Origin of the sequence: Streptomyces sp. NPDC002476 (assembly GCF_042889785.1) — a bacterium.
In the GTDB taxonomy this organism is placed as follows: domain Bacteria; phylum Actinomycetota; class Actinomycetes; order Streptomycetales; family Streptomycetaceae; genus Streptomyces.
The window spans coordinates 199558-314900 of record NZ_JBIARH010000003.1; the positions used below are offsets into that span (position 1 = coordinate 199558).

Genomic DNA, 115343 nt, shown 5'->3' on the forward strand with positions numbered 1-115343 from the left:
GCTTGGGCGCCGCGTCATGGCTGCCGCCCGGCGCCCCCCCCGCCCCCCCCCCCCCGCCCCCACGACCGCCCCGTCGGGCGCGTGGCCTACCGCGCGCCGAAGCCCACGCGACGCGTGCTGGGCTCGCCGATCTCCACATAGGCGATCCGGTCGGCCGGCACCAGGACCTTCCGGCCCTTCTCGTCCGTGAGGCTGAGCAGCCGCGCCTTGCCGGCGAGAGCCTCGCCGACCGCGCTCTCGACCTCTTCGGCGGAAAGCCCGCTCTCCAGAACGATCTCCCGGGGCGAGTGCTGCACCCCGATCTTGACCTCCACGGCTATGTCCCTCCGACGGTCGGTTCCTGCGCGGTGAGCCGCGCCGTACCAGCACAGATTAGCCCGGTGAGGGGAGCCTTCAGGGGCCGGTGGGCCACGCCCGCAGCGAACACGCGCGCCGGGCACGGTGCACGGGCCGGACGCCCGGCGGACCTCCGGGCGTGCGGCCGGGAGCGGTCAGTGCTGATCGATGCCGTGCAGCGGGAAGCCCGCGATGCCGCGCCAGGCCAGCGACGTCAGCAGCTGCACCGCCGTGTCGCGCGGAATGGACGACTGGCTGGAGAGCCAGTAGCGGGCCACCACCTGGGAGACCCCGCCCAGACCGACCGCGAGCAGCATGGACTCGTCCTTGGACAGACCCGTGTCCCCCGCGATGACGTCGGAGATCGCCTCGGCGCACTGCAGGGAGACCCGCTCCACGCGCTCGCGCACCGCGGGCTCGTTGGTCAGGTCCGACTCGAAGACCAGCCGGAAGGCCCCGCCCTCGTCCTCGACGTACGCGAAGTACGCGTCCATCGTCGCTGCCACGCGCTGCTTGTTGTCGGTCGTCGACGCCAGCGCCGTACGGACCGCCTGGAGCAGCGACTCGCAGTGCTGGTCGAGCAGCGCCAGATAGAGCTCCAGCTTGCCCGGGAAGTGCTGGTAGAGCACCGGCTTGCTGACCCCGGCGCGCTCCGCGATGTCGTCCATCGCGGCGGAGTGGTACCCCTGCGCCACGAACACTTCCTGCGCGGCGCCCAGCAGCTGGTTGCGTCGGGCGCGGCGAGGCAGCCGTGTGCCTCGTGGACGCGCCGCCTCGGTCTGCTCGATGGCTGTCACGCCGCCTCCCAAAATCGTGATCGGACACGGCATTTCCGTGCACGTTGCGCCGTACAGCCATCGTACTTTCGGGTAACCCGGGCACGCGCGGCGCGGACGCAGAATTTCATGTACCGGACGACTGCGGTAGCCGGGGATTTCCCGATCAGCCGGGCGAAGCGGGACGTACTAGCGGTAATCGTCCTCATCCTGTGCCACCACACGGGCCTGTTCCACCGCGTCCGCCACGTTCGCGCGCTCCCGGTCGATCTCCGTGAGCGGTTCGTCGCGCCGCTGCTGGAGGTCGGCCCGCTGTTCGGCCGCGTCCGCGCGGGGCGTCTCCTGGTCGGGTTCGTCGGGCTGGACGTCCTCGAAGGTCTCGGGGTCGCTGGGGTCGACCGTCATGGCCAGTCCCTTCCTCGCTCGGAGTCGCAGGTGCGTCCCGTACTCGCCGGTGGGTGCGCGACGCGGCCGGGCCGCCTCGCCATGCTGTCGGAACGCCCGGATACATCCAGTATGCGAGCGTTTCCCCGGCCCGGTGCGCCTCGAACCGGACACGGGGACGCCGCGTCCGATGCCCCGTCCAGGACTGCCGGGACCGGGTGGCGGGGCGTGGGCCGTCCGCGGAAGACGCCGTGTGGTCTGTGACGGCGAACACATGAACCAGGGTGTGATCGTCTCGTAACATTGCCGCATGTCTTCGACCGAGCTCCCGGGCGCGAGCGCCGCCGCGGTGGCCCCCACCGTGAGCGCCGTCGGGGCCGCGGAAGGGGAGGAGCTGCGCTCCGTCACGCTGCCCGGACTGACCCTCACCGTCCGTTCCCGGCCACCGGAGCGGACCGGACTGCCGCCCGCGCTCTTCGTGCACGGGCTCGGGGGTTCCTCGCGGAACTGGTCGGCGCTGATGCCGCTGCTCCAGGACGTGGTGGCGGGCGAGGCGCTCGACCTGCCCGGTTTCGGCGACTCGCCGCCGCCGGACGACGGCAACTACTCGGTCACCGGGCACGCCCGCGCCGTGATCCGTCTTCTCGACGCGATGGAGCGCGGGCCGGTGCACCTGTTCGGCAATTCGCTCGGCGGCTCCGTGGCCACCCGGGTCGCCGCCGTCCGCCCCGACCTGGTGCGCACGCTCACCCTCATCTCGCCCGCGCTCCCCGAGATACGGGTGCAGCGCACGGCCCTCCCCACGGGGCTGCTCGCCGTGCCGGGCATCGCGACGCTGTTCGCCCGGATGACCAGGGACTGGAGCGCGGAGGACCGCACCCGGGGCGTCATGGCGCTCTGCTACGGCGACCCGGCGCGCGTGTCCGAGGCCGGCTTCCGCGACGCGGTGGCCGAAATGGAGCACCGCCTGGGGCAGCCGTACTTCTGGGACGCGATGGCTCGCTCGGCACGTGGCATTGTCGATGCGTACACGCTGGGCGGGCAGCACGGGCTGTGGCGTCAGGCCGAGCGGGTACTCGCTCCGACCCAGCTCGTGTACGGCGGACGGGACCAGCTCGTCTCGTACCGGATGGCACGCCGGGCGTCCGCGGCCTTCCGTGACGCGCGGCTGCTGACGCTGCCCGAGGCCGGGCACGTGGCGATGATGGAGTACCCGGAGGCGGTGGCCCAGGCGTTCCGGGTACTGCTCGACGAACTCGGCGGGAGCTGATCCGCGGCGTGGGACGACACAGCCGAAAGGGCCCCGAACGCGCGGGCCCCGACACCGACGTCGCTCTCGCGAAGGCGACGGAGGAGGGCCCGGAAGGGGTGCGGCCCGGGCCCGGCAGCGGGCGGCGTCGCAGGCCCACCGGCGCGACCGCCGGCACCGAGGGCCACGTCTCGTTCCAGCAGGCCGCGCACGTCCGCGGCGGTCACCCCGAACACCGGGAACCGGGCGGCGGTTGGGGGGCCGGGCCGGGGGCCGGACGCCCCGTCGACGGCGAGCGCCCCGCACCACGTAGGCCGATGGGGCAGGCGCGGACGACGGACCGGGCGGAGAAGGCCGGTCGGGCGCAGGGGGCGCCCCCGAGTGCCCGGCCCGCGGGGACCAAGTCGCTGATACCGGGACCGCGCCGCGAGTTCGTCGAGGCGTTCGACACCCCGCCGCGCGGCGACGGCGGACCGGCGGCCGGTCGAGGGGCCGAGGGCTCCGGCGGCGGCACCGGGCAGGCCGAGGAGGGCAAGGAGGGCCGGGGGAGCAAGAGCCGTACTCTCACCGGTATCGCGGCCGCCGCCGTCACCACCGTCCTCGCGGTGGTCGTGGCCGGGCAGGTCGCCCAGGGCGACGCGGGCGCGAGCAACACCGCGCGGTCGGCGGGCGCAGACCGGGACGACACCCGTGACGCTTCCCGCTCGGACGACCGGCCGACCCCGACGGCGCCCCGGGTCGAGCCCCTGACGTACGAGCAGAAGATGGCCAGGGCGTACCCGCTGGCCGCGAAGCTCCGGGGCTCGGGGAAGTTCGACACCGTCCCCGGGGCGGCGAAGGCCCCGGGGACGGGGCACACATACCGCTACCGGATCGATGTCGAGCAGGGGCTCGGCCTCGACCCGGACCTCTTCGCCCGGGCCGTCCAGGAGACGCTCAACGACGACCGCAGCTGGGCGCACGACGGCGCGATGACGTTCGAGCGGATCTCCTCCGGCGACCCCGACTTCGTGATCACCCTGGCCAGCCCCGGCACCACCGCGGACTGGTGCCTCAAGTCGGGCCTGGACACGACCGAGGACAACGTCTCCTGCGACTCCGCGGCGACCGAACGCGTGATGATCAACGCCTACCGCTGGGCGCAGGGCTCGGTGACGTTCGGACCGGACGAACTCTTCGCGTACCGCCAGATGCTGATCAACCATGAGGTCGGCCACCGGCTGGGACACAACCATGTGAGTTGCCGCACGCCGGGAGCGCTCGCTCCGGTGATGCAGCAGCAGACCAAGTCCCTGGACATCGACGGCATCGAGTGCCGCCCCAATGCCTGGGCGCATCCCGGCAGTTGAGGCACGTGGGTGGAGGGCGGCGGGCGCGTCGGATCCTCCGCCCGATCGGACCGGATCCCGCGGACGAGCGGTGGCGAGGGCGCCGTCACGCCCTCCGGTCATCCACATGGTGAGATCGCTGTCTCAGTTTTCTTCACCTGGGCGGTGATCCGTGTTTCTCGGCATGCCACGCAGCTCCGTCGCCTCCGAGCGCGCTGCCATCGAGCCGGCGCTCATCGGTGTGACCGGGCACAGCGTCGCCGGCATCCTCTGCGGCTGACGGCAGCCCGCGTGCGCGTCGGCCTTCCGGCCGAGCCCCGAACCGGCCCGGACGACGTTTCCTGACCACCGCGGCCGGGCGTACCCGTCCGTGGGCGCGGCGACGACCATATGATTCCGGTCATTTTCCCTGTACCGACCAGCTGTGTGCATGCGCGCCGCGCATCCCCCTGTGCGCTCCGCTCCCGCGCACCGGTCGTGCGCGCCCGCTTCTCGTCGCCGCCGCACGGACGTCCACCGTCCTTCTTTCCCGGCAGCCCTTCCGAGAGGTCACCTTCCGGTGCGTCAACCGTCCGTCATGTCGCGCCGCGTGGCAGCGGCCGGCGTACTCGCCGTGGTCGCGGGCGCCGCGGCCTGCGGCCCCGAGGACAGCAAGGCCGACGGCGGCCGCTCGGGCGCGCCGGGCAAGCCGCGGAAGGGCGGCACGCTCACCGTCCTCGACAGCAGGCCCCCGTCCGACTTCGACCCCGCCCGGCTCTGCACCTCCGACGGCGGCAATGTCCCGTCCCTGGTCTTCCGCACCCTTGCCACCCGCAACCGGGAGGACGGCGCAGCCGGTGCGAAGGTCGTGCCCGGCCTGGCGACCGGCCTCGGCACGCCCTCGGCCCCGCGGGACCCATGCACCAAGCAGCTCCTGGCGGCCGTGCCCGCGCTCGATCCGGCGCTCGCGGCGGTGCGGCGCGCAGCACGCAAGGAGCTGGCCGCAGCCTGACGGTATGTGACCGTTCGGTACCTTAGCGCAACGGAACGTCGCTGGGCCAGGAAAGTTACGACGGTTCACCCCTTTCGGTGGTGCGACGGACAACCGTCCGTCGCGCCACCGGCGTATCCCCTTACGGTCGTGCCGCTGTGAGTCGACGTGCCGACGGAGGCCGTCCGCAAGAGAGATCGGGGGTGCGCTCGTGCGAATCGGATTCCTCACCGACGGTGGTTGTCCATGCGCGGCTGGTGAGTCCGGGCTCTGGTGCGACCGCCTGGTGCGCGGGCTCGCTCCGCACGAATTCGCTCTCTTCGTGCTCAACCGCGCGGCCGACCAGGAGGAATGGGCCAGGGAGCCGTTCCCGGCGAACGTCCGACAGGTACGGACGGCCCAGCTCTGGACGCCCGACGAGTACGCCCTGGGCAGGCGTACCCCGGGCTCGCTGGTCAGCCGGATGACGACGGGTCGGCGCGGACGCGCGTACGGACGGCGCGAACGGCGGCGCTTCGCGGCGCACTTCACGGCGCTCGCCACCTCGATCTGCGCGGTGCGCGCGCTGGACGGCGAGGAGCGCGCGCTCGGCGGTGCGACGGGAGCGCCGGGCGGGACGAGCAGCCCTGGGGCTGCGAGCGCGGGAGCGGGCGCTGACGGATGCGCGCACGCGTACGCCGGCGCCATGGACGAGGGCTTCGCCGAAGGGCTGTACGGGCTCGCCGAACTGGCCCGCGAACACGGCGGTCTGCCCGCGGCCCTCCGCTCCGAAACGGCGCTGCGCGTACTCGAAGCCGCCTGCCGTGCCCCGGGCAGCGGGGGCACCGTCCGGGCCGCCGTCGTCGCCGACCTCCTCGACCTCGCCCACGAGATCGAGGAACTGCTGCGCCCCCTCTCGCTCGACTGGTACGACGATCTGGGCCTCGGCGCGGTCGACCTCTGCCACGCCGCGTCCGGTGGTGTCACGGCGCTCCCGGGACTGCTGGCCAAGCGCTTCTTCGGCGTGCCCCTGCTGGTCACCGAACACGACGCGCGGCTGCGGGCGCACTACCTCGCCACAGCCCGAACACCCCTGAGCGCGCCGGTGCGCGCCGTGCTCGCGGGCTTCCATCGACGGTTCGCCGCCGAGGTGTACCGGCAGGCCGCACTCATCACCCCCGGTGACACCCACGCCCGACGCTGGCAGGAGCGATGCGGTGCCGGGCGCGAGAAGCTGCGCACCGTCCACCCCGGTCTGGACCCCGCCCGGTTCGCGACGCTGGGGGAGAGCGGTGACGGCGGTCCCGGCGACACGCTCGTCTGGGTCGGCCACGTCGAACCCGCCAAGGACCTGGTGACGTTGCTGCACGCCTTCGCGGAGGTACGGAAGGCCGAGCCGGGCGCCCGGTTGCGGATCACCGGCGCAGCGGCGCCGGGACCGGAGGGCGCCGACCATCTCGCGCGGTGCCGGGCGCTGGCCGCCCGGCTCTTCCCGGACGAGGCGGCGGACGCGCGCGCCGTCGACGACGGCCCGGTCTCCTTCCACGACGGCCCGGTCTCCTTCCACGAACTCGGCGGGGCCGAGGTGCCGGATGTCGTGGACGCCTACGCCGCCGGCGGGGTCGTCGTCCTGTCCAGCATCGTCGAGCACTTCCCCGACACCCTCGTCGAGGCGATGTTCTGCGGACGGGCCACGGTGTCGACGGACGTCGGCGCGGTGGTCGAAGTCGTCGGCGGCACAGGACTGGTCGTGCCCCCGCGCAACCCCAAGGCGCTCGCCGACGCCTGTCTCGCGCTGATGCGCGACCCCGAGCGCCGTGCACGGCTCGGTGCGGCGGCGCGCGCGAGGGCGCTCGAACTCTTCACCGTCGAACAGAATCTCGCCGCGTTTCGAGGCATCTACCTGGAGCTGATCTCGCGCGTCCCGGGGCGCAGGGAGGACGAGACGGTGGCCGCCGACGGCCGGCCGCGCCCGTTCGCCACCCCGCCCGAGGCGCATGTCCTGGGCCCGTGGACGGCCTCGGGTGCCCTCCACGCGGAGCCCGTCGACCGTACGCCCGGCTGGGCCCTCGGGCCCCGGACCGTCCGCGCGGGAGCACGGGGAGCGGGTGAGGGCGATGCGTGAACGAGGAACGGACCGGCAGAACCTCGGCGGCGGGCAGATCCGCGGCGGCGGGTCGGCGCGGGACGCCGCAGTGGGCGACGAGCACGGAGGAGAGACGATGAGCCGCCCGATCGACCCGATCGAGGTGTCCGGCGCAGCCGCCGCATCCGCCATCGGGTCCGCCGCTGGATCCTCCACCGGCTCCGGCGCGGGGTCCGCCACGGGCGGAAGCCGGGACCTCCGCTCGGGGGAGGCGACTGCCGGGCTTGTGCCAGAAGCCGAGCGAGGCGGCGCTGCCCCGTTACGAGTCGCCGCCTCCGCGTCACGGACGACCGGTCGGCACACCGTGGGAGTCGGGGCCGACGCGTCGCGCGCCCCGGAGATCGCCCACTCCGTCCCGGCGCCCCAGCACGCCGTTGTGCGCCGGGGCTCCGCCGATCCGGTCGGAGGTTCCGCCGACCCGGTGAAGGCGTTGATGCACCGCCACCGGGCGCTGTGCCAAAGGGCCGTGGACCCGTTGGAGATCGCTGCGGGGCTCGAAACCCATGGCGTGACCGACCGGGTCGCCGCCCGCTACCGGCACCGGGACGTCTTCTCGCTCGCCGAGGAACTCTTCGCCCGGGTGCCCGCCGTTGCGGCGGAGCCCGCGACCGTGCGCCGCGCGCCGGCGCGCGACATCGCGACGCGTGCTGCCTGGACGCTCCGTGCGCTCGTGCCCGGCGTCGTCTGCGTGGCCATGCTCGGCGCGCTGAGGCTGACCGAGGGGGCGCTCGACGGCCGGGGGCGGCTCGCGATCGGCCTCGCCGGAACGCTCCTCGTGGTCATCGGTCTCGCTCTCGCCCTGCGCGTCGGCCCCCTGCGCGTGGCGGGCGGGTCCACGGCCGCCGCCCGTGTGTACGGCTGCTGGCTGGTCGGCTTCGCCCTGTACGGCGACGCCCTGCTCCACCAGGTGCTCAGCGGCGGCCCGGAAGGCCCGTGGACGCTCACCCCGGCACCCCTGGCGGGGCTGGCCCTCTCCGTCGCCCCGGCCGCCTGGTGTGCGCACCTCTTCTCCGCACGCGCGCACCGGGCCCTCGCCGTCAGCCGGACGCGGACGCAGTTCTCCGCGGGCGTGCGCCCCCTGCTGTTCGGCGCCGTTGCGCTCCACCTCTGCGTTCTCGCCGCACTGCTCCACCTCGCGTCCCTGGGGTTCGGCGGCGGCGCGTTCGCCGGGGCGGCCGCGCTCGGGGCGCTGCTCCTGGCGGCCCGGCTGCTGACCGTGCACGGCCACCCCGAACCCGCGACGGCCGCACTGGCCGCCGCCTGCGCCGTCGAGCTCCTGGCGCCCGCCCTGGTCATGACCGGGCGGCTGCCCGGTCTGCACGCCCTCGCGCGCCCCGTCGACGTCCTGGTCGCCACCGCCGGCACCGGGGCCGTACCCGCCCTCGCCTGTGGCACGGCCGCGCTCGCGCTGCTGATCACCGCCGCCGTCGTCCTTCCCCGGGCCTCCGCCCATGCCATCGACCGGCAGGACGCCACGGAAGCCATGGGCACCACGCATGCCATGGCGCGACCGGACGACTCGGCTCATGTCGCGGACCGGCCGGACGACCCGGCCCGAACCACCGATGGGGCCCGCGCGACCGATGGGCCCGGCGGTGGCGCGGCCCGGTCCATCGCGTAACCGAAGCTCCCGGCCCGCTCCCGCGGCGCCGGCCCACGAACCACCCCCCCACATACGAACCACTGGACCACGCGCATGCCCCGCGGAGCCGACGCCGCGGGTCCCGCGCCCCAACCCGTTCCACTTCCTGAAGGAGACACCGGACATGACCCCCCAAACCCCCGCACCGGCAGCCGGCCGTCGGCACCGAGGGGGCGCACGATGAGGGTGCTGCTGCTCGGAGCCAACGGATTCCTCGGCCGGTTCGTCGCCGACCGGCTGCTCGCCGATCCCGCCGTACACCTCACGGCGCTGGGCCGCGGCGACGACGCCGATGTACGGTTCGACCTCGCCACCGGCAGTCCCGGCGCGCTGACCCGCTTCCTGGACGCCGTCCACCCCGGGGTCGTCGTCAACTGCGCCGGTGCCACCCGCGGCGGAGCGCGCGACCTGACCCGGCACAACACCGTCGCCGTCGCCACCGTCTGCGAGGCGATGCGACGCAGTGGCTGTACGGCCCGGCTCGTCCAGCTCGGCTGCGCCTCGGAGTACGGGCCCTCGCAGCCCGGTTCGTCGACCGCGGAGGACGCGCTCCCGCGCCCCGGCGGCCCGTACGGTGTCAGCAAGCTCGCCGCCACCGAACTCGTCCTCGGCTCCGGCCTCGACGCGGTCGTGCTGCGAGTCTTCTCCCCGGTCGGTCCCGGTACCCCGGCCGGTTCCCCGCTCGGCAGGCTCGCCGAGGCGATGCGCCGGGCCATGCAGTCCGGCGATGGTGAACTGAAGCTCAGCGGCCTCGGCGTGCAGCGCGACTTCGTCGACGTGCGCGATGTCGCGCGCGCCGTGCACGCCGCCTCGCTCTCCGCCGCGCAGGGGGTCGTCAACATCGGTACCGGCCGTGCCGTGCGCCTCCGGGACGCCGCCGCCGTCCTGGCCAGGGTCGCCGGATACGGCGGCGCGCTCCACGAACTGGACGCGCCCCCGCCCCGGCTGCCCATCGGCGCCCCGCGCACCTCCAGCGAGTCGCTCATCGAGCACCTCTCGGCGACCCCGTCCCCCTATCCGGACGGCTGCGGCGCCTGGCAGCAGGCCGACGTCCGCACCGCCAGGGACCGGCTCGGCTGGCGCCCCCGGATCAATCTGGAGGAGTCGCTCGCCGACATCTGGATGGAGGCGGCGTGCCGTATCTGACCTCGGTCGGGACCGCCCGCAGGACCGGTGGTGCCACACCGCTCGGCTTCGGCGTACCCGGGTACGCGCACCCGCTGCTCGCCCCCACGGAGTGGGCCGAACTCACCCGCCCCGGCACCCCGCTGCACTGGGCCGTCCTCAACATCGACGACGGCCCCGGCGCCCGGCCCGATCCGCACTGCCTGGAGGCGGCGGGCCGGCTGCGCAACGCGCGGGAGCGCGCGCTGCACGGCGACGCCCCGCACGACTCCGTACGGGCGGCGGGCGGGCGGCTGCTCGGCCACCTCGACCTGGCCTTCGGCAGCCGCCCCTTCGGGGACCTGATGGCCGACGCACAGTCCTTCCTGAGCTGGTACCGCGTCGACGGCTTCTACCTCGGCCGGTGCCCGTCCGAGCGGGCCGAACTCCCGGCCGTCCGCCGCCTCACCAGCACCCTCGCCACCCTCCTCGAACACGGCACGCACAGCGGGTCCGGCGACGGGACGGGAAGCGGCGGGCCCGGCGACGGGACGCACGGCGAAGGCGCCGGGGGCGGTGGAGGCACCGGGCACGGCGCGTACGGCCGAGGCGGCGGGCCGCTGGTGCTGGGCGTCGGCACGCATCCGCACCCCGGCTACGCCGAGGCCGCCGACCAGTTGGTGACCTTCTCCGGGCCGTGGACGGACTACCGCTGGTCCCAGGTGGCGGAGTGGACCGCCGACTACCCGCCCGAGCGGTTCGCGCATTTCGTGCATGGTGTTCCGCGCACCCACCTCGACGAGGCCATGCGCATCGCGCGCTGGCAGGGCGCGGGCACCATCTTTTTCACGGACCGAGACGGTCAACACGGACAGAACGACCCATTTGCGGTGCTGCCCAGTTACTGGGACGAAATCGTCTCGCGGATCGGACCGGGTGACTCGGAATGAGAAAGGGCGTGGCAGTGTTACGGGAAGAGCAACCGTACGCAGATGAAGTACGTAGAAACCGACCACCTGCATTGTTGAGGTCCCTGTGTCGCTGCCACCCCTGGTCGAGCCAGCTGCTGAGCTCACCGTCGACGAGGTCCGCAGGTACTCCCGCCACCTGATCATCCCGGATGTCGGGATGGCCGGGCAGAAGCGGCTGAAGAACGCGAAGGTGCTGTGCGTCGGGGCCGGCGGTCTCGGTTCCCCGGCCCTGATGTACCTGGCCGCCGCCGGTGTCGGCACGCTCGGCATCGTGGAGTTCGACGAGGTCGACGAGTCGAACCTGCAGCGCCAGATCATCCACAGCCAGTCCGACATCGGCCGTCCCAAGGCCGAGTCCGCCAGGGACTCGGTCCTCGGCATCAACCCGTACGTGAACGTGGTGCTGCACGAGGGGCGGCTCGAGGCCGACAACGTGCTGGAGATCTTCGCGCAGTACGACCTGATCGTGGACGGCACGGACAACTTCGCCACCCGCTATCTGGTCAACGACGCGGCGGTGCTGCTGAACAAGCCGTACATCTGGGGCTCGATCTACCGGTTCGACGGCCAGGCGTCCGTGTTCTGGTCAGAGCACGGCCCCTGCTACCGCTGCCTCTACCCGGAGCCGCCCCCGCCGGGCATGGTCCCCTCCTGCGCAGAGGGCGGTGTGCTCGGGGTGCTCTGTGCCTCGGTCGGTTCCATCCAGGTCACGGAGGCCATCAAGCTGCTCGCCGGCATCGGTGACCCGCTGGTCGGCCGGTTGATGATCTACGACGCCCTGGAGATGCAGTACCGCCAGGTCAAGGTCCGCAAGGACCCCGACTGCGCGGTCTGCGGCAAGAACCCCACCGTCACCGAGCTCATCGACTACGAGGCGTTCTGCGGCGTCGTGTCGGAGGAGGCCCAGGAGGCGGCGGCCGGTTCCACGATCACTCCCAAGCAGCTCAAGGAGTGGATCGACGCGGACGAGAAGATCGAGATCATCGATGTCCGCGAGCCCAACGAGTTCGAGATCGTCTCGATCCCGGGCGCCCGGCTGATCCCGAAGAACGAGTTCCTGATGGGCAATGCCCTCCAGGACCTCCCGCAGGACAAGCGCATCGTCCTGCACTGCAAGACGGGTGTCCGCAGCGCCGAGGTCCTCGCGGTCCTCAAGTCGGCGGGCTTCGCCGACGCGGTGCACGTGGGCGGCGGCGTGATCGGCTGGGTCAACCAGATCGAGCCCGAGAAGCCGGTGTACTGAGCACCAAGCACCAAGCACCAAGCACCAAGCACCAAGCGCGAGGCACGAAGCCGAACGCTTCGGAGGGGCCGTCCGCATGTCGTGGATCGGCCCCTTCCGCGTACCCGGCGGTCCTGTGGTGCCCCGTACCCCCGCACCCGGGGCTCATTCCGTACCCCGCTGCCGCGTCAGGAGCAGGTCGTGCCGTCCGCCGGGACCTTCCCGTCGAGGAAGTACGCGTCCACGGTCGATGTCACGCACGCGCTCCTGCCGTACGAGCCGTGCCCCTCGCCCTTGTTGGTGACCAGGACACCGACGTCCTTGCCCAGCGCGTCCGCCATCTTCCGCGCGCCCTCGTAGGGCGTGGCCGGGTCACCGGTCGTACCGACGACCAGCACCGGGGCGGCGCCCGGAGCGCTCACCTCCGGGTGGTCGTGCTCGCCCGCCACCGGCCACCGCGCGCACCAGCCGGCGGTGTCCCACGCCAGGACGTTCGACGGCAGCGCTCGGACGACGGGAGGACGTATGACGGCGGACGGGGGCCGGGCGACGGAGGACCGGGCCGGGCGACGGTGGACGGGAGGACGCACGGCGGCGGGCGGAGGTCGGGCGACGGAGGACCGGGCCGGGAGACGGTGGACTGCTACTTGCAGACGGTCCCGGCGGCGGGCACCCTGCCGTTCAGCAGATAGTCGCCGACGGCCTTCTGCACACAGGCGTTGTTGCTGTTGTACGCGCCGTGCCCCTGTCCCTCGTACGTCATCTGCACGCCGACGCCCTTGCCCAGAGCGTCGGCCATCGCCTTCGCGCCCTGGTACGGGGTGGCGGGGTCGCCGGTGTTGCCGATGACGAGGATGGGGGGCGCGCCCGGGGCGCTGACGTCCGGGGTCTTCCAGGCGCCCGCCACCGGCCAGCCGGTGCAGCCCATCAGGCCCCAGCCCAGGTAGTCGCCGAAGATCGGCGAGGCGGCCCGGAACGACGGGAGTCTCGATTTCACCTGGTCGACCGTGAACCGCTCCTTGGAGTCGGCGCAGCTGATGGCGGTGTTGGCGGACGTCGAGTTGTCGTAACGGCCGTCCTGGGAGCGGCCGTTCAGCGAGTCGGCGAGGGCGAGGAGCAGCCCGCCGTCCCCGCCGTCGGCCTCGTCCACGCCCTGCTCCAGCAGGGGCCAGGTGGCCTTGGAGTAGAGGGACGCCGCGATGCCGGTGGTGGCCAGGGTCTGGGTGAGCTGCCGGGAGCCGAGCCCCGGGACGGGCTTCCTCTCCAGCCGGTCGAGCAGGTCGCCGATCCCCTGCTCGATCTCCTTCGCGTTGGAACCGGGCAGCTTGCAGGCGTCCCCGCGGGCCGCGCAGTCCTTGGTGAAGCTGTCCAGCGCGAGCTGGAACCCCTTGGCCTGGCCGAGCGAGGACTGCTCGGCGTCCAGGGTCGGGTCGACCACCGCGTCCAGCACCGCCCGGCCGACGTTCTTGGGGAACAGGTGGGCGTAGACGCCGCCCAGTTCGGTGCCGTAGGACATGCCGAAGTAGTGGAGCTTCCTGTCGCCGAGCACCTGGCGCATCAGGTCCATGTCGCGGGCGGCTTCGGTGGTGCCGACGTAGGGGAGTTCTCTGCCGGATTTCTTGTGGCAGGCCGCGGCGAACGTCTTGGTGTCCTTGATGAAGGTGTTGACCTCGGCGCTGGTGTCCGGGGTGCCGTCGGTCGCGTAGCGTGCGTCGAGCTGCCGGTCGCTCTCGCACAACACCCCGGCGCTGCGGCCGACCCCGCGCGGGTCGAAGCTGACCAGGTCGTAGCGGGCGCGGAGCTTCTCGTACGTGGTGCCGAAGGCGGGCAGGGCGGCGACACCGGAGGCGCCGGGGCCACCGAAGTTGAAGACGAGCGAGCCGATGCGCCGGGCCGGGTCCTCGGTCTTGGACCTGGCCCGGATGAGTGCCAGGCCGATCGCCCCGCCGTCGGGCCTGGCGTAGTCGAGCGGCGCCTTCATGGAGGCGCATTCCCAGCGGGTGCCGTCGGGCAGCGGGGCCGGGGCCTGCCCGCCGCCCTGCGCCGCGGACGGGGCGGGGCACGGCTTCCACGTCAGCTTCTGGGACCCGAGCCCGCCGGGGCCGCTGCTCGCCTCGGCGGCGTTCGCCGCGAACGGGGAGCTGTTCCCGGGCCCGTCCCGGCCGCTGTCGTCACCGTTCTCCGAGCAGGCGACGAGTGCGAGGGGCAGGACGACGGTGGCCGCGGCGGCGAGAGCGGCGGTGCGCAGGGCGGGGGAGGTCCTCATGCTGCCCATCGTGCGGCGGGGGCGGGACCCGTGCACGGGACACCGGTCCAAGCGGGTGGCAGGCCCTCAGAGCGCGCCCTTGCGGGTCAGATGGTTGAAGCAGAGCCAGCCCGGGAGCACCGGCAGCCACAGCGTCAGCAGCCGGTAGAGCAGCACCGCCGGTGCCGCGACCTCCTTCGGCAGGCCGACCGCGATCAGCCCCAGCGTCAGCGCGCCCTCGACCGCGCCCATGCCGCCCGGGGTGGGCGCCGCCGACCCCAGCGCGTTGCCGGCCAGGAAGACCACCGCGATGCTCGCGTAGCTGAGCGTCGGTACGTCCGGACCGCTGAACGCCCGGATCGACGCGTCCAGGCACATCACGAACGTTCCGGTCAGCAGCAGCATCCCGCCGATGCCGGTCAGCAGCTTCTGCGGCCGCTGCACCACGTCGAGCATGCGCGGCACGACCCCGGCGAACAGCGACCGCACCCGCGTCACCACGAACTTCCGCAGGAACGGAACCGCCGTCACCACCAGCACCAGCACGGCGACCGTCAGCAGCCCGGCGATCACGGTCCTGGACGGTGTGAGCGAGGACGGCGTCCTCTCCGTACCCGTGAGATACCCGAACGCGGCGAGCAGCAGGATGTGGCAGCCGAGACCGAACAGCTGCGAGGCACCGACGCTCGCCACCGCGAGCCCCGGGCGCACCCCGGCCCGTTGCAGGAACCTCGTGTTCAACGCCACGCCGCCGACCGCGGCCGGGGCGACGAGCTTCACGAAGGAACCGGCGATCTGCGCCAGCACGGTCCGCCCGAAGGGCACCCGCTCCGGCACGAAGCCCAGCAGGCTCATCGCCGCCGCGACGTAGCTCAGCGCCGAGAAGCCGACCGCGGCCGCCACCCAGCCCCACTCCGCCTGCTCGACGACCGCGCCGAAGTCGGCCTGGGTCACCTGCGAGATGAGGAAGTAGGCGGCGATCGCACCGGCGATGCAACTGACCAGGGTCCGGGCCTTGATGCGCTCCAGCCGGACCGGCTCGACCGGCGCCTGCGGCCGGATGCGCAGCACCTGCCGACGCATCTGGGAGAGCAGGTCCTCCTCGCGCGCCCCCTCCAGCGCCTCGTCCACGGCCCGCTTCTCGGCCTGCTTCTGCACGCGCAGCGACTTGCGCTCGGCCTTGCGCCCGCCCCTGGCGTCCGCCCTGCGCTCGGCGGCCCGCTCGTCCTCGTGGCCGGGCACCGCGGTGTGCTCGTCGTGCGCGGTCTGCTCCAGGGCCCTGGCGCGCTTGGCCGCGTCCGACGCCGCCAGCACCGCCTCGCGCTCGCGCTGCGAACGCTCCCGGGCGAGCCGCCGCAGCGTGGCCCGGGTGGAGCGGCTCAGCGCGATCGGCTGGAGCAGCGGCAGACAGTCCGCCACCGCGTCGGGCCCCAGCACCTCCAGCGCCCCGGCTACCGCCCGCTCGGCGCCCACCCGCAGCCCCGTGGTGGTCAGCAGCTGGGCGACGTCCATCCGCAGGACCAGATCTCCGGCCGCGATCTCGCCGCCGCGCAGATCGGTCACGAACACCGTGCCGGAACGATCCACCAGGATGGCATCGCCCGTGAGCCTGCGGTGCGCGATGCGTCGCGACTGGAGCGCCCTCACCTGCCGCCAGGCGCCGCGCAGCAGCTCGTCGGTGATCTCCGAGTCCTCCAGCGCGTCCAGGGAACGGCCGCCGATGTGCTCGTACACCAGCATCACGGCGTCGGGCCCGAGCTCGGAGGTGGCGATCAGCTTGGGCGCGTTGGCCCCGGCGGCGATCGCCGCGTACGCGAGCAGCGCCTCCTGCTCCAGCGCCTGACGCAGCGACTGGAGCGAGCGGCTCTGGGTGATGCCGCGCAGGGTGAGTCTGCGCCACACCCGGTAGTAGAAGCCCTGGGCCTGCTGCTCGCGGTCGACGACCGTCACGTCGAGCGGCGGCCCATCCTCCAGAGTGACCAGATAGCGGCGTCCCCGGTCGTTCTGGTCGCCGGAGTCGGGGGTGTCCTCGGCGCGCAGCGCGGTGACCGGGTGGAAGCCGACCCGGCGCAGACCGGCCATCAGGTGCTGACCGGTCGGCCGCACGTTGGGCGAGCCGACCGCGTACAGCGTGCCGTACGCCACCGTCCAGCCGATCAGCACGGTGAGGACGATCGAGAACGGGGTGGTGTAACCGCCCACCAGCATGGCGAACGCGTCGAGCAGCAGCACCACCCACAGCACGACGCGCCAGCGCGGCCGTCTCGCCATCCCGACGGCCGTCATGTACGCGATGACGGGGGCGAGATAGCCGTGCACGGGGTCGGTGAGCGCGTTCCCGGGCTGCGGCTGGGTCAGGGCGTCCTTGATGGTGGCGGGGGCGGACTCGGCCACCCAGAGGTCGGCGGCGAGCGTGACGCCGTGCGCCAGTACGGCGGCGAGCACCCCGTCCGCGATCCGCAGTCCGTCGCGTTTGATCAGCCGTTCGATGGCGAAGACGACCGGAACGAGCAGGACGGCGATGCTGGAGACGAGCCCGGCGAACTTGATCAGGGCGTCGGGCGCCTGGCCGGTGCCCTTGGTGATGTCCTGTTCGAGCCCGGCGGTGGTGCCGTGGGCGAACGCGGCGATCGCGAACAGGACGCTGATCGCCAGCACGCCGATGAGCAGCCGCATGAGGTCGGAGGGGCGGTGCACCCGGGCGGGGAGCAGCGGTTCGTCTCCCGAAACCCGCTCGGCCTGCTCCGCCGCGACGCTCGAGAGCGTCGAACCGGCCAGGCGTCCGGACGGCTCGGCGTCCCTGCCCGGCGTCTTCGGCGCGTCCGGTGCCTGCGACATTTCCGGTACTTCCGGTGATTCAGGGGTTTCCGGTGTTTCTGGGGTTTCCGGTGCTCGTGACGCTTCCCGTGCTTCTGGTGATTCCGGGTGCGGTTCGGCGTCAGGGGCGTCCGCCGCCTTCGGTGGCTGCACGCCCTGCTCCTTCATTGCCTCTGAGTGTTCTTCGTGTTCTCGTATCACCGGTCACCGCCCGCACGATGGTGGCACGGCCCGGCGACAGAGAAGGGCATCAGGGTGCACCGCGCGGACACGCGAAGCGCAACATACGCTCCTTTGCCCTCGCGCGCACGCCTTGTGAGCGGGCGCACGCCGGTCGCGGCGGGCTGTCGGTGGCGTACGGCAGGATGGCTCGGATGAGCCAACACCGGACAGGTGCCGAGGGAACGGGCACGGGCGAAACGGGCACCGGGAGATCCCGTGGCGAAGGGCCGGCCGCCGGGGGATCGCGTGGCGAGGGACCGGGCGGCGCCGCGACGGGCGACGCTCAGGCGACCGACGGGGCCTCGGAGCGCGCCCACCGGATCCCGGAGTACGCGGAGCGGGTGCTCGATGTCGCCGACCTGATCCCGCCCGGCCGTGTCATGACGTACGGGGACATCGCCGAATGGCTGGGGGACGGCGGTCCCCGCCAGGTCGGCCGGGTCATGGCGCTGTACGGGGGCGCCGTGCCGTGGTGGCGTGTGGTGCGGGCCGACGGGGCGCTGCTGCCCGGCCACGAACTGCGCGCACTGGACCACTACCGCGGGGAGAACACCCCGCTGCGCGAGGCGCCGCGCGGCGCGGAGGGCCATCTGCCGCGCCTCGACATGAAACGGGCGCGGTGGGACGGCGTCATCGGCGATGCCGACGCGGACGGGGAAGAGGACAGAGGTGCTCACAACTGACAGCTTCGGCCATTCGGGGGCGCAACGGGCGTTGCCGGGCCCGTGCGATCCGTCCGGCATCCGGCGGGGGACCCGCGCGGATGCACGGAGGGACCGGTGGAACACGGAATGCGACGGGGCGTACGCCCGCGTACGTGACGTGCGACACGGTGGGGGTGTCGGCGGGGTGTACAGGGGTGTGCGTGATGTGCGACACGGGGCGGCGGCCGACGGGCAACACCACCGCGCCCGCCATGCGGACCGGCGTGAGTGATGCGACGTGCGAGGTGACGTGGGCCGGCGCGCGGGACGCAGTGGCGCGTGGTGCGACGCGTACACGCGGAGCGAGGCCGATTGTGGTGCGTAACGTGACGAGTCGCGCAGTCGGCCCGCGCCGCTCCGCACCCTCACTGGCGTAGCGTCGTCGGTCCGCGGCACGCGCCGCGCCCTCGTCACCCGCACACCCACCCGCCCCACTCGTACATCCACCAGGACCGGCGATCCACGTGAACTCCTCCACCACCCGACACAGTCCGCACCGTGAGGCACGACAGCGGACCACGGGCGCGTTCCGACTGGTGCGCACCCCGCCGGGTCCCGTGGACCCCCCTCTTCTGGACGCGGCGCAGCGTGCGGTGGTTGACCACCCCGGAGGGCCGCTCCTCGTGCTCGCCGGCCCCGGTACCGGCAAGACGACCACGCTCGTCGAAGCGGTCGCGGCCCGGGTGGCGAGCGGCCGCGACCCCGCCCGCATCCTGGTCCTCACCTTCAGCCGCAAGGCCGCCGTGGAACTGCGCGACCGGATGGCCGTCCGGATGGGGGCCGCCCGCAGTCCGCAGGCCACCACGTTCCACTCCTTCTGCTACGCCCTGGTCCGCGCGCACCAGGACGCCGACCTCTTCGCCGAACCGACGCGGCTGCTCTCCGGCCCGGAGCAGGACGTCACCGTCCGCGAGCTGCTGGCCGGCCAGCTCGAGCTGGAGAAGGACGGTTTCCCGCACATCCGCTGGCCCGACGAGCTGCGGGCCTGCCTGACCACGCGCGGTTTCGCGGACGAGGTGCGGGCGGTGCTCGCCCGCAGCCGTGAACTGGGCCTCGGCCCGGACGCCCTGGCCGCCTTCGCCCGCCGCACCGGCCGGCCGGACTGGGGCGCGGCGGCCCGGTTCCTGGCCGAGTACCTGGACGTGCTGGACGCCCAGGGGGTGCTTGACTACGCGGAACTCGTCCACCGGGCCGTGCTGCTCGCGGAACGCCCCGAGGTGGCGGCGTGGCTGACGGAGCGGTACGACGCGGTGTTCGTCGACGAGTACCAGGACACGGACCCGTCACAGGTACGGCTGCTGCACGCGCTGGCCGGGAACCAGGGGGCCGGGAGCGGCCGGGGACCGGGGGCCGGGCACGGGGCCGCGGGAGGCGCGGGAGGCGGAGGCGGCCGGGGGGACGGGAGTGGCCGGGACCTGATCGCCTTCGGTGACCCCGACCAGTCGATCTACGCGTTCCGGGGGGCCGACGTGAACGGCATCCTCGACTTCCCGGAGATGTTCCGCCGGGCGGACGGCACCCCGGCCCCGGTCGCCGTCCTCACCACCTCGCGCCGTTCCGGCGGCCGGTTGCTGGAGGCCACCCGGTTGCTCACCCGCCGGATGCCGCTGCCCCGGCTGCCCGTGGAGCAGGTCCGCGCCCACCGGGATCTCTCCGCCGTCCACGAGGGCGGCGAGGTGGAGGCGTACACCTACCCGACCGCCTCCACCGAGCTGGACAACATCGCCGATCTGCTGCGCCGGGCGCATCTGGAGGACGGCGTTCCGTGGAGCGAGATGGCGGTGCTCGTACGGGCCGGGGGGCGCACGATCCCCTCGCTCCGCCGGGCCCTGACCTCGGCCGGGGTCCCCCTGGAGGTCGACGGGGACGATCTCCCCCTGCGCCATGAACCGGCGGTCGCGCCCCTCCTGACTGCCCTGCGCGCGGTCGCCACGGCGGCACTGCTCCGGGGTGCGCCGGGCACGGATGCCCGGGGTACGGATGACTGGGGCACGGATGCCTCGGGCGCGGCGCCGACGGCCTCGGTGACAGCGGCGGCATCCGGGACGCCAGAGGCGCCAGAAGCAGCAGAAGCAGCACAAACACCGGAGGAACCGCAGACACCGGAGCAACCGGCGACACCGGCGTCACCAGAGGCACCGGCGGTGTCCTGGCTGGACACCGAGACCGCACTGTCCCTCCTGACCTCCCCCCTCGGTTCCATGGACGCGGCCGACCTGCGCCGCCTCGGCCGGGCCCTGCGCGACGAGGAGCGGGCCGCCGGGAACCGCGTACCGTCTCCCTCCGGCGACCTGCTGGCCCGCGCCCTCGCCGAACCCGAACGGCTCGTCACGCACGACCCGGCGTACGCCCGCGGAGCCCAGCGCCTCGGCGCGCTCCTGCGCAAGGCGCGCGAGCTGCTCGAAGGCGGCGGTACGGCGGAGGAGGCGCTGTGGGAGCTGTGGGCGGGCACCCCGTGGCCGACGCGCCTGGAACGCGCCGCGCTGCGCGGGGGAGCGGGCGGGCGCAATGCCGACCGTGACCTCGACGCCGTCTGTGCGCTCTTCGAGACCGCCGCCCGCGCCGAGGAACGCACCGGCGGACGCGGCGCGCTCAACTTCCTGGAAGAGGTGGACGCCCAGGACATCGCCGCCGACACCCTTTCCCGGCGCGCTCTGCGCCCCGACGCCGTACGGCTGATGACCGCACACCGCTCCAAGGGCCTGCAGTGGCGCCTGGTCGTCGTCGCGAGCGTGCAGGAGGGGCTCTGGCCGGACCTGCGCCGCCGGGGCTCGCTGCTCGAAGCGGACCGGATCGGCCGCGACGGCCTGGCCGAGCCGCTCACCCCAGGCGCCCTGCTCGCCGAGGAACGCCGCCTCTTCTACGTCGCTGCGACCCGTGCCCGCGAACGCCTCGTCGTCACCGCGGTCAAGGCGCCCTCCGACGACGGCGACCAGCCGTCCCGCCTCCTCACGGAACTCGGTGTCGAACCGCGCGATGTCACCGGCCGCCCGCGCCGCCCCCTCTCCGTCGCCGCGCTCGTCGCCGAGCTCCGCGCCACCACCGTCGACCCGGACGCGTCCGAAGTCCTGCGCGAGGAAGCCGCCCGCCGCCTCGCCCGGCTCGCCGCGCTCCTCGACGACGAGGGCCGGCCCCTGGTGCCCGCGGCCCATCCGCACCGTTGGTGGGGCCTGAACGAGCCGACCCGTTCCGCCGTCCCGCTCCGCGACCGGGACCAGCCCGTGGCCCTCTCCGGAAGCGCCCTGGACCAGCTCGCCAACACCTGCGCGCTCCAGTGGTTCCTCGGCCGTGAGGTCAAGGCGGACGCCCCGGCGACTGCGGCCCAGGGCTTCGGCAACGTCCTGCACGTGCTCGCCGACGAGGTCGCCTCCGGGCGCACCCCCGCCGACCTGGCCGTCCTGATGGAACGGCTGGACTCGGTCTGGGACGGTCTCGCCTTCGACGCCCCCTGGAAGTCCCGGCAGGAGAAGGAACAGGCCCGGATCGCCCTCGAACGCTTCCTGCGCTGGCACGTCATGGACCGCGCCGGACGCATCCATGCCGCGAGCGAGCACGACTTCGACGTGACGCTGGAGGCGGGGGAGTACCGGGTACGCATCCGCGGTTCCATGGACCGGGTCGAGCGGGACGCCGAGGGCCGGGCGTACGTCGTCGACTTCAAGACCGGCAAGCAGTCGCCCACCAAGGACGAGGTCGCCCGTCACCCCCAGCTCGCCGTGTACCAGGTGGCCGTACGGGAAGGAGCGGTCGACGACGCCTTCGACGGCCGGCGCCCCGAACCGGGCGGCGCCGAACTCGTACAACTGCGTCAGCCCGCCCCGAAGAAGGAGGGTGGCGACACCCTGCCCAAGGTGCAGGCCCAGGAGCCGCTCTCCGGCGAATGGGTGTCCGAACTGCTGGCCACGGCGGCCGGCCGGGTCCTGGACGAACGGTTCACCCCCACGACGGGCGGGCACTGCGCGCACTGCGCCTTCCGCGCCGCGTGCAGCGCGCAGCCGGAGGGCCGCCACATCGTGGAATGACCGTCGCTGCTCGACGATGACCGGTCGGTGCTCGGAGGCAACCGACAGTGACCGACAGCGATCGGGCAGCGCTCTGTGACGACCGGACGGGGCTCGACCGTGGTCGGCACGGCTCGACCAGGGGCGCCGGGGTCCGCCGGGGTCCGACTGATTCCGACTGGTTTTGACTGGTTCCGACTGGTTCCGAAGGGGATCGAAGGGCTCGGCGCCGTACGTTGTCGGTGGGGCCGGTTAGCCTCGATCGGGTGTCCCCACGTATCACCGATCCCGAGCAGCTGAAGGAACTCCTCGGGATCCCGTTCACCCCGGAGCAGACGGCCTGCATCACCGCGCCGCCCGCCCCGCAGGTGATCGTCGCAGGAGCCGGGTCGGGGAAGACCACGGTGATGGCCGCGCGCGTGGTGTGGCTGGTGGGGACGGGACAGGTCGCTCCCGAGCAGGTCCTCGGGCTCACCTTCACCAACAAGGCGGCGGGCGAGCTCGCCGAACGCGTCCGCAAGGCCCTCGTGGCCGCCGGGGTCACCGACCCGGACGTCATCGATCCGGACGACCCGCCCGGCGAGCCGAGCATCTCCACGTACCACGCGTTCGCCGGCCGGCTCCTCACCGAGCACGGACTGCGCATCGGGCTGGAACCCACCACACGCCTCCTCGCCGACGCCACCCGCTATCAGCTCGCCGCCCGCGTACTGCGTGAGGCCCCCGGTCCGTATCCGGCCCTGACCAGGTCGTTCGCCACACTCGTCAGCGATCTGCTGGCCCTCGACGCCGAACTGGCCGAGCACCTCGTGCGGCCCGAGGAACTGGCGGAGCACGACACCGATCTGCTCCACACGCTCGAAACGGCCCGGCTCACCAACGCCGAGCTGCGCAAGATCCCCGAGACCGCGCGGGCCCGCCGCGAGCTGCTGGACCTGACCCGGCGCTACCGCGAGGCCAAGAGGAGCCGTGACCTCCTCGACTTCGGCGACCAGATCGCGCTCTCCGCCGAACTGGCACTGACCCGCCCCGAGGTCGGCACGATCCTGCGCGACGAGTTCCGGGTCGTGCTGCTCGACGAGTACCAGGACACCTCGGTCGCCCAACGGCTCCTGCTCTCCGCCCTCTTCGGCCGCGGACCGGACGCGGCGTCGGCGACCGCGGGGACGGGGACGGCGCGGACCGCGCGGACGGAAGCGGCGGGGGCCATGTGGGCGGACGCGGCAGGGAACGGCCACGGGCAGACGGTGAACGATCACGCGCGGACGGGGAACGGTCACGGACAGACAGGGAACGGCCGCGGGCAGACGGCGGATGCGACGCCGACCGGCCACGCAGTCACCGCCGTGGGCGACCCCTGCCAGGCGATCTACGGCTGGCGAGGCGCCTCCGTCGCCAACCTCGACGACTTCCCGCTCCACTTCCCGCACGCCGACGGCACCCCCGCCACCCGCTACTCCCTCAGCGAGAACCGCCGCAGCGGCGGCCGGCTCCTCCACCTCGCCAACGGCCTCGCCGCGCCCCTGCGCGCCATGCACGAGGGCGTCGAGGCCCTGCGCCCCGCCCCGGGCGCCGAGCGCGACGGCACCGTCCGCTGCGCCCTGCTCCGCACCCACGACGAGGAGATCGACTGGATCGCCGACTCCATCGCCCACCTCGTCAGGACCGACAAGCACCCCCGCGAGATCGCCGTCCTGTGCCGCACCGCGGGCGACTTCCCGGAGATCCACGCCGCGCTGGTGGCCCGTGACGTCCCGGTCGAGGTCGTCGGCCTCTCCGGGCTGCTCCACCTGCCCGAGGTCGCCGACCTCGTCGCGGTCTGCGAGGTCCTCCAGGACCCGGGGGCCAATGCCTCCCTGGTCCGGCTGCTCACCGGCCCCCGCTGGCGGATCGGCCCCCGGGACCTGGCCCTCCTCGGCCGCCGTGCCCGCCTCCTCGTGCACCGCGCGGGCCACGGCGACGAGGACGGTCCCGATCCCGACCGGCGCCTCGCCGAGGCCGTCGAAGGCACCGACCCGGCCGAAGTGATCTCGCTCGCCGACGCGCTGGACACCTTCCTCGAATCGGGCGGCGAGGCGGACGACGGGCTGCCGTTCTCCGCCGACGCCCGCGTCCGCTTCGCCCACCTGGCCGCCGAACTGCGCGACCTGCGCCGCTCCCTGGCCGACCCCCTCATGGACGTGCTGCACCGGGTCCTCGCCACCACCGGCCTGGAGGTCGAGCTCTCCGCGTCGCCGCACGCGCTGGCCGCCCGCCGCCGCGAGACGCTGGCCAACTTCCTCGACGTGGCCGCCCGCTTCGCCGCCGTCGAGGGCGAGGCCACACTCCTCGCCTTCCTGGGTTTCCTGCGCACCGCCGTCCAGTACGAGAAGGGCCTGGACAACGCCCTGCCCGGCGGCGAGAACACCGTCAAGGTCCTCACCGCGCACAAGTCCAAGGGCCTGGAGTGGGACGTCGTCGCGGTGCCCGGACTGGTCGCCGGGCAGTTCCCCAGCGGCCAGTCCCGCGACGCCTGGACGTCCCAGCCCCAGGTCCTGCCGCACGCCCTGCGGGGCGACACGGCCACGCTCCCCGCCCTCGGCTCCCCGGACGCCAAGGGGCTCAAGGGGTTCAAGGAGGCGATGAAGGAGCATCAGCACACCGAGGAGCTCCGCCTGGGCTACGTGACCTTCACCAGGCCCCGATCGCTGCTGCTGGGGTCCGGCCACTGGTGGGGGCCGACCCAGAAGAAGCCGCGCGGCCCGTCCGCCTTCCTGCACGCGCTGTACGAGCACTGCGCGGCCGGACACGGCGAGATCGAGGCATGGGCCGACGAACCGGCCGAGGGCGAGGAGAACCCCGCGCTGGAGGAGAAGCAGGCCGACCGGGCATGGCCGCTGCCCCTCGACGACACCGCGCTGATCCGCCGCAGGGCCGCCGCCGAAACGGTCCTGGCGCATCTGGACGCCCTGACCGCCACGGAGGCCGACCCGGACGCGTACGGGACGCGGACCGTCGCCCCGGATCCGTACGACGACCCGTACGAGAACGCCCCCTTCCCCTCCGACGAGCCGTATCCGGACGAGACGTCTCCGGAGGAGGCGTACCCCGACGAGGCGCATCCGGACGAGACCTGCCCCGAAGCGGCCGAGGACTGGTCCCAAGACTGGGACGCACTGTCGACGGAGCGCCCGCCCGCACCGGCCTGCGCACCCGCCTCCGCGCCGGGCACCGCCACCTCCGTCCCGGCGGCCCGTGCCCCCGAGCACGCCGAGGAGGCCCCCCGTCCTCCCGAACCACGCCGCACCCCCGGGACGCCCCCCCTCACCCCGGAGGAGGCCCGCGTGCTGGCCTCCTGGGACCGCGACCTCGATGCCCTCACCGGCGAACTGCGCCGCGCCCGCGCCACCGTGCGCGATGTCCTAGTACCCCCCGCGCTCTCCGCCACCCAGCTGCTGAAGCTCGCGGACGACCCCGACGGCTTCGCACGGGAGCTGGCCCGCCCCATGCCGAGGCCGCCACAGCCCGCGGCCCGCCGGGGCACCCGATTCCACGCCTGGGTGGAGTCCCGCTTCGAGGAGCTTCCGCTGCCCATGCTCGGCCCGGACGAGCTGCCCGGCGGCGACGAGAGCGAGGCCGAGATCGCCGACGAGCGGGATCTCGCCGCGCTCAAGGAGGCGTTCGAACGCACCCCGTACGCCCGCCGCACTCCCCACCGGGTGGAGACCCCGTTCCAGATCACCCTCGCGGGCCGGGTGATCAGGGGCCGGATCGACGCCGTCTACCGCACCGGGGAGGACACGTACGAGATCGTCGACTGGAAGACCACCCGCACCCGCACCGCCGACCCCCTCCAGCTCGCGATCTACCGCCTGGCCTGGGCCGAACTGCACGACCTGCCCCTCACCGCCGTCACGGCCACGTTCCTGTACGTGCGCAGCGGCGAGACCGTGCGGCCCGCCCGGCTCCCGGGCCGGGCGGAACTGGAGCGGATCCTGCTGGACGAGCCACCTCCCGACGGCCGATAGGCTCGACACCATGAGCGACACCCCGGACAGCGCCGTCCACACGTACACCGAGCAGCACCGCACAGCCTTCCTCGACGACCTCGCCTCCTGGCTGCGCATCCCGTCCGTGTCCGCCCAGCCGGAGCACGACGGGGACGTACGGCGCAGCGCCGAGTGGCTGTCCGCCAAGCTGAAGGAGACCGGCTTCCCGGTCGCCGAGATCTGGGACACCCCCGGCGCCCCCGCCGTCTTCGCCGAGTGGCCGTCCGGCGACCCGGACGCCCCGACCGTCCTCGTCTACGGGCATCACGACGTGCAGCCCGCGGCCCGCGAGGACGGCTGGGACACCGACCCGTTCGAGCCGGTGATCCGCGACGGCCGCATGTACGGGCGGGGCGCCGCCGACGACAAGGGGCAGGTGTTCTTCCACACCCTCGGTGTCCGGGCTCACCTCGCCGCCACCGGCCGTACCGCCCCCGCCGTCAATCTCAAGCTGCTGATCGAGGGCGAGGAGGAGTCCGGTTCGCCGCACTTCCGTGCCCTGGTCGAGGAACGGGCCGCCCGCCTCGCCGCCGACGCCGTGATCGTCTCCGACACCGGCATGTGGGACGAGAACACGCCCACGGTCTGTACGGGCATGCGCGGCCTCGCCGAGTGTGAGATCGAGCTGTACGGCCCCGAGCAGGACATCCACTCCGGTTCCTTCGGCGGCGCCGTCCCCAACCCCGCGACCGCCGTGGCCCGGCTCGTCGCCGCGCTGCACGACGCGGACGGCCGGATCGCGATACCCGGCTTCTACGACGGCGTGACGGAGCTCACCGAGGCCGAGCGCGCACTCTTCGCCGAACTCCCCTTCGACGAGGCGAGCTGGCTGCGCACCGCCAGGTCCCGGTCGGCGTCCGGAGAGGCCGGCTACTCCACGCTGGAACGCGTCTGGGCCCGCCCCACCGCCGAGGTCAACGGCATCGGCGGCGGCTACCAGGGCGCGGGCAGCAAGACGATCATCCCCTCCTCCGCCCTGGTGAAGATCAGCTTCCGGCTGGTCGCGGGCCAGGACCCCGACCACGTCCAGCAGGTGGTCCGCGCCTGGGCCGAGGCCCGGATCCCGGCCGGCATCCGGCACCGGATCACCTTCTCCCCGGCCACCCGCCCCTGTCTCACGCCGCTGGACCACCCCGCCCTGCGAGCGGTCTCCCGCGCGATGGGACGGGCCTTCGGCCGGAAGATCCTCTTCACCCGCGAAGGAGGCTCGGGGCCCGCCGCCGACCTGCAGGACGTCCTCGGCGCCCCCGTTCTCTTCCTCGGCATCTCAGTCCCCTCCGACGGCTGGCACGCACCCAACGAGAAGGTCGAACTGGACCTGCTGTTCAAGGGCGTGGAGACGACCGCCCACCTCTGGGGCGAGCTGGCCGAGGCACTCCGTTGAGCTTTTCGCCGAGCCCTCTGAACACCCGAACCGTCCCGGGGAGTAGGAAGCACCTGTGAGCACCTTCGACAACGCCGTCACGGCCCGGCCCATCGGTCTCACGGCGCCCAGCGGCATCGACCGCGCGGCGCACCACCGCCTCGACGAGGCATGGCTGGCCGCCGCGTGGAGCCACCCGACCACGCGCGTCTTCGTCGTGTCCGGCGGACAGGTGCTGATCGACGACACCGCCGACGGCGGTACGGAGATCGTCATGACACCGGCCTTCGAGGCCCCGCTCACCGAGACCCACCGCTACTTCCTGGGCACCGACGCGGACGGCGTCAGCTACTTCGCGCTCCAGAAGGACTCGTTGCCCGGCCGCATGGATCAGCCGGCCCGCCCGGCCGGACTGCGCGAGGCCGGGATGCTGCTCGGCGCCCGGGACGCCGGACTGATGGCGCACGCGGTGGCCCTGGAGAACTGGCAGCGTCTGCACCGCTTCTGCTCGCGCTGCGGGGAGCGCACGGTCATCGCGGCGGCCGGCCACATCCGGCGGTGCCCGGCCTGCGGCGCCGAGCACTACCCGCGCACCGACCCCGCGGTCATCATGCTGGTGACGGACGATCAGGACCGGGCGCTGCTCGGCCGTCAGGTGCACTGGCCCGAGGGCCGTTTCTCCACGCTCGCGGGGTTCGTCGAGCCGGGGGAGTCGATCGAGCAGTCCGTGGCCCGCGAGGTCTTCGAGGAGGCGGGCATCACGGTCGGCGAGGTCGAGTACGTCGCCAGCCAGCCCTGGCCGTTCCCGTCCAGCCTGATGCTCGGCTTCACGGCGCGGGCGACCTCCGCCGAGATCGACGTGGACGGCGAGGAGATCGAGGAAGCCCGCTGGTTCTCCCGCGAGGAACTGACCGCGGCCTTCGAATCGGGCGAGGTCCTGCCCCCGTACGGCATCTCGATCGCGTCCCGCCTGATCGAGATGTGGTACGGAAAGCCGCTTCCCAAGCCGGGCAGCGTCGGCTGAGCACGTCTGCCGGACGCGAGAACGCCCCTCACCGGTACCGGTGAGGGGCGTTGCCGCGTCGGCGGATCAGGCGGCGAGCGCCTGCTTCACCTGGGCCAGGGACGGGTTCGTCATGACAGCCTCGGCGCCCGTCGAGCCGACCACCAGGACGGTGGGCACGGTCTGGTTGCCCCCGTTGGCCTTCTCGACGAAGGCGGCGGACTCCGGGTCCTGCTCGATGTTGATCTCGTTGTACGCGATGCCCTCGCGGTCCATCTGGCTCTTGAGCCGACGGCAGTAGCCGCACCACGTGGTGCTGTACATCGTCACAGTGCCCGGCATCTCTTCCCGCTCCTCTGTCTCGTCCGACTGCGCGGTCCTGCTCGGTCCGCCCGGATGAGCAACGTACGCGAGCCGACCCCCATTCCCGCTGCCGCCCGGTCCGGAGACATCTCACACCGGGCCCGCGCAGGCGGCCTTGTACGGAGCCCGGCCCCGTACGGAGCCCCACGATCGAGCAGAGCTCCGCGAGCAACGCGGAGCGCGGCGATTAGTACGACGGACGGACCGCCCCTGTGGACAACCTCCGCACCGGTCACGTGCGACCTGGCAGCATGGCGGGGTGACAGCAGCAACGCATTCCTCCCTCTTCCCACAGGTCCCCGAGTCGGCCGACGCCGTGCTCGACGGGCTCGACCCCGAGCAGCGCGAGGTCGCCACGGCCCTGTACGGCCCGGTGTGTGTGCTGGCCGGGGCCGGTACGGGCAAGACGCGTGCGATCACTCATCGCATCGCCTACGGGGTGCGCGCGGGGATACTCCAGCCGGCGAGCGTGCTCGCTGTCACGTTCACCAACCGGGCCGCGGGCGAGATGCGCGGACGGCTGCGCCAGCTCGGCGCGGGCGGGGTGCAGGCGCGGACGTTCCACTCCGCCGCGCTGCGTCAGCTCCAGTACTTCTGGCCGAAGGCGGTCGGCGGCGACCTGCCGCGGCTGCTGGAGCGCAAGGTCCAGCTGGTCGCGGAGGCGGCGGCCCGTTGCCGCATCCGGCTCGACCGCAACGAGCTGCGTGACGTCACGAGCGAGATCGAGTGGTCCAAGGTCACCCAGACCGTGCCCGCCGACTATCCGGCCGTGGTCGCCCGGACCCATCGGGACGCCCCACGCGATCCGGCCGAGATCTCCCAGATCTACGCCATGTACGAGCAGCTGAAGCGCGATCACGCGGTGATCGACTTCGAGGACGTGCTGCTGCTGACCGTCGCCATCCTTCAGGACCGTCACGACATCGCCGAGCACGTCCGCCGCCAGTACCAGCACTTCGTGGTCGACGAGTACCAGGACGTCAGCCCCCTCCAGCAACGGCTGCTCGACCTCTGGCTCGGAGAGCGGGACAGTCTGTGCGTCGTCGGTGACGCGAGCCAGACGATCTACTCCTTCACCGGGGCCACCCCCGAACACCTGCTGAGCTTCCGCAGCCGCCACCCGCACGCGACCGTCGTCAAGCTGGTCCGGGACTACCGCTCCACCCCCCAGGTCGTCCATCTGGCCAACGGGCTGCTCGGCCAGGCCCGCGGCCGCGCCGCCGAGCACCGGCTGGAACTGATCTCGCAGCGCGACCCAGGCCCCGAGCCCGTCCGTACGGAGTACGCGGACGAGCCCGCGGAGGCGGAGGGCACCGCCCGCCGCGTCCGCGACCTGATCGCCGCGGGCGTCCCGGCCGGCGAGATCGCCGTGCTCTACCGGGTCAACTCCCAGTCCGAGGTCTACGAACAGGCCCTGGCCGACGCGGGCGTGCCCCACCAGCTGCGCGGCGCGGAGCGCTTCTTCGAACGGGCGGAGGTGCGGGAGGCGGGCACGGCCCTGCGAGGCGCCGCGCGCGCGGGAGGCAACGACCGTTTGCTGGACGACGCGGAGGACCTGCCGGCCCAGGTGCGCGCGGTGCTGTCCACCAAGGGGTGGACACCGAAGCCGCCCTCGGGTTCCGGGGCCGTGCGCGACCGATGGGAGTCCCTCGCCGCACTGGTCCGGCTTGCCGAGGACTTCGAACGGGCCAGGCCGGGGGCGACGCTCTCCGACCTGGTGGCGGAGCTCGACGAACGGGCCGCCGCCCAGCACGCCCCCACGGTCCAGGGAGTCACCCTCGCCTCGCTGCACTCGGCGAAGGGTCTGGAATGGGACGCCGTGTTCCTGGTCGGACTGACCGAGGGCATGCTGCCGATCGCCTACGCCAGGACCGACGAGCAGATCGAGGAGGAGCGGCGGCTCCTCTATGTCGGCATCACACGGGCCCGTGTCCACCTCTCGCTGTCGTGGTCGCTCGCCCGCTCGCCCGGCGGACGCGCGGGACGCCGCCCGAGCAGGTTCCTGACCGAGCTCCGCCCCGGGACGGCGGCCCGCGGTCCGCACATCGAGGCGGCAGGGGAGGGCGGCGCCGAACGGCGCCAGGGCCCGGTCGCCAGGCGCACCCGGCGCGGCCCGGCCCGGTGCCGGGTCTGCGGGAAGACCCTCACCGACGCGGGCGAGATGAAGCTGATGCGCTGTGACGACTGCCCGTCCGACATGGACGAGGCGTTGTACGAGCGACTGCGCGACTGGCGGTCCGTCAGGGCCGAGGAGATCGGCCAGCCCCCCTATTGCGTGTTCACCGACAAGACGTTGATGGCGATCGCCGAGGCGGTGCCGGGCAGCGCGGGCGAACTGGCGGTGATCTCCGGTGTCGGCACGCGGAAGCTGAACCGCTTCGGGACCGCGGTTCTTGCCATTTGCGCAGGTGGGACGGGGGAGGGGCGGACGCCGGGCGCCTCCGACGAGGCGTGAGGGAAACTCGTCGGAAAAATAGTTTGCGCCTGCCCCAGTCATCACCATAGGTTCTTAACCACAGGGACAGCGGCTTCTCTGAAGCCCTGGCTCTGTGCTGTACTTATTCGAATACGCAGGATCGGTCCGCCGGTCCGCCGGTCCCCCGAGACGCCGAGAGGAGGCGATTGAAGTGATCAGCATCATCAAGACCAACAAAATGACCGATCTCTCGGTCGTCTCCGCCTGCTCGCTCGGCCTCGTCTGCTCCCGCGATTTCTCGCTCCGTGGCACCGGTCTGTCCGCCGTCAGCCCGCTGTCCTCCGCGAGCTTCCCCGTGCGGGAGCGCAATGAGCGACCGGCTCAGGCACCGGCAGCAGCAGTAGTGAAGGGGCAGGCCCAGGCCTATGCCTTCGCCGCTGTCGGTGCGGGAGTGGAAGCCGGCGCCAAGAAGCAGACGACGCACCACCACACGATGTGGGCCTTCCGTGGGCCTGAACCCTGGAGTGATCCAGCCTGATTCAGCATCAGGCCGGCGCCTTCAGGGCCGCGGAACCCCACTCGGGATCCGCGGCCCTTTTGTTTGTCCGAACGGACGGACAGCTTGCCCGTCCATGCGGACGGACGGCGCGAAGGAGCCTCGGGACAAGCAGCACCCGGTACCAGCCGCCCTCCGGCCAACAGGCCGGAACGACCAGACGAGGACACCACCCACCGTGCAACTCGAAGCGCACGCCCCGTCCGTACCGCTTTCCGACCCGATCCCGCCGCCCGGCCTCACGGAGGACTCCACCTTGACCCCCCTCACCGCGCTCACCTCGCTCGATGACGCCATCGAGAACCTCGACGTACCCGTCCCCTGCCGCTCCTACGACCCGGAGGTCTTCTTCGCCGAGTCGCCGGCCGATGTCGAGTATGCCAAGTCCCTCTGCCGCACCTGCCCGCTCGTCGAGGCGTGCCTCGCAGGCGCCAAGGAGCGGCGCGAGCCGTGGGGTGTCTGGGGCGGTGAGCTCTTCGTCCAGGGCGTCGTCGTCGCCCGCAAGCGGCCTCGGGGCCGTCCGCGCAAGAACCCGGTCGCGGCGTGACCGCCGGACTGGGGGTCATGGCCCCCAAACCCACGAAGCGCACCGGAACCATCGACCGTCCCCACACCCACGATCCCCGAAATCAGGCACCAATGTCCGTCCCCACACATGAGCCCGTCGGCTCCGCAACACCGAACGTCACGATCAACGGTGCGAACGATTCGCGCCAGAACAGGACTCGCGCGATGCAACTCATCCCAGAAGCCCTGGCGCGTGCCCATATGCACGAGCGCATGAGGGAGGCCAACACGCAACGCCGGGCCGTGCGCCTGGTCAACGCGCGTCGGATGCAGCGCAGGGCCGAGCGCGTATCGATGCGCGCCCGCCGAGCGCTGGCCATGGCGGTCATGCATTAGCACCCGTCTCGGCACCAGCGCGGGAGGGCACTGATCCGGACCGCTCACCGGAACCGCTCCCCGCCGGGCGACCGCTCCGCCCGGCAGTGACGGACCCGTTCCCGTACCCGGTTCTTCAGCACCCCTTCTTCAGTACCCCTTCCGTGGGGCCGGTCCGTTCGGACCGGCCCCACGGTCGTTCGGCGCGCGGAGCTCGGCCCGCCGCCGTGGCGCGCCGCGCCACGGTGACCATCGGGTTATCGTCACGAGGTGGACGAGGAGACCCATCCCCGGAACGAGCGGTCCGACGGGCAGGACGCCGCGGTGGTCGTCTGCGCCCTGTGCGGCGCGTCCGCGAACAGCGAGACCCCACCCCCGACCTGGACCTGCTCCATGGAGAGCGGCAGCCGCCGGTACGTCTGCGACACGTGCGCCCGCACGCACATCAGGGCGATCGAGAGCCGTCTCGACTCCGCCTGGTGGTGACGTCCGGGACGCGCGCGTGCCAGGCCTCGGGTCCTGTCGTCTCAGCCCGGCCGCCCGGGCGGCCCTCCCGGTCCTCGGTTGCGCCGGCCGGGCCGACGGTTACCGGCTACGCCCCGGCGACCGCATCGTCGGCGGGTTCCTCCTCGACCATGGGCTCCTCCTGCTCGTACTCCCGCAGGAATCCCGGCAACCAGGATTCGAGCTCGTCACGCAGCCGTACCGTCGCGCTCAGCTGGCACAGCACCCCGATCGTGCTCAGTGTCACCCGATGTATCAGCAGATAGGCGGGCGGCAGATTCAACTGCTTGCCCAGCTGATAGGCGGGGGAGCGCGGATCGCCGATCCGTGCCGCCTGGTTGCGCATCCAGCTCCGGGTGAAGGTGAACTCCTCCACCTGCGCCGGCTCGATGATCGGGAGAAGGTAGTCCAGCACCACGTCCGGGTCGAGATCGACCGATTCCTTGACGAACCCCTCCTCGCACAGCAGCTCGTACACCGCCCGCGCGTCACCCGCCAGTGCCAGCCGGAGCGAGTCCCCGATCGGCTGCGGGAGACCGCCCGGCAGCCGGTCCACCGTGCCGAAGTCCAGTACTCCGAGCCGCCACTGCCCGGTCCCGGCGTTCTCGCCGGACTCGTCCGCCCCGTCCGTCCCCTCCTCCGGAGGAAGCAGCCGGAAGTTGCCCGGATGCGGGTCGGCATGCAGCAGCCCGGTACGGGCGGATCCCGAGAAGAGGAATCGAGCCAGCAACTGACCGGCCCGGTCACGTTGCTCGGGCGTACCCTTCGCGATCACGTCGGCCAGCGGAACGCCGTCCATCCACTCCGTCACCAGTACCTGGTCGGACTGGTGCACCACACCGGGGATCACCACGTCCGGATCGGCCGCGAACTCCTCGGCGTGGGCCTGCTGCGACCGTGCTTCCTGCTCGTAGTCCAGCTCCTCCGAGACCCGGTCGCGCAACTCCGTGATGAGCGGTTTGATGTCCATGCCGGGGACCAACGGACCGAGCAGCCGGGCGAGTCTGCTGAGTTGTGTCAGGTCCGAGAGCAATGCCGCTCCCGCGCCCGGGTACTGCACCTTCACCGCGACGTCCCGCCCGTCGTGCCACACCGCCCGGTGCACCTGGCCGATCGACGCGGCGGCCGACGGCTTGTCCTCGAACTCCAGGAACAGCTCCCGCCAGTCCCCGCCGAGCCGGGCGGCCAGCACCTCGTGCACCGTGCCGCTGGGCATGGGAGGAGCGGCGTCCTGGAGCTTGGTGAGCGCCGCGCGGTACGGGCCGGCCACCTCCTCGGGCAGCGCCGACTCGAAGACGGACAGCGCCTGGCCCAGCTTCATCGCGCCGCCCTTCAACTCGCCCAACACCTTGAAGAGCTGATCGGCCGTCCGCTGCTGCACCTCCCGGGCCACCAGCTCCGCGGACTTCCCGCCGATCCGCTTGCCCAGGCCCCAGGTGGCGCGGCCCGCGAAGCCCAGCGGCAAGGCCGCCAGCTTGGCGGTACGCGTGACTGCTTTTCGGGGAAGATCAGACATGAGCCCCTCCATATCCGAGACTGCCGTACCGCGTGTGGCGGTTACCCGGCCATTGTGTCGTGCGCCGTGTCGACCCCGGAGGTGCGCTCCCTGACAGTGTGCCCAGCCGCTCCGCAGCAACAGTCGAGATGCGCCATGATCCGCTCCGACCGCCAGTCCAACAGCGGCAGCGCGGCCTCCCAGCGGGTCCCCGTGCTCGCGGGCAGATCCCCGTCCAGAAAACACAGCGCGTGCGCGGCGGCGAGACCGGCCACCGCCGTCGCGAGTCCCAGGTCGCACGCCTGCACGGCGGTCCGCCGCCCGGAACGCCACTGGGACAGCATCCGGGGCCACTCCTCGTCCGCCTCCGCGCGGGCCAGCGCCAGACACCCGGCGCACGCCGTTCCCCCGGGCAGGACCAGGGGGCCGACCATTCCTGTCGCCTCCACCACTCCGGCGTAGAGGTGGGGAGTGCCGGAGGTGATCCACTGTTCCGCGGACCGCGGGTCCGGGACGTACACGCCGAAGCCGTCACGGGGAGCCACCACGATCAGCGAGAGCCCCGGCTCCCCGCTCTCCGAGGCACCCGCGGTCTCCGCCGTCCGAGGAGCCGAGCCGCCCGCGGATCTGCGCACCAACTGCCGGGCGGCGGTGTCCCTGCGCTCCCCGACCGCCGCCGGTGGCAGTCCGCCCGGCGAGACGTCCCAGGGCTCGGTGTGTCCGCCGTCCAGAACCTCCACCCGGCCCACCCCGGCCCCGGACAGCACCGCCGCGATCGCGGCGCCCACCCGGCCCGCACCCCGGACCTGCACCCGCATCGCCCGACGGGCCGCCAGTCGGCGCATCCCACCGCCCGGCTCCGGATGGACGACCGACAGCGACGCCAGATCGGGACGGTGCCGCTCCAGGGCGCCGGGCCGGTTCCTCAACACGTCGCTCGCGGGACCGACGGACCGCACGTCCTCGATCAGGCCCGCATCGGTCAGCCGCTGGATCAGGGTGTCGGCCTGATGGTCGGACAGGTCCAGTGCCCGTGCTTCCTCGCGCAGCAGTGGCAGGCCGCGCGTACCGTCGAGCAGTTCCAGAAAACTGCTCGTCGCGATATCCATCGGCCCGAGCGTCACCGCATGAGCGGGTGTCACCCCGAATTGGACCGTCCCTCGGCCGCGCCACGCGCGGCGCAGTGCGGGCTTCAACATCGGATACACGGCTTTCCCCCGGTCTGAGTTCGGCGAGTTCTATGTTCCTCGTTCTGATATCCGTGCGCCCGCCGACGTAGATCGCCACGCGTGATCCACTCATGACTCACGCGCCGGACCTGTGCGGGACGCGTTGTCAGAATGCGGGGCGGCGCCGAATCGTGCGGAAAGTTGTCCACAGGTGCGGTGTATTTGTCGTTCAAATGGTGCACGTTGCGGAGTGGATCTTGTGTGAACCGTCCACAGGCGGGACTTCCTCCGCCGTGACCGGGTAACGTCATGGCGTGCCCGCCGACCCGCCGCCCGGAATCGCCGGAGATCCCCCTGCGCGCAGCGCCCGACCGCGTCGGCACGGCGCGGTGGACCGTCCGCCCCGCGCCTCGGCCACGAGCGCGGTCGAGGTCCGCAGGAGCAATCGCCGCAGCAGGACGGTTTCCGCGTACCGCGAGGGGGACCGCACCATCGTGCTCATCCCGGCCCGGATGTCGAAGGCCGAGGAGCAGCGCTGGGTGAACGTGATGCTCGACAAGCTCGCCGCCCAGGAGAGCAGGAGCATGCTCGGCGACGGTGAACTCGCCGAGCGTGCCCAGCGGTTGTCCGCCCAGTACTTCGACGGCCGGGCCAGACCCGTGTCGGTGCGGTGGGTGACCAATCAGAACACCCGATGGGGATCCTGCACCCCGGCGGAGGGCAGCATCCGGCTCTCGCACCGCTTGCAGGGCATGCCCGAGTACGTCGTCGACTACGTACTGGTGCACGAGCTGGCCCATCTCCTGGTGCCCGGTCACGGCCCCCGGTTCTGGCGGCTGCTGGAGGCGTATCCCCGTACCGAACGGGCCCGCGGCTACCTGGAGGGCGTGGTGGCGGCGGACCGGCTGCCGCATCTGCCCGCCGCAAGGGGCGAGTGACGTCCGGCGATTCTGTACCGGATGTGTACCGGCTTGGCCCGATGTCCGGGATTGCGGTTAGCCTGGCGCGACGTATTCACCTTCGGGATGGGGGACGGTCGTTACGCATGGCCAGGGAATTCCAGCGCGGCCACAAGGCCAGGATCGGCGACCTCACCCCGGGGACGGACCTGTACGTAGGTGTGCAGATCGGTGGCCCGGGGCTGACCGTCGACATCAGCTGCTTCGGTCTCGACGCCGACGAGCGGCTCTCGGACGACCGGTATTTCATCTTCTTCAATCAGCCTAAATCGCCCGAAGAGTCCATTCAGCTCCTCGGTTCCCAGGCCGGTGACACCGAGTCGTTCCGCGTCACCCTGGAGCGTATTCCGGCACACATCCGGAAGCTTTCATTCACCGCGACGATCGACGGCGCCGGCCAGATGTCCCGGATCGGCCCCGGGTACATCCGGATCGTCGCCGGTGGCGAGGAAGTAGCCCGGTACGCCTTCGACGGTTCGGAGTTCACCACCGAACGTGCCGTGATGCTGGGCGATTTCTACCTGAAGGACGTCTGGCGGTTCGCCGCTGTCGGCCAGGGCTTCGACGGCGGTCTCGAAGCGCTCCTGAAGAACTTCGGCGGCGAGGTCGCAGAGGAGGAACCAGCCGCCCCCCAGCCGCAGGGGTCCCCGCCGCCGTTCGCCCCGCCCGCACCCGCGCCGGCCCCGTCGTTCGGAGTTCCCGCCGCGCCCCAGGTGCCGCAAGCGCCCCAGGTGCCGCAGGTACCTCAGGCCCCACAGGTACCTCAGGTGCCCCAGGTTCCGGCACCCGATCCCTCTTTCGGTGCCCCGGTCGCGCCCCAGGCTCCGCAGCCCGCCCCGTCGTTCGGTGCCCCGGCCGCTCCCACCCCGCAGCAGATCCACAGCGCGCCGACGATGGTGGCGCCGATGGTGCCCACGACGCCGCCCGGCGGAACCGTTCCCCCGCCCGCTCCCGCTCCGGCTCCTTATGGGCAGCCGCCGCAGCCGCCGCAGTTCGGCCAGGCTCCCGGTCAGCCCGCGCCCGTCGCGGCTCCCCCCGGCCGGCCGTACCCGGCGCCGTACGGCCAGCAGCCCCCGGGCACGGGCATGGCCACGGGAGTGCCGCACGGTGTACCGCAGTCCGGCGGCGGACTCCAGGCGGCCGTCAACCTCTACAAGGAGGTGGCGACCGGCCGACGATGGACGGCACAGAACCACCAGCTGGTCCGGGTGGACCTCGGTCAGGACAGCGCCCCCGTCCTGGCCCGCCAGGGCAGCATGGTCATGTACCAGGGCAAGGTCGACTTCAGCTACAAGGGCGCGGGCTTCGTGGGCCGGATCGTGGGGAACGCCACGGGCCAGGAGATGCAGCTGATGCGCTGCACCGGCCGAGGCCAGGTGTTCCTCGCGGAGAACAGCGCCCATCTGCACCCCATCGAGCTGCAGGGCGACAGCATCTGCGTCTCGGCCGAACGCGTGCTCGCCTTCGACGAGTCCCTCCAGTACGAGGTGCGGCGCATCGAGGGGCACGGGATCCCGGGCGGGGCGCTGTTCACGATGGTCTTCCAAGGGACCGGCACCGTCGTGGTCATGACGCACGGCACCCCGGTGGTCCTGCCCGTCACGCCGACGACGTTCGCCGACAGCGACGCGATCGTGGCCTGGTCCGCGGCGTCCCAGGTGATCGTCTCCAGTCAGGTGCGGCTGCGCTACAACGCCTACCCGGGACACAGCGGGGAGTCGGTGAACCTTCAGTTCCGGGGCGCACCGGGCAACTTCATCGTCGTCCAGCCGTACGAGGTCTGAGGAAGCCGAGGCATGAACCAGCAGCTCGCGGGGTACGCCCCCGCACCGGTCACCGCCCGTATGGAGAACCACGGCAGCGCCATGCTGAAGGTGGCGATGGCGACGGGCCAGGACCTCTTCGCACGCGCGGGCTCGATGGTCGCGTACGAGGGGGTCATCCAGTACGAGCCGAACCCGCCCGCCGTACGCCAGATCGCACGCGACTGGATCACCGGCGAAGGCGCCCCCCTCATGAAGTGCAGCGGGGACGGACTGCTCTACCTCGCCGACTACGGCGCGGACGTCGTCGTCGTCCACCTCGACAACGAGGCGCTGTCGGTCAACGGCACGAACGTCCTCGCTTTCGACGCGCAGCTCCAGTGGGGTGTCGAGCGGGTCAAGGGGCTCGCCAAGTTCGCCGGTCAGGGCCTGTGGAACGTGTCCATCTCCGGTACCGGCTGGGTCGCGCTGACCTCACGCGGGACCCCCGTCGTCGTCAATTGCGGCAGCGGCGAGGACGAGACGTACGTCGACCCCGACGCGCTCATCGCCTGGTCCCCGAACCTGAAGGTGAAGGGCAAGCGCAGTTTCAAGGCGGCGTCCCTGATCGGCCGCGGCAGCGGTGAGGCGTTTCAGATGGCCTTCTCCGGCCAGGGCATCGTCGTCGTACAGCCCAGCGAGGACAGCACCGACCGCCTGCGGGCCCGGGGCTGAGGGGAGCGAGAGGACACCATGCAGAGCCCGCTTTTCCAGCACACCGAACAGCAGTCCGCGGACCGCTACACCCTGCAGAACGCGCAGATGCTGCGGGTCTCGCTCAGCGGCCACGACGATGTCCTCGCCCGCAAGGGCAGCATGGTCGCGTACCAGGGCCTGATCGAGTTCGACGGGGAGTACCGGTCGAGGGGACAGCAGCGCTCCCGCTCGCACACCGGTGAGGGACTCGACCTCATGCGGTGCTCCGGCCAGGGCACCGTGTTCCTCGCCAATCTCGCGCAGTACGTGCACGTGGTGGACGTCGGCCACGACGGTCTGACCGTGGACAGTGCCTATGTGCTCGCGCTGGACTCCGGGCTGCACCACGAGGTCATCGCGGTGGACAGCCAGTACGGCATCTCCGGCTCGGGGAAGTACCAGCTCAACATCACCGGCAGCGGCAAGGTCGCGCTGATGACCTCCGGGCAGCCGCTCATGGTGCAGGTCACGCCCGACAAGTACGTCAACGCCGACGCCGACGCGATCGTCGCCTGGTCCAGCTCCCTGCGGGTGCAGATGCAGGCCCAGACGCACTCCTCGGGCGTCTGGCGGCGGCGCGGCAGCACCGGCGAGGGCTGGGAGCTCAGCTTCCTCGGCCAGGGCTACGCGCTGGTCCAGCCCAGCGAGGTGCTGCCGCCGCAGAACGCGCAGATCGGCCAGGGGATCCGCGCCCAGTACGGGATGGGCCAGCAGGGCGCCCACGGCCAGAACCGGAACAACGCCTGGAACTGAGCCGCGCGGGCCGGCATCGACGGCAGCACGGAGGGGACGGCCTTGAAAAGCCGTCCCCTCCGTGCGGGCCGAAGCGCGCGGGCTCGCGCGTACGGGCCGACGCCGGAGCCGGAGGGCCCGGAAGGGCACCGACGATGCCGTTCCCGGCCGCGCGTACCGATCGGTGGCCGGGGCGTGTTGCGAAAGTCCCGTCCGGCCCGCGACGCCTGGCACGGCGCCTCGCCAGGTTGTCGGGATCGTCCACGTACGCCCGGTACGAGGACGACCCTCCGCCTTGCTATGCACTGCACCGGACGCCGCGGGCCCCGCCCTTCGGACGGACGGCGCTACTTTCGAAACACGCCCTGGAGACGCTGCTCCAACACGGCGCGGACGCGCGTCATCAGCCGTACGACCGAGGCGTCCGCCACCGACGGGACCTCGTCGTACGTGAACCAACGCAGGTCCAGCGACTCGTCACTGATCTGTTCCTTGGCACCCAGCGGCGCCAGCGCCGCGTACTGCACGTCGAGATGCCAGTGGCAGGGCGCGGGAATGGGGTGGCGGTCCAGCGTCACCGGCCCGCCCGGGAGCAGTGCGAGGCCGCTGATCCCGGACTCCTCGGTGGCCTCGCGCAGCGCCGCCGCGGCCAGCGTGCCGTCCTGCGGCTCGCAGTGGCCGCCCATCTGCAGCCACATCCGCAGCTTGCGGTGCAGGGTGAGCAGGACGCGGCCGCGTTCGGGATCGACGACCAGCGCGCTGGCCGTCAGATGCCCGGCGTCGCACGCCTTCCACATGCCGTCCGGATGCCGGGCCAGGTGGTCCAGGTAGACCTGCCGCAGCCCGTCCTGGACCGGGTTCTGCGCGTCCTCGTAACCCTTGAGCACGAGAACGGCGTCGTCGTACAGGCTCACCGGTCGCTGTCGCCCTTGCCGTCGCTCCCGTGGTCGTCGGCCTCTTCGGAGGCCGCCTCGTCCGTGCCGGCCGCGGGCTTCTTCGGTTCCTGCGCGGCCTCGCCGAGCATCTTGTCCAGTTCGGAGAAGTCCAGCTGCTCGTGGTGGACGAACCCGTCCGGATCGTCCAGGTCCTGTGCCGTCGGCAGCATGTCGGGGTGCTCCCACAGCGCGTCGCGCCCGTCCAGCCCTCGGGCGTCGGTGAGCGAGGCCCACAGGCGCGAGGCGTCGCGCAGCCGCCGCGGACGCAGCTGGAGGCCGATGAGCGTGGCGAACGTCTGCTCGGCCGGACCACCGGAGGCGCGCCGCCGCCGCATGGTCTCGCGCAGTGCGTCGGCCGACGTCAGACGGGACTTGGCGGCCTCGTGCACCACCGCGTCCACCCAGCCCTCGACCAGCGCGAGCGCTGTCTCCAGCCTGGCCAGGGCCGCCTTCTGCTCCGGCGTGTCCTCCGGCTGGAACATGCCCTGCTGGAGGGCGTCCTGCAACTGCTCGGGCTGCGACGGGTCGAACTGGCCGACCACGTCCTCCAGCTTGCTGGTGTCGACCTTGATGCCGCGCGCGTATCCCTCGACGGCACCGAACAGATGCGAGCGCAGCCACGGGACGTGGGCGAAGAGGCGCTGGTGCGCGGCCTCGCGCAGCGCGAGGTACAGCCGGACCTCGTCCTGCGGGACGCCGAGGTCCTTGCCGAAGCGCTCGACGTTCAACGGAAGGAGCGCGGCCTTGCCCGCCGGGCCCAGCGGCAGCCCGATGTCGGTCGACCCGACCACCTCGCCCGCCAGCACGCCGACGGCCTGCCCGATCTGCTGGCCGAACATCGCGCCGCCCATCGACCGCATCATGCCGATCAGCGGGCCCGCCATCGCCTGCATCTCCTCGGGCAGCACGTCGCCCATGGCGACGCCCACGCGCTCGGCCACCGGGTCGACGAGCTTCTGCCAGGCGGGAAGGGACGCCTCCACCCACTCCGCACGGCTCCACGCCACCGTCGAGACCGAACCGGAAGGCAGCGACGTCACACCGTCCAGCCACAGATCGGCCAGGCGCAGGGCCTCGTCGACCGCGGACCGCTCGGACGGGCCGACGCTCGCGTCCTTGGAACCGTCGGGCGTGCCCTGCGCGACCGTCTGGCGGGCGATCTGCTTGGCCATGTCCCAGTTCACGGGACCGCCCTCGTAGCTCAGCATCTGGCCGAGCTGCTGGAAGGCCGCCCCCAGGTCGTTGGGGTTCAGCGTGCCGAACATCGCCGCGAACGGGTTGTCCCCGCCCGCGCCGGGCCCGAAGCCGAACGGGTTCGCGGGCCCGCCCGAACCCTGCCCACCTCCGGTGGGGTCCTTCTTCTTGCCCTCGTCGCCGTTCTCCGGCTCCTCCGGCGGAAGGCCGAATCCGAATGGGGTGTCACTCACGGGTTTCCTCGGCTCTTAGGGCCGCCGGCGCGAACCGGCGGCGACTGCCCGACATCACCATCCAGCGTAGACACCAAAAGTCCGCTCGGGGCCTCGGTGCTCCTCGGCCCCGGCCTGCGGCAGGATGGACGCCACCTGGTACGTACGCGTCATTCGGGTACGTACTGAAGACAACCGCTGGAGACGCCCGGTGAGTTCCCCAGATCCTCAGGTTCGCGCAGCGCGAAACCTTTCCGCCCCCTCGACCGAGAGCAAACCTGTGAAGAGCCGTTCAGGGAGCCGTGGCCCCGTCGTCGTGGTCACCGGAGCCGCGCGCGGCGTCGGCGAGCTGCTCGTCGCACGCCTCGTGGCTTCCGAGGAGATCAAGCAGGTCATCGCCATCGACGAGCGCCGCGGAGAGGTCCCCGACGCGACCTGGTACCTCCTCGACGTGCGGGACCCGGCCATCGCGGAGAAGCTGCGCGGCGCGGACGTCGTGGTGCACCTGGCACTCGATCTCGACCTGGAGACCGACCCCGCCGCCCGCACCGCCTACAACGTGCGCGGAACCCAGACCGTGCTCACGGCCGCCGCGGCCGCGGGGGTCCACCGAGTGGTGCTGTGCACCTCGGCGATGGTCTACGGGGCGCTGCCCGAGAACGACCTCCCGCTCGCCGAGGACGCCGAGCTGCGTGCCACGGCCGAGGCCACCGGCGTCGGGGACCTCCTGGAGATCGAACGCCTCGGCCGCCGCGCGCCCCGCGCCCACCCCGGACTCAACGTGACCGTGGTCCGGCCCGCGGTCCTGGTCGGCGGCACGGACACCGCGCTGACCCGCTACTTCGAGTCGCCACGCCTCCTCGTCGTCGCCGGGTCGCGTCCCACCTGGCAGTTCTGCCATGTCGAGGACCTGGTCACGGCCCTGGAGTACGCGGCGCTGGAGAAGATCGACGGCGAGTTCGCGGTCGGCTGCGACGGCTGGCTGGAGCAGGAGGAGGTGGAGGAGCTCAGCGGTGTCCGCCGGATGGAACTGCCCTCGGCCGTCGCCCTCGGCGCCGCCGCCCGGCTGCACCGGATCGGGCTCACGCCGTCGCCGGCGGGGGACCTGGCGTACACGATGCATCCCTGGGTGGTCAGCGTGAGCCGGCTGCACGACGCGGGCTGGCGCCCGCGCTGGACCAACGAGGACGTGCTCGCCGCGCTCCTCGAAGAAGTGGCGGGGCGGCACACCGTCGCCGGACGCCGTCTCGGCCGCAAGGACGCGACCGCGGCGGGTGCCGCCGGTGCGACCGTGGCGCTGCTCGGCACCGCCGCCCTGGTCCGCAGGGCCCGCAAGGCCCGGCGCCGCATCTGACCCTCGGCCCCCCGGGCCCGTACGGGGCTTTCCGGGCCGAGGCGGTCCGTGCGCGGACCCGGGACCGCGCGGACCGACATCGCATACGCGTGACCCCTTTGTCGGCGCGGTACGGCACCATGGGCCCCATGGTTCCCCTGCACGATCACCCCGGCGAGTGGGCGTCGACCGACCCCGTCCGGCTGCTGGCGATCCGCGGCACACCGTTGTCGGTCGACGAGGTCCTGCGTGCCGTCGGCGACGACGCCGCGGGAGGCACCGCGCTCTTCGTCGGCACGGTGCGCAACCACGACGGCGGTCAGGACGTCAGCGCGCTCGGATACTCCTGCCATCCGTCGGCGCAGGACGAACTGCGCCGGGTGGCCGAGAAGGTCGTGGCGGAATTCCCGGTCCGGGCGCTCGCCGCCATCCACCGTGTGGGTGACCTCCGAGTGGGCGATACCGCGGTCGTCGTCGCCGTCTCCTGCCCGCATCGCGCGGAGGCGTTCGAGGCATGCCGCAAGCTCATCGACGACCTCAAGCGCGAGGTCCCGATCTGGAAGCACCAGCGGTTCTCGGACGGCACCGAGGAATGGGTCGGCGCTTGCTGAGCGCAAGCCGATCGAGTGGTTGTCCGCCCCGATTTGCGTAATCGTCCCCCTGCCGTGAGCGTGGGTCCTGCAGATGGTTAATCTGCTGATTCGGTCAGTTGCGGTCGCTCATGGGGCAGGGAGGTCGTAATGGCAGCACTTGCCTGGTTGTTGATTCCGCTTTTCGCCGCGCTCGGTGCGGCGATATGGGGCAGCTGGGTCACTCGTGATCACACATCCGGTGATGTCTCGGAACTGGCCGGGTACGCGAAATTCCGTGAAGCGATGGAGAAATCGCATTCCGGTTCCGACATCGTCTGACGTCCTGGCGCGCCTCGGGCAGTCGTCGCGGCGCATACGCAGTCGCCAATCCATGCCTCTGAGCGGTCGGTGCCCCTGCCCCGGTGCCGACCGCCGACGCCTCCGTGCGCCGTACCGCACCGGGCTTCCGGCCTCCCGGGGCATCGGCCCCGACAGCGCACTGACAGACCCTTCCCGTACTGTCGTTCCATGCCACGCCGCACCGCGACGATGCTCGCCGCCACCCTGATCCTCATCGCGCTGCTCTGCGCGGGGCTGCTGATCAAGGTGCCGTACTCGGAGATGTCTCCCGGGCCGACCGTGAACACTCTCGGCAAGGTCAAGGGCGAGCCGGTCCTGCAGATCTCGGGGCACAAGACGTATCCGACGTCGGGCCACCTCAACATGACCACCGTCAGGGTCACCGGCGCCGACTACCGCATGAACCTCGTCGGGGCCGTGTACGGGTGGCTGTCCCACGACAGCGTGGTGGTGCCGCACGACACCCTCTATCCCGACGGCAAGACGGAGCAGCAGTCCACGCAGGAGAACGCCGAGGAGTTCACCCAGTCACAGGAGAGCGCCAAGGTCGCCGCCCTGAAGGAACTGGACATCCCGGTGGCGTCGCGCGTCGTGGTCTCCACGGTCGTCAAGGACAGCCCCGCCCAGGGCAGGCTGCACGCCGGAGACGTGATCAAGAAGGTCGACGGCACGGACGTCAAGCAGCCCGAGGACGTCGCGAAGCTCGTCACCCGGCACGAGCCCGGTGAGGACGTCACGTTCACGATCGTCCCGGCGAAGACGGCGCAGGCTGCCGAGAAGGCCGGCAAGGAGCCCGAGGGCAGCCGGAAGGTCGTCATCACCACCGCGAAGGCCCCGGGGGACAAGCGCGCGATCGTCGGCATCCAGGCCGGGACGGACCACACGTTCCCGTTCCGGATCGGCATTGAGCTCGCCGATGTCGGCGGCCCCAGCGCCGGCCTGATGTTCTCCCTCGGTCTCGTCGACAAGCTGACGCCGACCGATCTGACCGGCGGCAAGTTCGTCGCGGGCACCGGCACGATCGACGACAAGGGTGAGGTCGGCCCGATCGGCGGCATCACCATGAAACTGGTCGGCGCGCGGGACGCGGGCGCGCGCTACTTCCTGACCCCGGCCGACAACTGCGAGGCCGCCGCCTCCGACACCCCGGGCGGGCTCACGCTGGTCAAGGTGAAGACGCTCGACGACGCGAGGAAGTCGCTGGAGAAGATCCGGACGGGGGACACGGCCGGTCTGCCGAGCTGTTCGGCCGGCTGACCGTGCCCCGCGCGGGAGGCCGCGCTCCCCGAAGGGGCGCGGTGGTCCCGCGGTCCTCGAAGGCGGCGGCTCAGTCCTCGAAGGTCGCGGCCAGCGCGTCGGCCAGCCCGGGGACCAGGCCCGCGCCGGTCCGCACCTCGCTCGGTGAGTCCTTCTCGCGCAGACGCACGGCGCACTCGCGCGAACCGTCCCTGAGCACGGCCACGGTCATCCGCACCTCCTGGCGCTCCGGGTGCTTCGCGACCCACTTGGCCAGCTGGGCCTCGTCGAGCCCCTCGGGCACGGACGCCTCGGCGGACGGCGGCAGCATCAGCCGTTCCACGGTCAGCGCACAGCCCGCCACCGCGTCGGGCCAGGCGATCGTGGCGAGGAAGTCGTCCAGGGCGGTGCCCGCCGGAAGCTCCTCCTGCTCGATGGGGGTGAGGGAGGAGGCGGGGGCGTCGGGGTCCAGGCCGAGCTGGGCGGCGAGGCCGGGCTCCTGGACCCGCAGCCGGGCGGTGTCGACGAGGGCGAACAGCAGGGCGGGCCGGTCCCAGCCGAGGCCGGAGACGTACTCGTCGATCTCGAGCACGGCGACGGTGAGGGGGCTCGCGGCCATCGGGGGGCCTGAGGCGGAAACGTTGGACATGACCAATATCCTGCCTCCTTCCGCCCCGGGATCGGGAACTAGGTAAAGGGTCAGTAAGTTGCATAGGTGGGTCCTACGATTTCCGGACCCGCTTCATACGACCCGCGAACTACGAGGTGCGCACGTTGGCTTTCCAGATGCCGGACCGCGGCGGAGGCCCGACCGGGCCACGGATCAGAGTCGGCCGCCCGTCCCGGCGCGCCCGTACCCTGCTCATGACACTGGGCGTCCTGGCGGTCCTCGCCATGGCGTTCGTCATGTTCGCCGGGTTCTGGACCGACTGGCTCTGGTACCGGTCGGTCGACTTCTCGTCCGTCTTCACCACCACCCTGTGGACCAAGATCGGACTGTTCCTCGTCTTCGGACTGCTGATGGCGTTCGTCGTCGGCCTGAACATCTGGCTCGCGCACCGGCTCCGGCCGCCGCTGAGCGCGATGTCGCTGGAGCAGCAGAGCCTGGACCGCTACCGGATGAGCCTCGCCCCCTTCAAGAAGTGGGTGCTGCTCGCGATCGCCGTAGTCGTCGGACTGATCGCCGGAGCCTCCGCCTCCGGGCAGTGGCGCACCTGGCTGACGTACGCGAACGGCGTGGCCTTCGGCCAGAAGGACCCCCAGTTCCACCTGGACGTCTCCTTCTACGCCTTCGACCTGCCCTGGTACCGCTTCCTGCTGGGCTTCGGCTTCGCGGCCACCGTGCTCTCGCTGATCGCCGCTGCGCTGACCCACTACCTGTACGGCGGGCTCCGCATCACCAGCCCCGGCGCGCGGGCGACCGGCGCGGCCACCGGCCATCTGTCGGTGCTGCTCGGCGTCTTCGTCTCGCTGAAGGCGGTGGCGTACTGGCTCGACCGCTACGGCCTGGCCGTGAAGTCCAGCGACTTCAAGGCCACGGACAACTGGACGGGTCTGCGCTACGTCGACGCCAACGCCTACCTCCCGGCGAAGACCATCCTGTTCTGCATCGCCGCGATCTGTGCCCTGCTCTTCTTCGCGACGCTCTGGCGCCGCACCTGGCAGCTTCCGGTGATCGGCTTCGGCCTGATGGTGCTCTCGGCGATCCTGATCGGCGGGCTGTACCCGGCCATCGTGCAGAAGTTCCAGGTCCAGCCGAACGAGCAGGCCAAGGAAGCCCCGTTCATCCGGAAGAACATCGAAGCGACGCGTGACGCGTATGACATCGACCGGGCGCAGGTGCAGGACTACTCGGGCAAGAGCACGACGGAGGACAACGCCGAACTGCGCGCGAGCGCGGACACCGCCGCCAGCTACCGGGTGATGGACCCCAACGTCGTCTCCCCGGCCTTCCAGCAGCTCCAGCAGAAGAGGAACTACTACCAGTTCCCCAAGACGCTGGACGTGGACCGCTACAAGGACGCCGCCGGCAAGGACCAGGACACGGTCATCGGTCTGCGCGAGCTGAACCTCGACGGCATCCCCAAGCGCAACTGGATCAACGACCACTTCACCTACACCCACGGCTACGGCGCCATCGCGGCCCGGGGCACGACGACGGGCAAGAACCCGAAGGGCTCTCCGGACTTCACCGAGTCGGGCCTGCCGACCACGGGTGACCTGGGCACGTACGAGCAGCGGATCTACTACGGCGAGAAGACCGAGCAGTACTCCATCGTCGGCGGGCCGCAGAAGGAGCTCGACTACGAGGAGGACGGCGAGAAGACCACCAGCTACAAGGGCGACAGCGGGGTCAGTCTCTCCAACACCTTCAACCGCGCCGCGTACGCGGTGGCGTTCAGCGAGCCGCAGATCCTCTACTCGGGGGCCATCGGCGACGGTTCGCGGATCCTCTACAACCGCACGCCCAAGGAGCGCGTCGAGGCGGTCGCCCCGTGGCTGACCATCGACGGCGACGCCTACCCGGCCGTGGTGAAGGGCCGCATCCAGTGGGTCGTCGACGCGTACACCACCACCAACGGCTACCCGTACGCCTCGCGGACCACGCTCGGCGACACCACGGCCGACTCGCTGACCACCAACCAGCGCGCGGTCGTCGCCCAGCAGAACCAGGTCAACTACATCCGTAACTCCGTGAAGGCCACCGTCGACGCCTACGACGGCACGGTGAAGCTCTACGAGTGGGACACCAAGGACCCGGTCCTCAAGACCTGGCGCAAGGCGTTCCCCGGAACGGTGGAGTCCAGGGCGGACATCCCGCAGGAACTCGTGGAGCACCTGCGCTACCCGCAGGACCTGTTCAAGGTCCAGCGCGAGCTGCTCACCCGCTACCACGTAACGAACCCCGCCCAGTTCTACAGCGGCAGTGACGCGTGGCAGGTCCCGGACGACCCGACCAACAAGGACTCGGGTGCCGTCCCGCCCTACTACCTGAGCATGAAGATGCCGGGCCAGTCGGCCCAGAAGTTCTCGCTGACCACCACGTTCACGCCGAAGGGGCGTCCCGACCTCGGGGCGTTCATGGCGGTGGACGCGGACGCGGCCAGTAAGGACTACGGAACGATAAGGCTGCTCAGGGTCACCACCACGGTGAAGGGCCCCGGTCAGGTACAGAGCGAGCTCAACGGCAACGACGACGTCGCCGAGTTCGTGAGGAACCTCAAGGGAACGGACTCCGACATCGAGTACGGCAACCTGCTGACCGTGCCGCTCGAAGGCGGATTCCTCTACATCGAGCCGGTGTACACCCGCGGTGGCACGCAGAACTACCCGCTGCTGCGCAAGGTCGCCGCCTCGTACGGTTCGAAGACCGTCTTCAAGAACAGCCTCGGAGAGGCGCTCAACGAGGTCTTCGGGGTGACGGGCGAGACCCCGCCGCCCGAGGAGACCACCCGGCCGCCGGGCGAGACCACCCAGCCGCCGGCCACCGGTGAGGCGGCGTTGAAGAAGGCGATCGCCGACGCGCAGAAGGCGTACGCGGCGGGCGAGGCGGCCCTGAAGGAGCAGGACTGGACCGCCTACGGCAAGGCCCAGGCGGATCTCCAGGACGCGCTGGAGCGTGCGGCGGCGGCCCAGCCCAAGTCGGGCGGCGGGAGCGCCGCGGACCGTTCCGGCGGTTCCGGCGACCGGGGCGCGAAGTCGGACGACGGCGGTGCGAAGCCGGGCGGCAGCGGTGACGCCAAGCCGGACGGCGACAGCGGCTGACGGTGACCGGCTCCCCGGCCGGGTAACCCGGTAAGAGTTCCACCCCGCGTCGTGGTACGGTTTCCACACAACGACGCGGGGTGGAGCAGCTCGGTAGCTCGCTGGGCTCATAACCCAGAGGTCGCAGGTTCAAATCCTGTCCCCGCTACTGGAAGACGAAGGCCCGGATCCTTTCGAGGATCCGGGCCTTCGTCGTGCCGTGTGACTTTCTCGCGGGATGGAACGAAGGTCGGTTCGCGGGGCGCGAGTTGGGCCCGAACGTGTTTGACTTGTCTCTCTGTGGGCATGTCGACAAAGCGCTGAAGTGACCTCATTGGCCGCGGTATACCAGTGTGCACGGGGTGCGGGTGGTGCGACGATGATATTTATGGGGGACAGGGCAACTCTGTTGGAGACAGGGCGGTTTGCACGGCGCCGCGTTCATCGGCCGGATAGCGTGGTGAATGCGGCTTTTGGTGTTGCCACCACGGAGAACAGCGAGACCACCGAGACCACTGGGACTGCCGAGACTGCGGGGTGTGCCGCGACCTTCGAAAGCACGGAGACAGAGAACGCAGCGGGTACGGAGAGCACGGGACGCCCGGCCGCCGCGGAGCGCCCTGGGGCCCGCGGGACTCCCGGGCTTGTCGAGGACACCGGGAGCCAGGAGGGGCGTGAGGACTCCGGGGCGGGGGAGGGTCCCGGAGCCGCCGGAAGCCGGGAAGGCTTCGAGGCCGCCGGGGTGCCGGGCGCCGGGGACGTCTCCGGGGACCCGGTGGACCAGGACCCTGCGGAGACCCCGGGGAGCGACGAGCACGAGGCGCGCCACCGCCGCGCCGCCGACGCCGGTGACACCACCTCCATGAGCACCCTCGGCGCGCTGCTGCTGCGGCGCGGCGACCTGGACGGAGCCGAACCCTATCTGCGTGCCGCCACGGCCGACGGCGACCGGGCCGCCGCCAACAACCTGGGCGTCCTCCTGCACCAGCGCGGGTACACCGACGAGGCCGCCGGCTGGTGGCGTGTCGCGGCCGTCGCCGGGTCCGCTGCCGCCGCGCACGCCCTCGGCCGGTACTACCGCGAGCGCGGGGACGACCCGGGTGCCGAGTACTGGCTGCGGCAGTCCGCCGAGCAGGGCCACGCGCTGGGCGCGTACGCCCTCGCCGACCTGCTGGAGCACCGCAGCGACGTGGGGGCCGAGCGCTGGCTGCGCGCCGCCGCCGAACAGGGGCACCGGGAGGCGGCGTACCGCCTCGCGCGGATGCTGGACCCCGAGGCCGACGACGATCCGTACGACCGGTTCGGCCATCAGGGCCCGCGCCACGCCACCTCCGTGCGCCCAGGGGCCACGGGCGGCTTCGCGGTGCGCAAGGGCGGCGGTCCGGCGGGTCACACGGCCGGCCGGGCGGGCGAGGCGGAGCAGTGGTACCGGCAGGCCGCCGCGCGCGGCCACCAGCGCGCCGCGCTGCGCCTCGGCACCCTCCTGGAACAGCGCGGCGAGCCCAAGGAGGCGGGCCGCTGGTACCTGATCTCGGCGAAGGCCGGCGAGCCGCGCGCCGCCTGCGCCCTCGGCTTCCTGCTGCGCGACGCGGGGGACGTGGAGAGCGCCGCCGTGTGGTGGCTGCGCGCCGCCCAGGACGGCGACGGGAACGCCGCCAACGCCCTGGGGGCCCTGCACGCAGCCCGGGGTGAGCAGCAGACCGCCGAGCGCTGGTACCGGGCCGCCATGACCGCAGGGGACGTCAACGGCGCCTACAACCTGGGGCTGCTCTGCGCCGCCCAGGACCGTACGGCACAGGCCGAGCAGTGGTACCGGCGCGCCGCGTACGCGGGCCACCGCGAGGCCGCCAACGCGCTGGCCGTGCTCCTCCTGCAGGCGGGCGACGCTACCGGCGCCGAGCCCTGGTTCTCCAAGGCCGCCGAGGCGGGCAGCGTCGACGCTGCCTTCAACCTCGGCATCCTGTACTCCGGGCGCGGCGAGGACCGTACGGCACTGGTCTGCTACGAGCGCGCCGCGGCGGCCGGTCATACGGAGGCCGCGCTGCAGGTCGGCATGGCCCTGCTGCAGCGGGGTGAGGAGCAGGAGGCCGAGCGCCATCTGCGCTGCGCCGCCGGGGGTGGCAGCGCGGAGGCCGCCTTCCGGCTGGCCGGGGTGCTGGACTCCCGGCGGCCGCCCGGCCCGCCCGCGCTCGGGGAGCCGATGCCGGTGAAGACCGAGTGCGAGGAGTGGTACGAGCGGGCCGCCGAGCAGGGGCACCGCCGGGCCCAGGTTCGGGTCGGGATGCTCGCGGCGGCGCGCGGCGACGTGGACAGCGCGGCCCACTGGTACCGCGAGGCCGCCGAGGCGGGCAGCCGCAACGGCGCCTTCAACCTCGGGCTGCTGCTCGCCCGTGAGGGCAGCGAGCGGGAGGCCGCGCTGTGGTGGACCCGGGCCGCGAACGACGGGCACGGGCGGGCGGCTCTGCGGCTCGCCCTGCTGGCCGCGCGCCGGGGTGAACTCACGGAGGGGCAGCGCTGGTGTGCGCGGGCGGTCGAGCTGGGGCCGGCCGAGGTCGCCGAGCGGGCCGCCCGCCTGCGGGAGGCGCTGCACCAGGAGCTCACCGCGTGAGGCGGCGGTCCGGCACCGGGGAGCCGGGGCCGGGCGCCGACGGGCCCGGGGGCCGTGCTGCCGAGGCCCGCGCGTCCGGTGAGTCGAATGCGATTTGCGCAGGTCCTGAGCGGTGACGTACTGTTGTACTCACAACGACGCGGGGTGGAGCAGCTCGGTAGCTCGCTGGGCTCATAACCCAGAGGTCGCAGGTTCAAATCCTGTCCCCGCTACTGCAGACGGAAAGCCGGATCCTTCAAAGGATCCGGCTTTCCGCATTTTCGTCTGTCCTTCCCGGTGGACCGGTTCCCCCATGAGCCGTGCCCTGTCGGCCTCCGTGCGCTCCGGCGCATCGCACGGAGGGCGCCGGCGCACACGGGAGCATGTGCTCCGGCGCCCTCCAGGAGAACCGGGGTCCTGCGGGAAATCGGGGTCCTGCGAGGGAACGGGGTCCTGCGGGGAAAGGGAAATTCAGCCGCCGGCCGCGCAGCCCGGGCAGATGCCGCGGTACGTCACCTCGACGTCGGACACCGTGAAGCCGAACCGCTCGTCCGTCGGCAGGTCCGCCAACGGGTCACCCGCCGGGTGCACGTCGCGGATCGTGCCGCAGCGCGCGCAGACCAGGTGGTGGTGCGGCCGGTGCGCGTTCGGGTCGTAGCGCTTGGCGCGGCGGTCGGTGGTGACCTCGATGACCTCGCCCAGCGTCACCATCTCGCCCAGGGTGTTGTACACGGTGGCGCGGGAGATCTCGGGCAGCTTGGCGACAGCCCGTGCGTGGACCTCGTCGGCCGTCAGGTGCACATGGTCCCCGTCGAGGACCTCGGCCACGACGCGCCGCTGGGCGGTCATACGCCAGCCGCGTCCGCGAAGTCGTTCCAACAGGTCACTCATAAGCACAAGCCTAACAGTGAGGGGACCAGGTCCCGAACGAGTGTGAGTTTGGATGTTCCCTTGACTTGGACTAAGTCCATTGTAGGATCGGCTTTGGCATACGCCAAGGACAAGCTGTGTACGACATGACGAATGTGCAGGAACGACGCAGGAGGCGCACGTGACGCAGGGACCGCTCACCACGGAGGCCGGGGCGCCGGTCGCCGACAACCAGAACAGTCAGACCGCGGGCGTCGGTGGTCCGGTGCTGGTGCAGGACCAGTCGCTGCTGGAGAAGCTCGCGCACTTCAACCGTGAGCGCGTTCCGGAGCGCGTCGTGCACGCTCGCGGCGCCGGCGCCTACGGCACGTTCACGGTGACCCGCGACGTCACGCAGTGGACCCGGGCGAAGTTCCTCTCCGAGGTCGGCAAGCAGACGGAGACGTTCCTGCGCTTCTCGACCGTTGCGGGCAACCTCGGGGCGGCCGACGCGGTGCGCGACCCTCGCGGGTTCGCGCTGAAGTTCTACACCGAGGACGGCAACTACGACCTCGTCGGCAACAACACCCCGGTGTTCTTCATCAAGGACGCCATCAAGTTCCCGGACTTCATCCACACCCAGAAGCGCGATCCGTACACCGGCTCGCAGGAGGCGGACAACGTCTGGGACTTCTGGGGTCTGTCGCCCGAGTCGACCCACCAGGTGACCTGGCTCTTCGGCGACCGCGGCATCCCGGCCTCGTACCGCCACATGAACGGCTACGGCTCGCACACCTACCAGTGGAGCAACGAGGCGGGCGAGGTCTTCTGGGTCAAGTACCACTTCAAGACCGACCAGGGCATCAAGAGCCTCACCCAGGCCGAGGCCAACAAGCTCGCCGGTGAGGACCCCGACAGCCACCAGCGCGACCTGCGCGAGGCGATCGAGCGCGGCGACTTCCCGTCCTGGACGGTGCAGGTCCAGATCATGCCTGCGGCCGAGGCGGCCACGTACCGCTTCAACCCGTTCGACCTCACCAAGGTGTGGCCGCACGAGGACTACCCGCCGATCGAGATCGGGAAGCTGGAGCTCAACCGCAACCCGGAGAACATCTTCGCCGAGGTCGAGCAGTCGATCTTCAGCCCCGCGCACTTCGTGCCGGGCATCGGTCCGTCCCCGGACAAGATGCTCCAGGGTCGGCTCTTCGCCTACGGCGACGCGCACCGCTACCGCGTCGGCATCAACGCCGACCACCTGCCGGTGAACCGCCCGCACGCCGCCGAGGCGCGCACCTACAGCCGCGACGGCTTCCTGTACGACGGCCGTCACAAGGGCGCGAAGAACTACGAGCCGAACAGCTTCGGCGGGCCGGTCCAGACCGACCGGCCGCTGTGGGAGTCCACGCCGGTCACGGGCGAGATCGGTACGCACGTGGCTCCGAGTCACACCGAGGACGACGACTTCGTCCAGGCCGGGAACCTCTACCGGCTCCTCTCGGAGGACGAGAAGGGCAGGCTGGTCGACAACCTCGCCGGGTTCATCTCCAAGGTGTCGCGCGACGACATCGCCGAGCGCGCGATCAACAACTTCCGTCAGGCGGACGGCGACTTCGGCAAGCGTCTGGAGGCCGCGGTCCAGGCCCTGCGCGGCTGATCCGGGCATCTGCCGTCGACGGTGGGCCGGGTTCCTCCTCGGAGGGCCCGGCCCACCGGTCGTCGCAGGGGGCGGTCCGGCGCTCTTCGGGGCCGGTCCGCCGGTCGTCCTGGGGGCCGACCGGCGGGTCCTCGCGGTCCTCGCCGGCCCGTGCGGGGCGGTGCGGGTCGGTGCACGGGGCCGGGCGGGTCCGTGAGGGTCCACTGGACGGCCCCCAGGGGGTCAGCCGGCGAGTTTCACGCGCTGACGGCGTCTGGTGGGCGTCCAGCAGCGCAGGATGTCGCGGACCGAGACGATGCCGACCGGGCCGTGGTCGTCGAGCACGATCAGATGGCGGAACCCGCCGTGCGTCATGGCCTCGGCGGCCTCCTCCAGGGTCCAGGTGGGGGCTGCGAAGACCACGTCGGTGGTGGTGTGGGCGGCGGCGGTCTCGACATCGGGATTCCGTCCCGAGCCGACCGCGTCGAGGATGTCGCGCTCGGTGAGGATGCCGAGTCCGCTGTTGTCCTGGTCGAGGACGACCGCCGCCCCGATGCGGCGGACCGACATCAGCCGGGCGGCCTGGCGGAGCGTATGGGTCGGTCCGATGGTGAGGACCAGGGTGCTCATTGCGTCACGGACGAGCATGAGGGGGGTCGCCTCCTTCGTGAAACGACCACGCGAGTCGTTTCACAAGTTCACAAGCTGGGTGGACTCTCAGACTCGCATCGATGCGGGGCCGCAACAAGGGGGGAATGGGGCCGTCCGAGGGGCGCGCGGTGGTGCGCGACACCCCTCGGGGGGCGCGGCCGGGGGCCAGGCGCCCCGAGGGGGCGCGGGTTGCCGGGGTTCAGGAGCGCCGGCCGAGGTAGCCGAGCAGTTCGTCGTGGAGCAGCCCGTTCGAGGCCGCCGCGTTGCCGCCGCCGGGGCCGGGCACCCCGTCGAGGCTGGTGAACGTGCCGCCCGCCTCCTGGACGACGATCGCGTTCGCGGCCATGTCCCAGAGTGAGAGCTCCGGCTCCGCGCAGATGTCGACCGCACCCTCGGCGACCATCATGTACGGCCAGAAGTCCCCGTATCCGCGGGTGCGCCAGCAGGCCCTGGTCAGGTCCAGGAAGCCGTCGAGCCGACCCCGCTCCTCCCAGCCGTCCAGCGAGGCGTACGCGAACGAGGCGTCCGCGATCCGCTCCACCCTCGACACCTGGAGCCGGGTCGCGGAACTCAGGCTGCGCCCGGTGTACGCCCCGGCGCCCTTCGCCGCCCACCAGCGCCGGTGCAGCGCGGGCGCGGAGACCACGCCGACCACCGGCTGGAAGTCCCCGGCGTCGTCGGCCTCCATCAGACTGATCAGCGTCGCCCATACCGGCACGCCTCGCACGTAGTTCTTCGTGCCGTCGATCGGGTCGACGACCCAGCGCCGCGGCCCGGTCCCCTCGACCCCGAATTCCTCGCCGAGGATCGCGTCGCGCGGGCGCGCCCGGTGGAGGTGACCGCGGATCAGCTCCTCGGCGGCCTTGTCGGCCTCGCTCACGGGCGTCATGTCCGGCTTGGTCTCGACCTTGAGGTCCAGGGCCTTGAACCGGTCCATGGTCGCGGCGTCGGCGGCGTCCGCCAGCACATGGGCGAGCCGCAGGTCATCGTGGTAATCGGGCATGTCGTCACAGTATCGACCGTGGGTGAACGGAGCCACACGACCGCGTGGCCGCCCGCATCGTGGACGATTCCCGGGTCGCGTCGGCGGCGCCGGCGTGCTCCGGTCTACTGGGACGAGCCGGAGAGCTGGAGTCCGATGACCCCGATGATCACCAGCGAGATCGAGACCAGCTTGAGGGTGGAGACCACGTCGTTGAGGAAGACCATGCCGTAGATCGCGGTGCCCGCGGCCCCGATGCCGGTCCACACGGCGTACGCGGGGCCCACGTCGAGCTTCTTCAACGACAACGTCAGCAGCCCGAAACTGCCGAGGGCGAAGGCGGCGAACGCGACGGTCGGCCAGAGCCGGGTGAAACCGTGCGACAGCTTCAGGCAGACGGCGAAGCCGGTCTCCAGAAGTCCCGCGACCACGACCAGAAGCCACGCCATCGTCAGTGCCCTCCCACGTCGGTGACCGGCTTGCCACTTGAGTGTGATTATGCACTTACCGGTCTCGGTAGATCGCAAACGTACCGAAGCGATCACACACGTGCCGGGCCGGTCGTGCACCCGCTCGGCCGGTCGTCACCAGCCCCGGCCGGTCGTGCACGCGTCCGGCCAGTCGCGAAGGCCGCGGGCCACCGCGCGGACGGGCGCGGATCAGTCGCCCTCGCGCCGCTCCCGGGTGGACAGCAGCCGCCGCAGCGAGTCCAGGCGGGCCGGGTCCGCGTGCCCGTCCGCCACCCAGGCGTCCAGGGCGCATTCCGGCTGGTTGCCTTCGTGGGTGCAGCCGCGGGGGCAGTCCCCGGTGCCGGGCTCCAGGTCGGGGAACGCGTGGATCACCCGGGACGGGTCGATGTGGTTGAGCCCGAAGGACCGCACGCCGGGGGTGTCGATCACCCAGCCCCGCCGGCCGGACAGCGGCAGCGCCAGCGCGGACGTGGTGGTGTGCCGGCCGCGGCCGGTGACCGCGTTGACGACCCCGGTGGTACGTCGGCGGTCCTCCGGCACGAGCGCGTTGACCAGCGTCGTCTTCCCGACACCGGAGTGTCCGACGAAGGCGGTGATCCGGTCGGCCAGCTGCTCGCGCACCCGCTCGGCGGCCTCGCCGCTCTCCAGCTCCTCGCGGCTGGTGACGACGAACGGGACACCCAGCGGTGTGTACGCCTCCAACAGCTTGTCGGGCGGGGCGAGATCGGACTTGGTGAGCACGAGGAGCGGGGACAGTCCGCCGTCGTACGCGGCGACCAGGCAGCGGTCGATCATGCGCGGACGGGGTTCCGGATCGGCCAGCGCCGTGACGATCGCCAACTGGTCCGCGTTGGCGACGACCACCCGCTCGAAGGGGTCGTCGTCGTCCGCGGTGCGGCGCAGCACCGAGCGGCGCTCACCGATGCGGACGATGCGGGCGAGTGTGTCCTTGTCGCCGGACAGGTCGCCGACGAGGGAGACCCGGTCACCCACCACGGCCGCCTTCCGGCCCAGCTCACGGGCCTTCATCGCGACGATCGTACGGCCGTCGACGAGGCAGGTGAGGCGGCCCCGGTCGACGGTGAGGACCATGCCCTCCTCGGCGTCCTCGTGCTTGGGGCGGATGCTGGTACGGGGCCGGTTGCCCTTGCGGTTGGGGCGGATCCGGACGTCGTCCTCGTCGGGGTTCTTGCCGTAGCGGCGCATGTCTCAGGCCCCGAGCATTCCGGTCCACATCTGCGGGAAGTCCGGCAGGGTCTTGGCGGTCGTCGCCACGTTCTCGATCTCCACTCCGGGGACGGCGAGGCCGATGACCGCGCCCGCCGTGGCCATCCGGTGGTCGTCGTACGTGTGGAAGACGCCGCCGCGCAGCGGGCGCGGGCGGATGTGGAGTCCGTCGGCGGTCTCGGTGACGTCGCCGCCGAGTTCGTTGATCTCCTTGGTGAGCGCGGCCAGCCGGTCCGTCTCGTGCAGCCGCAGGTGGGCGACGCCGCTCAGCGTGGACGGGCCGTCGGCCAGGGCGGCGACCGCCGCGATGCCCGGGGTGAGCTCCCCGACCTCGCCGAGGTCGACGTCGATGCCGTGGACACGGCCCGAGCCGGTGAACGTGAGGCCGCGCTCGGTCAGCTCGCAGCTGCCGCCCATCGCGGTGAAGATCTCGCGCAGCGCGTCACCCGGCTGCGTGGTGTGCTCGGGCCAGTCGGGGATGGTGACCCGGCCGCCGGTGACCAGCGCGGCGGCGAGGAACGGCTGCGCGTTGGAGAGGTCGGGCTCGATGGTCAGGTCGCGGCCGAGCAGGGCGGAGTGGGAGACCCGCCAGACGTTCGGCTCGCCGCCCGTCTCCGGCTCGTCGACCTGGGCGCCGACGGCCCGCAGCATGTCGACGGTCATCCGGATGTGCGGCATGGAGGGGAGCCGGGCACCGGTGTGACGCACCTCCACCCCCTGGTTGAAGCGCGGCGCCGACAGCAGCAGCGCCGAGACGAACTGGGAGGACGAGGAGGCGTCGATCTCCACCGTCCCGCCGTCCAGCGCGCCGCCGCCGTGCACGGTCATCGGCAGCGAGCCGCGCCCGTCGTCGTCGATCCGGGCACCGAGCACGCGCAACGCGTCGATCACACCGTTCAGCGGGCGCTCGTAGGAGCGGGGGTCGCCGTCGAAGCGGACCGGGCCGTCGGCCAGGGCCGCGACCGGCGGCAGGAAGCGCATGACCGTGCCGGCGTTGCCGACGTCGACCGTGGCGGGGCCGTGCAGCCCGGCCGGGATGACCCGCCACGCCTCGCCGGAGGTGTCCGGGGTGCCCGTGGCGGGGCCGTGCAGCCCGGCCGGGATGACCCGCCACGCCTCGCCGGAGGTGTCCGGGGTGCCCGTGGCGGAGGAGCTCGACGAGACCGTCTCCTCGATGCCGACGCCCATGGCGCGCAGCGCCTCGGCCATCAGCAGGGTGTCGCGGGAACGCAGCGGGCGGCGCAGCCAGCCCGGCTCGGCGGCGAGAGAGGCCAGGACGAGGGCGCGATTGGTGACCGATTTCGAACCGGGCACGGTGACGGTCGCGTCGACGGCTCCACTCGCATGCGGGGCGGGCCAGAGGGCGGGGTGCACGGGGGTTTCGGTCATGAACCTCACTTTAGTGGTTCACCGCAAACCGGAATCTCGATCAAACGGTCCGAAACCGGCGCGCAATCAAACCGTGGTGGACGCCGACCGGGCGCCAACCGGGCACGATCGCATCGTGCCGGGTGCCGCCGGGTGCCGCCGGGCGTCAACCGGGCGCCGACGCACACCGCGCCGGGCATCACCCCTTCGTGCGGATGCCGCCGGGCGCCGGGTGCCGCCGCGCACCGGCTCACAGTCCGAGCAGCCAACGGCCCCCGCCGATCAGCGAGCAGAGCGACACCGCGTGGAACAGGAACAGCCAGAGCGCGGCCGGCACGTCCGTCAGCCGCGACAGCTGGTCCGCGTCCGAGTCGGGCGCACCGCCGTACCGCCGCTTCGCCTGGAGCTCGAAGGCCGGGCGCACCCCGCCGAGCAGCAGGAACCAGACCGCGCCGTACGCGAACAGAGACTGCACGGCGGGCGGGGCCAGCCAGGAGATCAGCAGGAACGCCGCCCCCGTGGAGATCACGGCCAGCGCCCCGTACACATTGCGGATCATCACCAGCATCGCCGCGAGGAGCGCGGTGGTCAGCCACAGCAGCAGCGTGATCCGGCCGTCGGTCAGCAGCCAGGCCCCGCCGAGGCCCAGCAGCGGCGGGGCGGTGTAGCCGGCCGCGGCGGTCAGGATCATCCCCATGCCGGTCGGCTTGCCGCGGCTGACCGTCAGTCCGCTGGTGTCCGAGTGCAGCCGTATCCCGGACAGCTGCCGTCCGGTGAGCAGCGCCACCAGCCCGTGCCCGCCCTCGTGCGCGATCGTGATCGCGTTGCGGCTCAGCCGCCAGAGCGGATTCGGTACGACGGCGATCAGCGCGAGCGTCCCGGTCACCACCACGAGCCACTGTTCGGGCACGGGCTGGGTCCCGAGGAGGCGGTCCCACAGGTTTCCCGGATCGATGCTGTCCATGGCGGGGGCGGCTCCTCCTGGTAGCGGCTTGCGGTATCGGCGTCCTGTCGCCGGGACGGTCGTGGCAGTCTGGCACTCATGTGCGGACGGTATGCGGCGAGCCGACGGCCCGAGGATCTGGCCGGACTCTTCCACGTCGAGAAGTGGGAACCGGAGGAGACCCTGGTGCCCGACTGGAACGTGGCGCCGACCAAGGAGGTCCACGTCATATTGGAGCGTCCTGTCAAAGACGCCGCCGACCGGCGTCCGGTTCGCCAGTTGCGGGCTTTGAAGTGGGGACTCGTGCCGTCGTGGGCGAAGTCCCCCGAGGGGGCGGCGCGCATGATCAACGCCCGGGCGGAGACCGTCCACGAGAAGCCGTCCTTCCGCCGCCCCTTCGTCTCCCGGCGCTGCATCCTGCCCGCCGACGGCTATTACGAATGGGTCACCGGCTCGGAGGAACGGCAGCTGGAGGAGAAGGGGAGGAAGAAGCGGCCGCGCAAGCAGCCCTACTTCGTGACGCCTGCCGACGGATCGGTCTTCGCGATGGCCGGACTGTACGAGTTCTGGCGCGACCGGACCCTGCCGGACGATCACCCGATGGCCTGGTGGGCGACCTGCACGGTGATCACGACCGAGGCGGAGACCACACCGCTCGCCGTCGCCCCCGCCGAGGGCCCGGCCACGCTCGCCGAGATCCACCCCCGGATGCCGCTGATGCTGACGCCGGACCGGTGGGACGCCTGGCTCGACCCGTCGCGCACGGACGTCGAGGAACTGCGGGCGCTGTTGGCGCCGCCGCCGGGCGGGCTGATGCGCGCCTATCCGGTGGCCACGGCTGTCAGTAACGTGCGCAACAACGGTCCCGAGCTGCTGGCGGAGCTGGCCGGTCCGGAGCTGGGCACGCTTTTCTGAGGTCCCCCTTCCGGGGCGTTCCTCGGCGGGGCCGCGTTCCGCGGCGCTCATGACGGTCCGCCTTGGGGTGTGTTCGTTCCTGGTGCCGCGACCGGCCCGCACCGGCGCGCGACCAGGTCCGTGCGGGCCGGGGGAGCGGCACCCCGTCCGGACGGGGCAGGATGGGAACCGTGAGTGCCACGGAGACGGAACGCAGGGTCGAGACGGTCGACACGGACGCCGGGCCGGCCCGGATCACCTGGCTGCCCGCGCGCGAGCCCCGGCTGGTGCTCGCCGTCGGCCACGGGGCGGGCGGCGGTATCGAGAGCCGTGACCTGCGGGCCCTGGGCGCCGCGCTCCCCGCGCACGGGGTGAGCGTCGCGCTCGTGGAACAGCCCTGGCGGGTCGCCGGGAAGAAGGTCGCGCCCGCCCCCGGGACCCTGGACGCCGGATGGCGGGGCGTGTGGCCGGCGCTCACCGCGCCCGGCCTGCCCGTCGTCGCGGGCGGCCGCAGCGCCGGGGCCCGGGTCGCCTGCCGGACGGCGACGGAACTCGGCGCCCGCGCGGTCCTCGCGCTCGCCTTCCCGCTGCACCCTCCGGGGAAGCCGGAGAAGTCCCGCGCGGACGAACTTCTCGGGGCCGGTGTGCCCACGCTCGTCGTGCAGGGCGGCAACGATCCGTTCGGTCGGCCCGGCGAGTTCCCGCCGGGGGAGTACGGAATCACCGAGGTGCCTTACGGCGACCACGGGTTCGCCGTGCCGAAGAAGTCCGGCCCGACCGAGGACCGGGCGATGGGCATCCTGACCGACGCCGTGACCGCCTGGCTGACCGGCCTCGTATGACATTCGTCCCAATCCGGACTTCCCGAGGTGAGGGGGCCGGCTCCGCGCGGGCATTCGGCCCGACCCCGTGAGAACCCGGGAATGTTGAGCCAGGGGCGGCTGTTGTGGGTGACATCGGTACATCAACGTCGTTTGTGGAGAGGGAGTCCGTCGCATGGGTTCGACCATCTGCCCACGTCGCTCGAACGCCGCCGACCTGGAGTGGACGGTTCTGTACGCGGCGAGGACCGCTTCGGAACGCGCGCTGAGCGGCTCGGAACGACAGCCCGTCCCGGGGCAGGGTCGACTATTCTCCGATTCGAGCGGATCCGGTTTCGGCTCCGCCCCAGCGTTGGAGGAGGTGGGTCCGGTCACTGGGACCGACACAGGTACCGACGACGGCCGCGCGCCGGAGACGGCCGCCGAGCGCAACGCGCGCTTCGAGCGGGACGCTCTCGGTTACCTCGACCAGATGTACTCGGCCGCGCTGCGCATGACGCGCAACCCCGCGGACGCCGAGGACCTGGTCCAGGAGACGTACGCCAAGGCGTACGGATCCTTCCACCAGTTCCGTGAGGGCACCAACCTCAAGGCATGGATGTACCGCATCCTCACCAACACGTTCATCAACTCGTACCGCAAGAAGCAGCGCGAACCCCAGCGCAGCGCCGCCGAGGAGATCGAGGACTGGCAGCTGGCGCGCGCCGAGTCGCACATGTCGACGGGGCTGCGCTCCGCGGAGTCGCAGGCGCTCGACCACCTGCCGGACTCCGACGTGAAGGCCGCTCTCCAGGCGATTCCCGAAGAGTTCCGCATAGCCGTGTATCTCGCCGATGTCGAGGGCTTTGCCTACAAGGAGATCGCGGACATCATGGGGACTCCCATCGGTACGGTGATGTCCCGACTGCACCGGGGCCGCCGCCAGTTGCGCGGCATGCTGGAGGACTACGCCCGTGAGCGCGGGCTCGTCCCGGCCGGTGCCGGAGGGTCGGACGATCGGAAAGGCTCGGGCTCATGAGCTGCGGAGAGCCGCATGAGACGGACTGCTCAGAGGTCCTCGATCACCTCTACGAGTTTCTCGATCACGAGATGCCCGACAGCGACTGCACCAAGTTCGAGGTGCACTTCGAGGAGTGCTCCCCGTGCCTGGAGAAGTACGGTCTGGAGCAGGCGGTGAAGAAGCTGGTGAAGCGCTGCTGCGGCCAGGACGACGTACCGAGCGACCTGCGCTCCAAGGTGATGGGCCGGATCGAGCTGATCCGCTCCGGCCAGGTGGTCCCGGAGCAGGACGTGACGTCCCCGGGGAGCGACCGGCCGACCGCCGCCAAGGAGTGACGTCCGGCCGCGCCTGAGGCCCGAACGACCGTCGGTCCGAACAGCATCACCCGAATGTGCTAATCGACATCATTACCGCCCTGCAGGACGCGCGACTCGCTAGCGTGACGCCTCCATCGATGGAGCTGAGGGGCGGCGGGGCGGGTGGAAGCCACACGCGGGACGGCACGCGCCTACATCGGGACGGTCGCGGCCGTCGCCCTGACGTGCGGGCTTCCCGCGTTGCGGCCGGGGGCCGAGACACCGTGGGTCACCCTCGGACTGCTCACCGGCCTCTACCTCGTCTGTGAACTGCCCGGGCGCTGGCCGTTCCTGGGCTCCGTGCCGATCAGTGCCGGATCGTTCTTCCCGCTGCTGCTGGCCGGAGCGTTTCTGCTGCCCCCCGCCGCGGCGGCCCTGGTCGCCGTCCCCGGCTCGCTGGCCGGCCGGGTGGAGGATCCACCCGCCACGGCCCGGCGCGTCTGGCGGGCCGCGCAGCTCGCCCTCACGGTCTGGGTGGCCTCGACCGTCCACGTCCTGCTCGGCGGCCGGGCCGCGCTCGGCGGCACCGCGGCCGACGGCGGCCGGCTCCCCGACTTCCCGTACGCACTGGTGCCGGCCTGCGCCGCCGCCCTGGTCTTCAGCCTCGTGCTGACCGCGCTGGACGGTTCGATCCTGGCCGTGGCCGAACGGGTGCCGGTCCGGCGCGCCTGGAGCGGGCTGCCGTTCCGTGCGCTGGGGCCGCACCTGGTGCACGGGCTCGCCGGGCTGATGATGGCGGTGCTGTGGCGCGGCCCGTACGGACCGCCCTCCGCCCTCATCGTGCTGCTGCCGATGTACATCTCGTGCTGGGTCTTCGCCCAGTCCCACCGTGAGCACGCCGCCCACCGCGCCACCATCCGGGCACTGGTGCAGGCCGTCGACATCAAGGACACCTACACCCGGGGCCACAGCGAACGGGTGGGCCACGCTTCCGTCCTCATCGCCCGTGAACTGGGCATGGACCGGGGCCGTCTGGAGGTCCTGCGGTTCGCCGGCATCCTGCACGACGTCGGCAAGCTCGGTGTGCCGACCCGGGTGCTCCGCAAGGACGGACCGCTCACCCCGCAGGAGCGGCGGGTGATCGAACTGCATCCGGAGTACGGGCACGAGATCGTCCGGGGCATCGGCTTCCTCGGCGAGGCGCGGGCCGCGATCCTGCACCACCACGAACGGCTGGACGGCAGCGGATATCCGTACGGTCTCAGCGGGCGACAGATCCCCGAGTTCGCCCGGGTCGTGGCGGTGGCCGACGCCTTCGACGCGATGACGTCGACCCGGTCCTACCGGCGCGGGCGGCCGGTGCACGCGGCGCTCGCGGAACTGAAGCGGTGCGCGGGCACGCAGTTCGACCCGCGGATGGTGCGGGCGCTGGCGCGCGCCCTGGACCGGCACGGCTGGCAGGGGACCCCGGCGGTGACGGCGGACGAGACCGTTCCGCGGCCCCGGAACGCCAGGGCGGAGGCCCCCGGCACGGGCGACGCCGGAACGCCGCTCCCGCCCTCCCCGAGGGACGGAACGGACACGCGATACGGGCCGGACGGGCCGCGTGCGCCGGAACGCCCCGCTGCGCCCCACGGGGAGGCACCCGCCGTCCCCGGTCCGCCACGGACCGCGGACCGTACGCGGTGATCCGCGCCCGCGGGACCAGCGCCCGGCCCGGCGCGGTGCCGCCCGCCGTGCTCGTCGTCCGCGCCGCCGCCGGGCTCCTGGCCCTCGGCGGGCTCGGCCACACGCTCTGGGCCGGAGTCCACGCCCCCGGCACCGCCCTCGCCTTCGGGCTGCTGATCGCCGTCGGCGAGCTGGCGCGCTGGGGCGCGCTGCCCGGCGAGCGCGAGCCCGCACCGCTCGGGGCCGCGGGCGCGCTGGCGTACGCCCTCCTCGGCCGGGTCGGCGGCGAACCGGCCGGGCACGACGTCCTCCAGGTGGTCGCCGTGCTCCTCGCGGCGCAGCTCGTCGCCTGCGTGCCGCATCTGGCGCGCGGCAGCGCGCCGACGCCCGACCGGGTCGCCCGCCGCGTCCTGACCGTCGCCTTCGCCGCCGTGTGCTTCCAGCCGCTGTACAGCTCGGCGCGCACCGCGGGCCGGTTCGGTGAGGGGCCGTACCACGTGCTCCTCCCGCTGCTGCTCCTCGTCCTGACCGGGCTGTGCGACGCCGTGCTCGCCGCCCTGCTGGCGCGCTCGCGGTCCGTCCCGTACGGCCGCCGGGGCGCGGTCGGCACCCCCGCCCCGTACGGGCCGCTGCTCCGCGACGAGCTGCGGGGGCTCGTCGGCATCGGCTCGGCGGTCTGCGCGACCGGTGCCGTGATGGCCCTCGGGGTCGCGGTCGCCGGGCTGTGGGCGCTGCCCGTGCTGTGCGTGCCGCTGCTGCTGACCCAGGTCGCGTTCCGCAGGTTCGTCGCGGTGCGCACCACCTACCGGCAGACGATCACCTCGCTCTCCCGCTCCACCGAGATCGCCGGACACACCCGGCCGGGGCACGCCCGCAGGGTCGCTGAGCTCTCCGTCGCCGTCGGCCGCGAGCTGGGCCTGTCCGGGAACCGGCTGCTGGTGCTGGAGTACGCGGCCCTGATGCACGACATCGGCCAGCTCTCGCTCGTCGATCCAGTCCCGGACGGGGCCACCGCCACCCTGCCCGCCGCCGAGCAGCGCCGCATCGCGCTGCTCGGCGGGGCGGTCGTCCGGCAGACCGGGGTGGACGGAGAGGTGGCGGTCGTGGTGGAACGGCAGGCCGACCCGTACTGCGAGCAGCCGTTGTCCGCCAGGATCGTCCGGGCGGTCAACGCATACGACGACCTGTCCGGGGAAGGGCTCATCGGGCCGCTCGGCGCGCTGGAACAACTCAGGCTCGGTACCGGGCACGACTACCAGCCCGAGGTCGTGGAATCGCTGGCCCGTGTTCTGGCCCGGGGCGGCCTGGTTCCCGTTCCGTCCGGGTAACCCATGGGTAATGAGCGGGCGTCCGGCCCGGCATGGTTGGATGCGAAGAGAGAGCGGAAGACGAGGGCGTGCTCTCAGTCGGGACGGGCGGGAATCGTGAGGATCTTCGGGAAGGTACGGCATCGGCCCTCCGCCTCTTGGCGGCAGGCCACGGACCGCGCGTTCACGCTGATCGGTGACGGCCGGTACGAGGACGCGGGCGCGCTGCTGACACGCGCGGCGGACCTGGAGCCCTGGCTCTCGGAGTCGTGGTTCAACCTGGCACTGCTGCACAAGTTCCGGCACGACTGGGAACAGGCGAGGGCCGCCGGCCTGAGGGCCGTCGCGCTGCTCGACAAGGACTCCGGCGCTCCCGACTGGTGGAACGTCGGGATCGCTGCCACCGCGCTGCAGGACTGGCCGCTGGCCCGCCGCGCCTGGCAGGCGTACGGCCTGAAGGTGCCGGGTGCCGGCCAGCACACGTCGGCGGCGGGCAGCGAGCCCGTCGGCATGGAGCTGGGCAGCGCCGCGGTACGGCTGTCGCCGGAGGGCGAGGCCGAGGTGGTGTGGGGGCGCAGGCTCGATCCGGCCAGGATGGAGGTGCTCTCCATCCCGCTGCCGTCGTCCGGCCGCCGCTGGGGCGAGGTCGTCCTCCACGACGGTGTGCCGAACGGGGAGCGGGTGACCGCTGCCGGGCCCGCGTACCCGGTCTTCGACGAGATCGAGCTGTGGGCGCCGTCGCCCGTTCCCACCTGGGTGGTGCTGCTGGAGGCGGCCACGGAGGCGGACAGGGACGCGCTGGAGCGGCTGGCGTCCGACGCCGGGTTCGCCGCGGAGGACTGGTCGTCGTCCGTGCGCCTGCTGTGCCGGGCCTGTTCGGAGAGCCGGATGGAGAGCGACGAGGGCGACGGCGAGCACTTGGACCCGCACGACCACAGCGAGCCGGGGCATCCGGGGCCGCTGGGGCACCGCACGGCCGGTGAGCTGTGGGTGCCGGAGCGGGAGTGCGGGATAGCGGCCCCGGCCGGGCTGGTGCGCGGGCTGCTGGACGGCTGGGTCGCGGACAGCCCGGACAGCCGCGAGTGGCGGGATCTCGAAGAAGTCTGCTGACCGGTGCCCGTAGGCTGTACGGGCACCGTCGCGGTGCCCGGGTGCTCGGGGCCCGGACGCCACGGATGGTTTCGGATGCCCGGGTTTCAGGTTTTTGAGGAAGGCGTACGGCGGACATGGCGCAGCAGGAGACGGACGAGCGGATCAACGTGGAAGACGAGGAATTCGTCGTCGACACCGAGCACTGCGAGGAGCGTGAGACGGCGCATCGCGAGCGCGGCACCTCCCGTCCGATCACGGTCGTGGGCAACCCGGTGCTGCACAAGGAGTGCAAGGACGTCACCGAGTTCGACGACGACCTGGCCCGGCTGATCGACGACATGTTCGCCAGTCAGCGGACCGCGGAGGGCGTGGGCCTGGCCGCCAACCAGATCGGCGTCGACCTGAAGGTCTTCGTCTACGACTGCCCCGACGACGAGGGCGTGCGGCACGTGGGCGCCGTCTGCAACCCGGTGCTGGAGGAGCTGGCTCCCGAGGACCGGGTGCTGGACGACTCCAACGAGGGCTGCCTCTCCGTCCCCACGGCGTACGCCCCGCTGGCCCGCCCGGACTACGCGGTGGTCCGGGGACAGGACGCCAAGGGCAACCCGATCAAGGTGCGGGGCACCGGCTACTTCGCCCGTTGCCTGCAGCACGAGACGGACCACCTGTACGGGTACCTGTACATCGACCGGCTGTCCAAGCGCGACCGCAAGGACGCGCTGCGGCAGATGGCGGAGGGCACGCCGCGCTACGAGACCGTGCCGAACGGCTGAGAGCGCTGATCGCGGTCCACCGGTGGGCCCGGTTCCTCCCGCTCACGGAGGAACCGGGCTCACCGCTTTCCGCGCTTACGGAGTCGTCAACTTCCTGTCTCTCAAGGGCGGTTGACGCGCGTCGACTCCTCCGACAGGCTCTCTGACCACATCCTCATCATGCCTTCGCAGCGACAGGGAGCCCTTCATGCTCGGACGCACCGCACGACTCCTGCTCGGCTTTGTCATGACCATGGCTTTCGCGTGGGGTGGGGCCGTGGTCACCGCGGGCACCGCGCAGGCGGACGGCTGCTACACCTGGACCCGCACGCTGTCCCCGGGCGCCACCGGCAACGACGTCGTCCAGCTCCAGATCCGGGTGGCCGGCTACCCCGGGTACAACTCCGTACTCGCCATCGACGGCTCCTACGGACCGGCGACCACCGCCGCCGTCAAGCGCTTCCAGGCCGCCTACGGCCTGGCGGCCGACGGCATCGCGGGCCCGGCCACCCAGGCCAAGATCTACGAGCTCCAGGACAACGACTGCACCCCGGCCCACTTCACGTACGCCGAGCTCAACCAGTGCAACAGCACCTGGGCGGGCGGTGCCGTGGCGGCGGGCACGGCGAGGGCGAGCGCCCTGAGCACCATGTGGAAGCTGGAGGCGCTGCGGCACGCGCTCGGTGACCAGTCGATCCGGGTCACCAGCGGCTTCCGGTCCCAGACCTGCAACAGCGCGGTCGGCGGTGCGGCCAACAGCCGTCACATGTACGGGGACGCGGCAGATCTCGGCGCGGGGCCGCACTCCCTGTGCACCCTCGCCAAGCAGGCCCGCAACCACGGCTTCAACGGGATCCTCGGCCCGGGCTACCCGGGCCACGGCGACCACATCCACGTCAACCAGGGCCCCAGCCACTACTGGTCGGCCCCGAACTGCGGCGTCTGACACCCGGCCCCGGCCCGGGCGCCCGCCGGGGCGTCCGGGCCGGAGCGCGATCGACGGCCGTCCCGGGTCAGGCGGCCGAACCGCGGAAGGTGCGGCGATAGGCGTGCGGGGTGGTGCCCAGCGACCGGACGAACTGATGGCGCAGCGCCGCCGCCGTCCCGAACCCGGTGCGCCCGGCGATCGTGTCCACGGTCTCGTCGGACGTCTCCAGCAGGTGCTGCGCCAGCAGCACCCGCTGGCGCAGCAGCCAACGGTACGGCGTCGTGCCGGTCTCCTGCTGGAAGCGGCGGGCGAAGGTGCGCGGTGACATGTGCGCCTGCGCCGCCAGCTGGTCGACCGTCATCTCCTGGGCGAGGTGGCGCTCCATCCACACCAGCGTCTCCCCGACCGTGTCGCAGCGGGTGCGCGGCAACGGCCGCTCTATGTACTGCGCCTGGCCCCCGTCCCGGTGGGGCGGCACCACCATGCGGCGGGCGATCGCGTTGGCGGTGTCGGAGCCGTACGCCTCCCGGACCAGGTGCAGGCAGGCGTCGATCCCGGCCGCCGTGCCCGCCGAGGTGACGACCGGGCCGTCGTCCACGTACAGCACGTCGGGTTCGACGACGGCGCGTGGAAAGCGCCGGGCCAGCTGGTCGGTGTGGCGCCAGTGAGTGGTGCAGCGGCGCCCGTCCAGCAGCCCGGCCGCACCGAGGACGAACGCGCCGGAGCAGACGCTCAGCACCCGCGCGCCCCGGCCCACGGCCCGGCGCAGGGCGTCGAGGACCTCCTCGGGGTAGTCCCGGCCGCCGGAGTCGCCGGAGGCCGGTACGGCGATGAGATCCGCCTCCTCCAGTCGGTCGAGGCCGTACGGGGTGCCGATCGTGAACCCGGCGTGCGTCCGCAGCGCCGGGCCCTCGGCGGACACCACGGCGAAATCGTGGACCGGAAGGCCCTCGGCACTGCGGTCGAGGCCGAAGACCTCGCACAGCACCCCCAGTTCGAAGGGGTGGACCTCGTCGAGCAGCAGAGCGGCGACGTTGTTCAGCATCCCACCAGTGTGGCAGCAAATCGATGGTGCATGGCAGTCCTGCCACTGCCGGGGAGCGGGCGCGCGGACGAGAGTGGAGCCATGAACACACTCCTGGACATCCTTGGCATTTCCGCTCTCATCGTTCTCTTCCTGCTGCCCACCCTGGCCGGACTCGCCCGGGAACGCCGCATCGACCGCGAGCTGCGGGAGGCGGAACGGGAACGCGCGGAGGCGCCGCCGGGAACGGCGGACGCCGCGCGGCCCGTCACGGCCGCGCGGCGTCCCCATCTCAGAAGCTGGGCCCGGGTCTAGGGCGTCAGAAGTCCTCGTCGAGGTCGACCGTGCCTTCCACGGCCACCTGGTACGCGGACGGCCGGCGCTCGAAGAAGTTGGTCAGTTCCTGCACGCCCTGGAGCTCCATGAACGAGAAGGGGTTCTCGGAGCCGTAGACCGTCGGGAAGCCGAGGCGCGCCAGCCGCTGGTCGGCCACACACTCCAGGTACTGCCGCATCGAGTCGGTGTTCATGCCGGGCAGGCCGTCGCCGCACAGATCGCGGGCGAACTGGAGCTCGGCCGTCACGGCCTCCTCCAGCATGTCGGTGACCTGCTGCTGGAGTTGGTCGTCGAAGAGGTCGGGCTCCTCCTTGCGGACGGTGTCCACGACGTCGAAGGCGAAGCTCATGTGCATGGTCTCGTCGCGGAAGACCCAGTTGGTGCCGGTGGCCAGGCCGTGGAGCAGGCCGCGGGAGCGGAACCAGTACACGTACGCGAAGGCACCGTAGAAGAAGAGCCCTTCGATGCATGCGGCGAAGCAGATCAGGTTGAGCAGGAAGCGGCGGCGGTCGGCCTTCGACTCCAGCCGGTCGATCTTCTCCACCCCTCCTTGCCCGTCCAGGGCGGCCATCCACTTGAAGCAGAATTCGGCCTTCTCACGGATGGACGGGATGTTCTCGACCGCCGCGAACGCCGCCGCCCGGTCGTCCGGGTCGGGCAGGTAGGTGTCCAGCAGCGTCAGATAGAACTGGACGTGCACGGCCTCTTCGAACAGCTGACGGCTCAGGTACAGCCGCGCCTCGGGGGAGTTGATGTGCTTGTACAGCGTGAGGACGAGGTTGTTCGCGACGATCGAGTCGCCCGTCGCGAAGAACGCGACCAGCCGGCCGATCATGTGCTGCTCGCCCGGCGAGAGCTTGGCGAGGTCCGCGACATCCGAGTGGAGGTCGACCTCCTCGACGGTCCAGGTGTTCTTGATCGCGTCCCGGTAGCGCTCGTAGAAGTCCGGGTAGCGCATGGGGCGCAGGGTCAGTTCGAAGCCCGGGTCGAGCAGGTTCTTCTCGGGGTCGGTGTCGGTCATTACTGGCAGGCCTCGCAGGACTCGGGGTTTTCCAGGGAGCAGGCGATCGCGTCCGCGTCGGGGACCGGAGCCTGCTGGGCGGGGACGGGAGCGGTCGCCGCGGTACGGCCGGAGGCGGCGCGGGCGATCCGGGTGGCGGGGCGCGAACGCAGGTAGTACGTCGTCTTCAGCCCCCTCTTCCAGGCGTACGCGTACATCGAGGAGAGCTTGCCGATGGTCGGCGTCTCCATGAAGAGGTTCAGCGACTGGCTCTGGTCGAGGAACGGGGTACGGGCCGCGGCCATGTCGATCAGGCCGCGCTGCGGGATCTCCCACGCGGTGCGGTAGAGCGTCCGCACGTCTTCGGGGATCCAGGCGAAGCCCTGTACCGAGCCGTTCGCCTCGCGCAGCGCCTCGCGGGTCCGCGCGTCCCACACGCCCAGCCGCTTCAGGTCGTCCACCAGGTACGCGTTGACCTGGAGGAACTCGCCGCTGAGCGTCTCGCGCTTGAAGAGGTTGGAGACCTGCGGCTCGATGCACTCGTACACGCCCGCGATCGAGGCGATCGTCGCCGTCGGCGCGATGGCGAGCAGCAGCGAGTTGCGCATGCCGGTCCTCGCGACCCGGGCGCGCAGCGCCTCCCAGCGCTCCGGCCAGTTCGGCTCGGTGGCGTAGTGGTCGGGGTGCAGCACGCCGCGCGCGGCCCGCGTCTGCTCCCAGGCGGGCAGCGGACCCGACCGTTCCGCGAGGTCGCAGGACGCCTCGTACGCGGCCAGCATGATCCGCTCGGAGATCCGCGTGGACAGCGCACGGGCCTCGGCGGAGTCGAACGGCAGCCGCAGCCGGAAGAAGACGTCCTGGAGGCCCATGGCGCCCAGGCCCACCGGGCGCCACTTGGCGTTGGAGCGGGCGGCCTGCTCGGTCGGGTAGAAGTTGATGTCGACGACCCGGTCGAGGAAGGTCACGGCGGTGCGGACGGTGGCGTCCAGCCGCTCCCAGTCGATGTCCCCGCCCGTGACGAACGCGCCGAGGTTGACCGAGCCCAGGTTGCAGACGGCCGTCTCGCCGTCGTCGGTGACCTCCAGGATCTCGGTGCACAGGTTCGACGAGTGGACGACACGACCCGGCTCGGCGGTCTGGTTCGCGGTCCGGTTGGCGGCGTCCTTGAACGTCATCCAGCCCTGGCCGGTCTGCGCGAGGGTGCGCATCATCCGTCCGTACAGCTCCCGGGCCGGCAGCGTCTTGCGGGCCAGCCCCTTCGCCTCGGCGGCCCGGTACGCGGCGTCGAACTCCTCGCCCCACAGGTCGACCAGCCCGGGCACGTCGGACGGGGAGAACAGCGACCACTCGCCGTCCGCGTCGACCCGGCGCATGAACTCGTCGGGGATCCAGTGCGCGAGGTTCAGGTTGTGCGTACGGCGGGCGTCCTCACCGGTGTTGTCGCGCAGCTCCAGGAACTCCTCGATGTCCGCGTGCCAGGTCTCCAGGTAGACGGCGGCCGCGCCCTTGCGACGGCCGCCCTGGTTGACCGCCGCCACGGAGGCGTCGAGCGTCTTCAGGAACGGCACGATCCCGTTCGAGTGCCCGTTGGTGCCCCGGATCAGCGAACCGCGGGCCCGGATGCGGGAGTACGGCAGACCGATGCCGCCCGCGTGCTTGGAGAGGCGCGCCACCTGGTGGTAGCGGTCGTAGATCGAGTCGAGCTCGTCGAGCGGGGAGTCCAGCAGATAGCAGGACGACATCTGCGGGTGCCGGGTACCGGAGTTGAACAGCGTGGGGGAGGAGGGGAGGTAGTCGAGCCGGCTCATCAGCCCGTACAGCGCCGCGACCTCGTCCACGGCACGCGGGGAGTCGTCCTCGGCGAGCCCGGACGCCACCCGAAGCATGAAGTGCTGCGGGGTCTCGACGACCTGACGGGTGTGCGGGTGGCGCAGCAGATAGCGGCTGTGCAGGGTGCGCAGCCCGAAGTAGCCGAACCGGTCGTCGGCGCCGTCGGCGAGGGAGCGTTCGACCAGGGCGTCCAGGGTGGCGGCGTGTGCCCGGACGAACGCGGCGGTGCGGTCCGCGATCAGGCCCTCGCGATGGCCGACGGCGACGGACGCGGAGAAGGAGACCGCGCCCTGTCCCGCAGCCTCGTCCGCGATGGCACGGGTCAGCAGCCGGGCGGCGAGCCGGGAGTAGGCGGGGTCCTCGGAGATCAGCCCCGCGGCGGCCTCGGTCGCCAGCGCCCGCAGTTCGGCCTCGTCCGCCCGGGCGCTGCGCCCGCGCAGCGCGGCGGCGGCCACCCGGCCGGGGTCGGTGTCGGGCAGGTCGACGGTGAGGGCGGTCAGGGTCCGCAGCAGCGCGGTCCCGGGTCCGTCGTGTGCGGTACCGGGCCCGTCGTGTGCGGTTCCCCCGGACTCGGCCGCCTCGGACACGGTCGCTTCGGACACGGCGACTGAGGCCGGATCGGCTGGCGCGATGGTCACGCGGTGCTCTCCCTCGCTCGGCTCGGGGCCGGCGGGGAGCGGGGGCGGCCGGACAGCGCCGGGCCCGGGGCGGGGCAGCGCTGTGTACGGCGTCCACCGGCCCATCCGCGAGGCCCGGACGTCTGGCATCCGGATCGGTCGAACCGGATGCGCTGTCGACAGGTCCTCGGACTCGCTCGGGACTGCGCAAAAGCGCACCGAACACACCGTTGCGGGACAGTTCCGGATTCGCACCGGATTCCCCTGCGACGACAGCGAGCATGAGCATACATGTGGGGGCCGCTCGATGCGGCAGCCCCCAGATGTTGTGTCGGCTGATGCGGGCCGGAACCGTGGAACGCGTTCTGCGGGCCTTTCGGGAGACGGCGGACGGCCCGTCGCGGCCCCTCGGGAAAGGGGCCGCGACGGGCCGTCCTGGGGCCCTGCGGGCGGTCGTCGGAGCGACGCGGGCCCGGCCGGGCGGGCCGACCGTTCCCGAGCGCCGGAGTGCCCGGGAACGGGCCGGTGGCCGACCCGTTCCGGACGCGCGGCGAGCGGTCGGTGACCCGCGCGTCCGGGGAACGCCGGGGGCCGGCGACCGCCCGTTCCGGGCACGCGCAAACAGTCGGCGACCGCTCGTTCCGGACGCGTGGCGAGTGGTCGGTGACCGCCCGCTCCGAGCCGTGGAAGGGGTCGTCCTCAGCGGCCGCCGCCCGGCGCCGCCGCCGCGCTCGGGGGCTCGGGCACGGCCGGCGGCAGCTCCACCCGGACACCCGGATCGCCCGCGTCCGCCGTGTAGTCGGCCGGGGAGGTCTCGTCGATGCCGGCGGGCGCCTTCACCGCGTTCAGGACGAACGTCAGCACCACCGTCACCGCCCCGTTCAGCACGAACGCCGTCAGGCCGATGTAACCGATCTCACCGATGCCGGGGATCTCCGCGGACGATCCGCCGAAGTGCGCCTGGGTCGGACTGGCGACCCCGTAGGCGGCGACCGTCCCGTACACCATGCCGACCGCCCAGCCCGCGAGCAGTGCCCAGCGGTGGAACCAGCGGGTGAACAGGCCGCCGACCAGGGCCGGCATGGTCTGGAGGATCCAGATCCCGCCCAGCAGCTGGAAGTTGATCGCGACCGTCTTGTCCATGGTGAGGACGAAGGCCAGTGCCCCGACCTTCACCAGCAGCGACACCCGCTTGGAGACCTTGGTCTCCTCCTTCGGGGTCGCGTCCGGCTTCAGGAAGTCCTTGTAGATGTTGCGGGTGAAGAGGTTCGCCGCCGCGATCGACATGATCGCGGCGGGCACCAGCGCGCCGATGCCGATGGCGGCGAACGCGACGCCCGCGAACCAGTCGGGGAACATGTTCTCGAACAGCTGCGGAATGGCCAGCTGCCCGTTCTCCACCTTGATCCCGGCGGCGATGGCCATGAAGCCGAGGAGTGCCAGCAGACCCAGCATCAGCGAGTACAGCGGCAGGATCGTGGTGTTGCGCCGGATCACGTCACGGCTGCGGCTGGAGAGCGTCGCCGTGATCGAGTGCGGATACATGAAGAGCGCCAGCGCCGAGCCCAACGCCAGGGTGGCGTAAGCCCATTGGCTCGCCTCGCCGGGCGCCAGGGCGCCGGTCGGCTTCCCGCCGGGCGGGCCGGCGAACTTCTCCTGGGCGGCGGCGAAGATGTCGTGGAACCCGCCCAGCTTGATCGGGATGTAGACGATCGCCACCACGATGACCAGGTAGATCAGGCCGTCCTTGACGAACGCGATCAGCGCGGGGGCCCGCAGTCCCGACGAGTAGGTGTACGCGGCGAGCACCGCGAACGCGAGCAGCAGCGGCAGGTCCTTGACGAACCAGTGCGTGTTCTCGCCGCCGCCGACGCCCATCACGTCCAGCACCGCCTGGATGCCGACGAGTTGCAGCGCGATGTACGGCATCGTGGCGAGGATGCCGGTGACGGCGACCGCCAGCGACAGCCCCTTCGAGCCGAAGCGCCCGCGGACGAAGTCGGACGTCGTCACGTACCCGTGCCGGTGCGAGACCGACCACAGCCGGGGCAGGAAGGTGAAGATCAGCGGATACACCAGGATCGTGTACGGCACGGCGAAGAAGCCCGCCGCGCCCGCCGCGTAGATCGCCGCGGGAACGGCGACGAAGGTGTACGCGGTGTACAGGTCGCCGCCGAGCAGGAACCAGGTGACCCAGGTGCCGAACGACCGTCCGCCCAGGCCCCATTCGTCGAGGCTGGCCTCGTTCTCGGCCCTGCGCCAGCGCGCCGCCAGGAAGCCCATGACCGTGACGGCCGCGAAGAAGAAGACGAAGACGCCGAGCGCGACGCCGTTCACACCGTCCTTCACGCCTGCTCACCCCCCTTGCGGGCGCGCTGGTCGCGCTGCCACAGCTTGTGGGCGACGGCCGTGAGCGCGGTGGAGACCAGCACCCAGAGCATCTGGTACCAGTAGAAGAACGGAATACCGATGAAGGCGGGATCCACCTTCGCGTACGAACTCACCCAGAGCATCGCGACGAACGGCGCGACGAGACAGAGGGCGATGACCACCCGCACCGGCGTGATCGCGGGCGGCCTCCCGCCCGGGCTTGCGGACACGTCCTTCGGACTTGCAGTCATGTGGCGACTCCGTCCCCTCGCTGATCACCTGCTGTGACGCGCAGGAAATCTAGGGGAGGGATTCGGTCACCGTCACCCCCTGATCGCATTTCCGCCCGGAATCGGTTCCGCGGCTGGTGCGCATATTCGGAATATGGTCAGACGTACGGGAGTTGGTGGGCGCGAGACATGCGACCGCCCCCGTGGAGGCGCGTTCCACGGGGGCGGTCGGGAGGGCCGGGCGGGGACCGGCGGGACCGTGAGGACGGGCAGGACCGGGCGGGGCGCCCGCGCGGACGGGACGGCCCACCGGGCGAGCCGGTCGCGCGGTGGGTGGCCCGGCGGGCGTTCGCGCTCGGGACCGTTCAGTCCATCGGCCGCTTCAGGCGCGCCACGAACTTGTACCGGTCGCCCCGGTAGACCGACCGCACCCACTCCACGGGCTCGCCCCTCCCGTCCAGCGAGTGCCGGCACAGCATCAGCATCGGCAGACCCACGTCCGTGCCGAGCAGCCCCGCCTCGCGCGGGGTGGCGAGCGAGGTCTCGATCGTCTCCTCGGCCTCGGCCAGCCTGACGTCGTACACCTCGGACAGCGCGGTGTAGAGCGACGTGTACTTCACCAGCGAACGGCGCAGTGCCGGAAAGCGTTTGGCCGAAAGGTGGGTGGTCTCGATCGCCATCGGCTCCCCGCTGGCGAGCCGCAGCCGCTCGATCCGCAGCACCCGGCCGCCGGTCGTGATGTCGAGCAGCCCGGCGAGCGTGTCGTCGGCCGTGACGTAGCCGATGTCCAGTAGCTGGGACGTGGGTTCCAGTCCCTGGGCGCGCATGTCCTCGGTGTACGAGGTGAGTTGGAGGGCCTGGGAGACCTTCGGCTTGGCCACGAAGGTGCCCTTGCCCTGGATGCGCTCCAGCCGGCCCTCGACGACCAGTTCCTGGAGCGCCTGGCGCACGGTCGTGCGCGAGGTGTCGAACTCGGTGGCCAGGGTGCGCTCCGGCGGCACAGAGGTGCCCGGCGGCATGGTGTCCGTCATGTCGAGGAGATGCCGCTTCAGCCGGTAGTACTTCGGGACGCGCGCCGTTCGTGTGGCCGCGCCCGTCTCGTTCTCCGCACTGCCCCCGTCGGCGCCCATGGCCCGCCTTCCCGACTGCTGCGCTGCTGCCGTCACCGGTTCCTCCGTCTGTCGCGGCTCACATGGTGGCACGGTCCGGTCACGGCTCGTCGCCCTCTCTCGGATGTCGGTCCTGTAACGGACGCGAGTGCACCTCTTATACACCCTTGACACCCGTAAAGGTCTAGGCCAAGCTCCCGGTGCTGGTCTAAACCATTAAAGACCAGGTCCAGCCCCAGCAGTAATCGTCGAATGTCTTCGCGGTGGTGGGCGGGGTTGCGGTGTCCCTGAGGAGGGTTTGGCGTGAAGCGCAAGCTCATCGCGGCGATCGGCGTCGCGGGCATGGTGATCGGCCTCGCGGCGTGCGGGTCGGACGACGGTGACAAGGGCGGCAGGAAGGCCGGTGCGGACGGCTACAAGGGCGAGACGCTCACCGTCTGGACCATGTCCGGATCGAACCCGCCCGGTTGGACGAAGGCCGTCACCGAGGAGTTCGAGCAGAAGACCAAGGCCAAGCTGAAGATCGAGGTCCAGGAATGGAACGGTATTCAGCAGAGGGTCACGACGGCCCTCTCCGAGTCCAACCCGCCGGACGTCCTGGAGATCGGTAACACCCAGACCCCGGCCTATGCCAAGACCGGTGGCCTCGCCGAGCTCGGTGACCTCAAGAAGGAGATCGGCTCCGCCTGGGCCGACGGCGTCAACGCGCCCTCCGTCTACGAGGACAAGCAGTACGCCCTGCCATGGTACGTGGGCAACCGCGTCGTCATGTACAACAAGAAGGTCTTCAAGGAAGCCGGCATCACCGAGACGCCGAAGACCCGCGCCGACCTCTTCAAGGCGTTCGACGCCATCAAGGAGAAGGGCGACGCCGAGCCCGTCTACCTGCCCGGCCAGAACTGGTACTTCTTCGACGGCCTGCTCGTCGGCAAGGACGTCTCGCCGGTCAGGAAGGAAGGCGGCAAGTACGTCTCCAACCTGGCCGACCCGAAGGTCGCCGAGGCCATGGACGTCTACAAGCAGTACCAGTCCTACTCCAAGGCGCCCAAGGACAAGGACGAGGCCACCCCGCAGCAGGCCGAGGTCTTCGCCAAGGGCAAGACCGGTGCCGTCATCGCGATGGGCTACGAGGCCGGCACCGCCATCCAGGCCAACCCCGCCATCAAGGACGACATCGGCTTCTTCACCATCCCCGGTGAGACCGCGGACAAGCCCGAGGGCGTGTTCCTCGGCGGCTCCAACCTCGCCGTGGCCGCGGGCAGCAAGAAGCAGGAGCTGGCCAAGGAGTTCCTGAAGATCGCGCTCTCCGAGAAGAACGACGGCGCGCTCATCAAGGAGGTCGGCTGGTCTCCGAAGAACGACGCCATGCAGAAGTACACCGTGGGCCAGCCCGCGGCCGAGGCAGCCGGTCCGGCCGCCTCCAAGTCCGGTGGTACCACGCCGCTGATCCCGGAGTGGGCGCCGGTCGAGAACCCGCCGAACCCGATCAAGACCTACATGACGCTGGTCCTGCAGGGCAAGTCGCCGGCCGACGCCGCCAAGCAGGTCGAGGGCGAGTTCAACAAGCGCCTCGGCCAGCAGCAGTAATCGCAGTAACGCGTCCCGCGCCGGGGCTGCGGGTCACCACCCGCCGCCCCGGCCGTACGCGCCGTTCCGTGTAGGGCTTTGCTGGAAGAGATGGCGAGCATGGCAGTGCAAACCGATCCCTCGGACGTGGCCAGGACGGCCGCGGTCCGCGGTCAGGGCGGGACACCACCCGTCGGGCGGCGCGGGGACAGAAAGCGGAGAGCGGGGGCGGGCGCCGCGCCGTACCTGCTGATGGTTCCCGCGCTCGCGGTGACGGCGGTCTTCCTCGGGTATCCCCTGGTGAAGAACATCCTGCTGTCGTTCCAGAACCTCAACATGGGGCAGCTCATCCAGCATGTCACCGAGTGGAACGGCTTCAAGAACTACCAGGAGATCCTCACCGGTGAGGACTTCTGGCGAGTCACCCTCCGCACCATCGTCTTCACCGCCGTCAACGTCGGGCTGATCATGGTGCTCGGCACCCTCATCGGCCTGCTCCTCGCCCGCCTCGGCAAGAAGATGCGCTTCGCCCTGATGCTCGGGCTCATCCTCGCCTGGGCCATGCCGATCGTGGCCGCCTCGACGGTGTACCAGTGGCTGTTCGCCTCGCGCTTCGGGGTCGTCAACTACGTCCTGGACAAGCTCGGCCGGCACTCGATGGCCGACTTCAACTGGACCGGATCGCAGTTCTCCACGTTCTTCGTGGTCACCCTGATGATCGTCTGGCAGTCGATCCCGTTCGTCGCGATCAACCTCTTCGCGGCGACCACGACCATCCCCAAGGAACTGTACGAGGCGGCCTCGCTCGACGGCGCCGGCGCCTGGAAGAGCTTCACGTCCGTGACCATGCCCTTCCTGCGGCCCTTCCTCTACGCCACGACCTTCCTCGAAGTCATCTGGGTCTTCAAGGCGTTTCCGCAGATCTACATCATCAACCAGGGCGGACCCACCCGCCTCACCGAGACGCTGCCGATCTACGCGTTCGTCGAGGGTGTCGGCAACCAGCACTACGGCATGGGTGCCGCGATCTCCCTGCTCACCATCCTGATCATGCTGGGGCTGACCTCCTACTACCTCCGCATCGTTCTCAAGCAAGAGGAGGACGAGCTGTGAAGCGCTCGCTGTTCGGCCGCATCTGGCCCAACGCCCTCGCCGTCATCCTGTTCGCCGGGCTGGTCTTCCCCGTCTACTGGATGTTCACCACGGCCTTCAAGCCCACCGGCGACATCATCACCGAGACCCCGGTCTGGTTCCCCACCGAGATCACCTTCGAGCACTTCGAGAAGGCCGTCGGTGTGGAGCACTTCTGGACGCTGGTCCGGAACTCGCTGACCGTCACCCTGCTCGCGGTGATCTTCTCCCTGTTCCTCGCGCTCTTCGCCTCGTTCGCCGTGGCGCGCATGCGGTTCCGGGGACGCAAGGGCCTGATCGTGACGTTCATGGTGGCCCAGATGGCGCCCTGGGAGGTCATGGTCATCGCGATCTACATGCTGGTGCGCGACGCGGACATGCTCAACAGCCTGGTCCCGCTGACGCTCTTCTACATGATGATGGTGCTCCCCTTCACGCTCCTCACGCTGCGCGGCTACGTCGCCGCGGTGCCCAAGGAACTGGAGGAGTCCGCCATGGTCGACGGCTGCACCCGCCCGCAGGCGTTCGTCAAGGTGATCCTGCCGCTCCTCGCGCCCGGCCTGATGGCCACCTCGCTCTTCGGCTTCATCACCGCGTGGAACGAGTTCCCGCTGGTCCTGATCCTCAACAAGGACCCCGAGGCCAAGACGCTGCCGCTGTGGCTCTCGCAGTTCCAGAGCCAGTTCGGCAACGACTGGGGCGCCACCATGGCCGCGGCGTCGATCTTCGCCATCCCGATCCTCATCCTCTTCGTCTTCCTGCAGCGCAGGGCCGTCAGCGGCCTCACCGACGGCGCCGTGAAGGGATAACGCTGCCTCATGACCACCCTGACCTCTGCCACGGACACCCTCACCCGCGACGCCCTCGCCGTCCTCCAGCCCGGATTCACCGGCACCACCGCCCCGGACTGGGTGCTGCGCCGGGTCGGCGAAGGGCTCGCCTCCGTCGCGCTGTTCGGCCGCAACGTCCAGGCGCCCGAACAGGTCACCGCGCTCACCGCCCAGCTCAGGGCCGAGCGCGAGGACCTCCTCGTGGCGATCGACGAGGAGGGCGGCGACGTCACCCGGCTGGAGGTCCGCACCGGCTCCTCCTTCCCCGGCAACCTCGCGCTCGGGTACGTCGACGACGTGGACCTGACCCGCGCGGTCGCCCAGGAGCTGGGCCGCCGGCTCGCCGAGTGCGGCGTCGACCTCAACTGGGCCCCGTCCGCCGACATCAACTCCAACCCGGACAACCCGGTCATCGGCGTGCGCGCCTTCGGCGCCGACACACAGCTCGTCGCCCGGCACACCGCCGCGTACATCGAGGGCCTCCAGGCGTCCGGAGTCGCCGCCTGCACCAAGCACTTCCCCGGACACGGCGACACCGCCGTCGACTCGCACCACGCGATGCCCCGCATCGACGTCGACCTGGAGACCCTGCACGCCCGGGAGCTGGTGCCCTTCCGCGCCGCCATCGAGGCGGGCTCCAAGTGCGTGATGAGCGCGCACATCCTCCTCCCCGCGCTCGACGCGGACCGCCCCGGGACGGTCAGCCCGCGGATCCTCACCGGCCTGCTGCGCGAGGAACTGGGCTACGACGGCCTGATCGTCACCGACGCCGTCGAGATGCGGGCCATCGCCGGGACCTACGGCATCGAGCGCGGCTCCGTCCTCGCCATCGCCGCGGGCGCCGACGCGCTGTGCGTCGGCGGCGGCCTGGAGGACGACGGCACCGTGCTGCGGCTGCGCGACGCACTGGTCACGGCGGTGCGCAACGGCGAACTCCCCGAGGAGCGGCTCGCGGACGCGGCCGCGCGGGTCCGCGCCCTCGCGTCCTGGACGCGGGCGGCGAAGCGGGCCGGTCCGGAGCCGGGCGCGGCAGCGCGGGAGGGGACCGTGCCCGGCACCGCGGCCGGTTCCGGCATCGGCCTGGTCGCCGCCCGCCGCGCCGTGCGCGTGACCGGCTCCGCCGAGCCGCTGACCGCGCCCGCCTACGTCGCCTCGTTCACCTCCGCGTCGAACATCGCGGTCGGCGACGAGACCCCCTGGGGCGTGGTCGCCGAGCTGGACCGGCTGGTGCCGGGCACGCGGACGGGCACGTACGACGGTGAGACCGAGGAGCCCGCGGCCGCCGTGGTGCGAGCAGCGGGGGAGCGGCGCATCGTCGTGGTCGTCCGCGACGCCCACCGCCACGCCTGGATGGGCGAGGCCCTGGACGCCCTGCTCGCGCGGCGCCCGGACACGGTCGTGGTCGAGATGGGCGTCCCGCAGGCACCCGCCAGGGGAGCCCTGCACATCGCCACGCACGGCGCCGCCCGTGTCTGCGGGCAGGCGGCCGCGGAGATCATCGCGCGGGGCGGCGCGGAGGACTGAGAGCCGAAGCGTGGTGCGGGGGAGAGGGGGCCGGACCACGCCCCCGGTCCCGTACGACGTCCGCCCGCACGGGCTGTCCGTTCGCACGGGCCGTGCCGGTCCGGATGCCAGGAGGCCCGGGGCACCCGAGGTGGGTGCTCCGGGCCTCCTGGCGTGCCGGGCCGCGGGCGGTGTGTCTACAGCCCCTGCCAGGACGGCTTCGCCGCGTACGTGGCACGGAAGTAGTCCGCCAGCTTCAGCTTGGCGGCGGCGGCCTCGTCGACCACCACCGTCGCGTGCGGGTGCAGCTGCAGCGCCGAGGCCGGCACGATCGAGGCCAACGGCCCCTCCACCGTCTGCGCCACGGCGTCCGCCTTGCCCTCGCCGGTGGCGAGCAGGATCGGGTGGCGGGCCTCCAGGATGGTGCCGATGCCCTGGGTGATCACGTGGTGCGGCACCTGGGAGACGTCGTCGTCGAAGAAGCGCGCGTTGTCGATCCGGGTCTGCTCGGTGAGTGTCTTGATCCGGGTGCGGGACGCGAGCGAGGAGCACGGCTCGTTGAAGCCGATGTGGCCGTCGGTGCCGATGCCGAGGAGCTGGATATCGACCCCGCCGGCCTCGGCGAGCGCCTTGTCGTACGCCTCGCAGGCGGCCGGGACGTCCTCGGCGGAACCGTCGGGGCCCATGAAGGACTCCTCGGACAGGCCGAGCGGTTCGACGACCTCGCGCAGCACCACGGAACGGTAGGACTCCGGGTGGCCCGCGGGCAGTCCGACGTACTCGTCGAGCTGGCAGATGCGGGCGCGCGAGACGTCCACGGCACCGGAGCGGACCTTCTCCGCCAGCGCGCGGTAGATGGGCAGCGGGGTAGAGCCGGTGGCAACGCCGAGAAGGGCGTCGGGCTTGCGGCTCAGCAGGACGCCGATGGCCTCCGCGATGAGTTCGCCGCCTGCCTTGGCGTCCGGGACGATGACAACTTCCACGCTGGGCCTGCCGATCTGAAGAGTGGTATCAGGTGGTATAGACCAATCAAGTTCCCAATCTAGCAGAAACGGGCGACGCGGACACGGCGTGGACGAGGCGTGGACGGGGGCGGCCGTGCCCGTCCCGGCCGCGTCCGGCCCGGCGGGCCTGCGCGCCCCTGTGTCCGACTGATTCGGGAGGCGTCTCCTGTGCGCGGGAACGCTTCCCGGACAGGGGCCGTATCGGAACACCCCCGGGAGGGCCGGGAGGCGCTCGATGTGGCAGTCACGTCCTCGGTCGGGGAGAGCGGGCAACCGGGCCGGATCGTGGCCCGTGAGCTGGCCGAGCAGCCCGCGCCGCCGGCCCGGATCGCCGAGTCCCGCCGGCGTCGGCCCGGATCACCCGGACCCGCCGACACGTCGGGCCCGGGGGAGCGCGCGGGCCCCGGGGAGACGCGGGCCGCGTCGGCCCGGAAACACCCGCGGGCCGCGGCGCCAGGACGGGACCCTCGGCCCGTCCGGCACCGCAGCCCGGAATGTGACCGCCCACCGGACGGCCCGCTCGGCCGGCGGTGTGCGGTGCCGTCGGCCGGGAGAGGCGCCCGCGCGGTCAGGGCAGAGAGCGCGGATGCCTCGATCCGCCCTCCTGTGCGGGGAGAGCGGAAGCTCTGTCCCCAGCATTGTGGACTAGACCATTCGCCCCTGTCCATCCATCGGAGCACGGCAATTCCGCAGGCCCGTTTTCTTCCACGTACGACGGCGTCGTCCGGTTCGGAACCATGCCGTGTGCGCGGGTACGCTCGCACACGTGCCCTCCATGAACGACCTCGTCCGCCAGCACACAGCCCTCGGTGACACCGACCTGGAGTGGCTGCATCTGCTGGTCTCGGAGTGGCAATTGCTCTCCGACCTGTCCTTCGCCGACCTCGTGCTCTGGGTCCCCACCCGCGACGGCACCCGCTACGTGTCCGTGGCCCAGATGCGGCCCAACACCGGACCGACCTCCTACCAGAACGACATGGTGGGCCACCTGGTGCCGCGCGGTCGTCGGCCGATGCTCGACGTGGCGCTGGACGAGGGCCGGATCGTGCGCGAGGGCGACCCGGAATGGCGCGAGGAGGTCCCGGTGCGGGTGGAGTCGATCCCCGTGCGCCGGGAGGGCCGGGTCCTCGGCGTGATCGCCCGCAACACCAACCTGCTGACCGTGCGCACGCCGTCCCGGCTGGAGCTCACCTATCTGCAGTCGGCCTCCGACCTGGCCCAGATGATCGCCGCCGGGACCTTCCCGTTCCCCGGCCAGCAGGTCGACATGGACGCCTCGCCCCGCGTCGGCGACGGGCTGCTCCGGCTCGACGCCGACGGCGTCGTGCAGTACGCCAGCCCCAACGGCCTCTCCGCGTACCACCGCCTCGGTCTCGCCTCCGACCTGGTCGGCCAGCACCTGGGCTCGATCACCGCCGAACTCGCCCCGTCCCGGGGGCCGGTGGACGAGGCGCTGGTCAAACTGGCCAGTGGCTACGCGCCCCGTGAGTTCGAGGTCGAGGGCGCGGGCGGAGTGATCCAGCTCCGGGCCATCCCGCTCAAGCCCAAGGGTGTCCGGATCGGTTCGCTGGTCCTCCTGAGGGACGTCACCGAACTGCGCCGCCGCGAGCGGGAGCTGATCACCAAGGACGCCACCATCCGGGAGATCCACCACCGGGTGAAGAACAACCTCCAGACCGTCGCGGCCCTGTTGCGGCTCCAGGCCCGGCGGATGGACTCGGTCCGGGGGCGCGAGGCCCTCAATGAGGCGGTGCGGCGCGTCGGTTCGATCGCCATCGTCCATGAGACGCTGTCTCAGAATCTGGACGAGCGCGTGGAGTTCGACGAGATCGCCGACCGGGTCATCGCCATGGTCGCGGAGATCTCTCCGGGCAAGGTCACCTGCCGCCGCACGGGGCGCTTCGGCATCCTCGACGCCGAGGTGGCCACGCCGCTGGCGATGGTTCTGACGGAGGTCCTGCAGAACGCGCTGGAGCACGCCTTCACGCTCGCCGAGCACGGCACGGTGGACGTGTCCGCGGTGCGCGGCGGCACCTCCGTCGAACAGCGGCTGCTGATCACGGTCCAGGACGACGGATGCGGTCTGCCCGAGGGCTTCGACCCGCAGAGCGCCGGCAACCTGGGCCTGCAGATCGTGCGGACGCTGGTGGAGGGGGAGCTGGGCGGGACCTTCGCCATGATCCCGGCGCCCGGGCGCGGCACCCAGGTCGTCCTCGACATCCCGGTGCGGTCCCACAAGTAGTCCCGTTCGGCAGCGGGGCGCCGGTTCCGGCGGTACATACGGCAGCGAGCCCGGACCGTGTTGGACGGTCCGGGCTCGCTGTTCATGCATGCGCTGTGGGGGGTACTGCGCGCTGCGACTCGGGGGCGGGGTTGTGCGTACGCGCTGTACGCGCCGCCGGGCTGAGACTCGTAGCGGTGGCGTCGGCTCAGGCGCTGGCGTTACGCGCCCGGTTGCGAGCGGCACGGCGCTTCATCGCGCGGCGCTCGTCCTCGCTGAGGCCACCCCAGACACCGGAGTCCTGGCCGGACTCGAGCGCCCACTGCAGGCACTGCTCCATGACGGGGCAGCGACGGCAGACGGCCTTGGCTTCCTCGATCTGCAGCAGCGCAGGACCGGTGTTGCCGATGGGGAAGAACAGCTCGGGGTCTTCCTCACGACAAACGGCGTTGTGACGCCAGTCCATGGCTGCTACCTCTCCTTGGTGTTGCATACAGTGCTTGTGAATGTGAACGCTTTCACGAATCCCCCCGCAGGTAACGGGCCGACGCCCAGATGAACTGGTTGTGGTCCTGTGAAATGAGGAGGGGTTCTGGCTCTCAGTGGAGGCCGTTGTCGCGGGCCGTCCCGATCGCCATGTAGAGATTCGCAAACCTCGGCGACGGATACAACCCCTTCCGGAAAGTTTTTTTTGATTCCTCGGTGTCGACTAGGTCACAGCCGTACTTCTATGGGGTGGAGTCCAGCCCAAACGTTCGACTTGAAGGACTTTGGGCCCTTCCACTCACACAATCACACGCAGTGCACGGCGTACGCCTGTGAACGTCACACTCGTGCGCACTCCGAGATGGTCGCCGTCCATCTGGAAAGGGAGGGGCGCCTTTGAATGCAAGGTGAAGTCCGTGAGGTCGTGAAGGGAGACGGCGTGCTTGCCGCGAGGGCCCTTCTCGGGGCTCGACGTGAGCAGCTGGGTGGCGTAGCGGGCGACCGCCGAGGTGGAGAGCCGCTTGAGTCCGAGCACGTCCAGGCCGGTGTCGAAGGAGGCTGTCGGGGAGGCGTATATGGGGCGGTTCCCCAGGTAGGTCCAGGGGGAGGTGTTCGAGATTATGGACAGCGCGAGATCGTCGACCGGTGCCAGGCCGGGAGCCTCCAGTCTGATCGTTCCATGCCGACGGCGCGGTTCTTCCAGGAATTGCCGGACCACCTGGCGCACGTACAACGCGTGTGTCGATCGTTTCCCGAGTTCGCGCTTTTGTTCGACGCGGCCGATCACGCTCGCGTCGAATCCGAGCCCGGCGCAGAAAGTGAACCAGCGTTCAGGGACGGATTCGTCCTCGGTGCCCGGGGTGCCGGCCGCCAGTCCGAGGCCGACGGTGCGTTCGGTGCGGTTGGCGAGCGCGTCCAGGATCGCGCCGGTCGCCTCGACCGCGTCGTTCGGCAGGCCCAGCGCGCGCGCGAAGACGTTGGTGGAGCCGCCGGGGACCACCGCGAGCCGGGGCAGGACGTCCAGGTCGGGGCCGTTGTGGAGCAGTCCGTTGACGATCTCGTTGACCGTGCCGTCGCCGCCCAGCGACACCACGAGGTCGATCTCCCCGGAGTCCGCGGCCTCCCGTCCGAGGTCCCGGGCGTGCCCCCGGTACTCCGTGGTCACGGCCTCCAGCTTCATCTCGCTGGCCAGGGCGTGGATGAGTACGTCACGGGTCCGCGCACTGGTGGTGGTAGCAGCTGGATTGACCACGAGAAGTGCGCGCATGACGGCCAGAGTACCTACCCGGTGGTATCGCCTTGAAGTCCTGTCCCATGACCTCACGCTCGGTGACGGACCGCGCGCGGTGGGACGGGCAGGTGCCCGCGAGCCGTGGTGCTCGCCACCCCGGCTTCGCTTTCGGGGGGCCGGGATGCCAACCTGCAGGGGTGAGTACTCAGCAGAACGCGCCCGACTCGTCGCCGTCGTCGCCCTCGCCGTCGGCCGGACCGGCGAAGCCGAGCAGGATCACGCTCGTGGCGGTGCTCACCGCCCTGGAGGGGACGGCGCTCGTCGTCGGCGGGATCTACATGCTGGTGATGGGGATGCTCGGACACCCCGAGAGCTCGCAGCAGGCGGAGATGGGGGGCCTCACCCTGATCGCGCTGGGCCTGATCCCGCTGATCGCGGCGCGCGGTCTGCTGCTGCGGCGCAGCTGGAGCCGGGGCCCCGCGCTCATCACGCAGATCATGGGGCTTCCGGTGGCGTGGACACTGCTGAGGTCCCACGGCGCGCTGATCCCGACCGGGATCGTGCTCGCCGTGGTGGTCGTGACCTCGCTCTACCAGCTGCTCAGGCCCACGACGATCGAGGAACTCGGCATCCGCCGACCCGGGACCACGACGCCGGACGCCTGAGAGCCTGTCGGGAGCCGGGCCCGGGCGGGGCCCGCTGGGCCGGGGCCGGCGGGGCACCCGGGCTCCGGGGCGGTCCGCCCGGCACGGCCGGACGTCCCCGCCGGCCGTATGCCTCCGACTCCGCCCCTACTCCTCGACGAGCAGGCGTTCGCGCAGCTGGGCCAGGGTGCGGGCGAGCAGCCGCGAGACGTGCATCTGGGAGATGCCGACCTCCTGGGCGATCTGCGACTGGGTCATGTTGCCGAAGAAACGCAGCAGCAGGATCCGCTTCTCGCGCGGCGGGAGGTCCTCCAGCAGCGGCTTGAGCGACTCCCGGTACTCGACGCCCTCCAGCGCCTCGTCCTCGGACCCGAGCGTGTCCGCGACCGCGGGCGACTCGTCGTCCGTGTCCGGCACGTCCAGCGAGAGTGTGCTGTACGCATTGGCCGATTCCAGCCCCTCCAGCACCTCTTCCTCGGAGATGCCCAGGCGCTCGGCCAGTTCGTGCACCGTCGGCGAGCGGCCGTGCAGCTGGGAGAGTTCGGCGGTCGCCGTGGTGAGCGACAGCCGCAGCTCCTGGAGCCGGCGCGGCACCCGGACCGCCCAGCCCTTGTCACGGAAGTGGCGCTTGATCTCGCCGACGACCGTGGGGGTCGCGTACGTCGAGAACTCGACGCCGCGGTCCGGATCGAACCGGTCCACCGACTTGATCAGACCGATCGTGGCGACCTGCGTCAGGTCGTCGAGCGGCTCGCCGCGGTTACGGAACCGGCGGGCCAGGTGCTCCACGAGCGGCAGATGCATCCGCACCAGCTGATTGCGCAGCTCCGCCCGCTCGGGCGAACCGTCGGGAAGGGCGCGCAGTTCGACGAAGAGCGCCCGCGCCCCGCTGCGGTCCCGTGGATCGTGGTGCCCGTGCTCGCTCATCTGGCCTGCCCGCTCCGCCTGCGACTGCTCCACCGCGAACGCACGGCTCGCGGGCTCGTCCGCCCCGTCCTCCGGATGGGGCAGGGCCTGCTGTTCCGGGATGGCCGCCGCACGCACCACCCCTGGTCGGATCGTCTCGTCCCGCACCGGACCGTCCCCGTCTCCGTTGCTCACGCCGGCCCGGGTCCCGCGCCGCGCTGTTTGTAGAGGCTGATGCTGACCGTACGGTCGTCGGCCACCGAGGAGTCGACCTTCCCGGCCAGCGCGGAGAGCACCGTCCAGGCGAAGGTGTCGCGCTCCGGTGCCCGCCCGTCCGTGGTCGGTGCGGACACCGTCACCTCCAGGGAATCCTCGATGAGCCGGAAGACGCAGCTGAGGACGGAGCCCGGCACGGCCTGCTGGAGCAGGATCGCGCAGGCCTCGTCGACCGCGATGCGAAGATCCTCGATCTCGTCGAGCGTGAAGTCCAAGCGCGCCGCGAGACCGGCCGTGGCCGTACGCAGCACCGACAGGTAGGCACCCGCAGCGGGCAGCCGGACCTCTACGAAGTCCTGATTCCCGGGCTCGCCTGCGATCTGGGACACCCTCACCTCCAAGGTGGCACAAACTCTTCCGAGGATCCGGGAAGGGCACCCCGGAGCCATGTGGTACGTCTTCGGTTCTGGTCCGGCGACGCTATCGCGATCCATGATGCCGTGTCGCCGAACCCCCGGGGTCCGGCGACGGATCAGGCTCGAACAGGACCCAGCCCATGGTTGTCACTCATGGTAAGTCAATGACCACACACGGTGCCTAGGGGTCTGCGGCGATCAATTACGGACAACCGGCGCCGTTTTGACGTACCCGGGCCTCAGACGATCGAACCGTCGGCATAGCACCAGCGCCAGCTCTCGCCCGGCTCGAAACTCCGCATCACCGGATGACCGGTCTCCTCGAAGTGCCCCGTGGCATGCCGCAGCGGGGACGAGTCGCAGCAGCCGACATGGCCGCAGACCAGACACAGCCGCAGATGCACGGGTTGCGTGCCCGCCGCGACGCACTCCGGGCAGGTCCCGCTCAGAGGCTCCGGCTCGGGGTGCGGCAGCGCGAGCACGTGCGAGCAGTCACTCATGATGGTCAGGTTACGACGGATGCGAGGACCGTGGACATGGATGTACTGCCTCTGGTGGCGCTGGTCGCGGCGAGTGCCGCCGTCGCGGGGGCGGCCCGCCGCACCCCCGTGCCGGCGCCCCTGCTCCTGGTGACGGTGGGGCTGATCGCCTCGTACGTGCCGGGGGTTCCCTCGTACACCCTGGACGCGGACATCGTGCTGCCGCTGATGCTGCCGCCCCTGCTCTACACGGCGGCCGTCGACAGCTCGTACCTCGATCTGCGGGCCAACATGCGGCCGGTCGCGCTGCTCTCCGTCGGTTACGTCCTCTTCGCGACCGTGGCGGTCGGCTGGCTGGCCTACCTCGTGGTGCCCGGCCTGCCGCTCACCGCCGCGCTGGTGCTCGGCGCGGTCGTCGCCCCGCCGGACGCGGTCACCGCCGCCGCGATCGCCCGGCGGGTCGGGCTGCCGGGCCGGGTCACGACGATCCTCCAGGGCGAGTCCCTGGTGAACGACGCCACCGCGATCACCGCGTACAAGGTGGCCCTGGCCGCCGCCGTCGGCGAGGGCATGAGCTGGGGCTCCGGGATCGGTGAGTTCCTGGTGGCCGCGGTCGGCGGGGTCGTCGTCGGCCTGGCACTGATGGTGCCGCTGCACTGGCTCCGTACCCACCTCGGGGAAGCCCTGCTGCAGAACACGCTGTCGCTGCTGATCCCCTTCGTGGCGTACGCGGTGGCCGAGCGCGTGCACGCCTCGGGGGTGCTCGCCGTGGTCGTCGTCGCGCTCTACCTGGGCCACCGCGCCTGGCAGGTCGACTTCGCGACCCGGCTTCAGGAGGAGGCCGTATGGAAGATGGTCGCGTTCGTCCTGGAGTCGGCGGTCTTCGCGCTGATCGGGCTCCAACTGCCCTTCGTGCTCAGGGGGCTCGGCGCGTACGCCGTGGCGGACGCGCTCTGGTACGCGGTGGCGGTGTTCGCGGCCGTCGTCGTGGTCCGCTACGTCTGGGTCTTCCCGGCCGCGTTCGTGCCCCGATGGCTGTCGAAACGGATCCGCGAGCGCGAACCGGACACCGACTGGAAGGCGCCGACGATCGTCGGCTGGGCCGGGATGCGCGGGGTCGTCTCGCTCGCCATCGCGTTCTCCATCCCCCTGCTCACGACCGCCGGGCAGGCGTTCCCGGCCCGGAACCTGGTGCTGTTCCTGACCTTCACCACCGTCATCGGCACCCTGGTCGTCCAGGGGCTCACCCTGCCGCTGCTGGTGCGCGCGCTGAGACTCCCGGGCCGGGACGCGACTGCCGAGACCCTGGCCGAGGCCCAGGCGCAGAGCGAGGCGTCCGCCGCTGCCGAGGCCCGGCTGGACACCCTGCTCACCGACCCCCGCAACGCACTCCCGGAGCCGCTCACCGACCGCCTGCGCGCCGTCCTGGAACGGCGCCGCAACGCCGTGTGGGAACGGCTGGGCGCCGCCAACCCGGTGACCGGGGAGTCTGCGGACGACACCTACCGGCGGCTGGCCGGGGAGACGCTGGAAGCCGAGCGCGAGGTCTTCGTACGGCTCAGGGACGAGCGGCGGATCGACGACGAGATGCTCCGCACCCTGCTCAGACGGCTCGACCTGGAGGAGGCGGCGGCCTACCGGGAGGAGCCGGGCACGGCGTGAGCGCGCGGGGCGGGCACGGCGTGAGCGCGCGGCGCGGGCGTGGTGGGAGGAGATCCGGGCGGGCGTGGTGGGAGGAGATCCGGGCGGGTGTGGTGGGAGGAGATCCGGGCGGGTGTGGCGGGGGAGATCCGGGCGGGTGTGGCGGGGGAGATCCGGGCGGGTGTGGCGGGGGAGATCCGGGCGGGTGTGGCGGGGGAGATCCGCGCGGGCGCGATCGGCCCACCCCGATCCGCAGCGAACAGCGATCGGCCCACCCCGATCCACGGCGTGACAGCGCCCGGACCTCAGGGGCGGCCCGTGACGACGGCCACGACCGTCGCCCCCGCCGGGAACGCGCCCTCCTCGGCCAGCGCGGTGAGCCCGAACAGCAGCTTGGCGACGTAGAGCCGTTCGACGGGCAGTGCGTGCCGCTGCTCGAAGTCGTCCGCGAACGCGTGCAGCTCCGGGGCCGTACGGCCGTAGCCGCCGAAGTGGAAGCGCTCGTCCAGGGACCACGTCCCCTCGGGCCCGCCGAACGCCTCCCGTTGCAGCTCCCGCACCGCCTCGCCGAGGAAGCCGCCGCGCAGCACCGGGACGCCGAGCGCCCGCTGCCCCGGCGCCAGACCGGCGGCGAGACCGGCGAGGGTGCCCCCGGTGCCGCAGGCCACCGCGACCACATCGGCCCGCCCGCGCAGCTCGCGCCCCAGCTCGGTGCAGCCCCGCACGGCCAGGGCGTTGCTGCCGCCCTCGGGGACGACGAAGCACTCGCCGGGGTCGCTCTCCCCGAGAGCGCCCAGCAGCCCGGCCAGCACCTCGGGGTCGGCCTTGGCGCGGTAGGTCGCGCGGTCCACGAAGCGCAGGGTCATCCCGTCCGCGGCGCACCGGGCGAGCGAGGGGTTGAGGGGGCGGCCGGCCAGTTCGTCGCCGCGCACCACCCCGATGGTGCGGAAGCCGAGCAGCCGTCCGGCGGCGGCGGTGGCCCGCAGGTGGTTGGAGTACGCCCCGCCGAACGTGAGGACGGTGCGCCCGGCGGCGGCCCGCAGGCTGGGGGCGAGCTTGCGCCATTTGTTGCCCGGCAGATCCGGGTGGATCAGATCGTCCCGCTTGAGCAGCAGCCGTACGCCCCGGCGGGCGAAGCGGTCGTCGTGGACCTCCTCCAGCGGGGAAGGCAGCCGGGGCCGCAGGAGCGCTTCGGGGTCCGGGGGACGGTTCACCCGTCCATTTGACCAGGCCCGGGCCGGGGGCCGCCGTCGTGGGGCGGGCGCACGCCCCGCCGCCGGCCCCTCAGGGGCCGCGTCGGCGGGGCGTCCGGGGCCGGCCGTGTTCAGCCCTGGGCGAGCCAGAGGTCGGGGCCGAACACCTCGTAGTGGATGTCGGCGGCCGGGACCCCCTTGGCCAGCAACTGGGTGCGCACGGCGCGCATGAAGGGCAGCGGGCCGCACAGGTAGGCGTGGGTGCCGGGCGCGATCGTGAAGTCGCCCAGATCCACCAGACCGGTGCGGTCGGCGCTGTGGCCGGACTCCGGGTGCTCGTACCAGAAGTGCGTGGCGGCGTCGGGGAGCTTGTCGGCGAGCGTCACGTGGTCGTTGCGCAGCGCGTGGTCGCCGGGGGAGCGGTCGCCGTGCACGACGGTGACCGGGGCGCGGTGGCCGGTCGCGGCCAGGTGCTCCAGCATCGACAGCATGGGGGTGCAGCCGATTCCGGCCGAGGCGAGCAGCAGCGGGGCGTCGGCGTCGTCCAGTACGAGGTCGCCGTACGGGGCGGAGACCCGCAGCCGGTCGCCGGCCACGACCTTCGCGTGCAGATGACAGGAGACCTCGCCGTCCGGGGAGCCGCCCCCGTGCACCCGCTTCACGGTGATCGAGCGCAGCGCCGACCCAGGGGCGCTGGAGAGGCTGTACTGGCGTATCTGCCGTGCCCCGTCGGGGAGTTCCACCTGAACGGAGACGTACTGGCCGGGGCGGAAGGCGGGCGCGGGCTCCCCGTCGGCCGGGCGGAGGCGGAAGGTCGCGACATCGGGAGTCTCCTCGGTCCGGCCGACCACCTCCCACTCGCGCCACACGTCACCGGCGGCCACGCCCTGCTCCGCGTACAGCCGCGCCTCGCGGGAGATCAGCGCGTTCGCCATCAGCCAGTAGACCTCGTCCCAGGCGGCGGCGACCTCGGGAGTGACCGCGTCGCCGAGCACCTCGGCGATCGCGGCGAACAGGTGCCTGTGCACGATGTCGTACTGGTCGGCGGTGACCCCGAGCGAGGCGTGCTTGTGGGCTATCCGGCCGAGCATCACGTCGGGGCGGGTGTCCGGGTGTGCGACCAGGTGGGTCGCGAAGGCGGCTATGGAGCCCGCGAGGGCCTGGCGCTGGGCGCCGGACGCCTGGTTGCCGCGGTTGAAGAGGTCGCGCAGCAGCTCCGGGTGGGCGGTGAACATCTTGCGGTAGAAGAGGTCGGCGATGTCCCCGATGGCCGCTCCCACGGCGGGGAGGGTGGCGCGGACGGTGGCGGTCGACGTCTCGGACAGCATCGATGACTCCTTGGTCTCTTCGGTCCCGATGGGAATCGGAATTGGTATTTCAGATTCGTATTTTTGGGCAGCGTGTATCCGGGCAGGTGGTGCCCAGAGTTCTCGGGGTGCGGGACGGGGGTTGTGTGCGGGCACGCGGTGGCGGCCCGGGCCGGTTCAGTCGGGGGCCGGCCGGATGCCGCTGATGCCGATCAGTACGGGCCCGGTGGGCGAGGCGACGAGCTGGTCCACGGTGATCGGGTCGAGCGAGGCGTAGAAGGCCTCCTCCGCCTGGCGCAGGGCTCCGCGCAGCCGGCAGGCCGAGCGCAGGGGGCACGGGGTGGCGCCCTCGCACTCCACGACGTCGCCCGGGCCCTCCAGCTTCCGGACGATTCCGCCGATCGAGGCGGAGCGGCCGGCCCCGGTGAGGCTGAGCCCGCCGCCGCGGCCCCGGCGCGCCTCGACGAGACCGAGGTGCTGGAGCCTGGCGACGACCTTCGCGGTGTGGGTGTACGGCACCTGCATGGTCGCCGCCACTTCCCGGGTGGTCGGCGGATCCTCGTTCTCGACGACCGCGAGGCGCATCAGCACGCGAAGCGCCACGTCGGTGAATTTCGTCAGCCGCATGACCGCCACGGTAGATAAGTTGCATCCGGGGTGCAACTTAAGAGTGCCCGTCGGCGCCCACCGGGACCGACGGGCGTCGTGCCCAGTCCAAACCCCAATTAGTCACACTCTTTTGTGTAATGGTGCGCCGCCCTCGGGTGCTGGAAGGCTTCTTCGCGCTGGTCAGCCGATCATTCGAGAGTCATTCGAGAGGACGACAGATGTCCGTTGGTGAAGAGGTTCGGCACGTGACGTTGCCGGCGCAGCAGAGTCTGGGCACGGCGGCGGCGCGGAACCTCGCGACGACCACCAAGTCCGCCCCGCAGATGCAGGAGATCACCTCGCGGTGGCTGCTGAAGATGCTGCCGTGGGTGCAGGTGCAGGGCGGCACCTACCGGGTGAACCGGAGGCTGAGCTACTCGGTGGGGGACGGCCGGGTGACCTTCGTGCAGACCGGTGACCGGGTCGCGGTCATCCCCGCCGAACTCGGAGAGCTCCCCGCGCTCCGCGACTTCGACGACGAGGAAGTGCTCGGTGAACTGGCCCGGCGGTGCGAGCAGCAGGACATCGCCGCGGGGCAGGTGCTGGCCACCGCCGGGGACCGGGCGGATCGCGTCCACCTGCTGGCGCACGGCAAGGTCGAGAAGATCGGCACCGGTCAGTACGGCGGCGAGACGGTGCTCGGGGTCCACGCCGACGGGGCCTACTTCGGTGACCGCTCCCTGGTCGACGGCGAGGCCGTCTGGGAGTACACGGCCCGTGCGCTCACCGCGTGCACGGTACTGACGCTGAGCCGCGCGGACGTCCTGAACCTCGCCGAGCGCGCCGATTCGCTCCGCGCGCATCTCACCGGACTGCTCGGCGTCCCGCAGCAGCGCACCAACAAGTACGGCGAGGCGGCGATCGACCTCTCCGCCGGCCATGTCGGCGAGGCCGTGATCCCGCACACGTACGTGGACTACGAGGTCTTGCCGCGCGAGTACGAACTGAGCGTCGCGCAGACCGTGTTGAAGGTCCACAGCAGGGTCGCCGACCTCTACAACCAGCCGATGAACCAGACCGAGCAGCAGTTGCGGCTGACGGTCGAGGCGCTGCGCGAGCGCCAGGAGCACGAGCTGGTCAACAACCGCGAGTTCGGCCTGCTCCACAACTGCGACTACGGGCAGCGGATCCAGCCGCACGACGGCGTGCCCGGCCCGGACGACATGGACGAACTGCTCTCGCGCCGCCGCGGCTCGAAGCTGTTCCTGGCCCACCCGCGGGCCATCGCGGCGTTCGGTCGCGAATGCAACAAGCGCGGTCTGGTGCCCGAGAGCGTGGACGTCGGCGGACACCACGTACCGGCCTGGCGGGGCGTGCCCATCTTCCCGTGCAACAAGATTCCGATCACCGACGCCCGGACCACGTCGATCATCTGCATGAGGACGGGCGAGGCGGAGCAGGGCGTCGTCGGGCTCCAGCAGTCCGGCATCCCCGACGAGATCGAGCCCAGCCTGTCGGTCCGCTTCATGGGCATCGACGAGCAGGCCATCATCTCCTACCTGGTGACGGCCTACTACTCGGCGGCCGTCCTCGTGCCGGACGCGCTCGGCGTCCTGGAGAACGTCGAGGTCAGCCGCTGGCGGTAGCCGCTCGGGGGCCGGGCGGCGGAGCCGGGCCCCGGACAACCTCCGCCCCGGGCCGTCGGGCCCGGGGCGGCATCGGGAGGACGACGCCTCAGTGAAGACGCACCACGCAATCCCCTCACCCACCCCCCGGACCCCGGACGACGACCGTCCGGCCCCTCTCATGAGCCTGGACGGCGCGGCTCCGGCGGTGTCCGTGGCCCCGCGCGGCGGCGGTCCGGTCGCTTCCGCGGTCTCCGGCGGCGGTCCGGTCGTTTCGGCCGCACCGGTTCCGGAGCCCGCTGCTGTGATGCCGGGCCCGGAGGCCGCGGCTCTCCTGGAACGGACCAGGACGCTCGTCGATCCCCGACTGCGCGCCGCCATCGACTCCTTGCCCGGATCGATCCGTCGTGTCGCTATGTACCACTTCGGCTGGCTGGGGGCCGACGGCACCCCTTCCGGCGGGGCGGCGGGCAAGGCGATCAGGCCCGCGCTCGTGCTCGCCGCCGCCCGGGCGCTGGGCGGCGACCCGCGGCGTGCGGTCCGGGCGGCCGTCGCCGTGGAACTGGTCCACAACTTCACCCTGCTGCACGACGACGTGATCGACGAGGACCGGACGCGCCGTCACCGCCCCACCGCCTGGACGGTGTTCGGCATCCCGGCCGCGATCATCACCGGTGACGCGATGCTCGCCCTCGCCCAGCGGTTGCTCGCGGAGGACGACGGTCCGGTGGCGGCCCGTGCCGCGGCGAGGCTGTCGACCTGCGTCGTCGAACTCTGCGCCGGGCAACAGGCCGACTGCTCCTTCGAGGACCGCGGGCCGGACGAGGTCTCGCTGGACGAGTGCCTGACCATGGCCACGGCCAAGACCGGCGCCCTGCTCGGCTGCGCGTGCGCGCTGGGGGCGCTGTACGCGGGTGCCGGGGAGCGGGCCGTCGGCGCGATGGACGGATTCGGCAGGGAGACGGGCCTCGCCTTCCAGCTGATCGACGACCTGATCGGGATCTGGGGAGATCCGGAGCGCACCGGGAAGCCCGTGGGGGCGGATCTGGCCGCCCACAAGAAATCCCTGCCGGTGGTCGCCGCGCTGACGTCCGGCACGCCCGCCGCGGCCGAACTCGCCGCGCTCTACCGGGGATCCATGAACACACCCGCGGAGGTGGACCGTGCGGCCGACGCCATCGAACGGGCCGGCGGCCGGGACTGGGCCCAGGTGTGCGCGGCGGATCGGATGGCACGCGCGCTCCACCACCTCTCGCGCGCGGTGCCCGATCCGGACCGGGGCGGTGACCTCCTGACCCTGGCGGAATTCGTCACCCGCCGTACGCACTGAGGGCAGCGGGAACGGCAGGGGCGCCGAGGTCACGGGGCCCGCGGGACGGAGCGGAGGGTGACGGGGCGACTGTCATGGGCACGGGCTACAGTCCTGCATCGCCTGCGCCTTCTCGGACTACCTTCCGGCCTCCGGCCGGGGCCTGTCCGGCGGGCTCGCCTGCTTCCGTCGTGTCAAGGACGCCTACCGCGAGGCGGCCGACGAGGGGGCCGTCCGGGAGCTGTGGGACCGGCGGACGGGGCTCGTCCAGGAGATCTGGAGCTGTCGCGAGTACGAGCCCCGGCCGGAGCAGGGCGCGGGTACCGGGCACCGGGGCGCGTTCCCCCTGGAACTGGCCTGATCCGGCGCCGTTCCGAACCGCGACCGACTGTCCTGAACTGGTCTGAAACGGGCTGGAAGAGCCCGGCCGCCGTGACTTCTCGGTAAGAGGTCGCGCGGATAGGTGGGTCGGCGTCGCGGGGCGATGGGCGGCGCCCGGCGGCGTTGTCGTCGGTCGACGACTCCCCCATGGCCCGAAAGGCGTGGGAGGGGCCCCCTTCGCGTCACCTCCCTCCTCCGCCTTGCCCGGCTTGCCCCTCGCCCCGCTCCTTCCCCCGCCCCACCTACGCGCGCGACCTCTAAATCGACCGGCCCTCGGCGCTCCGCTCCCCGGCCGTGCCGGGCGGCCCGGGCGCGACCGGGCGGAGCGCCTCCGTTCCGCCGTGCCGTACCGGTGCCGCCCGGTGCCGTATCGGCTTCCCCCGGCGCCCCGCTGCCCCGCCACCCCGTGGGCCGGGGGCGCCCCGCCTCACGCCACCGTACGAACCGCAAGGGCCGCGACCGGCCGCGACCGACGGTACGGGCTCCGCGGCGAGGCCCGGTCGAGACGTTCCTCCGCCCCTCGGGCTTCCTCCCCGCCACTCCATTGTTCTACTATCATGCGAACAATGGAGGTTTTCATGAAGCGTAAGAACCTGGGCGGCGCGGTCGTCGTCGCGTTGCCGTTCCTGCTGGCGCTCGTGGTCGAGCTGGTGCTCTTCGTCGTCCTCCGGGACCGGATTCCCGAGCAGATCGCCGGTCACTTCCGCCCCGACGGCCGGGCGGACCGGTACATGGGACGGGAGTGGCACGTGGTGGGCGGCTCCGTGCTGTTCGCGACGACGGGCGTGCTGTGGACCCTGACGTTCGTGCGGGGGAAGTTCTACGGGCGGGCCCACCACCTGGTGGTCGCCGCCGGTTACGCCTTCGCCGGGTTCCTGGGCTGGCTGATGGCCGCCACGCTGCTGGCCAGTGTGGACGCCGGTGCGAACGCGCAGGGGGAGGCGCAGGGTGTGTCGTTCCCGATGTGGCAGCTCGTGGCGGCCCTGGCGGTCGCCGCGGTCGCCGGTGGGCTGGGGCTGGCGGCGGCGACGCTCCTGCCCGTGCCGGAGCCCCCGGGGACGGTGCGGGCGCAGGACGGCCCGCGGATCACGCTCGCCGACGGGGAGGTCGCAGGATGGGCCCGCAGCGCGGGGAGCTGGTGGACGCCGCTGCTCGCGTTCGCGCTCGTGGCCGGCGGGGTCGTACTGCTGCTCACCTCGGGCTGGCCGGCCGCGATTCCGCCGCTGGTCCTCGGCGTGCTGCTGATCGTCTTCGCCCGGCCGTACGTCGTGGTCGACCGGCGCGGCATCACGATCTCGGGCATGCTGCCCTGGCCGCGGCTGAGGGTGCCGCTCGACCGGATCGAGTCCGCCGTCAGCCGGGACATCAACCCCCTCGCGGAGTACGGTGGATGGGGCTATCGCATCCGGCCCGCGCGCAGTGGGCTCATGGTCCGCTCGGGCGAGGGCGTCGTGGCGACCCTGGCCGGGGGCCGGGAGTTCGCGGTGACCGTCGACGACTCGACGACCGCCGCCGCGCTCCTCGACGCTCTGATCGACCAGCGACGGGCGGAACGCTGACCATGCTCTTCAGGGTCGATCCCACGTCCACCGTGCCACTCGGCGACCAGATCGCCGCCTCCGTCCGCCGGGCGGTCGCCGACGGCACGGTGACCTCGGGCGAGCGACTGCCCGCCGCCCGGGTCCTCGCCGAGTCCCTCGGGGTCAACGTCCATACCGTACTGCGTGGTTACCAGCAGCTTCGCGAGGAAGGGCTGATCGAACTGCGCCGGGGGCGCGGCGCGGTCGTCACCGGCGGCGTCTCCCCGCACCGTGCCCGGCTGCTGGAGCGGGTACGCGAAGTGGTTTCCGACGCACGCGAGTTGGGTCTGACGGAGGACGAACTGCTCGCCCTGGTCCGTGGCGCGCTCAACCAGCCGTAGGGCGGCCGTCCGTGCCGGGCCCGCGTGCGCCCGGCTCTCCCGCGACCGTACCGCCGTCCGGCCGACGGCGGGAGCGGGCCACCCCGTCCTACGGGATGGCCCCGCTCGTCGCCGGTCAGCCGGACCGGCCGTCCGGGCCGTCCGTCCGGTCCGGGCCGTCCGTCCGGTCCGGGCCGTCCGTCAGGAGGACTGGCGCGCCAGGGCTGCCGCGAAGCCGAACTGCCACAGCGAGTTGACCTGGCTGCGCTCGGTCGCGTTGGGGTAGGCGTTGGTGCAGGACGTGCCGGGCCCGCCGCCGGACATCAGCTCACTGCACGGACCGGAGTAGTGGTCCGGGAGCCCGAGCACGTGACCTGTCTCGTGCGCGGTCACACGGGTCGAGTTGTACTGCTGGTTCTGCGCGTAGTCGAGGAAGATGTATCCGTTCCCGTGTCCGTCGGTGCTGGCGTACGAGCCGCGCGAGTCGTTGCCCTCGTAGTACCTGAAGTCGGGGTTCGAGCCCTCCTGGAGCCGCACGTTGGACACCGAGCTGTTCCATATCTGCGCACTGCTGGCTATCTGGGTGCGGAAGCTCGGCGCGCTCGCCGTGCTGTAGACGATCGTGACTGCCTGGGCGCCCGGGTTCGCGGCCCGCTTCTCGGCGACGGACTTGACGACCGCCTCGAAGAACGCCTTGTTGGCCGCGGCGTCCTCGTGCGAACCGGCCTGCGCGGTGTAGCCGGCCTGGGCCGCCGGTGCGGCGGGGGCGGGAGCGGGGGAGGAGGCGATGGCGGGTGCGGTGCCCAGCGCGGCCGCGAGCCCGAAGCCGAGGCCGACCACGGCCGACATGACGGTCCTGGGGTGTCTCATGGGGGTCTCCTACCGGTTACCGATGTGAGGGACCGTCCGATGAACGGAATCGGACGGGAGCGGTACGGAGAGAGTGTCGGGGAGCGGAAGCCCCGGCGGATGATGTCAACCGGCGATAGTCCCGCCCTATCACCGGATCCGGCACCGACCCCGGCCGTATGGTCAACTCGCAGTGAATTCACGGACTTTGAAGGGGTTCGGGCATCTGGTGCGACGGCTGCCCGCCGCCCTACGCTCGACGGCATGGAGCTTGAGGTGAGACACCTCAGGGCGCTGTGCGCCATAGCGGACGCGGGCAGCCTGCACCAAGCCGCCCGCAGGCTGGGCGTGAGCCAGCCCTCCCTGACCACCCAGCTGCGGCGGATCGAGAAGACCCTCGGCGCCGAACTGTTCTGCCGCGAACGGACCGGCTGCCGCCCTACGTTGCTCGGCCGCGCGGTGCTCAGCCGGGCCCGCCCCCTGGTCGACGGCATGACCGCCCTGGTCAGCGACGCGAAGGCGGAGGCCGACGCGGTTCGGGCGTCCGGCTCCCGGCTGCGTATCGGAAGCACCGCGAGCCGGGTCATCGGCGGCTGGCTGCGCAGGCTGCGGCTCCGGCTGCCCGACACGGACATCTCGCTGCGCGTCGACGTGTCGGCCGGCGCCCTGCTGCGCACGGTCGATGCCGGCGGGCTCGACGTCGCGTTCGTGCACGAGGTCGAGGGCTGCCCGCTGACCGTCCCCGAGGGGCTGACACAACGCGTGCTCCTGGACCGCGAACCGCAGTTCGTCTGCATGGCCCGGGACCATCCCGCCGCCGCCCGGCCCGTCGTCGACCTCGGGGATCTGGCCGCGGACCGCTGGATGGTCGACCCCACGGTGGACGGCGAGTGGGACGGGCTGCGCCGGGTGCTCGACGAGGCCGGGCTCGCACCGACCGTCCTGCACGGCGACTACCTCACCGCCGCGTCCCTGGTCGTGCTCGGCGAGGCGGTCGCCCCGTGCCAGCCCACGTCCGGACCGCGCGACGACATGGCCATCCGCCCCCTGCGCGACGACCCCCTCGCCGTACGGCTGCTGCTGGTGTCCCGGCCGGGCGCCGACATGGGGGCGGTGTACGCGGAGCTGGAGGCGGCCTACCGTGAGGCTGCCCACCGGGCGGCCGGGTACCGCCAGTGGCTGCTGCGCAACCGCAGCCCGCTCGTCGCCTCACCGTGAACGACGGCTGCCCGGCCCGGGCGTGAGCCCGCACCCGTCACGCGCGGGCGTACCACCGGTGGCCCGTGGTGGCCTTACGGACCGTCACCGGCGGATGCGCCGTCGGTGACCCGTGGCGGGCGTACGGACCGTCACCCGCGGGCGTGCCACCGGTCACTCGTACAGGGGCTCGCCACCACCCGCGTGCACGCTCGCCACGCCTTCGGCGGCTCGCGTGTGTCCGTCGTGCCCCGCACGGACGTGTGCGGACCCGGCTCGCATCTGCCTCTACTCGCCCATATTCATAGGGGCTCTGAACGCGCGCTGATCCACCATGGATCACGGGACAGCCCTTAGCGTTGGCCCATGGCCGAACTGCTGCTGCACCTCACCGAAGGCCCCTTGTGGGAGGCGGCCCGCGGGATCGGGACGTACGAGATGTCCACCCGCGGCCGCACCCTGCACGAAGAGGGATTCATCCACTGCTCGCTGCCGCACCAGCTCGACGGAGTGGCCGAGATGCTGTACGGCGCCGGGAGCCGGGCCGGGGCCAGTGACCAGGACCTGGTGGTCCTCGTCATCGACCCGGACCGGCTGCCGGTCCCCGTACGGTACGAACCCGCCGTGCCCGGCGGCGAGGACTTCCCGCACATCTACGGACCGGTCCCGGTGGACGCCGTCGTGGAGGTGCGCCCCTGGCCGCGCGAGGGAGGCGAGCACGCGTGAATCCCTCGGACCGCGCCGCCCGCACCGTCTCCGCCGGCCCCTCGGCCTCAGGCGGCCCATCCGCCCCGCCCGTCGTCGCCGTCACGGGCGCGAGCGGTGCCGTCGGCGGACGTGTCGCACGACGCCTCGCGCGTGCCGGAGTCCCCGTACGGCTGCTCAGCCGCGACCTGTCCCGGCTGCCCGAACTGCCCGGAGCCGTGGCCGCGCCGCCCGCCTCCTACGGGGACGGCGAGGCCATGCGCCTCGCCCTCGCCGGGGCGCACACCCTCTTCCTCGTCTCCGCGCGCGAGAGCCCCGACCGGGTCCGCGAGCACATGACGGCCGTGGACGCGGCGGTGGCCGTCGGCGTCGAACGGATCGTGTACGTCTCCTTCCTCGGCGCCTCGCCGGACGCCACGTTCACGTTCGCCCGGGACCACTGGCACACCGAGGCGCATATCCGGGTCGCCGACATCCGCCACACCTTCCTGCGCGACAGCCTGTACCTCGCCGCGCTCCCCGCGATGACCGGCCCCGACGGCGTCCTGCGCGGTCCGGGCGGCGACGGCAGGGTGGCGGCGGTGGCGCACGAGGACATCGCGGACGCCGCGACCGCCGTCCTCCTCGCCGACACCGAGAGCGACGCGACCCGCCACGACGGGGCCACCTACGACCTCACCGGCCCCGAGGCGTTCACCCTCGCCGAGGCCGCCGAACAGCTCGGCCGGGCCACCGGCCGGACCATCACCTACGTCCCGGAGACCCGTGAGGAGGCGTACGCCTCGCGGGCGCGGTACGGCGCCGAGGACTGGGAGGTGACCGGCTGGGTGACGTCGTACGAGGCCATCGCGGCCGGCGAGATGTCCGCGGTCTCGGACGCGGTGCCGGCCCTCACCGGTCACCCGGCGACGGACCTGGCGACCTATCTGCGCGAACATCCGGACAGCTACCGGCACTTGCTGGTGCCGGACTGATCGCGACGCGCCGGAGCCGGAACGGGGCGGAGGGCCACGAGACGCTGCGTACGGAAGCGCCGTGGGGCCCCGGGGCCCCACGGCCGTACGCGCGCGACGTCCGGTGCCGCCCCGGGCCCGGCGAGCCGTGGCGCGTTCAGCTGATGCGTCGACGGCGCGGAGGGCTCGGGCGCCTGTGGCCGGCGGGTCCGGGCCCGCGGATCGACACGCCCTTGTCGGCTCCGTCGTCGGGCCCGTTCCCCCGCCGCGCCTCAGCCCGCGTCGTGCGCCTTCCGCAGCGCGGCGATGTCCAGCTTCTTCATGGTCATCATCGCCGCGGTGGTCCGCGCGGCCCGCGCGGCGTCCTGATCGGCGAGCAGATCGGTCAGCAGGTCGGGGGTGACCTGCCAGGAGACGCCGTAACGGTCTTTCAGCCAGCCGCAGGGCCCCTCTTCGCCCCCATCGGTGAGCCGGCTCCAGTAGTAGTCCACCTCGTCCTGGTCCGCGCAGCCGATCTGGAACGAGACGGCCTCGTTGAACGTGAACTCCGGTCCGCCGTTCACCCCGATGAACCTCTGGCCGTTGATCTCGAACTCGACGGTCATGACCGACCCGGCGGGTCCGGGCCCGGCTTCCGTGTACCGCACCGTCCTGCCGCGACGGGAGTTCCCGAACACCGAGAGGTAGTACTCCGCCGCCTCCTCGGCCTGCCCGTCGAACCACAGACACGTGGTGAAGCCCTCGGTGGTCATCCCTGTCTCCTGTCGTGAGCGCATACCCGCCGGATGCGCATGTCCACTCATATCGACCGATCCCGCCCAGGGGACTTGTCGGTCGCGCACTGGAGGCATCGGAAATCACGTCGGCACGGTCATCATCACCGGCAACGCGTTCGAGAAGGCGGTCAACGCGCCGAGCGCCCCGTCGAGCGCTGGTCACATCTTCCGTTCTTCGCCCAGGTGTTCGCCGTGACCGAACGGGTCGCACCGCTCCTGCCGGGATGTCCGGGGCGGGCTTCGGCGGTCCATGAGCCGTGCCTCATCGCCGAACCGAGGCGACGCCGAATCCCCGCGCCGCCCGATGGCGACGCGGTGCCTCCCGACGTTGATCGAGAAGGTACCGGCTGTCCGAACCGCGTTCACAATCGGGGTGACAAGTAGGCCGGTTCGGGTCTTGCGGACGGGGCCGACCGCACCTGTGCGGGGAACGATAAGGCGTCGAGCAGGAGTTGGGATGGTGTTCCCAAGTGTCTGGGGCGGCCGCTCAGGTGGTCGGGGGTCGTTTCCGGTTGGCCTGGGCAGGAGTTGACTCGAAGTCAGGTGCCATCGAGTCGCATCGATGAGCGGCCTTGTTCTGCGCCGCACGGCGGACTCCGCGGCCGACCGTTGCACACCGGGTCCTGGACGTCGGTCCCGGCGAGACCGTCCTCGCTGCTGCGACGTGGCCCCGGCATGCCAGCGGGGAGGATGAAGGGGTTCGAGGCGCGGAGGAACTACGCTCGCCGCGCACTCCAGGCGGAGGAGGACGAGGCGGCCGAGCGCGAGGGGCGCAAGTCCGTCGCGCTGCCGCACGTGGTGACCCACGACGTGCGGCACTTCCGCGCCCCGCCCTCGTCGCCCGCGGTGCGAGCGTCGAGCAGGTCCGGCCGGTCCTCGGGCATGCGTCCGCCGTCATCAGGCTGCGGATCCGCGCCCACCCGCGGCCTGGCGAAGAAGACCGCACCCGGGCCGTCGTGGACGCCGTGCTCGGCGGCCCGCGGACCGGGTGCGGTCAGGAGGACCCGGCGACCGAGGAAGTCGCGGGTCAAAGGATATGACCGAAGGTCAGGCCTTCTTGGTCTCCCAGAAGATCTTGTCGATCTCGGCGATGTAGTCCAGCGCCTTCTGGCCCGTCGCCGGGTCCGTGGACGCCTTCGCGGCCGACAGGGCCTTCAGGGCGTCGTTGACCAGCTGGTGCAGCTGCGGGTACTTCTCGAAGTGCGGGGGCTTGAAGTAGTCGCTCCACAGCACCGAGATGTGGTGCTTGGCAAGCTCGGCGCGCTGCTCCTTGATGACCGTGGCACGGGCCCGGAAGTGCGGGTCCTCGTTGGCCTGGTACTTCTCCTGGACGGCCTTGACGGACTCCGCCTCGATGCGGGCCTGGGCCGGGTCGTACACGCCGCAGGGCAGGTCGCAGTGGGCGCTGACCTTCACCTTGGGGGCAAACAGGCGGGAAAGCATGGAGCTGTCCTTCCTCGTGATCGTCTTCTCAGGTGGGACATTACTCCGTGAGAGACCGGATTTCGTCGGTGGCCCCGGGGGCTTAGGCCAAAAGTCCGGGGTGGGCGTGCGCCCGGTGGCCGAGAGTACGGAACGCTGTAGGGGACGGTGTGGTGGATCCTGGTGCTGGACGGAGCGGGGAGGTGCCGGAGAGATGAGGGAGGTGCCGGAGGTGCCGGACGTGCCTGAGCCGATGCGGGATCGGTCCGGGCGGGGGCCGACGGGACGCGTGCCGTTCCAGGTGGTGGAGGTGACGGGGCCGTCGATGGTGCCCACGCTCCAGCACGGCGACTGGCTGCTCGTGCACTACGGGGCGACGGTGCGCCCCGGGGACGTGGTGATTCTGCGCCACCCGTTCCAGCAGGACCTGCTGATCGTCAAGCGGGCCGTCGAGCGGCGCCGGGGCGGCTGGTGGGTGCTGGCCGACAACACGTTCGCGGGCGGCGACAGCACGGACTACGGGACGGTGCCCGAGGAGTTCGTGCTGGCCCGGGCACGGGTGAGGTACCGGCCGCTGAAGCAGGATCAGCGGACGCTGCGCGGGGTGCTCGCCTGGGCGGTCCGCGCCGTGCGGCCGGTCTCGGCGGCGCGTTCCGTCTCCAGGCGCTTGCGGGCCCGGTAGGCGGCCACGTTGGCGCGGGTCGCGCAGCGGTCCGAGCAGTAGCGGCGGGAACGGTTGGTCGAGGTGTCCAGGTAGGCGTTGCGGCACGGTGCCGACCGGCACAGCCCGAGCCGGTCCGCGCCGTACGAGGTGAGGTGGAACGCGAGCCCCATCGCGGCGATGGCCGCGTACCCGGCCGTCGCGTTCGACGGATGGTCCGCCAGGTGCATGTGCCAGTCCGGCTTGCCGTCCACGTCGCGCACATCGTGCCCGGAGATCTGCGGGCTGACCGGGAATTCCAGCAGCAGGGAGTTCAGCAGGTCGACGGCGAGCGTCTCGTCGCCGCCGTCGGCCGCCTCGAAGACCGCGCGCAGGCGGGCCCGTACGGACCGGAAACGGGTCACGTCCGCGTCGGTGGCGCGCCGGGCCGCCTGCTGGTTGGCGCCGAAGAGTTCCCGGACCGCCTCGGCCGAGGTGAGGGAGTCCTTGCTGCGGGCCGGCTCCTCGGTGTTGACCAGTTTCACGGCGTAGTCCGAGTAATAGGCCAGTTCCACTTGTAGTCCTTACAGGGTCGGTCTAAAGTCTTGCGCGAACGCTGTAACGGGCATTTTCGGTACCAGGGTATTACATGGAGGTATCTCGTGACGGAGACGACCGCGCACACCGACTGGGCGGCCTGGCAGGAGAGCTGGGACCGGCAGCAGGAGTGGTACATGCCCGACCGTGAGGAACGGTTCCGCGTGATGCTGGACATGGTCGAGGCCTTCGTGGGGCCCCGGCCGCGCGTCCTCGACCTCGCATGCGGTACGGGAAGTATTACGGACCGGCTGCTCAAGCGGTTCCCGGAGGCGACCAGTACGGGCGTCGACCTCGACCCCGCGCTGCTCGCCATCGCCCGCGGGTACTTCGACGGCGACGAGCGCGTCACGTTCGTCACCGCCGATCTCAAGGACCCCGACTGGGCCGGGCGGCTGCCGTACGACTCGTACGACGCCGTCCTCACCGCCACCGCCCTGCACTGGCTGCACACCGAGCCGCTCGCCGCGCTCTACCGGCGGATCGGCGGGCTCGTCAGGGAAGGCGGGGTGTTCATGAACGCGGATCACATGATCGATACCGACACGCCCCGGATCAACGCGGCCGAGCGCGCGCACCGGCACGCCGGGATGGACCGGGCCAAGGCCGCGGGAGCCGTGGACTGGGCGGACTGGTGGGCCCTCGCGGCCAAGGACCCGGTGCTCGCCGGGCCGACCGCCGAGCGGTTCAGGATCTACGGCGAGCACGCGGACGGCGACATGCCGTCGGTGCGCTGGCACGCCGACACCCTGCGCGAGGCGGGGTTCGGCGAGGCGCGCGCCGTCTGGGCGTCGCCGTCGGACACCCTGGTGCTCGCCGTCAAGTGAGGCGGGCGGTGCCGGTGGCGCGGGCGGTGCCGGTGGCGCGGGCGGTGCGGCCGTCGCGGCTTCGTCCGTGCTGACATGAGGGAGGGCGGTACGGGCCAGGCCGGGCCCGTACCGCCCTCCCTTCGGTGTTCCGGCCGGTCAGAGCACCTTCGACAGGAACGACTTCGTCCGCTCGTGCCGCGGCCTGGTCAGGACCTCGCGCGGGTGGCCCGACTCGACCACCACGCCGTCGTCCATGAAGACCAGCGCGTCGCCCACCTCGCGGGCGAAGCCCATCTCGTGGGTGACGACGACCATCGTCATGCCGTCCTCCGCGAGCGAGCGCATGACGTCCAGGACGTCGCCCACCAGTTCCGGGTCGAGCGCCGACGTCGGCTCGTCGAAGAGCATCAGCTTCGGCTCCATGGCCAGGGCGCGGGCGATGGCCACCCGCTGCTGCTGGCCGCCGGACAGCTGGGAGGGGTAGTTCTTCGCCTTGTCGGCCAGGCCCACGCGGTCCAGCAGCCGCTGGGCGCGGGCCCGCGCCACGGCCTTCGCCTCGCGCTTGACCTGGACCGGGGCCTCCATGACGTTCTCGATCGCCGTCATGTGCGGGAAGAGGTTGAAGCGCTGGAAGACCATCCCGATGTCCCGGCGCTTCAGGGCGACCTCGCTGTCCCTCAGCTCGTAGAGCTTGTCCCTCTTCTGGCGGTAGCCGACCAGATCGCCGTCGACGTACAGCCGTCCGGCGTTGATCTTCTCCAGGTGGTTGATGCACCGCAGGAAGGTCGACTTGCCGGAACCCGACGGGCCGATCAGACAGAAGACCTCGCGCGGGGCGACCTCCAGGTCGATGCCCTTGAGGATGTGCGCGGCGCCGAAGGACTTGTGGACGCCCTCGGCCTTCACCATGGCCGTGGCCTTCATGCCACGCCTCCCTTCGGGCGGCCCAGGGACAGCAGGACGGCCCTGACCTTCTGCAACGGGGTGGGCGGCAGGCTGCGGGTCGAGCCGCGGGCGTAGTGCCGCTCCAGGTAGAACTGGCCGACGCTCAGCACCGAGGTCATGATCAGGTACCAGGCCGCGGCCAGGAAGTACATCTCGACCGGGGCGCCGGACGACTGGCCGATGTCCTGCGCGAACTTGAACAGTTCGTAGAACTGCACGGCCGCCACCAGTGACGTCGTCTTGAGCATGTTGATCACTTCGTTGCCCGTCGGCGGCACGATCACCCGCATCGCCTGCGGGATCACGACACGGCGCAGGGTCTTGCCGTGGCTCATGCCCAGCGCGTGCGACGCCTCCGTCTGGCCCTCGTCGACCGAGAGGAGGCCCGCACGGCAGATCTCCGCCATGTACGCGGCCTCGTTGAGACCCAGGCCGAGCAGCGCCGTCAGCAGCGGCGTCATGAAGCTCGACCAGTAGTCCTTGTAGATCGGCATGAGGTCGATGTACTCGAAGACCAGGCCCAGGTTGAACCAGACGAACAGCTGGACCAGGACCGGGGTGCCGCGGAAGAACCAGATGTAGAACCAGGCGATCGACGAGGTCACCGGGTTCTTCGACAGCCGCATGACGGCCAGCAGGACACCGCCGACGATGCCGATCACCATCGACAGGGCGGTCAGCAGCAGGGTCTTGCCGACGCCCGTCATGATGCGGTCGTCGAAGAAGTACTCCGGTACCGCGCCCCAGTTGATCCGGCCCTGGCCGAAGGCGTGGACGATCGCGACGAGCCCCGCGATGGCGACGACGGCGGAGACGTACCGGCCGTAGTGCCGGACCGGAATGGCCTTGATCGACTGCGGAGCGGCCGACGAGGCGGGGGGCACGGGTGGCCGGTCGGCCGGATCCGTCTTCTTGATGTCAGTCACGGAAGAAACCTTTCAGCGCCGAATCGGTCAGGATCCGCCGTTCACCTCGGCCTTGGTCACCGCACCGGCCTCCACGCCCCACTTGGCCAGGATCCGGCCGTACTCGCCGTTCTTGATGATCGCGTCCAGGGCCGCCTGGATCGCCTTGGTCAGCTGGTCGTTGCCCTTGGCGACGGCGATGCCGTACGGCGCCGCCTCGACCTGCTCGCCGACAACCTGGAAGTCCTTGCCGCCGCCCGAGGTCTTCACGGCGTACGCGGCCACCGGGAAGTCGGACGAGCCGGCGTCGGCGCCGCCGCTGCGCAGCCGGGTCTGGGCCTCCAGGTCGTTGTCGAAGGTCTCCATCGCGATCGTCTTCCCGTCCGGGCACTTCTTCGCCTCGGACTTGGCGAGTTCGTGCGAGACGGTGCCGCGCTGCACGGCGATCTTCTTGCCGCACAGGTCCGCCCAGGTCTTGATGGACTGGTCGTCGCCCTTCCTGGTGTAGATCGAGACCCCGGCGGTGAAGTAGTCGACGAAGTCGACGCCCTCCCCGACCTTCTTCCCGGTCTCGGAGTCGACGCCGTTCTGGCGGTCCTTGGTGTCGGTCATCGACGACATCGCCGCGTCGTAGCGCTTGGAGCGCAGCCCCGTGAGCAGCGTGTCGAACGTGCCGTTCTCGAACTGGAACGTCACGCCGAGTTCCTTGCCGAGCGCGGCGGCGATGTCGGGGTCGATGCCGACCGTCCTGCCCGACTTGTCCTTGAACTCGACCGGCGGATACGCGATGTCCGAACCGACCCTGACGACACCCTTGGCCTTGATCTCCGGCGGCAGGAGCGCGGCGGCCGCGGAGTCCGTGCCGCCGGGCCTCGTCGAGCCGGAACTGTTGGATCCGCTCTTGGTCTGGTCGCCGCACGCGGTCAGCAGCATGACTCCGGCGAGCGCGATGGTGCCGACCGCCGCCATTCGGGACTTCGTGGCCGTACGGCCAAAGGTGCTTGCGGTCATGATCGGAATCCTCCAGCGGATGAAGGGGGCATTGCCGAGCGATGAACGACACCTGTTCTCAGGTGTCGTCGCTCTGAATAGTGAGGGCATCTTGCCACTCTGACCAGTGCTTTTAGTGGCCCGAGCATGTCAAAATCAGATAACGGGCGATCCCCGGATCTCGTCGCTCCGGACCTTCGGGGCCGGACCTTCCCCGAAGTCTCCCCTCGCGGGCCGGAGGATCTCCGGCGTGTCCGGACCAGTGGATGTCGTGTGTCGATCGGCTGAGTTTGTCCTGGTTTTCGACTATGAGTCGTGTCACCGCGTGGTCATGAACTCGTCCGTAATGCGGTCCGTCCGGTAAGAAAGACCTTTACACCCCTCATCCGGGGCTCAGGGCGCGTGTGCGGCGCGCCCCGCGCGTATGTATCTCCCCCCTGCCGGGGCGGGCCAACCGCCGGGCGCAGGGTGCGTACGCGGTGCCCGCCCACCCCTCCTCAACCAGGAGTGGCCACCCTCAAACGATGAAAGACTTAAGGGGTCAACACCATGGCAGCGGAGATCGTCAATCCTCGCAGCGACAGCACCACTGACAGCAGTACCGGCAACGGCACCACCGACGAGCCGTTCGATCCGGCCTTCGCCCTGCACCGCGGCGGCAAGATGGCCGTGCGGGCCACCGTTCCCGTCCGCGACAAGGACGACCTCTCCCTCGCGTACACGCCGGGCGTCGCCAAGGTGTGCAGCGCCATCGCGGAGAACCCGGAGCTGGTCCACGACTACACCTGGAAGTCGCAGGTCGTGGCCGTCGTGACGGACGGGACCGCGGTCCTCGGCCTCGGCGACATCGGGCCCGAGGCGTCCCTGCCCGTGATGGAGGGCAAGGCGATCCTCTTCAAGCAGTTCGGCGGGGTCGACGCGGTGCCGATCGCGCTCGCGACCACCGACGCGGACGAGATCGTCGAGACCGTCGTCCGGCTCGCGCCGTCCTTCGGCGGCGTGAACCTGGAGGACATCTCGGCACCGCGCTGCTTCGAGATCGAGCGCAGGCTCCAGGAGCGGCTCGACATCCCGGTCTTCCACGACGACCAGCACGGCACCGCCGTGGTCACCCTCGCGGCGCTGCGCAACGCGGCGAAGCTGTCCGGCCGCGAGCTCGGTGACCTGCGCGCCGTCATCTCCGGCGCCGGTGCGGCCGGGGTCGCCATCGCGAAGTTCCTGCTGGAGGCGGGGCTCGGCGATGTCGCCGTGGCCGACCGCAAGGGCGTCGTCAGCCGGGACCGCGAGGACCTGACGGCCGTCAAGCGGGAGCTGGCCGAGATCACCAACCGGGCCGGGATCTCCGGCACGCTGGAGAACGCGCTGGCCGGCGCGGACGTGTTCATCGGCGTCTCCGGCGGCACGGTGCCCGAGGCGGCCGTCGCGTCGATGGCGCCCGGCGCGTTCGTCTTCGCCATGGCCAACCCGAACCCCGAGGTCCACCCCGACATCGCGCACAAGTACGCCTCCGTCGTGGCGACCGGGCGTTCGGACTACCCGAACCAGATCAACAACGTGCTGGCCTTCCCGGGCATCTTCGCGGGCGCCCTCCAGGTCCGGGCCTCCCGGATCACCGAGGGCATGAAGATCGCCGCCGCGAACGCGCTGGCGGACGTGGTGGGCGACGAGCTCTCGCCCGACTACGTGATCCCGTCGCCGTTCGACGAGCGCGTGGCGCCCGCGGTGACGGCCGCGGTGGCCACCGCGGCCCGCGCGGAGGGCGTCGCCCGGCGCTGAGATCCGGACCGGGGCGTGGCCCGTTCGGGTCCGGTATCGGGACGCGTTCGGGCCGGGCGCCGGGATCCGTTCGGGTCCGGGCCTCGTTCGGCCGGGGCTCGATCCGGGGTCGGGGCCGGGGTCCGATCGAGGGTCCGGCCCCGGCCGAGGTCCGTACAGGGCCGTGGCCCGGTCCCGGACCGTGGTCGCGGTCCCGGACCGTGGTCCGGCACCGAAGGCTGCGTGGGGCGGTGCGGGTGCGGGTGCCCGGATGCGGGGTGCGGCCGAGGCGGGCCCGCTGCCCGTCCGCCCCTTTTCCGTGCTTTCCTGCAGTCCCTCCGGGTTTCCGCGGCTGTGCCGGGCGGCGCGGCGCGCGTCACACCGGCGGCCGGTTACGCCGGCCGCCGCCCCGGCCTATCGTCGGGGCCATGTTCGCCGCCTACGCAGCCCGCATCGACCGCGACCGTCCCCTCGACGGCCTTGAACTGGGTGAACGTCCCGCCCCCGAGGCGCGTCCCGGCTGGACCACTGTCAAGGTGAAGGCCGCCTCGCTCAACCACCACGACCTCTGGTCCCTTCGCGGCGTCGGCCTCGCCGAGGACAAGCTGCCGATGATCCTCGGCTGCGACGCCGCCGGGATCGACGAGGACGGCAACGAGGTCGTCGTGCACTCCGTCATCGGCCAGACCGGGCACGGAGTCGGCCCGAAGGAGCCGCGCTCCATCCTCACCGAGCGCTACCAGGGCACGTTCGCCGAGCAGGTCTCCGTCCCGAGCTGGAACGTGCTGCCCAAGCCGGAGGGTCTGACCTTCGAACAGGCCGCCTGCCTGCCGACCGCCTGGCTCACCGCGTACCGGATGCTGTTCACCAACGCCGGGGTGCGTCCCGGTGATTCGGTTCTCGTCCAGGGCGCGGGCGGCGGTGTCGCCACCGCCGCGATCGTGCTCGGCCGGGCGGCCGGGCTGCGGGTCCACGTCACCAGCCGTGACGCGGCCAAGCGCGAGCGCGCCGTCGCACTCGGCGCGGTCGCGGCGTACGAGCCCGGCGCGCGTTTGCCGGAGCGCGTCGACGCGGTCGTCGAGACCGTCGGCGCCGCCACCTGGTCCCACTCGGTGAAGTCGCTGCGCCCCGGCGGCACGCTGGTGATCTCGGGCGCGACCAGCGGTGACCGGCCCTCGCATGCCGAGTTGACCCGGATCTTCTTCCTGGAGCTGAAGGTCGTCGGCTCGACCATGGGTTCCAAGGACGAGCTGGAGGATCTCCTGGCGTTCTGCGCGACGACCGGCGTGCGGCCCGTCATCGACGAGGTGCTGCCGCTGGACCGGGCCCGCGAGGGGTTCGAACGGATGGCGTCGGGCGATCAGTTCGGAAAAATCGTGCTCACCTGCTCTTGAGGTGTACGGGGCGTCCTGCTCTTATCTGAGCATGCCAAAACTGATACCTGCGGTAACACCGGGACGGGTGGGCTTACGGGGCCGGACGCGGACGGGGCGTGTGCTCGCCTCGACCGTCACCGCCGTCCTCGCCTCGTTCGTGCTCGTGGCGGGGGCGCTCGCCCCCGCCGCCGACGCGCGCCCCGCGCCGCCGGACCGTCCCGGCACCCACCGGCCCGCCGACGTCATCCCCCGCCTCACCGACGACCAGGGGCGTGTTCTCACCCTGCGCGGCTGGAACGTCGCGGACAAGGCGAACAGCGGTGACCAGGCCCTGTCCGCCATCACCGAGAAGCAGTTCCGCGATCTGCGTGCCAGGGGTTTCGGCCTCGCCCGCCTCCTCGTCTTCTGGGACGACCTGGAGCCGCGCAGGGGCCACTACAGCACCGCGTATCTGCGCCGGATCGACCGGATCCTGGACTGGGCGCGGAAGTACGACATCCAGGTGCTCATCGACGCCCACCAGGACGTCTTCGGCCCGGCGTTCGGGAGCCGGGGCATCCCGGCCTGGGCGACCCGCACCGACGGGCTGCCCTTCACCCCGCACCCCGACGACTGGTTCTCCGAGTACTTCGAGCCCGCCGTGCAGCGCGCCTTCACCCACCTCTACGAGGACCCCGACCTCCAGCGCGCCCAGGCGCGCATGTGGCAGGTGCTCGCCGCCCGCTATGCGCACCACCCCGCCGTCATCGGCTACGACCTCATCAACGAGCCGATGGGGGAGATGCGGGAGGGAGAGGATCTGGCGACGGCCGCCCGCCGCATCGAGGCCCGGCAGATCACCCCGATGTACAACAGGCTGGCCCGCGCGATCCGTTCGGTCGATCGGTCCACCTGGCTGTTCGTCGAACCCACCCCCATCGTCGGCGAGGGCGTCCCCACCGGGCTCGGGGCCGTGGCGGACCGACGGACCGTCTACTCACCGCACTTCTACAACGCCGCGATGGAGGCGGGGGGCGACTACGACCCGTCGGCCGGCTGGGTCGAGGCGTACGAGGACGCCGTCACCCGGTATCCGGCGCGGTACCGCGTCCCGATCGTCGTCGGCGAATGGGGCCCGCTCAACAACACGCTCCCGAACATGGGCCGCTTCTACCGGGACGCGATGTCCTCGCTGAGCCGCTACAGCTCCGGCTGGGCCGGGTGGGTGTGGTGC

Annotated in this window: 99 protein-coding genes, 2 tRNA genes, 3 pseudogenes and 1 riboswitch (1 of these 105 running past the window's edge); of the genes and pseudogenes, 62 read left to right on the forward strand and 42 right to left on the reverse strand. The window is 71.7% G+C overall.

Annotated elements, in window-relative coordinates; translation table 11 throughout:
* Window positions 1-86: 86 nt before the first annotated feature.
* The 3 genes from ACFYXM_RS04750 to ACFYXM_RS04760 all read right to left on the reverse strand — a co-directional run bounded on the left by ACFYXM_RS04750 (window position 87) and on the right by ACFYXM_RS04760 (window position 1517).
* Window positions 87-314 carry a DUF3107 domain-containing protein gene (locus tag ACFYXM_RS04750; RefSeq protein WP_389286862.1) on the reverse strand — a complete coding sequence of 76 codons (228 nt, stop codon included), beginning with the start codon at window positions 312-314 and terminating at the stop codon, window positions 87-89.
* A gap of 177 nt (window positions 315-491) precedes the next feature.
* Window positions 492-1133, reverse strand: a complete 642-nt coding sequence (locus ACFYXM_RS04755) for a TetR/AcrR family transcriptional regulator (protein WP_073781814.1) — start codon at window positions 1131-1133, stop codon at window positions 492-494.
* Between the two features lie 168 nt (window positions 1134-1301).
* A complete protein-coding gene (locus ACFYXM_RS04760) occupies window positions 1302-1517 on the reverse strand; it encodes a hypothetical protein (protein ID WP_073781815.1) in 216 nt (71 codons plus the stop codon).
* Window positions 1518-1806: 289 nt separating this feature from the next.
* Between ACFYXM_RS04760 and ACFYXM_RS04765 the strand changes: the two genes are divergently transcribed.
* From ACFYXM_RS04765 to moeZ, 9 genes and pseudogenes are all read left to right on the forward strand, one after another.
* The gene (locus ACFYXM_RS04765) at window positions 1807-2766 is read left to right on the forward strand and encodes an alpha/beta fold hydrolase (RefSeq protein ID WP_389286864.1); all 960 of its coding nucleotides are present in this window, start codon (window positions 1807-1809) and stop codon (window positions 2764-2766) included.
* An 8-nt stretch (window positions 2767-2774) separates the two neighbouring features.
* Window positions 2775-4094, forward strand: a complete 1320-nt coding sequence (locus ACFYXM_RS04770; RefSeq protein ID WP_389286866.1) for a DUF3152 domain-containing protein — start codon at window positions 2775-2777, stop codon at window positions 4092-4094.
* A gap of 163 nt (window positions 4095-4257) precedes the next feature.
* Window positions 4258-4353 carry an Ms4533A family Cys-rich leader peptide gene (locus ACFYXM_RS04775; RefSeq protein WP_389286867.1) on the forward strand — a complete coding sequence of 32 codons (96 nt, stop codon included), beginning with the start codon at window positions 4258-4260 and terminating at the stop codon, window positions 4351-4353.
* 279 nt (window positions 4354-4632) lie between these two features.
* Window positions 4633-4956, forward strand: a pseudogene (locus ACFYXM_RS04780) (ABC transporter substrate-binding protein); the annotation flags it as partial.
* A gap of 298 nt (window positions 4957-5254) precedes the next feature.
* Entirely contained in the window at window positions 5255-7147 is a 1893-nt protein-coding gene (locus tag ACFYXM_RS04785; protein ID WP_389286869.1) for a glycosyltransferase, read from the forward strand.
* Entirely contained in the window at window positions 7140-8789 is a 1650-nt protein-coding gene (locus tag ACFYXM_RS04790) for a hypothetical protein (RefSeq protein WP_389286871.1), read from the forward strand. Before ACFYXM_RS04785 ends, ACFYXM_RS04790 begins: the two co-directional genes overlap by 8 nt.
* A gap of 201 nt (window positions 8790-8990) precedes the next feature.
* On the forward strand, window positions 8991-9956 hold the full coding sequence (locus ACFYXM_RS04795; protein WP_362019967.1) for an NAD-dependent epimerase/dehydratase family protein: 966 nt from the start codon (window positions 8991-8993) through the stop codon (window positions 9954-9956).
* Window positions 9944-10864 carry a spherulation-specific family 4 protein gene (locus ACFYXM_RS04800; RefSeq protein WP_389286873.1) on the forward strand — a complete coding sequence of 307 codons (921 nt, stop codon included), beginning with the start codon at window positions 9944-9946 and terminating at the stop codon, window positions 10862-10864. The genes ACFYXM_RS04795 and ACFYXM_RS04800 overlap by 13 nt, the downstream gene beginning before the upstream one ends.
* Window positions 10865-10949: 85 nt before the next feature.
* Complete coding sequence (moeZ, locus tag ACFYXM_RS04805) at window positions 10950-12128, forward strand: adenylyltransferase/sulfurtransferase MoeZ (RefSeq protein WP_389286875.1); 1179 nt, start codon at window positions 10950-10952, stop codon at window positions 12126-12128.
* A gap of 167 nt (window positions 12129-12295) precedes the next feature.
* Here the strand turns inward: moeZ and ACFYXM_RS04810 are convergent.
* From ACFYXM_RS04810 to ACFYXM_RS04820, 3 genes and pseudogenes are all read right to left on the reverse strand, one after another.
* A pseudogene (locus ACFYXM_RS04810) lies at window positions 12296-12598 on the reverse strand (alpha/beta hydrolase); the annotation flags it as partial.
* Window positions 12599-12750: 152 nt separating this feature from the next.
* Window positions 12751-14373, reverse strand: a complete 1623-nt coding sequence (locus ACFYXM_RS04815; protein WP_389286877.1) for an alpha/beta hydrolase — start codon at window positions 14371-14373, stop codon at window positions 12751-12753.
* A gap of 66 nt (window positions 14374-14439) precedes the next feature.
* Window positions 14440-17322, reverse strand: coding sequence for a YbhN family protein (locus ACFYXM_RS04820; protein WP_389286879.1), 2883 nt, complete (start codon window positions 17320-17322; stop codon window positions 14440-14442).
* Between the two features lie 221 nt (window positions 17323-17543).
* Between ACFYXM_RS04820 and ACFYXM_RS04825 the strand changes: the two genes are divergently transcribed.
* The 5 genes from ACFYXM_RS04825 (at window position 17544) to nudC (ending at window position 28511) form a co-directional block, all read left to right on the forward strand.
* Window positions 17544-18074 (forward strand): MGMT family protein, encoded by a 531-nt coding sequence (locus tag ACFYXM_RS04825; protein ID WP_389286881.1) that lies wholly within the window; start codon window positions 17544-17546, stop codon window positions 18072-18074.
* 485 nt (window positions 18075-18559) lie between these two features.
* Window positions 18560-22117 (forward strand): ATP-dependent helicase, encoded by a 3558-nt coding sequence (locus tag ACFYXM_RS04830; RefSeq protein WP_389286883.1) that lies wholly within the window; start codon window positions 18560-18562, stop codon window positions 22115-22117.
* 245 nt (window positions 22118-22362) lie between these two features.
* Window positions 22363-26103, forward strand: coding sequence for an ATP-dependent helicase (locus ACFYXM_RS04835; RefSeq protein ID WP_389286885.1), 3741 nt, complete (start codon window positions 22363-22365; stop codon window positions 26101-26103).
* A 10-nt stretch (window positions 26104-26113) separates the two neighbouring features.
* Complete coding sequence (locus tag ACFYXM_RS04840; RefSeq protein WP_389286887.1) at window positions 26114-27508, forward strand: dipeptidase; 1395 nt, start codon at window positions 26114-26116, stop codon at window positions 27506-27508.
* A 55-nt stretch (window positions 27509-27563) separates the two neighbouring features.
* Window positions 27564-28511, forward strand: coding sequence for an NAD(+) diphosphatase (gene nudC, locus ACFYXM_RS04845; RefSeq protein ID WP_389286889.1), 948 nt, complete (start codon window positions 27564-27566; stop codon window positions 28509-28511).
* A gap of 66 nt (window positions 28512-28577) precedes the next feature.
* Here the strand turns inward: nudC and ACFYXM_RS04850 are convergent, their stop codons facing one another.
* On the reverse strand, window positions 28578-28832 hold the full coding sequence (locus tag ACFYXM_RS04850) for a mycoredoxin (RefSeq protein ID WP_148839091.1): 255 nt from the start codon (window positions 28830-28832) through the stop codon (window positions 28578-28580).
* 280 nt (window positions 28833-29112) lie between these two features.
* Here ACFYXM_RS04850 and ACFYXM_RS04855 point away from each other — a divergent pair, with 280 nt between their 5' ends.
* The 5 genes from ACFYXM_RS04855 to ACFYXM_RS04875 all read left to right on the forward strand — a co-directional run bounded on the left by ACFYXM_RS04855 (window position 29113) and on the right by ACFYXM_RS04875 (window position 33193).
* Window positions 29113-31308, forward strand: coding sequence for an ATP-dependent DNA helicase UvrD2 (locus tag ACFYXM_RS04855; protein WP_389286891.1), 2196 nt, complete (start codon window positions 29113-29115; stop codon window positions 31306-31308).
* A 172-nt stretch (window positions 31309-31480) separates the two neighbouring features.
* Window positions 31481-31807, forward strand: a complete 327-nt coding sequence (locus ACFYXM_RS04860; RefSeq protein ID WP_073781834.1) for a hypothetical protein — start codon at window positions 31481-31483, stop codon at window positions 31805-31807.
* Window positions 31808-32003: 196 nt separating this feature from the next.
* Window positions 32004-32372 carry a WhiB family transcriptional regulator gene (locus ACFYXM_RS04865; RefSeq protein ID WP_389286894.1) on the forward strand — a complete coding sequence of 123 codons (369 nt, stop codon included), beginning with the start codon at window positions 32004-32006 and terminating at the stop codon, window positions 32370-32372.
* A gap of 17 nt (window positions 32373-32389) precedes the next feature.
* Complete coding sequence (locus ACFYXM_RS04870; RefSeq protein ID WP_389287173.1) at window positions 32390-32728, forward strand: hypothetical protein; 339 nt, start codon at window positions 32390-32392, stop codon at window positions 32726-32728.
* A 249-nt stretch (window positions 32729-32977) separates the two neighbouring features.
* On the forward strand, window positions 32978-33193 hold the full coding sequence (locus ACFYXM_RS04875) for a hypothetical protein (protein ID WP_389286896.1): 216 nt from the start codon (window positions 32978-32980) through the stop codon (window positions 33191-33193).
* A 106-nt stretch (window positions 33194-33299) separates the two neighbouring features.
* On the opposite strand, the gene ACFYXM_RS04880 is transcribed toward ACFYXM_RS04875, so the two are convergent.
* Together ACFYXM_RS04880 and ACFYXM_RS04885 are read right to left on the reverse strand one after the other, a co-directional pair.
* Complete coding sequence (locus tag ACFYXM_RS04880) at window positions 33300-34727, reverse strand: ABC1 kinase family protein (RefSeq protein ID WP_389286897.1); 1428 nt, start codon at window positions 34725-34727, stop codon at window positions 33300-33302.
* Between the two features lie 41 nt (window positions 34728-34768).
* The gene (locus ACFYXM_RS04885; RefSeq protein ID WP_389286899.1) at window positions 34769-35914 is read right to left on the reverse strand and encodes a ThiF family adenylyltransferase; all 1146 of its coding nucleotides are present in this window, start codon (window positions 35912-35914) and stop codon (window positions 34769-34771) included.
* A gap of 275 nt (window positions 35915-36189) precedes the next feature.
* Between ACFYXM_RS04885 and ACFYXM_RS04890 the strand changes: the two genes are divergently transcribed.
* The 4 genes from ACFYXM_RS04890 to ACFYXM_RS04905 all read left to right on the forward strand — a co-directional run bounded on the left by ACFYXM_RS04890 (window position 36190) and on the right by ACFYXM_RS04905 (window position 40085).
* Window positions 36190-36813 carry a M48 family metallopeptidase gene (locus ACFYXM_RS04890; protein WP_389286901.1) on the forward strand — a complete coding sequence of 208 codons (624 nt, stop codon included), beginning with the start codon at window positions 36190-36192 and terminating at the stop codon, window positions 36811-36813.
* A 107-nt stretch (window positions 36814-36920) separates the two neighbouring features.
* Window positions 36921-38618, forward strand: a complete 1698-nt coding sequence (locus tag ACFYXM_RS04895) for a TerD family protein (protein ID WP_389286903.1) — start codon at window positions 36921-36923, stop codon at window positions 38616-38618.
* 12 nt (window positions 38619-38630) lie between these two features.
* Window positions 38631-39311 carry an AIM24 family protein gene (locus ACFYXM_RS04900; RefSeq protein WP_389286905.1) on the forward strand — a complete coding sequence of 227 codons (681 nt, stop codon included), beginning with the start codon at window positions 38631-38633 and terminating at the stop codon, window positions 39309-39311.
* Between the two features lie 18 nt (window positions 39312-39329).
* Complete coding sequence (locus ACFYXM_RS04905) at window positions 39330-40085, forward strand: AIM24 family protein (protein ID WP_389286906.1); 756 nt, start codon at window positions 39330-39332, stop codon at window positions 40083-40085.
* A 326-nt stretch (window positions 40086-40411) separates the two neighbouring features.
* Here ACFYXM_RS04905 and ACFYXM_RS04910 read toward each other — a convergent pair whose 3' ends face one another.
* The gene (locus ACFYXM_RS04910) at window positions 40412-40978 is read right to left on the reverse strand and encodes an NUDIX hydrolase (protein ID WP_389286908.1); all 567 of its coding nucleotides are present in this window, start codon (window positions 40976-40978) and stop codon (window positions 40412-40414) included.
* Window positions 40975-42426 carry a zinc-dependent metalloprotease gene (locus ACFYXM_RS04915; RefSeq protein ID WP_389286910.1) on the reverse strand — a complete coding sequence of 484 codons (1452 nt, stop codon included), beginning with the start codon at window positions 42424-42426 and terminating at the stop codon, window positions 40975-40977. The genes ACFYXM_RS04910 and ACFYXM_RS04915 overlap by 4 nt, the downstream gene beginning before the upstream one ends.
* Before the next feature lie 190 nt (window positions 42427-42616).
* Here ACFYXM_RS04915 and ACFYXM_RS04920 point away from each other — a divergent pair, with 190 nt between their 5' ends.
* From ACFYXM_RS04920 to ACFYXM_RS04935, 4 genes are all read left to right on the forward strand, one after another.
* Window positions 42617-43759 (forward strand): SDR family oxidoreductase, encoded by a 1143-nt coding sequence (locus ACFYXM_RS04920; RefSeq protein WP_389286912.1) that lies wholly within the window; start codon window positions 42617-42619, stop codon window positions 43757-43759.
* Between the two features lie 128 nt (window positions 43760-43887).
* Window positions 43888-44349, forward strand: coding sequence for a molybdenum cofactor biosynthesis protein MoaE (locus ACFYXM_RS04925; RefSeq protein WP_389286913.1), 462 nt, complete (start codon window positions 43888-43890; stop codon window positions 44347-44349).
* 129 nt (window positions 44350-44478) lie between these two features.
* Window positions 44479-44649, forward strand: a complete 171-nt coding sequence (locus tag ACFYXM_RS04930; RefSeq protein ID WP_389286915.1) for a hypothetical protein — start codon at window positions 44479-44481, stop codon at window positions 44647-44649.
* 189 nt (window positions 44650-44838) lie between these two features.
* Window positions 44839-45927 (forward strand): PDZ domain-containing protein, encoded by a 1089-nt coding sequence (locus ACFYXM_RS04935; protein WP_389286917.1) that lies wholly within the window; start codon window positions 44839-44841, stop codon window positions 45925-45927.
* Window positions 45928-45997: 70 nt separating this feature from the next.
* On the opposite strand, the gene ACFYXM_RS04940 is transcribed toward ACFYXM_RS04935, so the two are convergent.
* On the reverse strand, window positions 45998-46555 hold the full coding sequence (locus ACFYXM_RS04940) for a PPA1309 family protein (RefSeq protein WP_389286919.1): 558 nt from the start codon (window positions 46553-46555) through the stop codon (window positions 45998-46000).
* Window positions 46556-46692: 137 nt separating this feature from the next.
* Between ACFYXM_RS04940 and ACFYXM_RS04945 the strand changes: the two genes are divergently transcribed.
* The 4 genes from ACFYXM_RS04945 to ACFYXM_RS04960 all read left to right on the forward strand — a co-directional run bounded on the left by ACFYXM_RS04945 (window position 46693) and on the right by ACFYXM_RS04960 (window position 52470).
* A complete protein-coding gene (locus ACFYXM_RS04945; protein ID WP_389287175.1) occupies window positions 46693-49671 on the forward strand; it encodes a UPF0182 family protein in 2979 nt (992 codons plus the stop codon).
* A gap of 74 nt (window positions 49672-49745) precedes the next feature.
* Window positions 49746-49819, forward strand: a tRNA-Met gene (locus tag ACFYXM_RS04950).
* Window positions 49820-50110: 291 nt separating this feature from the next.
* Entirely contained in the window at window positions 50111-52258 is a 2148-nt protein-coding gene (locus ACFYXM_RS04955; RefSeq protein ID WP_389286921.1) for a tetratricopeptide repeat protein, read from the forward strand.
* Window positions 52259-52396: 138 nt separating this feature from the next.
* Window positions 52397-52470, forward strand: a tRNA-Met gene (locus ACFYXM_RS04960).
* A 238-nt stretch (window positions 52471-52708) separates the two neighbouring features.
* On the opposite strand, the gene ACFYXM_RS04965 is transcribed toward ACFYXM_RS04960, so the two are convergent.
* The gene (locus tag ACFYXM_RS04965) at window positions 52709-53128 is read right to left on the reverse strand and encodes a Fur family transcriptional regulator (RefSeq protein ID WP_389286923.1); all 420 of its coding nucleotides are present in this window, start codon (window positions 53126-53128) and stop codon (window positions 52709-52711) included.
* 160 nt (window positions 53129-53288) lie between these two features.
* On the opposite strand from ACFYXM_RS04965, the gene ACFYXM_RS04970 reads away from it, so the two are divergent.
* Window positions 53289-54740 carry a catalase gene (locus ACFYXM_RS04970; RefSeq protein ID WP_389286925.1) on the forward strand — a complete coding sequence of 484 codons (1452 nt, stop codon included), beginning with the start codon at window positions 53289-53291 and terminating at the stop codon, window positions 54738-54740.
* A 222-nt stretch (window positions 54741-54962) separates the two neighbouring features.
* Here ACFYXM_RS04970 and ACFYXM_RS04975 read toward each other — a convergent pair whose 3' ends face one another.
* From ACFYXM_RS04975 to ACFYXM_RS05000, 6 genes are all read right to left on the reverse strand, one after another.
* Complete coding sequence (locus ACFYXM_RS04975; protein WP_073781850.1) at window positions 54963-55367, reverse strand: cyclic nucleotide-binding/CBS domain-containing protein; 405 nt, start codon at window positions 55365-55367, stop codon at window positions 54963-54965.
* Window positions 55368-55569: 202 nt separating this feature from the next.
* On the reverse strand, window positions 55570-56373 hold the full coding sequence (gene hisN / locus ACFYXM_RS04980) for a histidinol-phosphatase (protein WP_389286928.1): 804 nt from the start codon (window positions 56371-56373) through the stop codon (window positions 55570-55572).
* 104 nt (window positions 56374-56477) lie between these two features.
* A complete protein-coding gene (locus ACFYXM_RS04985) occupies window positions 56478-56801 on the reverse strand; it encodes a DMT family transporter (protein WP_389286930.1) in 324 nt (107 codons plus the stop codon).
* Window positions 56802-57011: 210 nt separating this feature from the next.
* Window positions 57012-58028 carry a ribosome small subunit-dependent GTPase A gene (gene rsgA, locus ACFYXM_RS04990; RefSeq protein ID WP_389286932.1) on the reverse strand — a complete coding sequence of 339 codons (1017 nt, stop codon included), beginning with the start codon at window positions 58026-58028 and terminating at the stop codon, window positions 57012-57014.
* 3 nt (window positions 58029-58031) lie between these two features.
* Window positions 58032-59438, reverse strand: coding sequence for a 3-phosphoshikimate 1-carboxyvinyltransferase (gene aroA / locus ACFYXM_RS04995; protein WP_389286934.1), 1407 nt, complete (start codon window positions 59436-59438; stop codon window positions 58032-58034).
* Window positions 59439-59667: 229 nt separating this feature from the next.
* On the reverse strand, window positions 59668-60381 hold the full coding sequence (locus tag ACFYXM_RS05000) for a M50 family metallopeptidase (protein WP_389286936.1): 714 nt from the start codon (window positions 60379-60381) through the stop codon (window positions 59668-59670).
* 78 nt (window positions 60382-60459) lie between these two features.
* On the opposite strand from ACFYXM_RS05000, the gene ACFYXM_RS05005 reads away from it, so the two are divergent.
* The 9 genes from ACFYXM_RS05005 (at window position 60460) to ACFYXM_RS05045 (ending at window position 69136) form a co-directional block, all read left to right on the forward strand.
* A complete protein-coding gene (locus ACFYXM_RS05005) occupies window positions 60460-61275 on the forward strand; it encodes an SOS response-associated peptidase (RefSeq protein WP_389286938.1) in 816 nt (271 codons plus the stop codon).
* Between the two features lie 170 nt (window positions 61276-61445).
* Window positions 61446-62096 (forward strand): alpha/beta family hydrolase, encoded by a 651-nt coding sequence (locus ACFYXM_RS05010; protein WP_389286940.1) that lies wholly within the window; start codon window positions 61446-61448, stop codon window positions 62094-62096.
* A 340-nt stretch (window positions 62097-62436) separates the two neighbouring features.
* A complete protein-coding gene (locus ACFYXM_RS05015) occupies window positions 62437-63093 on the forward strand; it encodes a sigma-70 family RNA polymerase sigma factor (protein ID WP_199883115.1) in 657 nt (218 codons plus the stop codon).
* Window positions 63090-63410 (forward strand): mycothiol system anti-sigma-R factor, encoded by a 321-nt coding sequence (gene rsrA, locus ACFYXM_RS05020; protein WP_389286943.1) that lies wholly within the window; start codon window positions 63090-63092, stop codon window positions 63408-63410. The genes ACFYXM_RS05015 and rsrA overlap by 4 nt, the downstream gene beginning before the upstream one ends.
* A 144-nt stretch (window positions 63411-63554) precedes the next feature.
* Window positions 63555-65060, forward strand: coding sequence for an HD domain-containing phosphohydrolase (locus tag ACFYXM_RS05025; RefSeq protein ID WP_389286944.1), 1506 nt, complete (start codon window positions 63555-63557; stop codon window positions 65058-65060).
* Window positions 65057-66367 (forward strand): HD-GYP domain-containing protein, encoded by a 1311-nt coding sequence (locus tag ACFYXM_RS05030; RefSeq protein ID WP_389286946.1) that lies wholly within the window; start codon window positions 65057-65059, stop codon window positions 66365-66367. Before ACFYXM_RS05025 ends, ACFYXM_RS05030 begins: the two co-directional genes overlap by 4 nt.
* Window positions 66368-66463: 96 nt before the next feature.
* Window positions 66464-67456 (forward strand): hypothetical protein, encoded by a 993-nt coding sequence (locus tag ACFYXM_RS05035; protein WP_362019872.1) that lies wholly within the window; start codon window positions 66464-66466, stop codon window positions 67454-67456.
* A gap of 116 nt (window positions 67457-67572) precedes the next feature.
* Window positions 67573-68211: a peptide deformylase gene (gene def, locus ACFYXM_RS05040; protein WP_389286948.1), complete on the forward strand. Its 639-nt coding sequence runs from the start codon at window positions 67573-67575 to the stop codon at window positions 68209-68211.
* A 187-nt stretch (window positions 68212-68398) separates the two neighbouring features.
* The gene (locus ACFYXM_RS05045) at window positions 68399-69136 is read left to right on the forward strand and encodes a D-Ala-D-Ala carboxypeptidase family metallohydrolase (protein WP_389286950.1); all 738 of its coding nucleotides are present in this window, start codon (window positions 68399-68401) and stop codon (window positions 69134-69136) included.
* 67 nt (window positions 69137-69203) lie between these two features.
* On the opposite strand, the gene ACFYXM_RS05050 is transcribed toward ACFYXM_RS05045, so the two are convergent.
* Entirely contained in the window at window positions 69204-70163 is a 960-nt protein-coding gene (locus ACFYXM_RS05050) for a helix-turn-helix domain-containing protein (protein ID WP_389286952.1), read from the reverse strand.
* A gap of 81 nt (window positions 70164-70244) precedes the next feature.
* Between ACFYXM_RS05050 and ACFYXM_RS05055 the strand changes: the two genes are divergently transcribed.
* The gene (locus ACFYXM_RS05055) at window positions 70245-70457 is read left to right on the forward strand and encodes a hypothetical protein (RefSeq protein WP_073781864.1); all 213 of its coding nucleotides are present in this window, start codon (window positions 70245-70247) and stop codon (window positions 70455-70457) included.
* Between the two features lie 4 nt (window positions 70458-70461).
* Here ACFYXM_RS05055 and ACFYXM_RS05060 read toward each other — a convergent pair whose 3' ends face one another.
* The 5 genes from ACFYXM_RS05060 to ACFYXM_RS05080 form a co-directional block, all read right to left on the reverse strand.
* On the reverse strand, window positions 70462-71499 hold the full coding sequence (locus tag ACFYXM_RS05060; RefSeq protein WP_389286954.1) for a ribonucleotide-diphosphate reductase subunit beta: 1038 nt from the start codon (window positions 71497-71499) through the stop codon (window positions 70462-70464).
* Complete coding sequence (locus tag ACFYXM_RS05065) at window positions 71499-73946, reverse strand: ribonucleoside-diphosphate reductase subunit alpha (protein WP_389286957.1); 2448 nt, start codon at window positions 73944-73946, stop codon at window positions 71499-71501. Before ACFYXM_RS05065 ends, ACFYXM_RS05060 begins: the two co-directional genes overlap by 1 nt.
* A 161-nt stretch (window positions 73947-74107) precedes the next feature.
* A riboswitch (cobalamin riboswitch) is annotated at window positions 74108-74189 on the reverse strand.
* A gap of 435 nt (window positions 74190-74624) precedes the next feature.
* Window positions 74625-76274: a monocarboxylate uptake permease MctP gene (mctP, locus tag ACFYXM_RS05070; RefSeq protein ID WP_389286960.1), complete on the reverse strand. Its 1650-nt coding sequence runs from the start codon at window positions 76272-76274 to the stop codon at window positions 74625-74627.
* Window positions 76271-76546, reverse strand: a complete 276-nt coding sequence (locus tag ACFYXM_RS05075) for a DUF3311 domain-containing protein (RefSeq protein WP_389286962.1) — start codon at window positions 76544-76546, stop codon at window positions 76271-76273. The genes mctP and ACFYXM_RS05075 overlap by 4 nt, the downstream gene beginning before the upstream one ends.
* Before the next feature lie 344 nt (window positions 76547-76890).
* Window positions 76891-77655, reverse strand: coding sequence for a GntR family transcriptional regulator (locus tag ACFYXM_RS05080; RefSeq protein WP_389287177.1), 765 nt, complete (start codon window positions 77653-77655; stop codon window positions 76891-76893).
* A gap of 282 nt (window positions 77656-77937) precedes the next feature.
* Between ACFYXM_RS05080 and ACFYXM_RS05085 the strand changes: the two genes are divergently transcribed.
* The 4 genes from ACFYXM_RS05085 to ACFYXM_RS05100 all read left to right on the forward strand — a co-directional run bounded on the left by ACFYXM_RS05085 (window position 77938) and on the right by ACFYXM_RS05100 (window position 82685).
* Complete coding sequence (locus ACFYXM_RS05085) at window positions 77938-79221, forward strand: extracellular solute-binding protein (RefSeq protein WP_389286964.1); 1284 nt, start codon at window positions 77938-77940, stop codon at window positions 79219-79221.
* Between the two features lie 99 nt (window positions 79222-79320).
* The gene (locus ACFYXM_RS05090; protein ID WP_389286966.1) at window positions 79321-80313 is read left to right on the forward strand and encodes a carbohydrate ABC transporter permease; all 993 of its coding nucleotides are present in this window, start codon (window positions 79321-79323) and stop codon (window positions 80311-80313) included.
* Window positions 80310-81140: a carbohydrate ABC transporter permease gene (locus tag ACFYXM_RS05095; protein WP_389286968.1), complete on the forward strand. Its 831-nt coding sequence runs from the start codon at window positions 80310-80312 to the stop codon at window positions 81138-81140. Before ACFYXM_RS05090 ends, ACFYXM_RS05095 begins: the two co-directional genes overlap by 4 nt.
* Window positions 81141-81149: 9 nt before the next feature.
* Window positions 81150-82685, forward strand: coding sequence for a glycoside hydrolase family 3 protein (locus ACFYXM_RS05100; RefSeq protein ID WP_389286970.1), 1536 nt, complete (start codon window positions 81150-81152; stop codon window positions 82683-82685).
* A gap of 176 nt (window positions 82686-82861) precedes the next feature.
* Here the strand turns inward: ACFYXM_RS05100 and nagB are convergent, their stop codons facing one another.
* On the reverse strand, window positions 82862-83647 hold the full coding sequence (gene nagB / locus ACFYXM_RS05105; protein ID WP_389286972.1) for a glucosamine-6-phosphate deaminase: 786 nt from the start codon (window positions 83645-83647) through the stop codon (window positions 82862-82864).
* Between the two features lie 796 nt (window positions 83648-84443).
* On the opposite strand from nagB, the gene ACFYXM_RS05110 reads away from it, so the two are divergent.
* The gene (locus tag ACFYXM_RS05110) at window positions 84444-85910 is read left to right on the forward strand and encodes a PAS domain-containing sensor histidine kinase (protein WP_362021402.1); all 1467 of its coding nucleotides are present in this window, start codon (window positions 84444-84446) and stop codon (window positions 85908-85910) included.
* Window positions 85911-86097: 187 nt separating this feature from the next.
* On the opposite strand, the gene ACFYXM_RS05115 is transcribed toward ACFYXM_RS05110, so the two are convergent.
* Window positions 86098-86355 carry a WhiB family transcriptional regulator gene (locus ACFYXM_RS05115; RefSeq protein WP_003953983.1) on the reverse strand — a complete coding sequence of 86 codons (258 nt, stop codon included), beginning with the start codon at window positions 86353-86355 and terminating at the stop codon, window positions 86098-86100.
* 318 nt (window positions 86356-86673) lie between these two features.
* A complete protein-coding gene (locus ACFYXM_RS05120; RefSeq protein WP_389286974.1) occupies window positions 86674-87642 on the reverse strand; it encodes a diacylglycerol/lipid kinase family protein in 969 nt (322 codons plus the stop codon).
* A gap of 248 nt (window positions 87643-87890) precedes the next feature.
* Between ACFYXM_RS05120 and ACFYXM_RS05125 the strand changes: the two genes are divergently transcribed.
* Entirely contained in the window at window positions 87891-88271 is a 381-nt protein-coding gene (locus tag ACFYXM_RS05125; protein WP_389286976.1) for a hypothetical protein, read from the forward strand.
* A gap of 126 nt (window positions 88272-88397) precedes the next feature.
* Here ACFYXM_RS05125 and ACFYXM_RS05130 read toward each other — a convergent pair whose 3' ends face one another.
* From ACFYXM_RS05130 to ACFYXM_RS05140, 3 genes are all read right to left on the reverse strand, one after another.
* Window positions 88398-89324, reverse strand: a complete 927-nt coding sequence (locus tag ACFYXM_RS05130) for an RNA polymerase sigma factor SigF (RefSeq protein WP_389287180.1) — start codon at window positions 89322-89324, stop codon at window positions 88398-88400.
* 23 nt (window positions 89325-89347) lie between these two features.
* Window positions 89348-89761 carry an anti-sigma regulatory factor gene (locus ACFYXM_RS05135; RefSeq protein WP_073781878.1) on the reverse strand — a complete coding sequence of 138 codons (414 nt, stop codon included), beginning with the start codon at window positions 89759-89761 and terminating at the stop codon, window positions 89348-89350.
* Between the two features lie 266 nt (window positions 89762-90027).
* On the reverse strand, window positions 90028-90288 hold the full coding sequence (locus tag ACFYXM_RS05140; RefSeq protein ID WP_362019839.1) for a UBP-type zinc finger domain-containing protein: 261 nt from the start codon (window positions 90286-90288) through the stop codon (window positions 90028-90030).
* Window positions 90289-90324: 36 nt separating this feature from the next.
* Between ACFYXM_RS05140 and ACFYXM_RS05145 the strand changes: the two genes are divergently transcribed.
* Window positions 90325-91929, forward strand: coding sequence for a Na+/H+ antiporter (locus ACFYXM_RS05145; RefSeq protein WP_389286978.1), 1605 nt, complete (start codon window positions 90325-90327; stop codon window positions 91927-91929).
* A 284-nt stretch (window positions 91930-92213) separates the two neighbouring features.
* Here ACFYXM_RS05145 and ACFYXM_RS05150 read toward each other — a convergent pair whose 3' ends face one another.
* From ACFYXM_RS05150 to ACFYXM_RS05160, 3 genes are all read right to left on the reverse strand, one after another.
* Complete coding sequence (locus ACFYXM_RS05150; RefSeq protein WP_389286980.1) at window positions 92214-93122, reverse strand: 1-aminocyclopropane-1-carboxylate deaminase/D-cysteine desulfhydrase; 909 nt, start codon at window positions 93120-93122, stop codon at window positions 92214-92216.
* 110 nt (window positions 93123-93232) lie between these two features.
* Window positions 93233-94429 carry a globin domain-containing protein gene (locus ACFYXM_RS05155; protein ID WP_389286982.1) on the reverse strand — a complete coding sequence of 399 codons (1197 nt, stop codon included), beginning with the start codon at window positions 94427-94429 and terminating at the stop codon, window positions 93233-93235.
* Window positions 94430-94585: 156 nt separating this feature from the next.
* Window positions 94586-95035 carry an RrF2 family transcriptional regulator gene (locus ACFYXM_RS05160; RefSeq protein ID WP_389286984.1) on the reverse strand — a complete coding sequence of 150 codons (450 nt, stop codon included), beginning with the start codon at window positions 95033-95035 and terminating at the stop codon, window positions 94586-94588.
* Window positions 95036-95235: 200 nt separating this feature from the next.
* Between ACFYXM_RS05160 and ACFYXM_RS05165 the strand changes: the two genes are divergently transcribed.
* The 5 genes and pseudogenes from ACFYXM_RS05165 (at window position 95236) to ACFYXM_RS05185 (ending at window position 100232) form a co-directional block, all read left to right on the forward strand.
* Window positions 95236-96642, forward strand: coding sequence for a family 2B encapsulin nanocompartment shell protein (locus ACFYXM_RS05165; RefSeq protein WP_389286986.1), 1407 nt, complete (start codon window positions 95236-95238; stop codon window positions 96640-96642).
* Window positions 96643-96928: 286 nt separating this feature from the next.
* A complete protein-coding gene (locus ACFYXM_RS05170) occupies window positions 96929-97951 on the forward strand; it encodes a family 2 encapsulin nanocompartment cargo protein polyprenyl transferase (RefSeq protein ID WP_389287182.1) in 1023 nt (340 codons plus the stop codon).
* Between the two features lie 76 nt (window positions 97952-98027).
* Window positions 98028-98291: pseudogene (locus ACFYXM_RS05175) on the forward strand (hypothetical protein); the annotation flags it as partial.
* 598 nt (window positions 98292-98889) lie between these two features.
* Window positions 98890-99870: a DUF1648 domain-containing protein gene (locus tag ACFYXM_RS05180; RefSeq protein ID WP_389286988.1), complete on the forward strand. Its 981-nt coding sequence runs from the start codon at window positions 98890-98892 to the stop codon at window positions 99868-99870.
* A gap of 2 nt (window positions 99871-99872) precedes the next feature.
* Window positions 99873-100232: a GntR family transcriptional regulator gene (locus tag ACFYXM_RS05185; protein ID WP_389286990.1), complete on the forward strand. Its 360-nt coding sequence runs from the start codon at window positions 99873-99875 to the stop codon at window positions 100230-100232.
* Window positions 100233-100412: 180 nt separating this feature from the next.
* Here ACFYXM_RS05185 and snpA read toward each other — a convergent pair whose 3' ends face one another.
* Window positions 100413-101081 carry a snapalysin gene (gene snpA / locus ACFYXM_RS05190; protein ID WP_389286992.1) on the reverse strand — a complete coding sequence of 223 codons (669 nt, stop codon included), beginning with the start codon at window positions 101079-101081 and terminating at the stop codon, window positions 100413-100415.
* Between the two features lie 243 nt (window positions 101082-101324).
* Between snpA and ACFYXM_RS05195 the strand changes: the two genes are divergently transcribed.
* The 3 genes from ACFYXM_RS05195 (at window position 101325) to ACFYXM_RS05205 (ending at window position 103936) form a co-directional block, all read left to right on the forward strand.
* Window positions 101325-102278: a LysR family transcriptional regulator gene (locus ACFYXM_RS05195; protein ID WP_389286994.1), complete on the forward strand. Its 954-nt coding sequence runs from the start codon at window positions 101325-101327 to the stop codon at window positions 102276-102278.
* A gap of 345 nt (window positions 102279-102623) precedes the next feature.
* Complete coding sequence (locus ACFYXM_RS05200) at window positions 102624-102983, forward strand: DUF952 domain-containing protein (RefSeq protein WP_389286996.1); 360 nt, start codon at window positions 102624-102626, stop codon at window positions 102981-102983.
* Complete coding sequence (locus ACFYXM_RS05205) at window positions 102980-103936, forward strand: NmrA family NAD(P)-binding protein (protein WP_389286998.1); 957 nt, start codon at window positions 102980-102982, stop codon at window positions 103934-103936. The genes ACFYXM_RS05200 and ACFYXM_RS05205 overlap by 4 nt, the downstream gene beginning before the upstream one ends.
* Before the next feature lie 251 nt (window positions 103937-104187).
* Here the strand turns inward: ACFYXM_RS05205 and ACFYXM_RS05210 are convergent, their stop codons facing one another.
* From ACFYXM_RS05210 to sodN, 3 genes are all read right to left on the reverse strand, one after another.
* A complete protein-coding gene (locus tag ACFYXM_RS05210; RefSeq protein WP_389287000.1) occupies window positions 104188-104667 on the reverse strand; it encodes a VOC family protein in 480 nt (159 codons plus the stop codon).
* 740 nt (window positions 104668-105407) lie between these two features.
* Window positions 105408-105722: a hypothetical protein gene (locus tag ACFYXM_RS05215; RefSeq protein WP_389287002.1), complete on the reverse strand. Its 315-nt coding sequence runs from the start codon at window positions 105720-105722 to the stop codon at window positions 105408-105410.
* Between the two features lie 16 nt (window positions 105723-105738).
* The gene (gene sodN, locus ACFYXM_RS05220; RefSeq protein WP_073781898.1) at window positions 105739-106134 is read right to left on the reverse strand and encodes a superoxide dismutase, Ni; all 396 of its coding nucleotides are present in this window, start codon (window positions 106132-106134) and stop codon (window positions 105739-105741) included.
* A 193-nt stretch (window positions 106135-106327) separates the two neighbouring features.
* On the opposite strand from sodN, the gene sodX reads away from it, so the two are divergent.
* Window positions 106328-106795 carry a nickel-type superoxide dismutase maturation protease gene (gene sodX, locus ACFYXM_RS05225; protein WP_389287004.1) on the forward strand — a complete coding sequence of 156 codons (468 nt, stop codon included), beginning with the start codon at window positions 106328-106330 and terminating at the stop codon, window positions 106793-106795.
* On the opposite strand, the gene ACFYXM_RS05230 is transcribed toward sodX, so the two are convergent.
* A complete protein-coding gene (locus ACFYXM_RS05230; RefSeq protein WP_389287005.1) occupies window positions 106699-107328 on the reverse strand; it encodes a CGNR zinc finger domain-containing protein in 630 nt (209 codons plus the stop codon). The two genes, sodX and ACFYXM_RS05230, sit on opposite strands and share 97 nt — an antisense overlap.
* Before the next feature lie 87 nt (window positions 107329-107415).
* Between ACFYXM_RS05230 and ACFYXM_RS05235 the strand changes: the two genes are divergently transcribed.
* Entirely contained in the window at window positions 107416-108177 is a 762-nt protein-coding gene (locus ACFYXM_RS05235; protein ID WP_389287007.1) for a class I SAM-dependent methyltransferase, read from the forward strand.
* A gap of 138 nt (window positions 108178-108315) precedes the next feature.
* On the opposite strand, the gene ACFYXM_RS05240 is transcribed toward ACFYXM_RS05235, so the two are convergent.
* From ACFYXM_RS05240 to ACFYXM_RS05250, 3 genes are read right to left on the reverse strand one after another with little or no spacing between them, the layout of a single operon-like run.
* Window positions 108316-109068 (reverse strand): amino acid ABC transporter ATP-binding protein, encoded by a 753-nt coding sequence (locus ACFYXM_RS05240; protein WP_389287184.1) that lies wholly within the window; start codon window positions 109066-109068, stop codon window positions 108316-108318.
* An 11-nt stretch (window positions 109069-109079) separates the two neighbouring features.
* Window positions 109080-110030 (reverse strand): amino acid ABC transporter permease, encoded by a 951-nt coding sequence (locus tag ACFYXM_RS05245; protein WP_389287009.1) that lies wholly within the window; start codon window positions 110028-110030, stop codon window positions 109080-109082.
* Window positions 110031-110057: 27 nt separating this feature from the next.
* Window positions 110058-111020 carry an ABC transporter substrate-binding protein gene (locus ACFYXM_RS05250; protein ID WP_389287011.1) on the reverse strand — a complete coding sequence of 321 codons (963 nt, stop codon included), beginning with the start codon at window positions 111018-111020 and terminating at the stop codon, window positions 110058-110060.
* 528 nt (window positions 111021-111548) lie between these two features.
* Here ACFYXM_RS05250 and ACFYXM_RS05255 point away from each other — a divergent pair.
* From ACFYXM_RS05255 to ACFYXM_RS05265, 3 genes are all read left to right on the forward strand, one after another.
* Window positions 111549-112775: an NADP-dependent malic enzyme gene (locus ACFYXM_RS05255; protein ID WP_389287013.1), complete on the forward strand. Its 1227-nt coding sequence runs from the start codon at window positions 111549-111551 to the stop codon at window positions 112773-112775.
* Window positions 112776-113182: 407 nt separating this feature from the next.
* Window positions 113183-114148, forward strand: coding sequence for a zinc-binding dehydrogenase (locus ACFYXM_RS05260; RefSeq protein ID WP_389287015.1), 966 nt, complete (start codon window positions 113183-113185; stop codon window positions 114146-114148).
* A gap of 31 nt (window positions 114149-114179) precedes the next feature.
* Window positions 114180-115343 carry the 5' portion of a cellulase family glycosylhydrolase gene (locus ACFYXM_RS05265; RefSeq protein ID WP_389287017.1) on the forward strand. Its footprint extends 321 nt past the window's final position, so only the first 1164 of its 1485 coding nucleotides appear in the window; the start codon lies at window positions 114180-114182; the stop codon falls past the right edge of the window.

Coding starts and splice junctions, on each gene's coding strand:
- ACFYXM_RS04760 (WP_073781815.1), bottom strand. CDS start 1,517: ATGACGGTCGACCCCAGCGACCCCGAGACCTTCGAGGACGTCCAGCCC.
- ACFYXM_RS04765 (WP_389286864.1), top strand. CDS start 1,807: ATGTCTTCGACCGAGCTCCCGGGCGCGAGCGCCGCCGCGGTGGCCCCC.
- ACFYXM_RS04775 (WP_389286867.1), top strand. CDS start 4,258: ATGCCACGCAGCTCCGTCGCCTCCGAGCGCGCTGCCATCGAGCCGGCG.
- ACFYXM_RS04790 (WP_389286871.1), top strand. CDS start 7,140: ATGCGTGAACGAGGAACGGACCGGCAGAACCTCGGCGGCGGGCAGATC.
- ACFYXM_RS04795 (WP_362019967.1), top strand. CDS start 8,991: ATGAGGGTGCTGCTGCTCGGAGCCAACGGATTCCTCGGCCGGTTCGTC.
- ACFYXM_RS04815 (WP_389286877.1), bottom strand. CDS start 14,373: ATGAGGACCTCCCCCGCCCTGCGCACCGCCGCTCTCGCCGCCGCGGCC.
- ACFYXM_RS04825 (WP_389286881.1), top strand. CDS start 17,544: ATGAGCCAACACCGGACAGGTGCCGAGGGAACGGGCACGGGCGAAACG.
- ACFYXM_RS04840 (WP_389286887.1), top strand. CDS start 26,114: ATGAGCGACACCCCGGACAGCGCCGTCCACACGTACACCGAGCAGCAC.
- ACFYXM_RS04850 (WP_148839091.1), bottom strand. CDS start 28,832: ATGCCGGGCACTGTGACGATGTACAGCACCACGTGGTGCGGCTACTGC.
- ACFYXM_RS04870 (WP_389287173.1), top strand. CDS start 32,390: ATGGCCCCCAAACCCACGAAGCGCACCGGAACCATCGACCGTCCCCAC.
- ACFYXM_RS04880 (WP_389286897.1), bottom strand. CDS start 34,727: ATGTCTGATCTTCCCCGAAAAGCAGTCACGCGTACCGCCAAGCTGGCG.
- ACFYXM_RS04895 (WP_389286903.1), top strand. CDS start 36,921: ATGGCCAGGGAATTCCAGCGCGGCCACAAGGCCAGGATCGGCGACCTC.
- ACFYXM_RS04900 (WP_389286905.1), top strand. CDS start 38,631: ATGAACCAGCAGCTCGCGGGGTACGCCCCCGCACCGGTCACCGCCCGT.
- ACFYXM_RS04905 (WP_389286906.1), top strand. CDS start 39,330: ATGCAGAGCCCGCTTTTCCAGCACACCGAACAGCAGTCCGCGGACCGC.
- ACFYXM_RS04925 (WP_389286913.1), top strand. CDS start 43,888: ATGGTTCCCCTGCACGATCACCCCGGCGAGTGGGCGTCGACCGACCCC.
- ACFYXM_RS04930 (WP_389286915.1), top strand. CDS start 44,479: ATGGCAGCACTTGCCTGGTTGTTGATTCCGCTTTTCGCCGCGCTCGGT.
- ACFYXM_RS04935 (WP_389286917.1), top strand. CDS start 44,839: ATGCCACGCCGCACCGCGACGATGCTCGCCGCCACCCTGATCCTCATC.
- ACFYXM_RS04940 (WP_389286919.1), bottom strand. CDS start 46,555: ATGTCCAACGTTTCCGCCTCAGGCCCCCCGATGGCCGCGAGCCCCCTC.
- ACFYXM_RS04945 (WP_389287175.1), top strand. CDS start 46,693: ATGCCGGACCGCGGCGGAGGCCCGACCGGGCCACGGATCAGAGTCGGC.
- ACFYXM_RS04965 (WP_389286923.1), bottom strand. CDS start 53,128: ATGAGTGACCTGTTGGAACGACTTCGCGGACGCGGCTGGCGTATGACC.
- ACFYXM_RS04975 (WP_073781850.1), bottom strand. CDS start 55,367: ATGCTCGTCCGTGACGCAATGAGCACCCTGGTCCTCACCATCGGACCG.
- hisN (WP_389286928.1), bottom strand. CDS start 56,373: ATGCCCGATTACCACGATGACCTGCGGCTCGCCCATGTGCTGGCGGAC.
- ACFYXM_RS04985 (WP_389286930.1), bottom strand. CDS start 56,801: ATGGCGTGGCTTCTGGTCGTGGTCGCGGGACTTCTGGAGACCGGCTTC.
- rsgA (WP_389286932.1), bottom strand. CDS start 58,028: ATGCGCCGCTACGGCAAGAACCCCGACGAGGACGACGTCCGGATCCGC.
- aroA (WP_389286934.1), bottom strand. CDS start 59,438: ATGACCGAAACCCCCGTGCACCCCGCCCTCTGGCCCGCCCCGCATGCG.
- ACFYXM_RS05000 (WP_389286936.1), bottom strand. CDS start 60,381: ATGGACAGCATCGATCCGGGAAACCTGTGGGACCGCCTCCTCGGGACC.
- ACFYXM_RS05005 (WP_389286938.1), top strand. CDS start 60,460: ATGTGCGGACGGTATGCGGCGAGCCGACGGCCCGAGGATCTGGCCGGA.
- rsrA (WP_389286943.1), top strand. CDS start 63,090: ATGAGCTGCGGAGAGCCGCATGAGACGGACTGCTCAGAGGTCCTCGAT.
- def (WP_389286948.1), top strand. CDS start 67,573: ATGGCGCAGCAGGAGACGGACGAGCGGATCAACGTGGAAGACGAGGAA.
- ACFYXM_RS05045 (WP_389286950.1), top strand. CDS start 68,399: ATGCTCGGACGCACCGCACGACTCCTGCTCGGCTTTGTCATGACCATG.
- ACFYXM_RS05050 (WP_389286952.1), bottom strand. CDS start 70,163: ATGCTGAACAACGTCGCCGCTCTGCTGCTCGACGAGGTCCACCCCTTC.
- ACFYXM_RS05055 (WP_073781864.1), top strand. CDS start 70,245: ATGAACACACTCCTGGACATCCTTGGCATTTCCGCTCTCATCGTTCTC.
- ACFYXM_RS05060 (WP_389286954.1), bottom strand. CDS start 71,499: ATGACCGACACCGACCCCGAGAAGAACCTGCTCGACCCGGGCTTCGAA.
- ACFYXM_RS05075 (WP_389286962.1), bottom strand. CDS start 76,546: ATGACTGCAAGTCCGAAGGACGTGTCCGCAAGCCCGGGCGGGAGGCCG.
- ACFYXM_RS05080 (WP_389287177.1), bottom strand. CDS start 77,655: ATGGGCGCCGACGGGGGCAGTGCGGAGAACGAGACGGGCGCGGCCACA.
- ACFYXM_RS05090 (WP_389286966.1), top strand. CDS start 79,321: ATGGCAGTGCAAACCGATCCCTCGGACGTGGCCAGGACGGCCGCGGTC.
- ACFYXM_RS05100 (WP_389286970.1), top strand. CDS start 81,150: ATGACCACCCTGACCTCTGCCACGGACACCCTCACCCGCGACGCCCTC.
- ACFYXM_RS05110 (WP_362021402.1), top strand. CDS start 84,444: ATGAACGACCTCGTCCGCCAGCACACAGCCCTCGGTGACACCGACCTG.
- ACFYXM_RS05115 (WP_003953983.1), bottom strand. CDS start 86,355: ATGGACTGGCGTCACAACGCCGTTTGTCGTGAGGAAGACCCCGAGCTG.
- ACFYXM_RS05120 (WP_389286974.1), bottom strand. CDS start 87,642: ATGCGCGCACTTCTCGTGGTCAATCCAGCTGCTACCACCACCAGTGCG.
- ACFYXM_RS05140 (WP_362019839.1), bottom strand. CDS start 90,288: ATGAGTGACTGCTCGCACGTGCTCGCGCTGCCGCACCCCGAGCCGGAG.
- ACFYXM_RS05145 (WP_389286978.1), top strand. CDS start 90,325: ATGGATGTACTGCCTCTGGTGGCGCTGGTCGCGGCGAGTGCCGCCGTC.
- ACFYXM_RS05155 (WP_389286982.1), bottom strand. CDS start 94,429: ATGCTGTCCGAGACGTCGACCGCCACCGTCCGCGCCACCCTCCCCGCC.
- ACFYXM_RS05160 (WP_389286984.1), bottom strand. CDS start 95,035: ATGCGGCTGACGAAATTCACCGACGTGGCGCTTCGCGTGCTGATGCGC.
- ACFYXM_RS05165 (WP_389286986.1), top strand. CDS start 95,236: ATGTCCGTTGGTGAAGAGGTTCGGCACGTGACGTTGCCGGCGCAGCAG.
- ACFYXM_RS05170 (WP_389287182.1), top strand. CDS start 96,929: ATGCCGGGCCCGGAGGCCGCGGCTCTCCTGGAACGGACCAGGACGCTC.
- ACFYXM_RS05180 (WP_389286988.1), top strand. CDS start 98,890: ATGAAGCGTAAGAACCTGGGCGGCGCGGTCGTCGTCGCGTTGCCGTTC.
- ACFYXM_RS05185 (WP_389286990.1), top strand. CDS start 99,873: ATGCTCTTCAGGGTCGATCCCACGTCCACCGTGCCACTCGGCGACCAG.
- snpA (WP_389286992.1), bottom strand. CDS start 101,081: ATGAGACACCCCAGGACCGTCATGTCGGCCGTGGTCGGCCTCGGCTTC.
- ACFYXM_RS05195 (WP_389286994.1), top strand. CDS start 101,325: ATGGAGCTTGAGGTGAGACACCTCAGGGCGCTGTGCGCCATAGCGGAC.
- ACFYXM_RS05200 (WP_389286996.1), top strand. CDS start 102,624: ATGGCCGAACTGCTGCTGCACCTCACCGAAGGCCCCTTGTGGGAGGCG.
- ACFYXM_RS05210 (WP_389287000.1), bottom strand. CDS start 104,667: ATGACCACCGAGGGCTTCACCACGTGTCTGTGGTTCGACGGGCAGGCC.
- sodN (WP_073781898.1), bottom strand. CDS start 106,134: ATGCTTTCCCGCCTGTTTGCCCCCAAGGTGAAGGTCAGCGCCCACTGC.
- sodX (WP_389287004.1), top strand. CDS start 106,328: ATGAGGGAGGTGCCGGAGGTGCCGGACGTGCCTGAGCCGATGCGGGAT.
- ACFYXM_RS05240 (WP_389287184.1), bottom strand. CDS start 109,068: ATGGTGAAGGCCGAGGGCGTCCACAAGTCCTTCGGCGCCGCGCACATC.
- ACFYXM_RS05250 (WP_389287011.1), bottom strand. CDS start 111,020: ATGACCGCAAGCACCTTTGGCCGTACGGCCACGAAGTCCCGAATGGCG.
- ACFYXM_RS05255 (WP_389287013.1), top strand. CDS start 111,549: ATGGCAGCGGAGATCGTCAATCCTCGCAGCGACAGCACCACTGACAGC.
- ACFYXM_RS05260 (WP_389287015.1), top strand. CDS start 113,183: ATGTTCGCCGCCTACGCAGCCCGCATCGACCGCGACCGTCCCCTCGAC.